Here is a 115,343-nt window from a genome sequence, read left to right as displayed (position 1 = left end):
ATAATTCTGGAAGTTTTACCGAAGACAGGAAGGTCTGTGATCTTGCGGGTGTAATAGCTGTGGATTCTTTTCGAAGTGATGCAGCAGTTTGGGCAGACAGCACTTTGGGTAGTACTCTGCACATAAACTACCAGTACATCTTGCTGGTTATCTACTGATATAATCCTGAAGTTATCACCATCGTCCGAAAAAACAAGTTTTGATGCATTCATTAAAATATGAACGCTAATTGAAGACAAATATGATGGTATTACCACCAAAAGTGGGGAAGAACCAACATCATCGGAATATGCATTGAAGCGATCAATGATTTTCAACCAGGAATTAATGAGCAAACAGAAATAGCAGAAGCTTTATTAATTGATTATTTTAAGACGAGTTTGTATAATACTCATTTTACAAACGGATTGTCATCAAAGTTAAAGACCTTAAAAAATGTATACAAATTAGATTTTGACGCAATTATTGTAGAAATCAACAATGAAAATATTGGTAATTTAAAGGTCTTCTCGAATCATGTTGCACCTGATTATTATCATCAAGCAATACTTGATATTAGGAAACATGAGGGTAGAATATCACTTCTAAATCTAAAGTGAGTTTTATCGGGATAACATCAATATTTACAATATATCTCCATTCAGGATAAGTATTAGGATTTGTAATGAAATAAATTTATCAAAATAGAATTAGCTCAATGCCTCCAACAAATTCTTCAAATCTTGCTCAAAATCATGTGAAAAAAGTATGCTGACCGCACTTAAGGAGACACTATTAAATAGTAGTCTCCTTTTTTATGCTCAAAAATGTTGTCATTCAGAGTGTTAAAAACGACCTGCGCAGTTCGATTTTTTGATGCAAAAATTTTCGTATTTTATTCATATTAGGCTAAAAAGTGAGTATATAGCGTCATTAAGGCGTTTTTTCTACAGTTCGAAATCTCCTTAAGGATTTATTTTTGAGCTTAAGAGTATTCCCAGAGGATACTCACAATCCCATTTTTGGCAAATGGGGCGAGAGAAGTAGGGCTTTGCCCAACTTCTGCTTGCTCCTTTGTATCGTCCTATTATGGGGTTACATTTCGCAAAAACGCTGACTTTCATATGCTGTTTTACAGCGCTCAAAGTATTCAATTAGAATTAACACATGTTGCTAGTCTTTAATTAACCTGCCAACAATATTTTGATCGGTTTCTTCTTGAACAACGATATTACATAGGATTATATCTTTATTATCAAAGACCTGAAAATCGAAAAGTCTGGTAAGAACTTTAAATATTATGCCTTTTTTCTCGAACCGAGCATTTACTCCATGGCCATCTATAAACCTATCTACAGTTAAGCCTAAATAATCACCTGGAATTGGTAAATCAGCAATACTATCTGCGTGATATCCTTCTTCAGTTAGGTCTTCCTCGTACGGTCTTCCATTCCCATTTGGATTGTATTCTTGAAATCTGATCCGGATAGATTTCTGATCTTTGAAATCCAACCCATCCACTGCTTTAATTGCCATAATTTTTTCTTAACAAGTTACAAAACATAAATTATCAAATCAAGTTCATTTAAACCAGAAATTTTTTCCCCACCTATTTAATGATTGGTAATCTGGTTCTGTTAAACGCTGGTTTATTAAGATTATTCGATATCCTAAATTAGCATGATTAATTTTAAAATATATTGTCTCAAAAACTTGTATCAATAAACACTGTTTCATAAATTTATATGACATGAGTTTAATGTAACTAAATATGAAAATTGGGTATGCAAGAGTTTCGACCAGAGATCAAAATTTGAATTTGCAAATTGAAGCTTTGGAAAAGGCAGGTTGCGATAAAATATATAAAGAGAAAATTTCGGGATCGACCAAGAGTCGACCAGAACTTGACAAGATGCTTGAGCATCTACGGAATGATGATGAGTTGTATGTATGGCGATTGGATAGATTAGGCCGAAGCCTAAAGAATATTATTGATTTAGTTTTAGGTTTAAATGACAAAGGGATAATTGTCAAAGGTTTGACCGATGGTGTAGATACCAGCACAAGTAATGGTCGATTGTTTTTAAATATAATGGCTTCGTTTGCAGAATATGAAAGGGAGTTGACAAGAGATCGGACAAATGCAGGCTTACAATCTGCTAGAGCGAGGGGCAGAACCGGAGGAAGACCGAAAGGCTTTACAAAGGAAACAATAAGGAAGTTATTAATTATGCGCCCTCTTTATAAAGATCTGAGTAAAACTCCGGAGGAAATTTACGAACCACTCGGATTGTCTCGAGCAACCTTTTACCGCTATGCTAAAATTCTCGACAAGCATACTAATGATGAAATTAAAAATATGGAAGTTAATAAATATCAAAAAACGGTTTAAAATGAAAGCTATTGACTATTGTAAAAAATACGGTATATCGCAAACTCGGCTCGAATCTTAATTATCTAATATCAATAAATAGCGAATATTGCCTCTCAGAAGAACAGCAAGCGATCTATCCTAATCTTTTTAATAGTAAGAGGAAGGCTCTAAAAAAAATGCTGGTAAACCTAATCCTTGGAACAAAGATGAATTAAAGAACCGACCTTGGATATTAAAAAAGTAACATAAATTTCAATAAACAATGTGAAAAATTAGTTAATTATCTTCTTAACAGCAATGAGTCCATTTAAATACGAATTACAAGAGCTAAGCGAAATTAATACACCTTTTTATACAAGAATTGGCCTACTTAGCGTTCGATTTTCAGAAATTGAAAGTCTAATTACTCATATTATTGAGAAACTTATAAATTCCGATGATGAATTGATTAATCATTTTCTAATCAAAGAAAATTCACTTCACGTCAATTTGGAGCTAATAAAAAAGCTTTCATCTTTTCGACATTATGAAGAGGAAAGAATTTCGGAAATTGTTTCAAAACTAAAACCGTTACAAAGATTAAGAAACAGTTTTATACATGGTGTTTGGCTTGATGTGACAATTGAAAACAATGAAACTTGTATTTATTGCTCAGATCATAGATGGCAATTAACTAAAAGCAGTTCAAATAGAATACAATACTCAAGATATGATAGTAAGCGTTATACGACTCGGGATTTGGATAAAGAACTTATAACAGCTAGTGAAATATTGCTTGAACTAAAAAGACTTTGGCAGGATATTGATGAGGTCAATTATTTTTAAATATTATCATCACGATTCCAAAAAAAATGTTAATCCCGAGTTTACCAAAAAGTTTAGCAAATATTTAATTTTTAAAAAAATCACTAATCTCAAAAAACGATTTTATGAGTAAAAAAATTACAATCATTTTCATGAAATACTTGCAATTTACTATTATTACCGTCCTTCTTTTATTATTTAAAACATCTGTTTACGGACAAAATACCCGTGTTGTTGAGAGCTTTTATAAAATCCCTTTAAATTCAAGTAAATATGATGTAACATCGTTCATGGAATCTGATTTAGTAGATTTCTCAGTAAAAAAAACTTATAAATCTGATGTCTTTTTAGATGGTATTAGAGAAGCTATTAAATATGAAGGTGTAAATTTTGATCAAATTACTTTAATTTTTTATAAAGGAACGCTTTATGATAAAAAGTTAGACATTTTTTATATTGATCCAAAATATAAACATATCGCTGAAAAAGAATACCGAAACATTGATAAACATATAAGATCTTTTTTTAACATACTTAAAAGTGTTGAATCTCAAAGCATTAATTTCGGTGAGCAAGATGGAAATGGTATAACATATTTTGTTAAAAAAGACGGCAATAAATTTACTCGGCAATCTGGTCTTATGTTTAAAAGGTTATTTGATAGTCAAGGTACTTATGGTTACAAGATTGAGTATAATGTGACAGATGTATCGAAAACAGAATATGATATTAACAAATTATCTAAACCGGGGCTAGACTGATTGAGTTTTAACCAACTTTTGCCCTGAATGCTCTCAAAAAACGATAGAAAAAAGTATGAAAGATTATTACCGATTGAGTAAGTCAAAAAAGGAGGAAATAGCTCAAAATTTAATAGACATTATTGATAAAGGAATCCCACCTACATATGACACTAGAATATTTATTGGAAACTGGATCTTAACTGATCGTTCTGAAAAATTCAAAGCTTATTATGATGTATGGGAAATTGTACTGAAAAATTTTCTTCCTAAAACAAAACCAATATTGATTAGAAGTATCTCACGGAAATCTAAAGCAGAATATATTGCTAGTTTCACAAATTCTGTTTACTCTGCTGTTAAGTTCGGACAGGATAAAGGATATTGGATTATTTGTGATACAAAAGAATGTTTACCGTCATCAAAATCAAACAAAGGTAAATATAGATATACTTTTTATCCTTTAAGCCAAGTATTAAAAAAAGCAAAAGAAAATGGAGGTTGGGGATTCTCTGATAGATTATTAAGGGATTATGCCGGAGAAGATGAATACATAATGAAGATAGACTTCTCTGTAATGCAGCTAGTGAAATTTATAGAACACAATTATTAACAATAAATCTCAGAAACGATAAAGTATGAAGCCAAATCTATATAAACTAGAAGATGCCCATGGTATGAGTATTTTACATGTTAAAATTTTGAAGTTCCATCAAACCAACCTTTTTAATTAACTATATTTACGGTTTATTGTTCTAAATACCAATTTGGGAATTAACAAATATTTTATATAAATTTAACTTATAGCACTTGCAGCTAAAACGTATATCAAACCAGTGAGTTATTCGGTGAGCAGGTGAATGAAAGGTTTGTAAATTACTGATAAATAGATTGATGCAGGTAGGGTTCGATTCCCCTACGGAATATCCATTGGAATTACGAGTATTAAGGTTTAAAATATACTAAGTTTTACATTAAATAAGGAAGCAAATAATAAAGAAATCTTCAGCTTAATGCCTCCAACAAATTCTTCAAATCTTGCTCAAAATCATGTGAAAAAAGTATGCTGACCGGCACTTAAGGAGACACTAGTCAATAGTTGTCTCCTTTTTTTATGAACAAAAATATTGTCACTCAGATCATAGGGGCAATTGAGCACAGTTCGATTTTTTGGGATCAAGCTGAAGGCATATGATAAATTTGAGAATAATAAAGCCTTATTTGTTTCCCGCTTTTCAAACATTGAATGAATATAAAATACGCGTTAAGAAACTAAAGATTATTTAGCGTAGAACTAAGGTCTTAATCCATTCAGGGCTGTATGTGGATGATTTTAAAGGAGTATACCTTGCTGGTACCAGGTTCGTAACTGATAGTTTTTGTCGGACTTTAGTTTGGCTAGTTTTCTTGGTAATAAAGTCCAAATGTAGTCGTTTTGACAGTCTGTTTGCTCCCTTTTATTGCCTATCTGTTGTTTTGTACCGAGGTCGTTTTGATGTTTATGGACCTAAATCTTATAAGAAGCTATTCTGTAACTTGCTCGTGGTCTTTATCTTGTATAGATAGGTTTTCCGGGAAACCAGTTAGCGCCATTACCGCCACAAGTAACTAGAAAATAGAGTAGGACAACAATATAAACGAGTATGGTAACGCGCCAAATCATGTGTAAGCCGCGAGAACCTCTATCGTTTTGTTTTCTTTGTTTGTCCCTTATCTTTCTGCTTTCTCGATTATTTTCCATTTTCTTTTAAATAATAATGTTTGCAGCTCGCTACCCTAATTTTACCGCCATTTGCGCCGGCATATTTGGATATTGTTACCGAATTTGTCCGATGCTGTAATAATTAGGCAGCTGAACCACAGAATATTTTGAATCAGATTTCTAAAAATATAAATTATGGTAGAGACATGCAATTTGTAAAAATAGGACTTGCGGTTAAGATCACCTTAACAAACAGTTGTATTGCGAATAATAGACTAAAAACCACGAATATTGAACGAACTGCAACAGATAATAAATAACCGCAAAATTAATTAATGGTGTTTTTATTTTTACTTCCATAAAATAAAGGCTTGCTTCAAAAGCATGTTATAGTTTAATAAAAAGATAGAAACAATGAAAAAATTAATGATGAGTTTGATGGCTGTTGCACTGCTATCTACAGCCGCTTCTGCAAAGACAACGGAAAAGGCACCGAAAGAAAATGTCAATGCTAAGACAACGACTTACCGTCTTCCTAACACGAATACACTCGTGAAAGTCACCGAAGAGGTCAAAGAAAGCGAAGGAAAATTGACACACTGTATTTTTGTGTTGAGTTTTTATGATTATGACACGGCGCAACTGGTCGGTACACATACTTCAGACACCTATACAAATGGTGGTTGTGGATCTTTCTTTAAAGCATGTAGGGCATTTTGGGGTGTTTAATGCAGTCGATCCCTGTTGGTTTCAACCGGCAGATAGGTTTCGGCGTTTTCGCGCTGTTACAAACGATTAATTTAAGCGGGGTGAAAACCCCGCTTTTTTTTCGCCCTAAATGGTTAGACTGTTAAGTCTTTTTGGTGTGCAGAAAATTCAGTCTTTAACCCGCTTTTTCGCTTATAATACGCTAGGAAGGGTATGCTTTGATGATTTGTGATCAACTACTGGTAGTCTTATCGCGTAAGTTATTACCTTGTTTTTCGTTTAACGAGGTTGAAGCGTTTTGATTTGAATTGTAAAAATATGCTATAACGGGATGGTACGTGTTGGACTGATGTAAAAAAACATTATCTTAGATTATTATATTTAATTTATCAGATAAAAAAGCGTAGCTAACCTTTTTTAATGATAACCGAATTTGGAACTGAAGAACTTCAATATGCACACTAGAAATTTTTTACTTCTTCTTAGCGCACTAATATGGCTAAGTTGCACAAAAGATCCCATCGAGCCAAACGTAGAGCCCCCAGAGGTGGCACCTTCAGATACCACCAAGAATGAGCCCACTGTTCCTCCTGATAAGTACGAAATTCGGAAAATACAATTTCAGATGAGCGAGCTTTTCTCTGATGATAATATTGATGAAAAGGTTTTCCTGGGCGGACTTTGGAGTCTCAAAGACACCCTTGAAGGCCCACGGCTAGAAAGCCTGGAAGCAAAAGCGAAAAAAGTAAAATTCCATTTCTTGTCTTACAATGACTTCTCCGTAGATATGGGATTCTTTGAGCCCAGCTATAAAAATGGTCTTGCTTATGCCAATAAGTTTGAAAAGTCGAAACAGGCAAGTAGTATGAACTTTACTTCGAGCAGTTTTGGAGATTACGCCGAAATACAGGGATTTCTCGGTATTTCGAAGGATGTAAAAAAGGCATTATCCCTTGTAAAACATGCCGACTCAACGACGATCAGTAAGCAAAACAGCACGCTTCGTATAGGCAAAGTCAATAAGCTTACAATTTATATTGACCACACAGAGTATTATGATGCTTATCCGGAATCGGAGGTAGCTGTATTGACCCAAGCAGGTTACTCTCCCTATGTGCTTGCTTCGGTGACTTATGGTACCCATATGATTCTGATGGGTGAAACTGATTCAACACGGGCAGGCCTCAATACGGCAATAGACAAAATACTGGAAAATAAAACACTGGATGATGTAGATACCAAAGTCCTCGATTGCAGCAATCTGCTGATCTACTATCGGGGCGGCGGCAAGAACAGTTTTATTCAGTATCCGAAAGGAGCCAAGGCTATTGGAATAGCACTCCGCGATATGCTCCTTTATGTGAGTCAGACGGAAAATATCTTTAATTATCCACTTACCTATGACTTTATGAGCCTGAAGGACTATAGCACGCTACGGTATTACAATATATTTGACATTCGGGTCAAAAAACAAAAGTAAACGAACGAAAAAAAGCATCGGCAAGATAAAAAAACGGCATCCAGATCTAGGTGCCGTTTTTACTTTTGCCAACAAGCTTCTGACTTGCGCATTGATTTCGCAAAGCTCTTCAATATGCAGGGTATTTCACCTATTCCTTTTCGCTAATATCCTTTAGCCGTTGCAAAGCATTTGGCCAAGCCTCATTAAAGTAATCGATGTATTCGTCGTTTGTATCAACATCTACATTCAATAATGTTTGTCCTTCGATGTCCGAAAAAGAATAATTTTCTAATGCTCCAGCCCAATCTTCGACAGCTGGTCCGGATAAAATTTCTTGGCCATTGTCTAGGATACCAAGATGCCGAATAGACACATATGAATTTGGAATGTATTCGGCGATTTCTGCTACTATTCCGCCTTTTTCACCATTTTCATCGACGCCTGTAAAATGAATTTTTTGCCCCTTGTCCCAGATGCCTTCGAAATCTGAACTTGGATTGAATGCACTGGTCCATTGTTTATAGGTTTCTTTGTCAAGCATTGTTTTAAAAACCCGCGGCACAGGCGCATGGATCTTAATTTGATAAGTTAATTTCTTCATCTTTCTATTGTTTTGGAAAATTGGGATCGGCTTTTATTTCAGCGATCTGTTTGGTATGACGTGCAGAATGCGCAGCAATAAACATCAGGGCTTGATAACCATCAATTGGACCAGTTGGGGAATCGCTGACGTGATTTCTGAGATCTTCCGCATCAGCTTTTTTGATGTAATCAAGCACGGGTTGGCGAGCGGCATTGAAATCAGTCAAAGCGGTGTTCACATTTTTATAAATTCCCTCTGGTTGGAGTTCCTTGGGTGCCTGATATTTGTGACTTCTGTCTGTGAGTGCATTTTTTAGATTGTCGTCGGTCATCTTGATCTCTTTTCTCCTTTCAGGTTGTGGATCTTGATCCAGGCCCTTTTTTGCCATGTCAAATATCATTCGTTCTGAACGAATAATATGCTCAAGGCATTGACTGATCGACCATTTGTCGGGCGCTGGCTTAAATTGGAGCTGCGCTTCGCTTAAACCCGCAACCTGCTTTTCAAGCTCCGCAGTTGTTTGGTTAAAATATTGCAATAGCGAGTCGGTTCCAACATAATCGTGTTTTAAAGCCTGTTTTTTTTCTATCAGCGTAATGTTTTGGTCCTTTTGCTCGAGCAATGACCCTGATTTGGCAGATGATGGAGCCAAGGTAGCAGTTGCTATGCTGGCAAGTGCTATCATGTTCATAATTAGATTCATAGTTTAATACGTTTTAAGATCGTAAAATAAATGTCACTATTTCTTTACAATTATAAGGAATTTTTGTTTGGTATATCTTCTCATAGGACGAGAAAAGCTGCGTTTGCGCCTTCCCAGATTAGACGACGATTCCTATTTGACGCAGTCGATTGCAACCTGATAAAATACGTATTCTGTAATAAGTGTTTTTTGTACATTTATTAAAATAAAACCTTATCTTTAACAGAATAACTAACCGACTATTTGAGTTAATCTATGTTAAATCATAATTATACGCGCTATTTTAAACGTTTACCAGTAAAACGTTATGCTTTGGTATGTATGCTATCTTTGTTGGGGACAATTGCCGCAGCACAGCAGACATCGGTATCGAGTCCGGACGGAACTTTGACCGTTAAATTGGATCTGAAAAACGGTCATCTATTTTATCAGGTTGAACTGGAAGGAAAGACAATGTTGGAAGCTTCACCGCTTGGGCTTCAAAGCAAGACGATAAATTTAAGCGATAATTTGCGTCCTATAGCAGAAAAAAGAGGTGAAATTTTGACCAATTATATCGAGCCAAAAATCAAACGCAGTCAGGTACAGTATAAAGCGAATGAATTGCGTTATGTGTTGGAGAATACTTCAAAGCAGCAGATCGAGGTTACTTTCCGTGTTAGCAACAACAATATAGCGTTCCGATATTATGTGCCTCAGGTGGGCGAGCCGGCCAACTTTGCATTGATAAAGGAGAATAGCGGCTTTAAATTTCCCCTCGTTACAACAACATTTTTAACAGCCCAAGCTTCCCCCATGATAGGCTGGATGAAAACAAAACCAAGTTACGAAGAGGAGTATCAGGCAGATCAGGCGCTAGGCGTACCTTCGAAGTATGGTGTTGGCTATACTTTTCCTGCGCTCTTTCATGTTGGAGATCGGGGATGGGTACTTGTTTCGGAAACGGGTGTATCAAGTGCATATTGCGCATCCAAGTTAAGCGAAGGCACGAAGGATGGCCTTTATAGCATTTCTTTTCCGGAGGAAGGGGAGAACAATGGCATTGGACGTGCAGCTCCCACAATTTCATTACCCGGTTATACACCTTGGCGCACACTGACTGTCGGAAGCAACCTAAAACCCATTGTGGAAACGACCATTCCGTTTGATGTTGTTGAACCGCAGTATCCGGCATCGAAGAAATACGAATTCGGACGGGCGACATGGAGCTGGTTGGAATGGCAGGACGGGAGTATTAATTTTGAAGACCAGAAGAAGTTCATTGATCTTTCGGCTTCAATGGGGTATGAATTTGTATTGATCGACAATTGGTGGGATACAAAGATCGGCCATGAGAAAATTGAACAATTGGTGGCTTATGGGAAGGAGCGGGGCGTAGGTATTTGTCTGTGGTACAATTCGAACGGATTCTGGAACGACGCACCTCAGACGCCAAAAAATAAAATGAATACTTCGATTGCACGTAAAGCCGAGATGCAATGGATGCAGCATGTGGGCATTAAAGGAATCAAAGTCGACTTTTTTGGAGGCGATAAACAAGAAACACTGAAGCTTTACGAAGATATTCTTTCGGATGCAAATGATTATGGATTAACCGTTATATTTCATGGATGTACTTTACCGCGTGGTTGGGAGCGCATGTATCCGAATTTCGTGGGCAGTGAAGCCGTATTAGCCTCTGAAAATTTGATTTTCACACAACATGCAAATGATACGGAGGCTTTTAATGCGACTTTACATCCCTTTATTCGGAATGCCGTGGCGGCAATGGATTTTGGCCCGGTTTTGCTGAACAAACGTCATAACCGCGAGAATAGCGGCGGTACTATCCGCAAAACGACAGAAACATTTCAATTGGCAACGGCGATTTTATTTCAGACTCCGGTACAAAATTTTGGATTGACACCCAATAATTTACAGGAAATGCCAACCCATGTGATTAATTTTATGAAGCAGGTACCAACTACCTGGGATGAGACTGTTTTTATTGATGGTTATCCAGGTAAATATGTCATACTTGCCCGGAGAAAGAATGATACATGGTATATAGCGGGGATAAATGCCGAGGGCAAAGAAAAAACTGTATCGGTGAATTTGCCCATGTTGAGTACAGATGCGGTACAGCTAATCGACGATAACATTGCCCGGGAGTCAAAACAGAAGCAGATTCGACTTTCTAAAACAAAGTCCATCAAATTGACGTTGCAACCTGAAGGCGCCGTTGTTTTAATCGGAAAATAAATTAAGCGCTCTTCTGACGAACTGAATCACTTTTGATGAACTGAATTATCTAGGCTAAGTGAATCACGCCTGACTAATGGAAGTTATCTCCCAGATCCATTAGTCAGGACGAAGAGTTCTTATTTCTAGGATCTTGTGACTTGTAAATCCTGCCCCGGCCTTAATTTTCAGTTCTATTTTGGTTTTACCTGCACTCTCCATGGGAAGCTGTATATGTATTGTTTTCATGGTGGATCTCTCATCCTTGTCTTCCAATATACTGATGGTTTTACCATCGATCATTACCTCAGTTACCCTGGATGAGTTGTCTGCCAGCAATTTGATCGCGACCAGTTGGGTCTCTGGCGTTATTTTCATCACATAACTGAACCAGCCTTTTGTATCGCGCCAGCGTGTATCACCGAATGCCCCAGCATTGCTATTTTGCTCGCGAAAAAAGTGATCTGATTCTGGTTGTTGCTCCCCAGCGACTACTTTATCGACCGTTTTGGCCGCTAGCGCTAAGCTTTCCACTTCATCGCGGCGCATTTTGTCCTGTAATGCCAGTAATTCTTTCTGCGTTGCTTGAGGCCAATAGATCATATAACGGGAATCATGAATACCGAAAAAGGGTTCTAGTTCCATTTGAATATCTTTTTTTCCCAAATAGAGATTTGAGAGTGTAAAGTGTAAGGGCTTTGACGCTATTGGTTTTACAAGTGCCGGAATATTGTTCGGTTCTGCTTGAAGAATCGGGAGATCACGTAAAGGGATTTGTTTTCCAGAAGCAATGTGCCCCATTCGGCTGTCGTCGGCTCGAAGTCCCAAAAGATCTTCCTGTCCAGTTCGGGCTCCCAAAACAAGAGGTCCATATAAAATACTATAATAATTGCTTTTATCAGGCAACTGCTCAGTATGTATCCCCATGGGTAATTGAAGGCTGACGATATCGCCCTTTCGCCATGTACGTTTGATCTGGATATGCTCATTTGTGGAACTGAAATTGCGGTAAGGCTTTCCATTGATCAACACATGGGGAGCTGTGTTGAGCCAGCTGGGTTTACGAATAAACAAGCTGAATGACGTCGGTTTTTTAGGGTTCATTCGTATGCTTGTTTTGGCTTCTGTCGGGAAGTTCGTTTCTTGAATAACTTCCATATTTTTCTCCTTCCAGTCCAGGCGTGAAGGAATAAATAGATTGACAAATAGGTCATTGTTGCGGTATGCGTAGATCATTTCACCATATTTGGCGTGATTTTCCATCCCTGATCCGACGCAGCACCACATACTTGTCTGCGCTTGAGAATAAACACGATAATGCCCCGGACGAATTTGCGTGAAATAGACTAATCCACCATGTTCGGGGTGTTGTGTCGATAAGATATGGTTGTAAAGAGCACGTTCATAAAAATCGAGGTATTTCCCTTGCGGATCGGTCTGATAGAGCATTTTTGTGAGCCGTAACATATTGTAGGTATTGCAAGTTTCTGGTCCCTCAATGCTATAGAGCATTTTTGAAAAATCTTCCGTTGGGTTAAAATGTTCACTTACACTATTTCCTCCAATAGCAATCGAGCGCTGCTCAACGACATTGTCCCAAAAGTAGCGAACAGCCTCCGCCCATTTTTCGTTGTGAGAAAGGTCAGCGATGCGTTTAAAACCGAGAACTTTTGGAATTTGTGTATTTGCATGCAATCCTGTTAAATGATCTTCAAGCGCTAATAAAGGCTGAAGTATGGATTGATGACTGAATTTACGAGCCAACTCGAGATAAGTCTGATCTTGGGTAATTGCAGCAACATCAGCAAAAGTTTCGTTCAGTCCGCCATGTTCACTTCGTAACATTTCCTGTATTTGAGCATCTGAAAGTTGAGCGACCAACTTAAGCGCCCAATCAGTCATTTGAATCAGCATGTCTTTTGCAGATTCATTGCCTGTCAACAAGTAGGCGTCTCGCAGGCCAGCATAGGTTTTGTGTATATTATATAGCGGCACCCATTTTCCATTCAGGTTAAAGCTACCGGCGTTGATTCTACCTTGCTGAATCTCTGTCCAAATAATTTTACCCCCAGGTACTCCGCCTATGTAGCCGTTTCCATTTGCTTCCTGACAACGTCTCAAGTTGCTGAGCATATAATCTAGTTTTTCCTTAATACGAAGGTCTCCTGTAGCGGCATACATATGTGCGAGAGCAGATAGATAATGCCCTCCGATATGGCCATCTAATCCTGTATTTTCCCAATTGGTATAGGAGTCTTTTTTTAGCGGTAAATTGGCTTCGCGTAAAAAGGGAGCCAGCAATCTGTCCGGGTCTATTTCCAATAAATAATTGATGTCAAGATTTTCAGCATGTTTAAAAATCCCAGGTAACAACCTCACTTCTCTTAAATCGAAATAATTCAATTGAGAAGTTGTTTGGGCAGATAGCGCCAGACTAAATAAGCTTAAGAGAGCACTGTGCAAAAATTTGTTTTTGAAGATCATATGGACTGAAATTATCATTTGTTATTAACAAGATCTGATGAGCTTGTCTGGTTAGCCGTTATGTATAAAAAGACCGGTAAATCAAAGATATTAAATGTGTTATTTATTTTAAGTGTTTTTTTTACATTTATATTTATGCGCGAAAATAATGCGTGTATTTTTTTGTATATTATTGATAGTGAGTTTGTTTTTTTATTAAAAAGAGCTGATCCGTTTATTTTTAACTATACTTGTATATGAAGTAAGTTAATAGTATTGTTATTTTTTGTGCTTCCAGTTTAGGGAATTCGGCCGTGTATGAAGAGCAAGCCTCCTATGTGGGAAAGGTTTTGGCTGAATACGGTATTCGTTTGGTTTATGGTGGTGGAAGGGTTGGCCTAATGGGAGCTGTTGCGAATGGAGCTCTTGCACAGGGAGGTGAGGTAATAGGTGTCATTCCTGATTTTTTAAATTCGAAAGAAAGAGAGCATAGGGGGGTAACAAAACTGATTACTGTAGATACCATGCACGATCGTAAACGGATTATGAGTGATTATGCCGAAGGAGTTATTGCGCTGCCGGGTGGTTTTGGTACCTTGGAAGAACTTTTTGAAATGATTACATGGGCTCAATTGGGTTTACATAAAAAGCCAGTTGGTTTGTTAAACATCAATGGATTTTACAATCATCTCATTCAATTTATTGATCACATGGTCGAAGAGGGCCTTCTTAAGCAGGAAAATCGAGCGATGTTATTGGTGGCTGATACGATTGAGGAGCTGATCGAGAAGATGCAACAGTATGAAGCGCCACTGGTTCCCAAATGGATTGAGAAGGATGAGATTTAGCGATATAATAAAATCGTTCAGAATTGACTAAGTCGAAATTAGTTCGAAGGATTATACCTCATATAATCCGAAACAGCTGTCGGAAGCATTCCGACTAGAAGCTTCATTGTTAAATATACCACATCGTATTCAAGTGGTGAACAGTAAGAATTTTAGTGATCAAGTGGTACTCAACCTCACCGAAAGTGCTATCTCTGCGGATAGCTATTTCGGTGGCGGGTATATCATCGCGTAGTGTTCTCTCATTTTTTTTTATTATTTAAGAAATGAACAACATTTTTAAAGAAATGAACAACAATGAATTGAACTAGAGGCGATACCTTTGTTATGGCTAGATGTTAGAGTCGGTTGATCAGCATAAAAACAGCGCTGATCTTCGATTCGGGGGAATCCCTTATATTTTAACCGGCTTTGGGATTCCCCTAATTTATGCGTGGACAGGAGATATTCTTCTCCCTACACAAAAGGCCCGATCGTATGATCGGGCCTCTTTTATTTCGTGATTAATATAATTTACAATTGATTTGCTCGGGCAGTGATTTCGGCAATATCCAGCACTTCTATCTCTGATTCTTTTTCTTTTATCTTTACGCCATCTTTTAGCATGGTCATACAGAAAGGACATGCTGCTGCTACAACTTGAGGCTGTGCATCGATGACTTCTTCGATACGTTCGATGTTAATGTCTTTTACTCCAGGCTCTGGTTCTTTGAACATTTGTCCGCCCCCTGCACCGCAGCAAAGTCCATTGCTCTTACAACGTTTCAGTTCGATCAACTGGGCATCCAAGCTTTCCAATACTTTTCTCGGCGCCTCATACACCTCATTGGCACGACCAAGATAACAGGGATCATGATAGGTTATCTTCTTTTCTTTAAATACGTTGCTGAAATTGGTCGCCTTAAGGAGAATGCTACAGCTGTTAAGGAAAAGCGCCGGGTCTATTTTACTTGGGCCTAAGGTCGTATTTTTTCAACAACAGGAACCCATAGCATGATGCATACATGTTTGGAAATGGCGGGTGTACAGAATGTTTGTCCATTTGAACTGGATCAACCCAATATTAATGCCGAAACTTTGATTGGATGGAATCCCGATATGATTGTGATGTGGAATGATAGCACTGATCTGTTCTATCAGCGCAATGAATTTAAAAACGATCCGTGCCGTGAAGGAAAAGCAGATTTTTAATCTTCTGCCTATGTTTATCTATAATCCACATACGTTGAAGGCTTTGTGTACTGCAACAGCAATTCATCATTGGGCATATTCAAGTACTGCGTTTAATCATAAACAACGTGTTATAGAAGTGATTTCTCGACTTTATGGCAAGGAAAAAGCTGATAAAATTATAACGCTATTGTAGTGATCGATCGAATTACTTCTATTGGGATAAAGAAAGTATGGTCTATCATTTTTTTTATTATTTAAGAAATGAACAACATTTTTAAAGAAATGAACAACAATGAATTGAACTAGAGGCGATACCTTTGTTATGGCTAGATGTTAGAGTCGGTTGATCAGCATAAAAACAGCGCTGATCTTCGATTCGGGGGAATCCCTTATATTTTAACCGGCTTTGGGATTCCCCTAATTTAAGCGTGGACAGGAGATATTCTTCTCCCTACACAAAAGGCCCGATCGTATGATCGGGCCTCTTTTATTTCGTAATTAATGTAATTTACAATTGATTTGCTCGGGCAGTTATTTCCGCAATGTCCAACACCTCAATCTCTGATTCTTTTTCTTTTATTTTTACGCCATCTTTTAACATCGTCATACAGAAAGGACATGCTGCAGCGACAACTTGAGGCTGTGCATCGATGACTTCTTCGATACGTTCGATGTTAATGTCTTTTGCTCCGGGCTCTGGTTCTTTAAACATTTGTCCGCCCCCAGCACCGCAGCAAAGTCCATTGCTCTTACAACGTTTCAGTTCGATCAACTGGGCATCCAAGCTTTCCAATACTTTTCTCGGTGCCTCATAGACCTCATTCGCACGACCAAGATAACAGGGATCATGATAGGTTATCTTCTTTCCTTTGAATACGTTGTTATCTGCTGGTTTTAATTTTCCTTCATTGATCAGGTTTTGGATCAATTGTGTATGATGAATGACCTCATAGTTACCACCTAGGGATGGATACTCATTTTTCAAGGTATTGAAACAGTGTGGGCAAGCCGTTACTATTTTTTTGATTTCATAGCCATTGAGTACTTCGATGTTCATCATGGCCTGCATTTGAAATAGAAATTCGTTTCCACTTCTTTTGGCAGGATCGCCCGTACAACTTTCTTCTGTACCTAAGATGGCATATTTTAAACCGACATGTTGTAATATTCTGCAGATATCGCGCGTAATTTTCTGTGCACGTTCGTCAAAACTCCCTGCACAACCTACCCAAAATAGTATATCAGGAGTTTCTCCTTTGGCCAACAGTTCTGCAACTGTGGGAACTTTTAATTCATTTTCCATCATAAAACTATTGTTGTTGAGTCCAATTGGCGCGGTCCAATTGCGCATATTTCCAAGGGGCACCATTATTCTCAATATTTCCAAACATATTGTTAATACTCGCAGGAGCTTGTGATTCTTCCATAACAGCAAAGCGGCGTAGCTCAATAATAATATCCAAAGGATTAATATTGACCGGGCATTGTTCTACACATGCATTACAGCTTGTACAGGCCCATAACTCTTCTCGACTGATGTAAGTGTCAATGAGAGATTTTCCGTCATCCTGAAAGCTTCCATTTGTTTTGATATTCGTACCGACTTCAGTGAGTCGATCCCTTGTATCCATCATGATTTTTCGTGGGGACAGCAGCTTTCCCGTTATATTTGCGGGGCAGGAAGATGTACAACGTCCACATTCAGTACAGGTATATGCATCCAATAAGCTCTTCCAGGTTAAATCCTGGACATCTTTGGCTCCAAAGCGTGCATTTGCATCTGCTGGAGGCGGGGTGAAACTCGGATCAAGCATTGCCTTAACCTCATTGGTCACAGCTGGCATATTGGATAGTTTGCCTTTTGCGTTCAGATTAGAAAAATAGGTGTTCGGAAAAGCCAAAATAATATGAAGGTGCTTGGAATAGGGGAGGTAGTTTAAGAAGGCAAGTACACCTAGGATATGAAACCACCAACAAGACCGCTCTATTAAAAATAAGGCCTCCGTCGAAGTAGGAAGGTATGGAAGAAGATAATGGCTTACTGGAAAGGAACCTGCCGATTTAAAATGTGCAAAGCCATAGAGTTGCAATTTAAGATCAGAAGCGTTCATCAGTAGGAAAGCCGACATTAAAAGAATCTCTGTGATTAAAATAATATTTGCATCCGTCTTGGGCCAATGTTTCAATTCCGCGCTATTTAAGCGAGCTACTTTAGCAATATTTCTCCGAAATAAAAAGATGAGACAGGATACCAGTACACCCAGCGCGAGCCATTCAAATGCCCCAATCAGGAAATTATAAAGACCCCCTAGAAATGAAAAGATACGATGTGTACCAAAAAGCCCGTCTATGACAATCTCCAACATCTCAATATTGATGATGACAAATCCAAGGTATACAAATAAATGTAGGACTGCGGGGAAAATACGCTTAAACATTTTCTTTTGACCAAAGGCGACGAGGAACATCATTTTCCAACGCTCCGCGGATCTGTCCGAACGATCTGCCGGTCTGCCTAGCTTGATATTACGATAAATCTGTTGTGCATTTTTGCTAAAAAGAAACAATGCTACAGCGAAACAAACCGCAAATATTAGTTGACCTATCATATGCTTGTATCTTGGTTATAAACAAATATACTATATTATTTTGTTATGCTAACATAGTAAAAATAAATCAAAAATGAGGACCTAACACGATAAATTATTGGAATTTTTTAATGGTGAATTTAGGCTGTAATGAAAAACGTCCAGAAGGAATTATTTCTTCTTGGACGTTTTCTCTAGTTGTATCTGAGTAGACTACAGCTCAACATCAGAAAATGTCTGTTCTAATATTTTACGCATCGTTTTCTGAATTCGTTCTTTTCCTGCTTCGGTATTTACATCAATACCGCAAAATGTACTACCTGTAGATTTTGCCTGAAGGCTCAAATAATAAATTGAACTGACTAAAATCGCTAATGTCGCTCTAAGGTCGTTTTCGGAGTTTTCGAATTTTGAATCGACATGTTTAAATAGTTCCTCGCCAAACACTTCCCGTCTGTCGGCGATATTTTTAAGCGCTTTGGTTTTTTCGCCTAGGCCCCAGTGAATGACTTTTTGCTTCGTTTTATCCTTCAAAAAGGTGTCGAATTGAGATTTAAGCAATTCTTCTATCAAGGAAACGCTGATGGTGCTTGGGTTTGTGACCATTTGCTCTAAGACTCCTTTGTCTCCGATTTGCCAAAAATCTTTTTGTGTCAGGTAAGCTTCCACCAGTTGATCGAGACCGCCAAAATAGTTCCATATTAATGCTTTGTTCAGTCCACATTCCAAAGCAATATTAGGCCCATTCAATGCATGGTATCCTTTCTTTTGAATGACCTTTCCGACAGCAGCGATCATTCGCGCCTTGGTGCGTTCTTTGTCGCGAATAGGACCGGAAGTTACCTTTCTTTCTTTTTTAGGATTATCCTCAATTACTTTCTTTTTCATGCGAATAAAATCATTTTAACGACGAAGCTTTCCTGGGTACCTCATATTCGTCAGTTAATGAACAAATTTGGGACCATGAAGTTTTCATTAGGGTAGATATGTTTGTTTTCCGAACCAATATCTACAATTTAGCTGGTAAATGCAAGAAAATCAAGCAGCAGATTTTTATTTACACTATAATTTGACTGATTCGATAAGCTTTTGAGTTTACCTTATTCTTTTCGCTGTAGAACTGGAGCGTATTTGGTGCTGTCGGCGTTTTACGCTGATTGAAATTCACTTGCCATTGGGAAAATAGATAGGCAATAAAAAAGGGATTATCGATATCGATAATCCCTTTTTTATTGCCTTGTATACTAGCTTATTTTCTTGCTGGAGCAGCAGTAGGAGCAGCTGTAGCTGAAATACCTAATTTTGTTTTTACAGCAGCAGTTAAATCCTCTCCGCCTTGGAAATAAGGAATGTTTGTGCTTGAAATATCAAATACATAAGCCATACCTTTTTCTTTAGAAACAGCATTTACAGCTTCACCAACTTTTCTGTGTATAGGTGCAATTAATTCTTCTTCTTTTTTGTTCAAGTCTTCTTGAGCAGCTTGTTGTGCTGTTTGAATACGCGCTTGGATATCTTGTAATTCTTGACCTATTTTGTTGATTTCTGGATCAACCGTATCTTTATTTGCTTCACTTCTGTTACGCAATTTATCGTTTGCATCTTTTTGTTTTGTTTGATAGATGGTAACCATATCTTGAATTTCTTTGGTTTTACCATCACTCAATGTCTTCAACTGCCCTTCAGCTGTTTTAAATTCAGATGTTGACTGAATAATTTCAGCAAAATTGATATGACCAATCTTTTGTTGCGCATTTGCGAATTGAGTTGAGAAAAATACTGCCACTAAAGCAACCGCACCCTTTAATAAATTTTTCATGCTTTTCATTTTAATCTAATGAGCCATCTTTATGGCAATCTTTTAGTTTTCTAATTAATTACTACTATTATTATTTGTGTTCACAATGATAATAAACTCCCGCTTAGTTTGCAAGACTCGGATTGGGTTTATATCCTAATTTTGTAATGACATCATTACTTTTATTCAATTTTGGATTGGCATAGAGAAAAGTAGACTCATTGCCCTTGTCCATAATAAAATCAATTCCCTGGGCCGAAGCAACATCTTGGATAGCTTTTGCTACACGGTCTTGAATAGGCTTCATCAATTGAGTACGTCTTTTAAAGAGGTCGCCTTCAAATCCAAACTTTTGTTTTTGATAGTCTTTTACTTCTTTTTCTCTTGTCACGATTTCATCCTCTCGGCGGCGACGCATATCTTCATTTAATAAAACCTGGTCCTTTTGATAAGCCTGATATAGTTTTTCAATCTCAGCATATTTCTGATCCACTTCTTCCTGCCATTGCTTAGATAGGTCATCTAACTGTTTCTGTGCAGTCGTATATTCAGGAATATGTTTTAGGATATATTCTGAATCAGCATATGCAAGTTGTTGGGCAAATGTCGCTGTAGCACTCACGACTACAAAAGCTATAACTAACAATATTTTTTTCATATTTCCTGTAAGTTTTTATAGACTATACTTTTTATTATTTAACACTAATTTACCTTATGACTTCGGATAATCCCAAAAGTTTAATTCGAGAAAACCGCTCTACGTAAATTTACGGCTCAAAAATAAGAAAAAAGAAGCAATCTAACAGATATTTCTCGGGTTTAACACTATTTAACTTGTTGAAGAATGCTCCAATGCTAGTTGCCTGAGTGCTGTTTATAGCTTCTTTTTTCGGTGATCATAACCGCACTCAATATAAGAAAATTTATAAGATATATAGGGTGATTTCGCATTTAATCCGATCGGGTGGAAATGAAAGAAAAATGCATGATTTATTGGAAAATAATCTTAAAACAAAAAAGCTATCTACAATTTCTTGCGATAGCTTTTTATTTTATTTCGACAGGATTGGATCAACAAAGATTAGAATCCACCCATATTTTGCATGATACTAAATGTAAAGTTTTGTTTCCATGTACTGCTTGGTAAACCCGGGATAGGGTCGAATGCATGGCCGTAATCTATTCCTAGCATACCGAAGATAGGTAAGAAGATACGGGCACCAACACCTGCAGAACGACGTACTTTAAATGGGTTGTATTCGGTGAACTTGTTCCAGGTATTTGCCGCTTCAGCGAAAGCCAATACGTAAACTGTTGCCTGATCATTTAACATCACCGGGTGACGTAATTCCATTTGATATTTCGTATAGATTGGACTACCTGAATTTCGTGCCACATTCACATTTTGTGTTCCTTCAGGAATGATTACACCATTTGCATAACCACGTAACGCAACAATTTCAGATCCTTGTAGGTAATCAAACCCTTGCATACCATCCCCACCGACTTTGAAACGCTCGAAAGTTGATATCTCAGTTTTGCTGGAGTATTTACCCAAGAAACCAAATTGAGCTTGTGCTTTGAAAACAAGTTTTCCCGCAATTTTTGCATACCATTGCGAGTCAAATTTCCATTTGTGGTACTCTGTCCAACGGTAGCGTTCCTGAGCCGAACCATTTTTATAATCAATGTTGTTGAACAATGAATATGGAGGCGTCAATTGCACCGAGAATTTGATGTTTGAACCCGAAGTAGGATAGATAGGAGCATCGATCGAATTACGGCTAAACTCTTGCGTCAAGTTGATGTTATAGGCTGTACCATTATCAAATAGGAAGTAATTTCCATAATTCTGAAGCTTATAACGTTGGAATGACAAGGAAGTATTTGCCTGGAACCAGTTGTCTGGCCATTGCAAGCGTTTACCTAATGTTGCGGTAATACCAGTCATCCAAATACGATTCAACTCGGAATCCTTAACAATTTGCTCGCCAGTATAGTAGTTAAACCCACCATATGATGAACTCGAAGTATAGGCGCTCAAACCAAAATAAATTGGTTTTTTACCACCCAACCAAGGCTCGGAGAAAGAGAAACTATACGATTGATAACGTTTACCCGAAGTTTGACCACGCACACTCAACTTCTGTCCATCTCCACGTGGTAGCGGTTTCCAGGAACTTTTATCAAAGAAATTACTGGTAGAGAAGTTGTTAAATGTTAAACCTAACGTACCGATGATCTGACCGGCACCATAACCACCCGAAAGCTCGACCTGATCCGAAGGTTTTTCAGTCACATTGTAAACAATGTCCACTGTACCATCCGCATAATTTAGATTTGTCGGTACTGGGTTTGTCTTTTGCTCATCAAAATTTCCCAACTGCGCAATCTCACGCACACTGCGCATAATTTGTTCTTTTGAGAATTTTTGACCAGGTTTTGTATAAATAGAACGTAATACAACACGGTCGTTGGTTACATCATTACCTTTAACAATAACGTTATTGATGGTATATTGAGCACCTTCATAAACACGTAAATTTAAATCGATGGTATCGTTATAAATACGCGTTTGTTCGGGGTCTACTGAGAACGTAAGATAACCATCGTTCATATAGATTGAAGAGATGTCATCACTATTTTTTGTAGGACCCATCAATTTTGCTGTTAATTTTTCTTCCGAAAAAACATCACCACGTTTGACACCTAAAATTTTATTAAGCAAAGTGTCAGAATACTTAGCATTACCTGTCCAAACAATATTACCTACATAATATTTAGGACCTTCATAGATGTCAAAGTTAACCAACACATTTTTTTCACCATCGCGAATAACCGTATCTTTCAAGATTGTCGCATCACGATAGCCTTTGGCTGCCATTTTCTTGATTAGGTTTTCTTTACCTTCTTTGTATTTTTCTTCCTTGAATTTTCCAGGACCGAAAATACGGTACCACATTTTTTGCTTAATTGGCTTGGCCATTTTTCTCAACTCTTGCTGAGAAAAATGTTCATTCCCTGTAAAAGTCATTTTTTTGACTCTTACCTTATGTTTTTTATCCACATCGGCAATAAGTATTTCATTATTAGCCTGTGCCGAGTCTTTCACTGTTTTTAGGGTGATCTCCGGATATAAAAAAGCTTTTTCTTTTAAGAACCGTTGGATCGTACCACGTGTGGTGTTCATCAAGTTTTCGTTGACAATCTTACCAGTGTTACTATTTAAACGTTTGCGAACTTCTTCGGTCTGGCTTTTACTTAGACCGTTGATATCAATACGCGTTAAACGAGGACGTTCTACTACACGGATGGTCAAAAATATATTTTCACCTTCAATTTTATCTGCCCATAATTCGACATCATCAAAGAGGCCTTGAGCCATCATATCCTTCACTACTTTTGCAGTCGCCTCACTTGGAACTTCCAAATATTGACCTACTGACAATTTAGAGATCGTAATTAATACATTTTTATCTAAAAATTGTGTTCCAGTTATATCAATAGCACTAATTACATAGTTTTTAGGATTGAGATAGCTGATTTTTTCTGGGTCATTTAAATTGAACGCACCTTTGTCTTGTCCGTAGACAAGCTGCATTGATGAGAGACCAAAAAATAGTATTACGGGTAGTATACGCTTCATTTATCTATAATTATTGGCGCTAAAGTACACCAATCGTTTGTTAATTTTTGTTAATTAAGAAAATTTAACCAGCTTGCTTTTTTTCAAATCAGTGGTCAAATTTAATAAAATCTTTATAACTGTTCACTTGTTTTTCCAAACCTTCTTTCGCGTTGCTGATAATCGACGATGGATTTAAATAAATCTTCTTTCGTAAACTCGGGCCACATCTTATCTAGGAAGCATAATTCTGAATAGGCAATTTGCCAAAGTAGGAAATTGCTTATTCTCAATTCTCCGCTGGTACGTATCAGAAGGTCAGGATCGGGTAGGTTTTGTGTATAGAGGTTTGCAGCGAATAATTCATCGTTAATTTCGTCTGCATTGAGTTTTCCGTCTTTTACTTTTTGGGCTAGATTTCGAGCGGCGTCCACAATTTCTTGTCGAGAACTGTAGCTCAAAGCTAATGTCAATGTACAGTGTGTATTTTCTTTCGTTGCTTCAATGGTCTCCTGCAGCTTTCTTTGTGCATTTGAGGGTAATTTGGTGATATCACCAATAACATTCAAACGGACGCCATTCTCCTGAAAAGTTTTGATTTCTTTTTTAAGGGAAGTAACCAATAGCTCCATGAGTGCCATTACCTCGAGCTTAGGCCTATTCCAGTTTTCTGCAGAAAATGCATAAAGTGTCAGAAATTTAATATTTGCTTTTACACATCCTTCTAATGCTTCTCGTACTGCTTTTACACCATTTTGATGCCCAAATACGCGAAGTTTCCCTTTCTGTTTTGCCCAACGGCCGTTGCCATCCATGATGATGGCTATATGCTGTGGCAATTTAATACTATCTATCTGATCTAAAAAACTCATTTTTGCTGTTTTCAATAAAATGAACACCTTAGGCATCAATGCTATTTTGGCGTTTTAAAACCTACTTTTGGTTTCCTGTATTGCTACCAATGATTATTGTTTGTTTAACGTACTTTTCATTGATTAATTATCGCACTTGGATTTCTATTCCGGATGTTCTTATTCCGTCTTTCTTTATTTCTTCCAAATATCGATTTTTAATTGGAAATTTAGAAGGACAATATTTAGAAAGATTGTTTTGTGTGTTTCTCTTCATACAAAGCGAGCTTGTGCGAAGTGAATTGATAGCCTAATAATTTCTGACATCGATGCCCCAAAGTAATTTTTCCCGCAGCGTACTGAAAAAGCTTTCATGGGGGAGTCTAATCAGATTAATAGTAAATGGAGCCTGTTTAATGGTTAATTTTACAGATGTATCAATAGACTCGTTTTTGGAATCACAGCTTAAGATGTATTGATTGCTTCGACTCTCTATTTCCAATTCAAGGGTAAACTGATTCGAGATGACAATGGGTCTCACATTGAGGTTGTGCGGAGAGATGGGGGTAATGACAAAATTGCCACTTTCCGGCATAATAATAGGTCCGCCGCAACTCAATGAATAGGCTGTGGATCCGGTAGGTGTAGCGATAATTAGTCCATCTGCCCAGTATGAATTCAGTAGTTCGCCATTGATGCGTGCATTGACCGTAATCATGGCCGAGCTGTCGTAACGAAATACGGTAATGTCATTGAGCGCATAATGATTGCCTTCAAACAAGTTAAGCTGTTCAGATTCTACAGAGAGCAGCACGCGCTTCTGTATGGTAAAACGCTGGTTCAGTATATCCTCGATGGCATCCTCAAAATCATTTTTATTGATGGACGCTAAAAAGCCGAGGCGTCCAAAGTTTATTCCTGCAATTGGAATTCCGGAATCTTTAATCAGGGAAACAGCAGATAACATGGTTCCATCTCCGCCTAGACTCAACATGATGTCAATATGATCTTTTATTTCTTGATAGGTATTGTATGTTGAGAAGTTAAAGGCGCATTCAAATTGTGATTGCAGAAATTCATGAAATGGATTATATACCCAGATCTCAATATTTTTATCGACAAGATATTCAAATAAGTGTTTCACATGTGGTATAACAGAGGGTTGAAACTCTCTTCCATATATTGCGATTCTCATATTGTTTTCAATTTATGGGGCAAAGATGAGAAAAAACTAATCTTAATCAAATGTTAATATAATTCATAAGCTGCTGATAACGGTCGGCAGTGTCGTCAAATGCAGCTATGGTATTATGGGTTTCAAGAATTAAATAGTTGTGTCTTAGGAATGAATTCAGTAAGGCATTGATGTTTGACTTGTCGACTTTAAGGGTAACTTCAATGTTGTCACTTTCCAAATTTATTTTAGTTGCGCAATTGAGGATTCTGCAATTGTCACTTTCAACAAGGTGCGCAATCTGTGAAAGTGAAAAATCGTGTAGGCCAGTCGCCAACACAATAATAGCACCAGATTCATTTTGTGATTGAATTGAACTTATTGCCTTTAATATATCCAATTGTGTTGACACACCAATATATTTGTTGTCTTGATCTAAAATAGGAATGATTGTGCTATTATATACCGTTATCATCACCAGGGCATCATAGGGGTGTTGATTGAACTTCAGCTGTATGGGGGCCGTATTTATTTTTATGGAAGAAAGGGGAGCTTCTTCATCTTCCGCATCCAATAAGATGGTTTCATTAACCAGGCCAATATAGTCGTCACCATTTAAAACGACTAATTCTTTACAAAGCATATCTTGCAGCTTCTCTAGCGCTTGTTGTATTGAATCAGCATTTTGAATACTGAAATCAGCATTTGAAAGAAATTGACTTATTAGCATACTCAAACTTAATAAAAAAACTAGGTGAAAAGAAATTTTACAGGATCAGATTTATACTTAATTCGTTGATTGCTTGTAATACCTAAAACAGGAAGCACAGAGAACGAATACATTATTGCAAATAAGTACAATTTTAAAGTTTAAAATTGTACTTTTATTACCATTCTGTTATTATTTTTGTCAACGAATTGGGATACGCCTAAAAACTGGGCTTAAATGGAGGTGAAGTATTTTTAATTGGAACAGTAAGATTGATGATCACAAGCGAGAGTAAAAAGTTTATTGATATACGTGAAGTTATTCACAAAAAAAATGCGGGCCTTGCTAAATGGATTCCGTCTTTTTTACTTAATTATTTAAAAAGGACAATTCATGAAGACGAGATAAATGATATTATGACGCGCTTTGCGGATCTTCAGGGCCTGGACTTTGTTGATGCATTGATCAACGATCTGGATGTCAAGGTCAATTTGTATGGGGCAGAAAATATTCCAGTATCGGATCCGGTTATTTTTGCGTCCAATCACCCTTTGGGCGGATTGGATGGAATTGCATTTATGCACGCTATAGGTAAATATAGACGCGATGTGAAATTTTTGGTTAATGATATTCTTTTAAATATAGGTAATTTGAGGCCTTTGTTTGTCGGTGTCAATAAGTTGGGGGGGCAGGGGAAACAGGCTATTTCTGCGATCGAGGAGGCTTACGGAGCGGATGATGCGCTATTGGTATTCCCTGCTGGTTTGGTTTCCAGAAAACAAAACGATGGCCGTATAGAAGACCTAGAATGGAAGAAAAGTTTTATTAGCAAAGCAAAAAAATATAAAAAAGATATCATTCCGGTCCTGATTGACGGTAAAAACTCTAAGTTTTTTTATAATTTTGCAAGGCTTAGACAGAAATTGGGTCTCAAGGTAAACATTGAAATGTTATATTTACCTGATGAAATGTTTGCTCAACGCGGACATACCGTCAATATTATAGTAGGAGAAAGAATCCCTTATACAGCGTTTGATCAATCAAAAAACGAAAAAACTTGGGCTGAGGAAGTGAAAAGAAGGGTTTATGGATTGGCTCAAGAAAAATAGAATTTATGCAAGAAATTATACCTCCAGTTGATAGAGAATTATTGAAGACCGAATTGAATAAAGAAGTCTTCTTACGATATACCAACAATGGAAATAACGAGATATACCTAATCAACTATCATAATTCGCCAAATGTCATGCGTGAAATTGGGCGTTTGCGGGAGTTGACTTTTCGTGGCGCAGGGGGAGGTACAGGACTTTCAATTGATATCGATGAAAATGATACATGCGAAGATTGTTACGATCAGTTGATCGCATGGAATCCCGAAGATGAAGAGGTGGTTGCCGGTTATAGGGTAATCAAATGTGCCGAGGCTGGTGAAGTAAACGGCATACCCAATTTATCAACAGCACATTATTTTCAGTTTTCCGAATTATTTACGAATGAATATCTACCTTACACCATAGAGTTGGGACGGTCGTTTGTACAGCCTAAGTACCAACCAGCCATCGACAATAGAAAAGGAATTTTTTCATTGGACAATCTTTGGGACGGTTTAGGGGCTTTGGTGATGCTTAACCCTGAAATTAAATACCTCTTTGGTAAAGTGACCATGTATCCACATTATAATAAAGATGCACGGGATATGTTGCTTTATTTTATGGACTATTATTTTCCTGACCATGATAAATTGGTTCTTCCTCTTCCGGAATTGGAAATCAAAAATGATTACGATCGCTTTGTCGGCGTATTTGATGGGCTGGATTATAAAGAAGGATATAAGGTGTTAAATAGCCATGTGAGAGCATTGGGAGAGAATATTCCACCGTTGATCAATACCTATATGAACCTATCGCCTACGATGAAATCATTTGGCACTGCACGTAATGATGAGTTTGGTACGGTAGAAGAAAAAGGTATTTTGATTGTAATTGATGATGTGTATCCCGTGAAGAAGGAACGCCATATGAATACGTTTGATCGGGATCGTGAATACGGTCATAGAAAACCCAAGCGTGGATAATAAAATAAAAGGGATTCAATTTTTGAATCCCTTTTATTTTGTTCGTGCAGCTCGACCTTGATTAGGCCGGTTTTATACAGGTATACAGTGCAAAGGCTAAAATGGCGCCTAAGATCGGTCCTAGGATTGGAATCCAGGCATAAGACCAGTCGGAGCTACCTTTTCCTTTGATTGGCCAAAGTGCATGAAATAAGCGCGGGCCAAAATCCCGGGCAGGATTGATGGCATATCCCGTAGTTCCGCCTAGGGAGAGACCGATGGCCCACACGAGGAATGCAACGGGTATCGCACCAAGGGAGCCCATGCCAATGGGAGCTGTTTTTCCGTCAATGGTGACATCTTGACCTGTTATGAAGAAAATTACAAAAATCAACACAAAGGTTCCGATAATTTCACTTGCTAGATTTGTTGATGTATTTCGGATGTTGGGTATAGTAGCGAAAACACCAAGTTTGGTCGTTGGGTCTGCTGTTGCATCGAAATGGTCTTTGTGCATGATGTAGGTCAACATCGCGCCACAGAAACCACCGGCAATTTGTGCGAGAATATAGCCAGGTACTTCCATCCAAGGGAGGCCATGATTAAGGGCTACGGCAATGGTTACCACAGGATTGAGATGGGCTCCGGTATATGGGCCGGCAAAAACAACACCTACATAGACTGCAAGTGCCCATGCGGTCGTGATTACAATCCACCCTCCATTTTCTCCTTTTGTGCCTTTTAAGATAACGTTGGCCACAACCCCATTGCCTAAAAGAAGGAGAAGGGTGGTGCCGATAAATTCTGCTAAATAATGGTTCATGCTTGTTGGTTAGTTTTCGGTCCAGTATTGTAATGCTTTGACTCCCTTGGTCCAGAGCTTAATAATCTTTTTTGTTTGCTCTTCTTGCTCTGCTTCAGGTTCAAATATACGATCCTGTGCCCAAAACTTAGAAATCTCATCCTCATTTTTCCAGAATCCCACGGCCAGTCCGGCGAGGTATGCTGCCCCCAAAGCTGTAGTTTCTGTAATTTTGGGGCGTACAACTTTGCTGTTTAGTACATTGGCCTGAATCTGCATAAGTAGATTATTTGCTGTTGCACCGCCGTCTACACGCAATTCTTTGATCGGTATGCCGCTATCAGCTTCCATGGCTTGCAGCACATCACGAGTCTGCAGGGAAATTGCCTCTAGCGAGGCGCGTGCAATATGACCATTGGTTGTTGCACGCGTAAGGCCAAATAGTGTACCTTGTGCACGAGCGTTCCAGTATGGAGCCCCCAGTCCGGCGAATGTAGGGATAAATGTGACACCGCCATTATCTTTTTCTGTCAGCGCTAATTGCTCTATGTCTGCCGATTTGTAGATGATGTTGAGATTGTCGCGTAGCCATTGGACCAGTGCACCGCCGATAAATATGCTCCCCTCTAAGGCATATTCTGTTTTTCCGTTGATTTTCCAGGCGACAGTCGTTAAAAGGTTGTTCTTTGAACGGATTGGTTTATCCCCGATGTTCATTAACATAAAACATCCAGTGCCGTACGTGTTTTTGACCATTCCCTTTTCAATACATTGCTGTCCGAACAGTGCCGCCTGCTGGTCGCCAGCAATTCCAGCTATCTTGACTTTGTGTGCAAAAATGGTTGTCCGTGATTCCCCATATATTTCACTGCTTTCTTTTACTTCGGGCAGCATGGCGGCGGGGATGTCAAATAATTCGAGTAGCTCCTTATCCCATTCCATGCTATGAATATTAAAGAGTAAGGTGCGGGAAGCGTTTGTTACATCCGTAATGTGAGCATCGCCCCGGGTGAGGTTCCAGACGAGCCAAGTGTCAATAGTTCCACAGATTAATTCCCCGTTTTGTGCTTTTTCCCGGGCACCTTCCACGTTATCCAGAATCCATTTTATTTTGGTTGCAGAAAAGTAAGGATCTAATATTAGGCCTGTTTTTTCCTGGATCATCTCATGTTTTCCAGAGCTACGCAACTCGTCGCAATAATCTGCTGTGCGTTTATCTTGCCATACAATGGCATTGTAGATGGGTTTTCCTGTTTCTTTTTCCCAAACGACCACAGTTTCCCGTTGATTGGTAATGCCAATAGCGGCAATATTTTTGCCGTTTAACCCTGCTTTTGTGGTTGCTTCTGCAGTGACACCTGCCTGTGTTGACCAGATTTCATGTGGATCGTGTTCAACCCATCCTGGTTGTGGGAATATTTGCGTAAATTCCTTCTGGGCAATGGAGACTATATTTCTGTCTTTATCAAAAATGATAGCTCTGGAGCTGGTGGTACCTTGATCCATTGCCAAGATGTATTGTTGTTCCATAATTGAGTAATTGAGTATTGCTGGTTATTTTGTATTACTTTAAGATATAATTTTTTGCAACATTTTGAAAATGCGTTATTTGATCATTTTGCCAATCTTCATCTTTTTCCAGTTCCTGGGCGAGTATTTTTGCGACATCAGGTGCAGCTTCAATTGCAGCTTTCGCATCAAGAAATAGCATCCGTACCCGACGGGATAGCACATCTTCCACAGTCCTGGCAAGTTCATTGCGTGCTGCCCAAACAACTTCGGCCTTTTTGAACTCAAGATGTGGGATTAACTTTTCGTTCCATTCGGGATTTTCCTGAGCCAATGCATTGATCATTTCTTGGTCGGCACCGTAAATATACATATGATTGCTTCTGTCGGACGTTGGAATGGCGCTATAGATCTTTTGTGTGGCAGACCGGCTTTCTTTTTGAGGTAAACAACCAATTTTTATCGCTTTGTCTAGGGTATCTTGGCCCATTCGACGGAATGTTGTCCACTTTCCGCCAGTTAAAGTCAGTAATTTGGAGTCGCTAACAATAACCTTGTGGCTTCGTGAGATCTCTTTGGTTTTGTTTGAGTTACCTGTAGGGGCTGCCAGTGGACGGAGGCCGGCGAATACGGCCAATGCATCCGCTCTTGTTGGTTGTTTTGTCAAGTAACGTCCCGCCGTTTTCAGAATAAAATCGATCTCCTGCTCCAAAGCTACCGGTTCAAGGCTATGCTCGTCTATCGGTGTATCCGTTGTTCCCACAATGACTCGATTATGCCAAGGTACTAGAAAAAGGACCCGTCCATCATCCGTTTTTGGAATCATAATGGCATCGTCGCCCGGGAGAAACGACTTGTCAAATACAAGGTGAACACCCTGGCTGGGGCGTACCATTTGTTTCGCTTCAGGTCTATCCATTTTTAAGATATCATCGACAAATATTCCTGTAGCATTGATAACAGCTTTGCCTTGTATGGTGAAAACTTCACCAGTTTCGGTATCATTGGCGATGACACCGTTTATTCGTCCATCGCTGTCTTTGGTGAGGTTATTGACCCTTACATAATTTAGGGCGACTCCGCCCATTTGTATACAGGTCTGCGCAACGTTGAGCGCAAGCCTGGAGTCGTCAAATTGTCCGTCTTGATATACCACGCCACCATATAGCCCTTTAGGTCGTACAGTGCTTATGCGATTGAGCGTTTCTTCTTTATTGATATGAATGGATTTTCCCAAGCTTAATTTACCTGCCAGAAGGTCATATATTTTCATTCCAATGGTGTAAAATGGGCCATCGAACCAGCTGTAGTTTGGAATGATAAACGATTGGTTTTTAACAAGGTGTGGAGCATTTTTTTGGAGTAAACCTCTTTCATGAAGCGCTTCTTTAACCAATGAGATGTCGCCTTGAGCCAAGTAGCGTACACCACCGTGAACAAGCTTTGTTGCTTTGCTTGAAGTGCCTTTTGCAAAATCAACCTGCTCCAATAAAATTGTTTTGAACCCTCGGCTTAAGGCATCTAATGCAACACCTAATCCGCTGGCACCGCCGCCTATGACGATAACATCCCACGCGCTCGTATCCCTTATTTTTTCTATCAGTTTTGACCTGTTGAATTCTTGGTGTTTCATTTTGTTTCGTTTTGGATTTTTGTAGTGAATCTTCTGTGCTTCTTTTACTACTTCCTTTACACTAAGTTATGCTATATTTGTTAAATTTTAAAGGAAATTAAATATTATTTATGTTAAGGTCAGGTGTTTGTTTTTGTTTTGTTTTGTTTTTATTTTAGCAAAAGCAAGTCTTTTTGGTTTTTACGGGTGATAGGGTATAGCATATCAACAGGTTGCCTTTTTTACTTCTCCCCAATGGCGGTATTTTGAATGACACCCCCTATTCTGATCACCTAAGGTTATGTATATAGGGCTTAATCGCGTTTTTATGAATCCGCTGAAATACGGTCCGTTGTAGTCCTGGGTGTTTTTTTTCATGGTCAATAGCTATATCATGTTTAACGATTATGTGCTGCTTATGTTTTGGTTTGGGGAAATGATTTTGTAATTTTAGATTCGTATTTAATTTATTTATGATGAGAAATATAAGATTATTACTGTGTGGAGCTATTGTGTTTTTGGGGACGGTACTCGTACAGTCCAAAGCGTTCTCACAGCAGCTTGCTACAGCTCAGGATCTTTCGAAGCCTTACAATCCAGATGCCAATGCACAGAATGATATCGATCAGCTATTGGTTCAAGCAAAGAAAGAAAAGAAAAACATCGTCATTCAAGCCGGTGGGAATTGGTGTGTCTGGTGTTTAAGATTTAATGAATATATCCATAAAACGGCAAGTGTCGACAAGTTGTTAAAGAGTCATTTCCTCTATTATCACCTCAATTATTCAAAAGAAAATAAAAATGAAGCTGTGTTTCAAAAGTATGCCCCTGAAGGCAATAAACTAGGTTATCCATTTTTTATTATTTTGGATAGAAATGGAAAAACATTGCATGTACAGGAGAGTGGTAGTCTGGAAAAAGGAAAGGGCTATGATGAAGAAAAAGTGCTTAATTTCTTTAAAACTTGGGTTGCAAAATAGCAATTATCGACTTTGGGATTTCTAGTCGCGCTAAAGGAAAATACCCAGCAATCCTTTCCTAAACGACGATACATTCTGAAAGATCAATAGCTTTCCTTCGTACCTGCTTCGTATCTGCTTCGGATCATCAATAGATCTTGTACAGATGCTGTACAGATATTGTCCAGTCTCCAAACAGGAAAGGTCTGTACACTACTAGGTCAACAGTCGTAACGGAATTGGGCAGCTCCGAACGTGGTCCGAAGCAGGTACGAACACAATATGAATAAAAGCCAGCTGTCTTATACTGAAATAGGTTTACATCTACCGAACAGCTTACTATATAGATTTTACAATCTATTTTTTTCTACTGGATATGGTTCTCATTGTCTGTGATTTTGCCTTTAATTTACGCCCGATTGTAAATAATGGCGGATAGGCTGAAAATAAAAGGTCTCGTTCCTAGAAACGAGACCTTTTTATTTTGGCTTAAAATAGCTCTTTTTTACGAGGATATTGTTTTGATCCCCCAATGACGAGCGTGCTTACTCTTGGTAGAATATAATATCTTATTGGTAGCCTAACAATTTCATTACTTGTTTGGAGTTTTGCTCCTCACCGAACACCTCGTAGTTGAATGTTTCATCTCTATTGCGGCGTACAAGCACATGTTTGGGTGAAGGAAGTAAGCAGTGGTGGATGCCTCCATATCCGCTTAATACATCTTGATAGGCGCCTGTATGAAAGAAGCCCAGGTATTGAACCTTACGGGTCTTCGGCATAAATACCGAGTTCATATGCGCCTCCTGATTGTAATAATCCTGTCCATCGCATGTGATGCCACCTAAATTGACGCGTTCATATTCTGAATCCCAGTTATTGATCGGCAATAGAATGTATTTTTGATTCAATGCCCATACATCCGGCAAATTTGTAATGAATGAACCATCAATCATAAACCAACGTTCGCGATCGTTTTGTTGCTTGCGCCCCAAAACTTTATAGAGGATACCTGATGCTTCAGCAACAGTGTATTTGCCAAATTCAGTAATAATGTCTGGTTCCATCACTTCATGGTGAGCACAGATTTGTTTGATACGGTTGACGATCTCATTGACCATATATTCGTAATCAAAGTCGTGTACCAATGAATCCTTAAATGGCATGCCACCACCGATATCTAGGGTATCTAAATCCGGGTTTACTTTCTTGAATTTACAATATAAAGTAACGTATTTCTCTAATTCGTTCCAGTAATACGGGGTGTCCGAGATACCTGAATTAATGAAAAAATGGAGCAACTTTACTTTAAAGTTTGGATTGTCGGCGATCTTGTTGTTATAGAATTCAACGACGTCTTCCTGGCGAATCCCTAGGCGAGATGTATAGAATTGAGAATCTGGTTGCTCTTCGGAAGCAACGCGGATACCTAAAGCACAAGGCTCATCCAATTCGATTTCATCATCATAAAGGTTAAACTCCTCTTTGTTATCCAGCACCGGTATAATGTTTTTATATCCATCGTGGATCATATCAACAATATATTGTTTGTACTGGTAGGTTTTGAACCCATTACAGATCACTGTAATGTCTTTTGTTACTGTGCCCTGTCTTTCCAATGAATCGATCATCGGCATATCAAATGCAGATGAAGTTTCCAGGTGGATATCATTTTTCAAAGCTTCCTCTACGATGTGCTTGAAATGGGATGACTTGGTACAATAACAATATTTGTAAGATCCGCGATAGTTGTGTTTCAGAATTGCGGTCTGAAAGAGGATTTTCGCTTGCTGAATTTTTTTGCTGACGATAGGCAAATAGGTAAAACGTAACGGCGTACCGTACGTTTCTATCATTTCCATTAAATTCAAATCGTGGAAATACAATTCGTCGTCGATGATTTCGAATCCGTCTTGCGGAAAACCAACACTTAAGTCAAGAAATTCCTGATAGCTCTGCATTTTTTATTATTTTTGCAAAGATATACTTTAATGGTGAATACCTAAATAAGGAATGTTATTTATTTCCAATTCACTATCAGGAAGTTGTAAAAATTACAAAATCATTAAATGGCAAATTCTATTCAAAAGCGACTTATTGAAGTCACTGTACAGGCAGTAAAAGAGCTTTACAATGCAGATATTTTAGAAACTCAAATTGCTTTACAAGCTACCCGAAAGGAGTTTGAGGGACAAATTACAATCGTAACTTTTCCCGTAACGCGCTTTTCGAAATCTTCTCCGGAACAAACCGGAAAGGAAATTGGTGCTTATTTGCAACAGCATATCGCTGAAATATCAGATTTCAATGTGATAAAAGGCTTTTTGAATATTGTTCTTTCCGATGCTTACTGGATCACGTTGTTGAATCAGACCATAACGGCGAAGGACTTTGCTGTATTTCCTGCGAACGGGAAAAAATTGATGGTGGAATACTCTTCTCCAAATACCAATAAACCACTGCACTTGGGACATATCCGTAATAACTTATTAGGATATGCTGTTGCGGAAATCCTAAAAGCGTATGGTTATGATGTGATCAAAGCAAATTTGGTGAACGATCGTGGTATCCATATCTGTAAGTCCATGTTGGCCTGGCAGAAATTTGGTAACGGTGAAACACCCGAGTCTACTGGACTTAAAGGCGACCACCTTGTTGGAAAATATTACGTTGTCTTTGACAAAGAATATAAAAAGGAAATCGAGGCATTGAAAGCTGAGGGGCAAACCGAAGAGGAAGCAAAGAAAAATGCACCTTTGATGAAGGAGGCACAAGCGATGTTGCAACAATGGGAAGCCGGTAATGAAGAGGTGATCTCCCTTTGGAAAACCATGAACAGTTGGGTGTACGCGGGGTTTGAAAAGACCTACAAACAATTAGGCGTCGATTTTGATAAATACTATTATGAATCCAATACATACTTGTTGGGTAAAGATATTATCCAGGAAGGTTTAGATAAAGGGGTTTTCTTTAAAAAAGAGGATAACTCCGTATGGATTGATCTAACAGACGAAGGATTGGATCAGAAGCTTGTGCTTCGTGGCGACGGTACTTCGGTCTATATTACACAAGATTTGGGGACAGCACAATTGAAATATGATGAATTCAAAATGAATGATTCTATTTATGTTGTCGGTAACGAACAGGATTACCATTTCAAGGTATTGTTTTTAATCTTAAAAAAACTAGGTAAAGCCTGGGCTGACGGATTGTTCCATTTATCGTATGGGATGGTCGACCTTCCTTCAGGTAAAATGAAATCGCGGGAGGGAACAGTTGTTGATGCGGATGATTTAATGGCTGAAATGCTTAAAACTGCACAGGTACGTACTGAGGAGCTTGGCAAGACTGGCGGATTGGACGAGGAATCAAAAGCTGCTCTTTACGATACGATCGGAATGGGAGCATTGAAATATTTTCTATTGAAAGTGGATCCTAAAAAACGTCTTTTGTTTGATCCAAATGAGTCTGTCGATTTTCAAGGTCATACAGGGCCGTTTATTCAATACACGCATGCGCGTATCAAATCTGTTTTAAGTAAAGCTGAATTCGATTTTGACAGTGCTGTGTCTGTACCGGCGACGATTTCCTCTTACGAGCGAGATCTAATTCAGCAATTAGGTGCGTTTCCGGAGGCTATTGAGGCTTCTGCGCAAGAGTTCAGCCCGGCGCAATTGGCAAACTATATCTATGAAGTAGCCAAGTTCTACAATAAATTCTATCATGAAGAAACGATATTGAAAGCGGAAGATCCTGATGTAAAGAACTTTAGATTGCATCTTTCGGCTTCTGCGGCAAAGGTTATCGCCAAAGGGATGAACTTATTGGGTATTCATGTACCTGAAAGAATGTAATGCTATGAAGAAAATTCGCGTAGGACTTATTGGTTTTGGAATTTCAGGTCAGGTTTTTCACGCTCCCGTGATGCGTTCGATAGCTGAACTGGATCTTGTTAAAGTGACCGCCCGGAAAGCAGATCAGCAAAGTTTGCTAAAGGAACGCTATCCACAGGCAGCAATTGCTTTGTCGGCAGATGATATTTTTAATGATGCAACCATTGATTTAGTCGTGGTTGCGACTTCCAATGACATGCATTATCCTTTTGCAAAACGTGCTTTGGAAGCAGGAAAACACGTTATTGTCGAGAAACCATTTACGAACAATGTAGAGCAGGCCGATGAGCTTATCGCGCTGGCTAAGGAGAAAAATCTGATTTTGGCGCCTTATCACAATTTAAGATTCAACTCCGATTATCGAACGTTAAAGAAAGTAATTCAAAGTGGACGATTGGGAAGAATTGTAAATCTGGAAGTTAGGTTTGATCGTTTCCGCAATTACTTGAGACCAAATGCGTGGCGTGAAGAACATTTACCGGGTTCGGGGATATTCTACGATTTGGGCTCGCATCTTATCGATCAAACTTTACAATTGTTTGGAAGACCAGATGCTGTTTTTGCAGATTTAGCTATTCAACGGGATCATGCGAAAACCATTGACAATTTCGACTGCTTATTGTACTATGATGACTTACGGGTATCGCTGAAAGGGTCTATGCTTACAAAAGAACCTACACCTCGATATCGTGTCTTTGGCATGAACGGAAATTTTGTAAAATATGGTGTCGATCCACAGGAAGCTTTACTGCGCGATGGTAAATTTCCCGATGAAGATCCAACTTGGGGACAAGAAGATCCAAGTCTATACGGCAAGCTCAATATTGTTGAACAGGGGAATGATATTGAAGAAATGATTCCTTCTGAAATAGGTTCTTATCCTGATTTTTATCAGAACGTTGCGGATAGCATATTGGGAAAAACTACCTTGATCGCATCGGCGGAACAGGCGCGGGATGTCATTAAAATTATTGAATTGGGGTATCAGAGTCAATTGGAACGAAGAGTTGTTTCTGTTGAAAATACATTGATTGCTTATTAGAGTGTTGCTGTGAGTATACTATACGATGCCATCATTATTGGGGGGGGAGCCTGCGGATTGATGTGTGCAGCCCAAGCAGGGCTAATTGGGAAGAAGACCTTGGTCCTTGAAAGAAACGATAAGGTCGGTGCGAAGATCCTGATTTCCGGAGGTGGGCGCTGTAATTATACAAATATTGGTAGCAGTCCCGCTAATTTCATTTCTGAAAATCCAGATTTTTTGCACGGTATATTCAAACAATGGACCGTGGACGATACCATTACATTTTTTGAACAATATGGTATCGTGGGACATGAAAAAACACTGGGACAGTTGTTTCCAGAGACCAATAAAGCAAAAGATATCGTTGCTGTATTTTCTAAAATTTTATACGAGACAGGGCAGGATATAGCCTTGAATACCTTGGTCAAATCTGTAGAAAAAAACGATAATGGCTTTGTGGTAAAAGTAGAAAATGCAAAAGGTGAGTCCCGATACCATGCCCATAAAGTGGTTGTTTCTTCCGGTGGGCTTCCGGTGCAAAAGCTTGGGGCCTCAGACTTTGGAGTACGCTTAGCTAAACAATTTGGTTTGAATGTAGTCGGTACAGCGCCTGCATTAGTCCCTTTGACGATAACTGGAAAAGATGCGGATTGGTATAGTTCTTTGGCTGGAAATTCGGTGTTCTCGAAAGTGTCTGTTGCCGGAATGTCTTTTGAAGAGAATATTCTCTTTACACACTGGGGATTAAGCGGACCTGCAATTCTTCAAATATCAAGTTATTGGCGGCCTGGACAGGAGATTACGATTGATCTCTTGCCTAATTTTAATTTGGATAATCTGATTAAACAGGAGCGACAATACGGTGGGAAACGACTTGTTTCACAATTGCTAAACGATTATTTCAGCAGGAAATTGGTCGACGCCCTTGGGAAATTTTTGGCCTTGGATACCAAAATCGCCTCACTGAGTAAAGCTGATGCGAAGTTGATTGTCGGTACGATCCATCGCTTCAAGGTAAAACCTGCGGGAGATAAGGGGTATGATAAAGCTGAGGTCATGCGTGGAGGAGTTTCAACGGAAGAGCTTCACTCCAAAAGCTTAATGTCTAAAAAAGTTGAAGGCCTTTATTTCGGAGGGGAGACTGTTGATATTACAGGATGGCTTGGCGGCTATAATTTCCAATGGGCTTGGGCTAGTGGTTATGCCATCGCCCAAGACATTTAGGCGTGAAATATTATTCATTTCGTGAATTTAACGCCTTATCGACAGATTTCTCAGCATAGAGTTCTGTGGCAGCTGTCAAGCGCTGTTTTATTCTCGTTTGTAAATTTCTTGGCGAGAGTACTTTAATGGATTCGCCAAAACCTAAAATTTCTCTTTCCAGTTCAAAGTTAAGTACAACATCGATGCGAATTAAGATTGAGCCATCCTCCTTTTTGTCTAAAATCTGCTGTGAAGGATGTAAGGGTTTTGTTGCTACATAAGGTGCATTTTTTGCATTGACTTGCAATATCACCCGCTGGCCACGGTCTTTTTGTGTCTTCGTTACGCCTATGGTATCCGAAAAGTAACGTTCGAAATCGACCCCTCTATATTCCTTGTATGAATTTTTGCCCATTTCCTCGATGGTATTGATTCGATCAAGCGCCAGCGTCATTAATCCTTCATTCTTTTTATGCTGACCAATTAGAAACCATCGATTCCGATATTCTTTTAAGAGATAAGGTGAGAAGACCAGATCCTGCTGTTGTGTTGCTTTGAACGATTGGTAGCTGATCAGGAGTGGTGTTTTTTCACGAATGGCTTGATGCAGCGGGCTGATAAAAGAAAGGCCTTTTAGCAGGTTGTTACTTTCCATTTGTATAATGGAAGGTGAATTGTCCTTTTTGGTATGGATGCTATCTTCAAGCCGTGCAACAATATCGCTCATTTCATCAAAACTGGAGAAACCGCTCACATGCTTAAGTACCTCTACTGCTTCCTTCATTTTTTGCATGTCACCGACGGAAATCGGTGAATTGCTAATGCTATAGTTGGGATCTTCATAGGTGTAGAATTTTCGGTGCAACACAACAATAGGCGCATTGTAGCCAAGTTTATTGCTACGCATGAGTTGAATATCACCTTGTATGGTACGTTTACTTATCCCATTTTTGATTCCTTCAAATTCATAAAGTGCATCGGAAACCTTTTCCATGAGATCTTCCAAGGTCCATTTACGATGTCGCAAGCGAAGGCAATGGTCAATCGTTTTATAACGTATGAGGGCTAGTTTATTGAGTGCCATGTTTTTTTTGTTAGATTGAAAATACAAAAATTCTCTTTATCTACGCAAGGTAATTGCGTAGATTTTTGTGCCTGTGGTGCTAAATGAATGGTCTTTTCGAAATTGAAAAGAAATTCGGGTTTATCCGAGTAAAATAGCTACTTTTGCGCAGAAGCAAACTGGTTCTATCGCTGCTCTTTTTTAAGAGGAGAGGAAAGTCCGGGCAACATAGAGCAACACGCTTCCTAACGGGAAGGCTGTTATGAAAATAGCAGACAGAAAGTGCCACAGAAAATATACCGCTTTTCGGAGTAAGGGTGAAAACGTAAGGTAAGAGCTTACGGTCTTGTATGGTGACATATATTACGGTAAACCTCGTGTGTTGAAAGACCAAATAGGTTGCGAAATTCGAAGGCTGCTCGTCTTCTTTCAATGTATTGGAATTCGTAATGGGTAGGTTGATTGAGTTTGTCAGCGATGGCAAATCTAGATAAATGATAGAAATTCCACTTCGGTGGTCTACAGAACCCGGCTTACAAGGTTTGCTTCTTTTTGCTAATTGCCAAAAAAAACTTATATTGATTCCCGTAATTGAAAAAATAGCATAACTATCGATTTATGAGTACAATTTTAATAATTGATGATGAGCGCGCCATCAGAAGTTCGTTGCGTGATATCTTGGAATATGAAGATTATACGATTTTAGATGTCGACAATGGCCGGGATGGATTAGATATTTTAAAAAAGGAAAAAATAGATCTTGTTCTCTGCGATATCAAGATGAATACGATGGATGGGATGGAAGTTTTGGCGGAAGCACACCAAAGCAGCCCGGATATCCCTTTTATTATGATCTCAGGACATGGTACGATTGAAACAGCTGTTGAAGCGGCGAAAAAAGGAGCATTTGACTTTTTAGAAAAACCGCTGGACCTGAACAGATTATTGATCACCGTTCGGAATGCACTGGATAAAAGTTCCCTAGTCACCGAAACCAAAGTACTGAAACGAAAAGTTAGCAGTTCGAAAACTAAAGATATATTGGGTGAGTCTGGGGCAATCAAACGTATTAAAGAGACAATTGATCGCGTAGCACCGACAGAAGCGCGTGTATTGATAACTGGAGCAAATGGTTCGGGAAAGGAGCTTGTGGCACGTTGGCTGCATGAGAAATCGAATCGTGCGCAGGGACCGCTTATTGAAGTGAACTGTGCTGCGATACCTTCCGAATTAATCGAATCAGAATTATTTGGCCATGAAAAAGGATCCTTCACTTCAGCTATTAAACAGCGTATCGGAAAATTTGAACAAGCGAGTGGCGGAACATTGTTCTTGGATGAGATCGGAGACATGAGTCTATCCGCTCAAGCTAAAGTGTTAAGGGCGTTACAGGAACATAAAATCACCAGAGTGGGTGGCGATAAAGAAATTGACGTCAATGTCAGGGTAGTAGCCGCGACCAATAAAGATCTCTTGAAGGAAATTGAGGATGGCAATTTTAGAATGGACTTGTATCACCGCCTGTCGGTAATCTTGATTCATGTACCTGCTTTGATCGACCGTGTGGATGATATTCCCCTGCTTTCAACAAATTTTTGTGAAGAAATCTGTATGGAATATGGGATACCTGTGAAGGAAATTACGACTGCGGCCATGCGGGAATTGAGCCATCTTCCCTGGACAGGTAATATTCGGGAATTGCGCAATATGATTGAACGTTTAATTATTTTGAGTGATCGATCTATTACAGATAAAGATGTTGTCGCATTTGCTAATCCTTCTCGTGAACCGGTAAACGGTATAGCGCATGAAAAAGGCGCAACGAATTATGGTTTAGATATGGACTCCTTTGATTCGTTTCAAGATTATAAAGATCATGCGGAGAAAGAATTTATAAAATATAAATTGGAAAAAAATAATTGGAACGTCTCCAAGACGGCCGACGATTTAGATATTCAACGTAGCCATCTGTATAGTAAAATAGAGAAGTTTGGTCTAAAAAGAGATTAATCACTTCGTGAAAATTTAGTCTAGCAGCGGTGAACGAAAATTGCAGCTCGCTTGGGCAAACCGATAAAAAAAGAGATTCCTTAAGGAATCTCTTTTTTTATCGGTAGAGAGGAGACAGCTGAAGTCCTCGGGCTAAGTGTCGGCACACACTCAACCAAGTTATAATTCTTGTGTTTTTAAAATGGCCTTTACATTGGCAACAGATATTTCTGTATAATTATTTATATAATCATCACTTGCAGGCAATTCTTCTTTTTTATGGGTTGAAAGTACGGCAACAACTTTCATTTCGGCATTTTTCGCTGCGGTAATACCAGAAAAAGAATCTTCAAAAACAATACAGCGGTCAACAGGAATTTGCAGGTTTTCTGCAGATTTTAGGTAAACCTCAGGATGTGGCTTATGTAGTTTCACATCTTCGCTGCTCAGTGTGGACGAGAAGAGCTGGCGTATATTCAATTCGTCCAGAATTAAATCCATATTCTCTCGTGGAGCTGATGTCGCCACAGCAAGCTTAAAACCGTTATTCTTTAATTCTGTCAGAAATTCAATCAGGCCCTTAATAGGGGCAACGTGCTCTTTATAAATGACTCTAAAAAGCTGTTCTTTTTCAAATTCAAGGGTCCGCAGTTCCTCAGGGGATATCGGACGTTGAAAGAAATGTTGCATAATGTAACTATTATGCTTACCATACATATGCTGCTCAAATTCCTCTTCTGTCGCCTGTTGTACATTGTGGTTTTTAAAAAAAGCTCTAAAAGCTTCCGCATGGAAAGGGTTGGTGTGGCTGATAACACCGTCCATGTCAAATATCGCTGCGTATTCTGTCATTGAGCTAATATACAATAATTGCCTTATTTGATCGATTTTACTCCTTCATATTCTGGTAAATATTTTCTTCCGACTAGAGAAAGCTTAGATTAAAGCGTCCCTTGTCGCAGCTGCTTACCTCATTATGAAATTGGAAAAAGTCTTCATAAGTACTGGCAGGATAACTGCCTTCAAAAAGTTCCAGTTTTCTGTAGGTGAACAGTTTATTGTCTTTTATTTCTGACCTAAATTCATATTTTCCAAATGGTTTCTCAATAATTTTCTTCTCAGAAGTTATGTTTTTGAGCATGTTTTCTGGGAGGGCAATGCTAATGCTATCGATATCGGCGTAGCCTCTTTCAATGAAAATATCTTCCGTTCTATTTCTACTTTCGGCAATGCTGGAGTGTGTATTGAATAGATTAGGCTGGATCAAAAGTTTATTACCATTTTTCACCGCATAGTTTTTAATAAAAATATTCAGGTTCTCCTCGATAAATGGATTTTCCTCCTTATGTTCAATATAGTTTACCTGATTAAAATTGATATTGTCTATATTATAGTATTCCGTGAGGAGCTTATTCTTATCATTATTGCTGGCTAAAAGCACGTCCATATGGTTCTCATATTGGGCTCCGTAGAATTTGGTGTTTAAGGTACCCTGGATGCTTCCGTCTTCCGAAAGTTTTAGGTCGGCATAGCGCAATTGAAGGTTGGTGGAGTTAATGTATTTCGGTGTATGCATGATAACTCCGCCATTTTCGGTACAGGCAACGACATCTCTATCGTCGGTAAAGTCGCTAAGAAAACCAAATGGAAGGTTTTGGCTCGTGCATTCCAGCCAGGTCGTATCATTTTTGAATGGAATACATAGAATGACGTGATTACCGTCCTGGGCATTTGCAAAGGTTTTGTGGAAACTTTCTTTGCGTCTGCCTGCTTCGACAATACAGTAATAGGAAGGGATATTGACTGCCGACAACATGCTTCGCATGTAATTGGCCAGTGCTTTACAATCACCATAACCTAAGCGGTCAACCTCAGAAGCGGGAAAGGGCTCCAAGCCCCCGATACCGATTTGGATACTGATGTAACGTGTGTTTTTTTGTAAGTAATTGTATAGAATCTTTGCTTTGTCCTTATCTGAGCTTGCGTCTTTTGTTAATGCAATAAATTTTTGTTTAGACGCTTCCGTCAAATCGTCTTTTTTGTTCAATAGGCTGTTGGATACCCATTGGCCAAATTCTTTCCAGTCCCCGAAATTTCCTGTCTTACCATAATAAATAAAATTTTTGGGAACGATGAGTACGTTTGTTCTTTTCAGGCTAGGGTTGGGGCTATAAGATTCCTCTTTTTTTGCCGCGATCTGTTCAGCATTCCATGTTTTACTTTCCGTTTTGTCATTTTTCTCTTCTTTGATACTTCCTTTATAATTCGTTGTTTCAATTCGACATTCTGTGCCTATTGGTGCAATAAATTGAAAGCTGCTTTTTTCTACAGATACATTATTGGACACTTCAGGAGTCCAAGATGGAATGATCAAGTTTTGTTTACTCCTAACCTCGTATTGGTATTCGACGGTATAGGGATAGCTATGGTAGTCAGGTACAAATAGTTTTACCCGGGAATCGGCAAACATCGTACTATTGTCCACAGCGCTAATATCTTTGAAATCTTTCGTTGCAATTTTCTTTTGCAATATTCCCATTTCATTATAGATAGCCCCTTTAAGACTCTTGATCTCGGTAGATTTATTATAATATACTGGGAGCGTGGCATACCGGTCTCCATTTTTATTATACACTGTTATGGCACAGGTTATGGTGGTGATGACTTGTTCGGGAGATTTTATTTCTACCACCGTTTTATCATTGCGCACCGTAGCGACAGCCCTGCTCTTTAATGTACTTGGAATATTGGCGACGTCGTAGTTATCTTGCCCAATTGCGAGGATCGGAAGCAGGAAGTATAGTAAGTTGATGAATACGATTTTCATTTTTTACCGATTAATTTTATGTCTAGCTTTTGTTGTTGAATAATACGTGAATATAATTCTTTGAGCGAAAAATACTCATCGACTGAAAAGATGGGTTTGTTGAACGCGAGGCTCTGTAGTATTTCAAGTTGATTGCCATTGACCTGCGTTACATATCTATATTTTGCAGTTGACTCCGGGAGTGCTAACGATGCATTCTGAGGCTTCTCAGCAATTTCATAATGATCAGGAATGGTTAATTTAACGGAGTACAATGTTTTGGATTTAAAACCCATATCAACCGGATAAGTTCTTTCCTGTGCTTTAAAGGGGTTGTAGGAAATCCTGTCAATAATATTTGGAGCCAATACGAGTATGTCTTGTTCCATTTGTTTGGAGACATCTAGGATAACATCAAATTCTTCTATCAATAGTTGATCGATATCCTCCAGGTTTTGAATACTTGATTTTGTTAACGTGATATTGGGCATTTCTTCGTCTAGTTTTTCCCAGTATTCCTCCAAAGAGTTGAATTTGGCAATATGTTGCCGCTTTAGGAGTGCTTTGTTACCGCTACTGCTTATGGTCAGTTTTCCCTTGATTTTAAATTGGTCATTCAAAGCCCCTTCCAAGATATAGTTTACATCGGAAGATTCTTGAGCCGTAAGTGGAAACCAATCGGAACTTTTTTTGGAGTAGATGATTCTTCCCCGTTCATTTAAGCATTGTAAAGGCAGCTGTCCAAAAGGTAAATATAAATTGGAGGCATCGAGTTTATACTTTACACCGTCTATATCCACGCAAGCGATGACGTAATCAAAGTCCGATAATACCGGGAATAGGCCATTGGGTGTACCGTTTCGGCGTGTTGATAAAATAATAGGATAGGCTTCCAGATCTGCCGCCAATAAAGCAGTTACCAGTGCTAAATTGATGTCGCCAATATTCCCGGTTCGTTTTTCCAGTGCTTTTTCAATACCAGTTTCAGCATATTTACCTAAATAATTATTCCATTTTATTTGTTTGTTGATATAGTTATATATCTTTTTTGCTTTTTCTAATTTGGTGTCAGTGGGCGATAGAATTGTTGCTAAATTGGCTTTGAATAAGTCTGTTTTTTTTAATTGACCTCCAAAAGTCTTTTCATTCATGAGGTCTGTATCGACGTCCTTCCAGGTTTTGCTAAATGTCTTCTTACTGCCTGTGCTCGGATAAAAGATCGATTCAAGCTCATAATAGATCGCAGATTTGAAATTGGTTGGCGAAGTCATGTAATCCTCTTCCATAAATGCCGGAATGTTCTTCATGGTATAGGTCAATTTTGAACAATCCATTCGCAACCCATCCAGGAAAATAAATTCTTTCAGTGCTTCGGCTTTTTGATCGGTAAGCTTGTAGGGGCCGCGTAAAACTACATTGTAGGCGAAGGAAGCGGGAATAATTGCGATATATTGGCTTTGAATTTTGGGGATATCATCTTGGAATTCCCATGTCTTGAAATTAAATAAATCCTGCTCCAGCGTCCGATAAGACACTTCAATAATAGATCCTTCTTTAATATTCGGAAGGGTGAACTTATTAAGATCCAGATAGGCTGAGTAATTTTCCTTGAAAACTTTTTTATTTTCAAGCTCTGTTTTCTCGATCCTACCATTTTCTAAATTATACGTAACAGCCTTTAGTTCGTCAAAATAGTCACGGACGTAACTCCCGCGTTTATACGAAGGAATTTCAAAATTAGCTTTTTTAAACCCTTCTTTGTTATTGATCCGGATAATTACATGGTATTCATGTTGAAGTTTTACGCGATTATCATAATCATCAACAAAGACAGAGCTCCGTCCAAACTCATTGAGCACGATTGCATTGGCATTGCTATCCAGATCTGTTCGTGAAAAATCTGAAATAGAAACTTTACCAAAGTCAAAAGTCTGGGCTATACTATTTGTATAAATAGAAAATATTAAAAATAGCGTTAAAAACTGGCGCATAACTATAGGTGTAATAATTCACGAATATAAGTTTTTAGCCAAAATTAAACGATACTTCCGGATAATTATTTATCTAGTTGCAAAAGATTATTAATGATTTCGGTGATGTTATCGACCTCTTCACCATCTTCCAGCATAGAGAATGCAAGATAGGTGGCGTAGATTTCAGGACTGAATTTTACGTGCTTATCAGCGATAAACCGGTCGATCTGTTCTTCATTGCATTCAAAATGAATACTTTGTAATTCATTGAAAAGATTGGTTGAGATGGTCTGATGATTTTCACCACAGGCAAATCCTGCAATAATATGGAATAGAAACTTATCGGTTATTTCGTCATCTTCCTTTTTAAACATAGCACGAATATGCTTATAATCGAATTTAGTTTTTGCGCTATTCACAATAGTGTCCCAAATCTGATACTCTGCTTTAGTTTCCATAGCTCGCTTTAAATTTATATTGGTATAAGCAATATAGCAAAAATAATTTGATTTTTGGCAAGGATAATGAAACTTAGTGGTCTATTCAAATAACCGCAATTAGCGGTCTATCTGTAGGCATAAAATTCAGCAGATCCTCAGGTAAAGGAGGGGATATCGATTATGATGAAGAGCTTATGCCTGCAATAAGGTGTAAACTATTTCCCCTAAAAAGCAGCCTAATATCACACCAAATAGAATTGACAAAATCACCTTTAACCAGACTGGGCTTGTTTCTAAAATCAGTTTCATGGAGCAAAATTGCTTTAAAAATATACTTTAATAAAGACTTTTCTCTTTTTTAAGGCTAGCTGTGGCGATACGATGACATGAATTTTGGCCTTTATGGTATGATAATTGAAAATTAATAGTTGGATTCGATTTTTTTAGTAATTTAAGTCGGAAATTGAAATTGTTGAAATAGCCTGATTTATAATTATGATAACACGAATAGTATTGACAATTGTTCTATTCACTTTAACAAAAGTTGGGCTTGGCCAGCAGGTGAATATGGAGAAAATTCGAAAAGAATATGCGGAGGCCGTGAAGGACGAGGATCTGTGTGAACATAATTTGGAGGCATTGACCGAAGGGGCCAAATCGCCGACAGAGAAAGCCTATCTAGCCGCCTATCAAATACTGTTAGCGAAACATATCGGCAATCCATTTAAGAAAGTTGGGCAATTCAAAGAGGGGAAAAAGCATTTGGAAGAAGTGATTAAGGAAAATCCAAATCATATTGAAGCACGGTTTATACGTTGGAGCGTACAGGTGCATGCGCCTTCTTTTTTGGGCTACAACAATAATATCCTTGAGGATAAAAATTTCCTGGTTAAAAACCTTTATAAATTACCCAATGAAGAGGCTAAATCCATTATTTATAATTATCTCAAAGGCGCCAATCCTTATCTTAAAGGTGGGCAAGTATTTAGCGCTACAGAGTTGAAGGAGCTAGCCCAATAGGACGTTAAAGGTTGTTAATTTGACAAGACTGTGGGGTATTTTGGCTAGAATATTGCGTATCTTGCTATATGAATTAGTTCAACATCTACAAAAAGAGTATATCATGAAGAATTTAGTTTTTCCAATGACTGTATTAACGGCCAGTTTGTTTGTTGTCGGATGTGGTGTCAGCAAAAAGCAATATGCTGGTTTACAGTCCGACTATAGTAAATTGCAAACGGAGCACAGTCAATTGACCAAGCAATATCAGGATGGACAACTTCAATTAGCTGAAGGCCGGACGCGGATCAAGAGCTTAGAAGATCAGTTGGCTTCTGAACGTCAAAATAATGCGGACCTCCGATCTGCTTATGCTGCTTTGCAGAAATCGCTCGATAACAGTATTAATCAGAATTCACAGGGAAATATTAATATTTCTAAGCTGGTTGATGAAATTAACGCTTCAAATAAATACATTAAGCATCTCGTTGAGACGAAAAACAAATCCGATTCCTTGAATCTGGTATTGACCAATAATTTGACAAGATCACTTAGCCGTGAGGAACTGCAGGAAGTTGATGTACAGGTATTAAAAGGGGTCGTTTATATCTCACTTGCTGATAACATGCTTTACAAATCCGGTAGCTATGAAATTAATGATAGGGCCGATCAGACGTTAAGCAAAATTGCGAAAATTATCCAGGATTATAGAGATTATGAAGTTTTGATTGAAGGTAATACCGATACGGATCCAATTTCTAAACCTAATATTCGGAATAACTGGGATCTAAGTACCCTGAGAGCCTCTTCTGTGGTACAGGCTTTACAAAATAAATATGGTGTGGATCCGAAGCGCTTAACTGCGGGTGGTAGAGGAGAATATAATCCAATTGCAGATAATACGACCGCGCTAGGTAAGCAACGGAATAGAAGAACGCAGATTATCATCACACCTAAATTGGATCAATTTATGGAGTTGATTGATAAGGCTCCGGAAGCTACCGAGTTACCATCGGGACAATAGATTTTAATTGGGTAAATAAAAAAATCCTTTCCATTTTGGAAAGGATTTTTTTATTATCCAAAGAATTTAGTTGGGTCAAAACCGTGCTCTTTCAACACATCATCTGGTACACCATTCCAGACTCCAGGTTTATTTCCGGCATAGCCAATATCTTTTACACCCATTTCACTGGTGTAAAATCCTGAAGAAGTCAGGTTGCGCATCAATGAAAAGAAGGCGGCACCTTGTTTCATTTCCGGTCTTGCCAAATCAGGGTAGGCGATATCATCCACCAATGCAAGTTGATCTTTTGCGCTACATTTGATAAATACTGTTCCGTAACGCTTTTTGGACTGTAGGTCGAGCCAACGAAGTCCGCCGCGCATCGGGATTTTATTATCAGGCAAATCTTTTACGATAAATTCGATAAAATCGGGGACTCCCGCTTCCGAAGCGCTTCCTGAAATGTTATCCTTAGGAATAATAATGTCAGCCAAAACAGTGATTGTCGCCATTTCATGTTCGTCGAAAAACTTTTCGGCGTATAATTGTTCCGTGCGTTCGTATTCAAAATCCTGGACTCCAGGTAATTTTTTGCTATTGTCTGCTGCTGCATTTTTAGCATCTTTTGAATTGCAGGCTGCGGTTAAAAGACCAGATCCAGCTGCAATTAATCCTAATGCTCTTAAAGATTCTCTTCTATTCATGCTTTTAACCGTTTAATTTTTTCTTTTCTTGAAGTATATATTCTGCTGTTCGCATCGATAAAGCGAGTATTGTCCAGGTCAGGTTTTTGTCACCTTGTTGAACAAATGGTCCCGCATCGACGACATAGAGATTTTTACAATCGTGGGCTTGTCCCCATTTGTTCAATACGGAGGTTTTAGGGTCATTTCCCATTCTTGTGGTACCGCCTTCATGAATAATTTTTCCGGGAGCTTCTAGGCCGTACAATGTATCTGCTCCGGGTATTTTAGAAGTGATGACAGCGCCCATTTCGTGCATAATAGACTGAAATGTCTCTTGCATGTGCTTGGCTTGCGCGATTTCTTCATTGGCCCATTTGTAGTTGAAACGTAGTACAGGAATTCCGAATTTGTCGACTTTATCGGGGTCAATTTCACAATAATTGTCTTTTCTTGCCAATGCCGTTCCGCGTCCTGCCATGCCGACATTTGCACCATAATAGCTGCGGAAATCTTCTTTTAATGCAGTACCATAACCGCCTTTGGCCTTTGACTTTCCAGCTGAATTTTTTGCATGGTCATTTACTTTCGGTACCCAATTCAAAAATCCATAAGATGGCATATGTAAACCACCGCCGTATTCGATGTGGTAACCTCTAGGGAAGTTCAATTTGGCATTATCTTCCCACCATGGTGAATAAATATGGACACTTCCAACGCCATCTTCATTATAACGCTTCCGGTCGAGTAGCTGTGGTAAAAAGCCCGATAAGCTGGCTCCCGTAGAATCGTGGAGATATTTTCCGACTAAACCGCTGCTATTACCAACACCACCAGGATGTGATTTTGATTTGGAGTTTAACATGATCCGCGCACTTTCACAGGCACTAGCACCCAAAATAACGGTTTTCCCCTTAACGGTATATTCCTGCAAATCCTTGGTGTTAACATAAGAAACACCAACTGCAATTCCTTCATCATTTGTAATGACTTCTCTTACCATTGCATTGTCTATCACCTTCAGGTTACCCGTTTTCATCGCTGGAATAACCAGACAAGATGAAGAGGAAAAGTCTCCATAAACTTTACATGCACGACCACATTGCCCACAGTAGAAACAGGTACCTCGATCTTTAATATCTTTTGATACTTCGGTTAATACCGCCCCTCTTCCGGGAATCACTGGAACTCCAGCTTTTTTTGCACCTTTTGCAATATATAGTTCGTTTAAGCGTGGCTTAGGTGGTTTCATAAAAATACCATCGGGTTCGTTATGAATACCTTCTGCCGTGCCATATATTCCGATCATTCGATCTACACGGTCATAAAATGGCTTAACCTCTTCATAAGTAATAGGCCATTCATCCGTTACTCCATCCTTTGGCTTGAAATCGTCAGGTCCCATACGCAATGAAATTCGACCCCAGTGGTTGGTTCTGCCGCCCAGCATGCGTGCTCTAAACCATTCAAATTCAGTTCCCGCTACTTTGCTGTAGGGTTCGCCTTCGATTTGCCAACCACCAAAGGCTGCGTCAAAATCCCCGAATGGTCTTGTGGTACCCGCACCTCTTCTTGGGGATTCCCAAGGCCAGCGTAGTTGTAACGAATCTTTTGCTGGGTCATAAAAAGGACCTGCTTCCAGCATCAATACTTTAAGCCCCGCATGTGCAAGTATATAACCTGCCATACCACCACCTGCGCCGGAACCAACTACGATGGCGTCAAATAATTCGGGATTTTCTTTAATTTGATAATCTGACATAATTAAATGAAGTAATTAATTGAGAGGCCTGTGCGATACATTTGCCTGAAGGCTTACTATGTAAATGTGGAGGTTCAATTAATTTAATGGTTATTGTTTCATGTTTAAAATCATCGTGAATATATCGATAAAAATTTGTTTTTTTTAATTTAATTTATCGATTTAGCAGATTTTAAATAAAGAATATGGGATTGTTACAAAAAATACCCTGTTTTATTAAAATTTTATGGCGAGCGATACTTAAATATTCCGTGTATTTCGTTGCAGCGAAATACACGGCGTTATCTTTTAGAGGTTTTTTAATTTGATGACTTTGTTTATATGGATTTCTTGTAGAAACACTTCATCGTGTGAAATGACGAGTAGGGTACCTTTATAAAGCTGAATCGCTCTGGTTAGCATCAGTATATTTTGAAGATCTAAATTGTTTGTAGGCTCATCAAGGATAATCAAATCGGGAGACTGTTGCTGGATGGTGAGACAGCATACTATCAGACGCATTTTTTCACCGCCACTCAATAGTTGGCAGGGCTTGTCCCAATCGTCTTTTCCAAATAAGAACCGATTGAGTCTAATTTTGATTTCATGTTCAGGTAGCGCGGCGGTATTGAATTGCTGCGCTTGCTCATAAATACTTAAATGTGGAGATAAGATGGAATACGTCTGATCTAAATAGATTGCGCGAAATGATTGCCGCTCAATTTTTCCTTGTTCAGGCATTAGTTGGTTGAGAAGGAGTTTAACTAATGTTGTTTTCCCAGATCCGTTCGGGCCTTGGAGTGCGATACGATCCCCACTGAATAATTGAACGTTTATATTATCTTTCCAAAGCTGTTTTGCGCCATAGCTGAAATTGATGTTTTCGGCCTTGATCATACTTTTTCCTGTTGGAAAATTACTGTTTCCCAAATCTATTTTAATTTCATCCAATGCGGATTGTGAACCACGAAGTTCTTGTAGATCCGATCTGATATCTCCAATTTTGTCCTGGTGTACATTTTTAATTTTGGCGGTACTCTTTTCAGCATTATTACGTAGCGTATTCATCATTATGCGAGCTACACCTGCCTTCTCCTGCTTTTTTTGACCACGGTTGTTTAGTCTGTTTTGGCGCTCGATTGTTTCTCTTTCTTTCTCTTTTGCGATTTTGATCGCTCTTTCCTTGTGGTGGATATCGTGTTGCAACGCATGGCGTTCGATCTCCTTTTGAGCCTCGTAAAAGGTATAATTACCCCCATATCGCTTGATGCCATTTGGGGCCATTTCAGCCATGTCATCCAGTAAATTAAGCAGGGTTCTATCGTGGCTGACAACGACTATAGTGTTTTTGCTTGATTGAATCCAATCGTATAGTTGTGTTCTGCTGTCCATATCCAAATGGTTGCTCGGTTCATCAAGAAGAATAAGCTCGGATCGATGAATCTGGATTCCGGACAATAAAACTTTCGTTTTTTGTCCACCACTAAGGGAAGACATTTGCTGAGCCAATTGTATGTTGGGCAGATCCCATTGTTTGAAAGCCTCTTGGCAACGTTCTTCCAAAGCCCAGTCATCTTGAAGTCTATTGAAATTTTCCTCAGACGCATCACCGGCCAATATGGCATAAAGAGCATTCAATTTTTTATCGATTCTAAGTGCTTCAGCCACCGTCTTATGCTCGAATTGTCCAACAACCTGAGGGACATAATAGGTGCTAGCGCTATTATGTATGCTCCCACTGGTCGGCGATAATTCTTTGGCAATCAGTTGTAGTGCCGTTGATTTTCCAACGCCGTTATGACCGATCAGTGCGATTTTCTCTTGCGCGTTTATGTGCAGATTTATGTTCTCAAACAATAAATCTTTATTTGGATGTATATAGGAAAGTTGTTGTAATGAAAGCATGTTGAAATTCTTTAAATGTTAGAAAAGACCATTTGTACGGGTATCGTCAATGGATGGTATTTATTTCGTTCTAAAGAATTTTAATCTTACATGCAGTTTTAACGATGTTGAGCGCTACAAATATAGCGTTTTTATTTTGATGTCGGGAAATTTTTTGAGGAATAGTCAAATTGTTTATTTTTCTACTATTTGCTTGGGACAAATTGTACTTTTGAAAAAACGAATATTGTGAATAGAGTTCTACTTATAGATGACGAAGAGAAGCTTCGGAAATTGCTGGCCAAAATTATTAGCCTGGAAGGTTTTGATGTGATCGAGGCTGCTGACATTAAATCGGGGTTAAAAAAGCTTGAAGTCAGTGATGTAGATGTTGTACTTTGTGATGTGAAGCTACCTGATGGTAATGGAGTTGAAACGGCTAAATTAATTAAAGAGCGGTATCCAATTGTAGAGATTATCTTATTGACGGCATACGGGAATATTCCGGATGGCGTTCGGGCGATAAAAAATGGTGCTTTTGAATACATTACGAAAGGAGATGACAATAATCGCATTATACCGTTGCTTTATAAAGCCTGTGAAAAGGTTGCATTAGCTAGAAGGGTGGAGCAGTTAGAAAAACGATTAGGCGACCGACTTTCTTTTGATAAGATTATTGGGAAATCCAGTGCAATAAAAGCGGCCATCGGCATGGCACAAAAAGTTGCTGTTACAAATACAACGGTCTTGCTAACGGGCGAGACCGGCACAGGTAAGGAGGTTTTTGCACAGGCAATCCATCAGGCGAGTTCAAGAAGAGATCGTAGTTTTGTGGCGATTAATTGTGCCGCATTTACAAAAGATTTGCTGGAAAATGAGTTGTTTGGCCATAAATCCGGTGCTTTCACTGGTGCGACTAAGGATCAACGTGGTTTGTTTGAAGAAGCGCATTTGGGGACTATTTTTCTGGATGAAGTCGGGGAGATGGCTTTGGAACTTCAAGCTAAAATTCTTCGTGTTTTGGAAACTGGCGAGTTTTTAAAAGTTGGGGACTCCAAACCAACGAAAGTGGATGTGCGCATCATAGCAGCAACCAACAGAAATCTCGAAACCGAAATTGCATCAGACCATTTCAGGAGTGATCTATTTTATAGGCTTTCTGTTTTCACGATTGAATTACCGCCATTGCGCGAGCGCATTGAAGATATAGCGACATTGGCGCAATACTACGCTGATATCTTTGCTTTAAAATCCAACTTGAAACCGTTGCAGATGACCCCTGAGTTTGTGCAGGCTTTGGAAGGCAACTTATGGCGGGGAAATATCCGTGAACTGAAAAATGTGATTGAACGCAGTGTGATTTTGAGTGAGGGTGGCGTATTAGGTGTGGAGAGCCTTCCTTTTGGTGAACGTGAGTATAGGGAAGGGGCAAACGTCTTGTCAAACTTTGCAATGTCCAACATGGAGAGGCAGCATATACAACGTGTATTAAAACATACGAATGGAAATAAAGCTGAAGCAGCTCGATTGTTAGAAATCGGCATCGCTACTTTGTATCGAAAAATTGAAGAATATCGAATCCAATGAAACTTAAAGCAAAGCTGACATTCGGGGTAGGATTTTTATTTTCTATGATCTTGCTGCTTGCGATAGTGAGTGGGTATTATGTTTATCGATTAAAAAAAGATACCAATAATATTTTAGTCGACAATTATAATACGCTGCATTATTCCAGAAATATGTTGCTGGCTTTGGAAGACCTTCATACGAATGGGAAGAGCATGGCGCTATTTGAAGATAATTTAAGACTCCAGAAGCGCAATGTAACCGAGCCTGGAGAACGGGCGGTGACCGAACGTATAGATCAACACTTTTTGAGTTTAAAGAAACAGGTGAAAGATGCAACAATTGCTGCTGACCTGCACAAAGATATATTTCAGTTAATGTATCTTAATATGCAGGCGATTGAACACAAAAATAATATTGCCAATGCAACAGCTGAAAAAGCAATTTTGGCCATCTCCATTGTAGGTGCGCTTTGTTTTATGATGGCATTTGTATTGCTTGTGAACCTCCCTCTAGCCATTGCTGGCCCAATTGTACAATTAACTGATAGTATTAAACAAATTGCTGCTGGGAACTATAAAAGGAGACTTCACTTTAAGCGAAAGGATGAATTTGGAGAAGTGGCGCATTCGTTCAATACAATGGCTCAAAAGCTCGAGGAATATACAGAAAGTAAATTGGGTAAGATCTTGCAGCATAAAAAGAGAATTGAAGCGCTTATTGATAATATGCATGATGCCGTTATAGGGATAGATGAGGAAAAAAGAGTGCTTTTTGCAAATGAACCCGCTTGTTTGCTCTCGGGGTTAAAACACGCAGAATTTGAAGGGCAAAAATTAGCGGAAATAGCATCTTCCAATGATTTACTTAATAAGCTTCTCGATAAGATTGACTCTTTAAATCAGAAATCTGAGCGTCTGGATTTAGTTCAGATCTTTGCCTATGGAAAAGATAACTACTTTGAACTGGAGGTTATCGACATTAATGTTGTACCAACGGGAGAGGAGAGTTCGCAGTTTATTGGACAATTTATTTTGTTGAAGAACGTGACAAGTTTTAAGGAACGTGATGTCGCAAAAACAAATTTTATTGGAACGGTATCTCATGAACTGAAGACTCCAATCGCATCAATACGCATGGGGATCCAATTGCTCGAGAATAAGCGGATTGGAGCGTTGAATGAAGAACAAAAAGACTTGCTTGAAGGAATTGCTGATGATACAGAGCGACTTCTGAAAATTACGGGAGAACTTTTGGATATTGCACAAGTGGAGAGTGGTACCATTCAGATGAAGCTGAATCCGGCGACAATCGGACCGATTATAGATTATGCCCTGTTAGCCAATCGTTCAATGCTTGACCAAAAGAAAATTCGACTACAGGTTGAACTGGAAGAGGAACTGCCGATGGTTTTTATTGATAACGAGAAGACCGCATGGGTATTGACGAATCTACTGTCCAATGCAATTCGTTATTCCGATGAAGGGGGGGCGATTTGTCTTGCTGTCAAAAGAATGGGCGCCAGGGTGCTTTTGCGTGTTGAAGATCAGGGGCAAGGAATCCCGGTACAATATTTAGCGAAGATTTTTGATCGGTATTTCCGTGTTCCGGGGGGTACAAAGGAAGGAACAGGCTTGGGGTTAAGCATAAGCAAGGAATTTATCGAAAGCATGGGGGGAGAGATTGATGTGCAAAGTGTTTTTGGTACTGGAAGTGCATTTTTCGTTTACCTTCCTATTGCACCGCTTAAACAATCCACTTAAAAAAAGGAAGAGCTCCATGAGAAGCTCTTCCTTTTTTGCTTTACGAGAGATTGAAAGATCCTGCAGCTTGCTACGCAGAGGCTGCAGGATCGGCACCCGCTAAAGTTTTATTTCATTGTCATCGATAAGTTTTGCATCACGTGTATTTTTTTGTACTGCGATAGCTGAAAAAATACTCAATGAGAAGGACATGGCATAGAATCCTTTTTCACTTAACAGCAGATCCGCGTTCCATAGGCCTACAGTTAATAGCACGACCGCAGCAATTGTTGCAAACCAGCTTAAACCATAGTACAATTCGGTAACAGCTAGTCCTTCTGCTTTATCTCTTACACTTTTTTGAACGGAGATAACCGCAAATAGCGCAAATAGTAAAATTGTAAAATAATACCCTTTTTCATTTAATGCCATTGTTGCATTCCATAAACCTACACAATAGCCAACGGTACCAACCAATAATGCAGTCCAGGAGGCTCCGATAAATGCTCCTGTTGGTTTAAATGGGTTTCTTTTGTCTAAATTTCTTTCAGCCTTTTTTTCTTCAATCATGTTTTTTAGCGGTTCCATAATTTTCTTGTTTTAGTTTTAATTTGTTGTTGTTTTATGATTCAAATATCGATAGGAACTAATTATTTTAAAACTTGAATTTATAAGAATACTGACGATATAATTTTGTTTAATATATTTGTTTAATTCTAAATTTTAGCTATGGCGGACGCGATATCGGATCTCCTATTATTATTGAATAAAGATGATATTAGGGATTTTAAAACCTTTTTGAAACAAAAGAATAAGCGAAATGATGTGAAAAATATCAAGTTACTTGATATTATAGAAACTGATGATATAAATAAGCTAAAAAAGTTATATGATCCCATTAAAAACCGGGATGCTTATCACGCATTGAGGAAAAGACTTCATGATAGTCTTTTGTTTTTTCTTTCAAATAAGGTTTTTGAACGAGACAACAGTGAAGCCCACGAAGCGTTGAGATTATTTGTTGTGGGCCGTTTTCTATTGGAAAGTCAGTTCATTAAGATTGGATTCAAATGCCTTCAACGGGCTGAGGACAAGGCTCTTGTTCTGGAGCAGTTTAGTTTGCTGAACGAAATCTTGCAAATCAGACTACAATATGCACATTTAGATTTGAATGTCAATTTGGAATTGCTTATCGATCGTTTTACCGAAAATCAGCAAAAACTGCAGCAAGAAGCAAAATTTCAGATTGCTTATGCGCTATTGCGTTCAGCATTGCAGGATATTCATTTGAAAGCAAAAATAATTGATATCAATAAGTTGATTTTGAGTGTACTGAGTAAATACAGTATTTCTTTGGATGATCTCTTATCATTTAAATCACTCTATCAACTTCTGTATATTGCAAATGAGTATGCCGCAATACATCAAAACTATACACTGGTTCATTCTTTTTTAAAAACAGCAGATAATTTTTTGATGAAGTACGATGAACCATCGGCGCATCAGCTATTTTACTATCTTCATATTTTGTATTATCTGGCCAATTTTAATTTGAGGAACGGATTCTTTAACGAGAGCATCGGGTATTTAGAACGCTTGAATGAAGTTTTATCTCAAGGAAATACGGTTTTTCGAGTCCAGTTTCAGCTGCGGTGCCATTTGTTGATGGCATTGAATTTCCATTACCTTGGCGATGGAGTAAAAGGTCTTTCCGTGTTAAGGGCGGGGATTAAGCAAGCCTCACCAAAATCAAGTGAGGTTGATCTTGCGGATTTACAGTTGTGTTTAGTGATGTTTTTAACGCAATTTGAAGATAAAACAGCATTGATTGAGCTTCGGCAGTTGATTCGAACAGATGCTTGGTACGAGAAGAAAATGGGCATGTTGTGGACGATTCGGAAGAGTCTGCTTGAAATTCTGATCCATATTCAATTCGATCACATCGATTTGGCAACCTTGAAATTAAAAAGCTTTGTCGGTAGGTATAAAAAATACTTGCTGAATGTCAAGGAAAACAGAGTGATTGATTTTGCCAAATTGGTAGAGAAATATCTTTTAAATCCAGCAGTTATTCAAGGGAAATCCTTTCGGGCAGCTGTTCAAACTATGGCGGAGGACAAAGAAAATAAAGATTTATTTATTATGGGATTTATTGCTTGGTTGAAAGCTCTTATTGTATCTCAAAGTCCGTATCAGGTTTTATTGAATTTGATCAAAGAGGATAGCCGGTGATCAATAATAAATATGTAAGACGATTTGTTTCTTTGAGGAGTCAATCAGGTTCTGTAGTCTTTTGTAGAATTCGACGTTTACCATAGGACAGCCTTCACTGAGACATATTGGATCTACTTGTTCATCGTAAGGCATGCGGTCATATTTGTGTAGAACGATGTTTCTAGCATATGCATTGCTATTGGAGCTATCTAAGCCATATAATTTATATGCTTTTCCAAATTTACCGTTATACGAGCTGCCGATAGCATAACTACCTAGCGATGTCGCATGAGAGTTATCCGTATTACTAAATTGCAAAAGATTCTTTTTTCCGGTTTCGGAGCCGGATCCATGTGCCACTAGCCCTTGATCTAGAATCCGATCTGTTTTTAGATCGACGACAAAAAAACGATTTCTTCCCGAGGGTCTTTTCATATCCAAGAGAAAGGATATGTCACTATTATACTTTTTGTTGTTTATGATGCGTTTTTTTACGTTCGTTATTGCCATCGTATAGCGAAAGGCGTCTGAAGGAGCATTTTCTTCCTTATCAACAACGGCTAAAAGCGTGTTTTTTTGAATGGTTTTGTATGTGATAAGGCCAATTCCAAGGATAATAACCAAAAGAATGATTTTATTCATGTAAATAAAGCATAATTCATCAAGTACTTTTAGTAGAACTTATGGCAGTTGTACGGGAGACCTATTCTATTTGTTTATAAAATCGTTCGAAGGTTTTCCAGTATTTATCTTTGTAGATGCTATAATCAATTTGAAGAATTTCCCTGTATTGTTCAATTAATCGATCGATCACTTGTGAGGCTTTTCGGAATTCTGTACAAGCCAGGTAAATTTCCCTTAGGCTATCGGCAGTTTCTCGACCGATATTAAGAAATCCAATATCATTTGGAAGACTATTCATTAATTCTTCTTCATATTTATCCATTAAATCGTAGGTCTCCTGATCGGGCATACCATTGGTTGTTGTTCCGTCATAACTAATCTTTAATGTAACTATCCAGGGATGAGAAGCTTTTCCATCCCAGTCCAACAAGGTCGTATTTATGATGGCAAAGATGGGTAAGTCATTCTCCAGGGTGCCCTCAAAAGCGGTGTATGTATCATCTGCAGTTAGGTGTCTAACGTCGGTATATTTTTCCACAAATTCCTTTTCCCGCCAGATCAAATAGTCTTTTAATTTAAGTAGTGGAATCAGCTCTTCTGCTGCAAGCTCTTTTGAGGTTACATTTAGGTTGTCTATGGCTATGATCGAGTTCAATTCACCAATGTAATTGTCGAGAAATATTTCTATACCATGGGAAATATTGGCTTTATGCTCTTCCGTATAATCGGGGTGAACAATAACAATATCAACTTCATCCGGATGGTATTTATGTTGAATGGGGTAAAAAAACATATCCTTGATGTCAAAAGTGAAGCCATACATCGTGATTTTGAATTTTTCCATATCCGCAATAGCGGGTTTTAATGCGGTAAATTTCCAATGCGATAATGCTGGAGCAGAAGCGATCAGATGTTCTACGAACGCAATGTTTTTGATGACACCGTCAGGGGTGATTACAAGTTCTGCGGTGTTATCATCGTACATTCCCGTTAAAAAATACAGCTCCTTGCGAAGAGCATCGATCTTCGGCGAAAGTTTGCTGAAAAAATGCTGATCAATTTGTTCTCCAGCCTTGACGATTTGAAAAAATGCCTGTTCGTTTTTTTTAAACCAATCCCAAAACTCCGTTATACTGTCCTTTTTATTTTCTTTTTTAAAAAAAATAGTGTTCAAAAATCCCATAATTAATAGCTGTTTGATTGAATAATCAACGTGCGTATCTGTTACTCAAAGCGTTTTTTATAACCGTAGCGGAGAAAATGATCCGAATGAAACCATCATGAATACCTCTGCTCCTAAATTTAATTATATAATTACGATCAGGCAAGGGAATTTAAGTTTAAAAAAAAATGAACAAACAATTGTGTAGGGAGTTTGTTAGGATTATTGTTGGAATTAATAAATTAAAATTGGTCTTATGAAATTGAGCAAATTAACATTTTGTCTATTGGCAACTACGGTTGTACTTTCCTTCACGGCATGCAAATCAGGTTTGTCTGATGATAAGTTGGAAGAAAAGATCGAAAATGCACTCACGGGGCGTAAAACAGTCGACGTTGAAGTTGAAAAAGGGAAAGTTATCTTAAGTGGTACAGTTGCTTCCGAAGAAGAAAAGCAACAAGTGGAATCGATTGCTAAAACAGCAGGTGATAAAGACGTCAAGTCTATTCAAAACAATATTATCGTTAGCGCACCAGTGTCTTCAACGCCAGCTCCTATTGAGGTATCCAATAATGATGCGGTACTTGGCGCAGCAGTGAATACGCTTATGAAGGATTTTCCTACAGTACAGGCCAGTGTAAAGGACGGTGTGATCGCAGTTACAGGTACTTTGGAGCAAGCTAAGATAATTACTTTAAAACAAGGTTTGGATAACTTAAATCCCAAAAAAGTAGATTTAAGCGGTATTGTTGTCAAAAAATAAACTAGTGAAATTATGTCATTGCAGGAAAAATATAAGGTTCTTTTAGATACGGCACAGTCTTCAGGTGTAAATGACTTGAACTATGCCGAAATGGATGGCGTATTACAAATTCGTGGTACCGCACCAACAGCAGATGTGAAAAATAAGCTCTGGGAAATCTACGGTAATATAGATCCTAATTTCCAAACCGGAGATGTGGTCTTAAATGTAGATGTGGCTACAGAAGTGCCCGGAAGCCAGGTGAAAGTTATAACAGAAAATAGCAATTTGAACATTCGAAAAGGTCCCGGTACAGACCAGCCTATCGTGGGAAAAGCTGCTAAAGGAGAAATCATCACATTGATTAGTAAGGCTAATGATCAATGGTGGTTGGTCAGAACCAAAGATAATGAAGAAGGGTATTGTTATGCACAATATTTAGAGTCTGTTTAGTTCTCGAATGTTATTCATACGATGGGTACCAGTACCAATTGGCTTTGAAAAAAGGGGAGTTATTGATAAATAACTCCCCTTTTTTCATTTCACGATTAAGCTTGTCTGTTCTGCAATATGAGGGTACTACAGCATCTATCGTATTGGGGAATTGTTTGGAAAATCAACTGTACTTTAATTTTTGGTGTAATAATTGTATTACTATGATTGCAACAATTTTATTACATTATGTCGAAATCACGTTTTATCCTATTATTATGCTTGTGTTTAGCTGTTCAGTTGGGAGTTGCGCAAGAGTATGTTCGCTTGGACAAAGATCGTTATCAATTGCATTTGTCGGAATATCCAAAGGATACCATCCGGATACTAGAAAAAGGTAAGGAGACGAAATTGAAACAGGGTAAATATATTCTGCAGAAGAATCAATTTATGGGACTTTCCAATGCATTTATTACGATTAATCAGGATGGCATCGTCGATCGTGATTTTAAAATTGAAAAAGATGGGCGTACCGGTGATGTTATCGTAAGACATGGTGTATTGCAGCAAATGAATGTGAGATCTGCTGCCTTGCCAGACTTTCAATATATGATAACGGATAGTTCAAGTGTGCAGCGTAATTTTAAGAATGGGAAAATCAGTCAGGAAAAGACGGTATTCTACCGAGCTGCCAATAGGGGTAAAAAAGTGACAAAAGTCTTTTTTGATAATTATTACACGGTTGAAAATGATTTTGACCATACCAGAGCCGACTATCGATTAGACAATACGTTGATGTACAGTGCCAAATTGAATTGTGGTGGTCAGGTACAGGAATCAAAGTCATTTGATGCCAATGGTCAATTACTAAAACATACCTATCGGAAAGCTAAAATTGAATACACGGATCTATATCAGAATAATAATCTTGTTGAGCGGAAATATAGCGTTAATAACTGCTTTTACCATGAGTATTTTAAGAATTCATTGTTAGTGCAAAAGGTCGTGGAGAAAAAGGATAAAGGGAATACAGAAAAGTATGTTTATAATGGAGCGGGAAAATTGATGGATAAAAATACGGGTGGATAATTTAAAAATGCATATCCAAGCAAGTGTGGATGCGAATATTTTTGAATTTAAAAAATATAGCGCTACCTTTGTCAAACAATGAAGAAAATGAACAACATATTACGTCTTCCATTTTTCTTTAATTATTATCTCCCGATAATCGTTCGGGACCCCTATGCCTATTAAATTAAGAAATTCAATTATTATTTATAGCTAAGCCCGAACATAACGTTCGGGCTTTTTTTATTTTATATCACACCATGTTAAAAGAGTTAGCAGAAAATATCGAGATTATTTTACCGAAGGAGGGACTTGCATCGAAGTTGAAGGAGGCTGAAGAAAAGAACCGACCACTGATTATAAAACTTGGTTTTGATCCAACAGCTCCGGATCTTCATTTAGGGCACGCTGTTGTGTTAAAGAAACTACGGCAGTTTCAGGAACTGGGGCACGAAATCGTGATCCTCGTTGGTAGTTTTACAGCCCGTATCGGCGATCCTACAGGAAAAAATAAAGCCCGTAAGCCTTTGCGCCAGGATGCGATCGCTCACAATGCGGCAACCTACATTGCGCAACTGTCTAAAATTATTGATGTTTCAAAAGCGAAAATTGTTTTTAATGGAGACTGGTTGGATCAATTAAATTTTGCAGCTGTTATCCAGCTGGTATCGAAAGTCACTGTTGCACAGTTGATGCAACGACATGATTTTAATAAGCGTTTTAACGAAAACCAATCAATAGCCATGCATGAATTGCTTTACCCGATATTGCAGGGCTTTGACTCCGTACATGTCAATAGCGATATCGAAATGGGGGGAACGGACCAGCTATTCAATTGCGCGATGGGCCGGCAGCTGCAGGAATCATTTGGACAGGATCCGCAAATCGTGCTGTGTATGCCGTTATTGCGCGGGCTGGATGGAAAAGAAAAAATGAGTAAATCATTAAACAACACGATTGGTCTTTTGGATGAACCGAATGAAATGTTTGGTAAAACCATGTCTATTCCTGATCATTTAATTCCGGAATATATTGACTTGACTACTGATTTCAATCAGGAAACCAAACTTAGCATGAAAACCCGTATTGAAATGGGGGAAAATCCAATGGAAATTAAGAAACTTATTGCACAGAATCTAGTTGCTCAATACCATGGCGACGAGTTTGCGACCAGTGCTGTTGATTATTTTGTCAGGCAATTTCAGCGCAAGAAATTGGAAGAAAAGGTCTTTGAGGAGGTATCGGGTCAACTATTGCGCGACCAGTTTGGTGAACAAGTTAAGCTGGTCGATCTATGTCATTTCCTAAAGGGGGGAACAAAGTCAGCTATGCGAAGATTGATTATGGGCGGTGCGGTGCAGATTGATACGATAAAACAGCTGAATGCAGAGCTAATGGTTGACTTGAATGTGTGTTTTAAAATTAAATTAGGAAAAAGAACTTATTTTAAAGTTATTTAGTAAGGTTTGTGAGGGTATACTTTTGTAATATTTTGCTAAAAGCCGTAAATTAACGTAAAGATTCTTTCTTAAACCATAAATAATTTCTACCTTCATATAGGAGTCTCATACTTTATTTTCATACCAATTATAGATGGAAACATATAATAATATTGTTTTGGAGCGGTTGCCCAAACATTTGAAACGCTATGTAGTAGCCCAACGATATGAACGTTACACCGCGCTGGATCAAGCATTGTGGCGTTATGTCATGCGTCAGAATTATTCTTTTTTAAAAGATGTAGCCTATTACCCCTATATTCCTGGATTGAAGAAAGCGGGATTATCCATTGCGACCATCCCGAACCTACAGGACATGAACGATAGTCTAAAATTAATTGGCTGGGGGGCAGTGACAGTGGATGGATTTATTCCGCCGGCTGCTTTTATGGAATTTCAGGCACATCGCGTACTTGTTATTGCTGCAGACATACGTCAATTGGAACATATCGAATATACACCGGCACCAGACATTATCCACGAATCTTCGGGACATGCACCTATAATCGGTGAGCCAGATTATGCGACATATTTGCAGTATTTTGGGGAGGTTGGCACGAAAGCACTTTCTTCGGGCAAAGATTTTGAACTCTACGAAGCTATTCGTCACCTATCTATTTTAAAAGAACACGCTACAACAACGGCGGCTGAGTTGGCGGAAGCAGAGAAAAATTTGCAGATCATTCAAGATAATATGGGCGAGCCTTCGGAGATGGCATTGTTGAGCAGGTTGCATTGGTGGACTGTGGAATACGGACTTATTGGAGATCTTCATAACCCCAAAATTTATGGAGCTGGTTTACTGTCTTCCATTGGAGAAAGCGCAAGCTGCATGCAGAAAGATGTGCCTAAGTTGGCGTATGGTTTAAATGCAATCGAATATCCTTATGATATTACCAAACCACAACCACAGCTATTTGTTACACCGGATTTTGAACACCTAAAGCTCGTATTGGATAAATTTGCTGATACCATGGCTTTTCGCGTAGGGGGCAAACAGAGCCTTGACAAGGCAATAGACTGTAAAGCTGTTTGCACTGTGGAATATAGTTCCGGTTTGCAGGTGTCGGGCGTTTTTAAGTTGGCCAACGCGGATAAAAATCTCTCTTATATTCAAACACAAGGACCTACAGCTTTGGCTGTAGCGGGTAAACAACTTGAAGGCCATAGTATAAATTATCATAGTGAAGGGTTTGGCTCTCCGGTGGGACACTTGCTAGGTGCCGATCGTAACTTAGCCGATTTTGATGAAACAACATTGATTCAATATGGTATAGCGGAAGGGCGGCAGTGTTCGTTAAACTTTGCTTCTGGGATTATTGTATCAGGAATTGTTCAAGGAGTTGTACGTCATTTGAGTAAGATTGTTTTGATTTCATTTACCGGATGTGAGGTATACCGTAGCAATGGGGAAGAGGTGTATTTTAAACCTGAATGGGGAACATACGATATGGCTGTCGGAGCAGAAATTGTATCTGTATTTGCGGGCGCTGCAGATAAAGATGCCTATGATTTGGTTGAGGAGCATTTGGATCAGGCTCTATCTTCAGTACCTACCGAAACGGAAGATGTTAAACTAGTGAAGTGTCATGCTGCGATACGGAATTTGCGGGACAACGGATTTAATCAAAAGATCTGGCTGGAAATTTTCAGTCAATTGGGGCCGGAAAATGCAGATCATTGGTTAGGTTTGGTTGAATTATTTGAAATTGCCTGGGCTAATGATGAAGCGCAATTATCTACTCAGGCCGAACAGAGGCTCTTGGAATTTATTACCCTATATCCAAATTTGAAAAAACTGATTCGCGATGGACTGCGTGTTGCTAAAGAGGAGGCTTTAAATAATCACTAAAATATCAGCTGAGCAATAGGAAAACTAATTGGCCTTTAGCATTGAGTTCTAGAAAATAGGACGGTCTAAGAGTTTGAACGTACTATTTTCTGAAACTTAATTATACTAGCCCCTTAATAAAATTTGCCACGCTTCATGAAGTTTGCCCGCATCTAATAGTTGGGCAGCGTATTCATGAACTTTTTGCGTGAATTTTGATGGGCTATCTTCGAAATTTAGCTTCAGATAGTTGAAGTATTTATCTTCTTGCTGTGGGTCTTTTATTGTTGGTTGTGTTTCAACATTAGCCAGCAAGCCCAGGTGATTTCCGGTCAATACAGTCGAAAATCTAATTTTTTCTGGAAGTTGAGCGGTAATTCAAGGTTGGGGTAATGTTGCTGCCGCAGCGGCATTTTATCTGTCTAAACTTGGTGTAAAAATAGTTGGTATAATTGATCGCGTCGGCGGACTTATCAATCCGGAAGGATTTGGAGAGGAAGAGATTACCCTTTTGCTTTTAGAACGCAAAGGCAATGAGCTTTGTTCTCCGGATTTGATTTCTTTCGATCAGATACAGAAAGAAATATGGAGTCTGGAAACGGATATTTTTGTGCCTGCTGCGGCCTCCCGTTTAGTGTCAAAAGATCAGATCCAACAGCTGATAAATCATGGGCTTGAGGTGATCGCGTCAGGTGCCAATGTACCATTTGCAGATCAGGAGATATTTTATGGTCCTGTGATGGAATTCGCAGATCAGCATGTTGCGGTTATACCAGACTTTATTGCCAATTGTGGTATGGCGAGAGTATTTGCTTATTTAATGCAACGGAATATCGAAATCAGTGATGATGCAATTTTTTCGGATGTTTCCAGCGTAATTTTTGAAGCACTAAAGAAAATTAGGTCGGTTTCTTCTAAAAAGACTCATATTTCATCGAGAGCATACGAAATTGCATTAAAACAGTTGGTAGAAGCCGGAAATTAACCGTAAGAGGCTAAATTCTAATTTGCTTTTGCCGCAACATTATAAAAAAAACACTTGAAGCGGGGAACTTCAAGTGTTTTAACTAACCAATTATTAACCTAAATTTATGAATGCTTAAAACATTGCAATACCTATGCCAAAACTTATTTTCTTAGCATGAACATATTGTCATTTTTTTGTTATTAAAATTTTCTGCCTGAAATTCGATTTTTTTGAAGTTTAGTTGAGAGATCAAAACAGCGTAGACTAAAAAAAACTCGTTGTACAGTTTTCAAAAACTGATGCTCTGAATGATTTTTTTTGTTTTGTATTTGTCTTAACGTGTTGATAAACAAAAACTCCTGAAGCGGGGAGCAACAGGAGTCTTCCTAACCAATTATTAACCTAAATTTATGAAAAGTACCTATATAACGTAGTAAGTTCAAAAAATGTTTCAGCTGATTGTGTATTTTTTTAATTTTTAACATTTTTTGACTATTTACTGTTGAATTTCAATAAAGTGTACTACTATTTATTTTGTTTTCTTTTTAGGGGAAATAAAAAACCTGTTAGCGGGGACTAACAGGTTTTTTATAAACTAACTAAATTATTAACCTAAATTTATGAAACTATTGAACAATATTCAAGAAAGATGCCAATGTGCTGGATCCGTTGGCTGTTTAACGATTTTTAACAGCTGCTTTTCCGACAAGAAGGGGAGCCTCTAATTCTGCAGGACAATCCATTTAATTTTCAAACCTTTTATTGCTCATAAGCGTTTATCTAAGCAAAAGGGGCAGCAATCCATGCTGTCTATTTGACACAAACTGTTTAAAAAAAAAGGTACATGTCTTTAACATATCGCTATCAATTTGAAAATGACGATAGCCCATTTTGGGCTTTTGCCATTCATGATGGCCATCAGGTCGATGCGCATTTGATGCCCTACATGAATATTGCAGAAGAGGAACGATTACGCGAAGAGGATCCTTATACAGCTATTTTGGCGGAATTACCTTGTAATCGATTTGTATCTGGAACTTCCAGGTTTCAATTGGATCTTAATCGAAAACGAGAAGATGCTATTTATCTTTTGCCTGAGCAATCTTGGGGGATACAGGTATGGCGAAGAGATCTACCCAATGAACTAAAAGATCAGCTGTATGCTGCCTATGATAGCATGTATGAGGAAATAAGCCAAGCGATTCAGCGTACGATTGATCGTTATGGTTATTTTATCGTGTATGATATTCATAGTTATAATATGCGTCGCGGGGGACCTCAAACTAGTGTGAATAATGCCGCCGACCCTCAAATCAACATTGGGACACAACATAATCACGAAAAATGGCGAATGCTGACTGATCAGGTACTGGAAGTACTACAGACTGGAAAAGATGGACAAGTTTACGACGTACGCGAGAATGTGAAATTTAAAGGCGGATTCCTTTCTGCGTATTTGAATGATAAGTTTGGCGATAAGGGCTGTATTTTTTCTATCGAATTTCGGAAAGACTTCATGGACGAATGGACCGGAGAAGTATTTCCGCAAAAGCTTCAGGAGTATAAGCAACTTCTCTTGCACAGCATTGGAACACTGGAAAATTATTTTGCCTATGAAAGATAATGCGAAACAACTTGCTGGCATTTTAAAAATGATCAAAAATAAGGAGGTTTTCCACGTACAGATTCCCCCAAAAAACAAACTGGTCTTTAATCAAGTTGTTCCTTATCTGTTTTTATACAGACAGTTTTTCAGTCAAGACCCTATGCTGGCAGAGTTGGTTAAATCAGAACCAGCTTATTTTAGGGTAAGAGATCCGCAGATGAATGTTTCTGAATGGATCGCTCCAATCCTCAATCAACTTGTCGAAGAGTTTGGTGCTTGTTTGATTATTGAAGCTTGGGCCGCAGATCCGGCACAGGAGGAAGATATCCAAATTCATATTGCGCGGAAAAATGTACAGGCTATCGCTCAGTATCTAGGCAAGCAACTGCTCACAGAAGAATCGATTTCCAACGTGGAAATACTGACAGATTCCAAAACAAATGCAACGCAAAGTTTATCTCCTTCGAGCGTACAGTTGGATAACCTGAACACCAATATATTTTATATGGGGCTGGAGATAAAACCGAAATACCTTTTAGGGATAAATCAGCAAATTTTACCGATTGATCTGCGTCATTTCCGTGAGGCCATATCCAGGAGTCTGTCGAAAACATTCTTTGAATTCATTCGCATACATACCTTATCTAAACCTACAGCATTTAAAATAAGCCAGCCTAAAAAGATGCTTCCTTTAGCTTGGGAGATTGATCAGAAATTAGCACGGGAAAGCCAACGATTTGATTTTTTATTATTGGTTACGCCAACAAATTCGTATGATGCCTGGCAGCAATTCAAGAAAGGAAATTACCGAAAAACCCCTGTTTTTCGATATAGACCCATGCCCATTGATCCAGATATTATCAAGAGAAACCTCTATAACTTGCATATCGAAGATTTATTTGATCCTTCCATTGCTTATTTGTTTCGTGATAAACGCAAGGAGCTTGATCAGATGATGACCATGCTGAGTGAGCGGGGAAAAGAAGGATTTTTGTTGGGCAGCATGCAGGTCTTTGGTACTGTCAATGAAAAATTACTAGAAAAGGCACAAGCAATTTTGACAATTACAACAACGGATCGAGAAGTGAGAACGAAAGAAGAGGACATTGTCTATGCCGAGGAATTTGCCAAGCTTGCCCAGGAAGAATTCGATTATCTGAAAAACCAAGATCCAAGCTTTGGCACCACAGTGAGGCTACGGGATGATATTTATGGTGTGATGGTCAATCAAGGTGTACTCAATATAAGTAAGCAGTATAGTTTGCCGCGGAATAGGGTCAAGGCACTGATTCAACATGAGGTCGGTACACATATCGTTACGTACTATAACGGCAAGCAACAGCCGTTCAGTCTCTTTCGATTAGGAGTTCCCGGTTATGAAAAACTTCAGGAAGGCCTCGCCGTACTTGCTGAATATTTGGTAGGGGGCCTGACAAATAATAGACTACGTATTCTGGCAGGCCGAGTTATCGCTGTCCATCAGATGCAGCAAGGCGGTTCATTTATTGATACATTTTCCGTCTTGGTAGACAAGTATCAATTTTTGCCAGAAACAGCTTTTCAAATGACAATGAGGGTCTATCGAAGTGGTGGGCTTACCAAAGATGCATTATACTTGAGTGGTTTAATCGAATTGACCAATTATATCAAGAGTGGACGAGATCTATCCCTATTGACGATGGGTAAAATCCGCGAAGATTATATACCAATCGTAGAAGAACTTATGTTAAAGGGGGTATTGAAAGCCCCGACCCTAATCCCAAGGTATCTAATGGATCCATACAAGGATGCCTTGTTACACCTCAAAAAAAGTAATGGAATATTTCAAATGATTCAGTAATCAGATATTTTATATGAAGATAGCATTCATGATCAACCAAACCCATAAAGAAACTGCTCGTTTCACGACAACCCTTTTGGCGTTGAAGGCCCATCAAATGGGGCATGAAATTTATTATATTGGCTTGGCCGATTTCTACTATGAGTCAGCCTATATTGCCGCCCATGTACGAAAAGTACTTCCTGATCAGATGCTTACTTCTACTAATCAACTCATGGAGGTATTGCGCACAACGGAAAAAACTAAAATGATTTTGGAAGATATGGATGTGGTTTGGCTACGGTTTGATCCAGTCCTCGATATGGTTAGCCGACCTTGGGCTGCCGCTTCAGCCCTACAATTTGCCGCTCTCCTAAAAGAAAAAGGTGTATTGGTTATCAATGATCCCGATAGCCTTAGTCGGGCTAGTAATAAGTTGTATCTCGAGGGATTTGATGAATCTATTCGACCTAAAACAATTGTAACCCGAAACTATGCCGATGTCATTGAATTTTTTGAACAACAGAATAAGCTTATTATTTTGAAACCCTTGAAGGGGTCCGGCGGTAAAAACGTGTTTTTAATCAATAAGGATAATCAGCAAAACCTCAAGCAAACTGTAGAGGCTATTGCCCGAGATGGTTATGTGATTGGCCAGGAATATCTTCCGGAAGCTGCCCGCGGTGATATTAGATTCTTTTTACTAAATGGAGAGCCTATTTCGATCAATGGCAAGTATGCTGCTGTTCATCGCGTGCAACAGGGGGATGAGATTCGGAGCAATGTGCATCAAGGTGCAAAGACGCAAGAAGCTATTATTTCACCGGAGTTATTGCTTATGGTTGATAAGATCCGGAATAAATTAGTTCAAGACGGAATGTATTTTGTTGGTTTGGATGTGGTAGGAGATCGTATTATGGAAATCAATGTATTTAGTCCGGGGGCATTATGCCAGACGGAAGAAATTGTAAAAGAAGATTTTTCGGCGCTTATTATTGAAAAATTAGCGGAGAAGGTTGCTTTCAGAGAACGAGGTTGATGACAATTGTATCGATGAAAATTGATGTTGTTGAAATCGCTGCGGGAGTGCTAAGTTAATGATTTGCGGTAATTATGAATTTGAAATGAATTACAGGAATTAAATTCTTGTTATTTTTGAAAAAAGAAAAATATGCTGATTATCGATTCTCCATCCCGCAACGCCTATTTTAACATCGCTTCAGAGGAGTATTTATTTGGTAAATTTCCTGAAGAGGATATTTTTTTACTCTATGTAAATGACCCTTCAATTATCGTGGGTAAATTTCAGAATACCTTGTCCGAAATCAATCTTGATTATGTCAACGAGCATCAGATTAAGGTTGTGCGACGAATGTCTGGCGGTGGTGCTGTTTATCATGATGCTGGAAACTTAAATTTTTCTTTTCATGCCTTATTGGGAAATCATGATTTTATGGATTTTTCGACCTTTACCCAGCCGATTGTACATATTTTGAACAAATTGGATATCCCTGCAAAATTAGAAGGAAGAAATGACCTCCTGGTAGATGGGAAGAAGTTTAGTGGAAATGCCAAGCTTGCAAAAAATGGGAAGATGATTCAACATGGTACGATATTGATTGATTCGCAGATGCAGGTATTAAGCGATGCCTTAAAGGTCAATCCATTGAAGTTTGTAGATAAGGCGGTAAAATCGAATCGCGCACGTGTCACAAATTTAATTGAATATCTACCTGCTGGTTTTACGACTGGAGTTTTTAAGGAATTGCTGATTGAAGAAATAAAACGTGAGAATCCAGCAGCCAAAATGATTGAGTTTACCGCTTCGGATATTGAAAATATAGAAAAATTGGTCGAAGAGAAGTATGAAACATGGGATTGGAACTTCGGTTTTTCACCAAATTATAACTTTAAAAAAGCAATTAAGATCCCAGCAGGATTCATCGAGTTGCATTTGGATGTACATAAAGGATACATTGAAAGGGCTAAAATTTTCGGTGATTTTTTTGCATCCCGATCAATTCATGAACTTGAAAATTTATTGATTGGTGAAAAGCATGAAGTAGGAGAAATTGATAGCTTACTGAAATCAATTGATTTGACGGCGTATTTTGGTAAAGTTGAACCCGCAGAAATTCTTACCTTGTTTAAATAGAAAATGTAGTATTGCCCGATACGGGTGTTAATTAATAAATATATGCCTTGGAATCCAGTTGTATACAATCAATTTAAAGATATCCGTTTTAAACCGTTTTATGATTTATCTGAGCTAATTACTGCCGATAAAATGGAGCATGCAGTCGATTTAGGTTGCGGTACAGGTGAACAGACAGCTATCTTAAGCGAACAATTTTCTCAAGCGACCTTTCTTGGGGTAGATTCTTCTGCGGAAATGCTTTCTAAAAGTCATAAGTTGGAAACGGAACGTCTAAAATTTAGGCAAAGTTCCGTTGAGAACTTCATTGCAGAGCCAAAAACATGGGATCTTATATTCAGTAATGCTGCTTTACAATGGCTGGAAGATCATCAGGTTCTTTTCCCTCAAATTATTTCTAAGCTTAATGTTGGCGGGCAATTGGCGATACAAATGCCTTATCAGCCCGAAAATATACTCAATAAAATTTTATTCGAATTGGCGACGGAAGAACCCTATCGATCCTATTTAAGGGGCTGGAATAGGCCTTCTTCGGTATTGGATATTGATACTTATGCGCAATTGTTATTTGATAATGGCCTGGATCAATTAAACCTTTCTCTTCGTGTATATCCGCTCATTGCTGCTGATGCAGATATGCTTTACAATTTTATCGCTGGGTCTGCTTTGATTCCTTACATGGAACAATTGGAGGAAGATAAGAAGCCTATGTTTGTAACTGAATTTAAAACACGCATCAAAAAACATTTTACTAAATTTCCAGCGATCTATTCTTTCAAGCGCATTTTATTATATGGGCGTAAAGGGTAATTCACATATCGATCAGATCGGACCAATGGGCAGCTGTGATCGTAGCCAAGTCTGTTGGGGCTAAAATAATCTGAAGCCCCCTTTTTCCTGCGCTTACCGAAATCGCTGTCTCCAATTGTGCGGCCTCTTCAATAAAGGTTGGGAACTGTTTTTTCATGCCAATAGGTGAACAGCCACCACGAATATAGCCGGTCACCGTTAAAAGGTCTTTCATCGGGAGCATTTCGCAGTTTTTATTCCCAGAGGCCCTCGCTATTTTTTTTAGGTCGAGTTGTGCATTTCCGGGAACTACGGCGACAATGTATGGATCTTTGTTACCTTTTAATACCAAGGTTTTATAAAGGGTCTCGGGCGACAAACCTAGGGTTTCGGCGACATGCGCAGCGCTGACGTCCTGTTCGTCAACCTCATATGCTCTGAGTTCATACGTTATTTTTGCTGTGTCCAACAGGCGAACAGCATTTGTTTTACTCGACATTCCCTAGCCTTCTTATTTCTTATTAAAATAGTTCGTTATAGCATCTAGCGCGTATGCATTCAAACAGTTACTTGCTTGCAGACCACCCTTTTGCGCCACCAATACACCATATTGCATATCGTGTAATCCCTCGGTACGATGGGCATCGGGATTGATGGAAAGTAAAACTCCTTTTTCCACTGCATAACGGTGCCATCTCCAATCCAGATCTAATCGTAAAGGATTTGCATTTATCTCAATGACAACGCCATTTGCCGCACAAGCATCGATTACCCGTTTAAAATCTAAGGGATATCCGGCTCTACTTAATAATAGTCTTCCTGTTGGATGGCCTAAGATTGTTGTATACGGATTTTCGATCGCTTTGATTAGTCTTGTTGTGGCTTTGTCTTCGTCCATTTTCAGATTGGAGTGTACGGAGGCGACAACGAAGTCAAACTTAGCCAATACCTCATCGGGATAGTCTAATGAACCGTCACCTAGAATATCAGATTCAATTCCCCTGAAAATCTTGAATGGAGCCAATTTTTCGTTTAAGGTAGCAATCTCATTCCATTGTTGTTCCAATCGCTCAATGGAAAGGCCGTTGGCATAGACTGCAGTTCGCGAGTGATCGCATATACCCAAATATTCTAGCCCCAGGACATCTTTACAATGCACTGCCATTTGCTCGAGGCTATGTACGCCGTCACTATAGGTGGAGTGATTGTGGAGTGTTCCCCTGAGATCTTTGTATTGAATCAGCTTTGGCAGTGTATGAGTTTGGGCCTGCACTATTTCATTCAAGCCCTCTCGTAATTCGGGTTCAATATAATCTAAACCCAAGTTACGGTAAATGGCCTCTTCACTGGAAAGTGAAGGTAGATCCGGTAGAATATTAAATAGAAGATCGAGATGTGCAGTGGATCCGGTACTAAGAATCAGGTCGCGATAAAAATCATTGATATTACTACTGAATACTTTGAAAGTAAAACCCAATTCATCGGTCAGTTCTATGGAGTTTTCTGTTTTTTCCACTAAAGTAAATCCATCGAGGAATTTTTCGACGTTGTCTATACTTTCCGATATTAAAAGATCTACGGTACTCAAAACCTCGCATTTTCTTCTGAAATCTCCTGTAAATGACAGCAGCGAAGAAGGGAAATGCAATTTCAATTCGTTGAAAAATTTTTCTGCCAGTGGAAGTACTTTCGCATATAAAAACCATCCTTTGTTGGAAATAGAAAACTCAATGGATTTTTTGATGTCTTCCTGCGTTTTAAGACCAAACCCTTTTGCTTCTACGAGACGGTTTTCATTACAGGCGTAAAGTAATTCGCCGACACTTTCAATCTCGAGTTCTTTCCAGATAATTTGAATCTTTTTAGGGCCAAGGCCCTTAATATTTAACATTTCAATAATACCGGACGGTGTGTTTTCAATAAGATCCTCAAGCTCTTTGAAAGTTCCCGTAGCAGCGACTTCTTTGGCTTTTTCAGCAGTGCTTTTTCCTATTCCAGGTTGTGCACTCAATTCTTCAAGACTGGCCTCTTCAATACGGAAAGGTAGCTTGTCCAACTTAAAAGATGCACTTGCAATGGATTTTGTTCGAAAAGGATTTTCGTTGTGAAGCTCCATCAATTGGCTACATAATTTGAAAATTTTTGAGATCGCTTTATTGTCCATCGTATTTGAATTGTTAAGCTACAAATATCTTAAATTTTAGGTCAAAATAACAATTCAAACGCGGATATTATAGCGTTAAATAATGTAAAAAAGCGACTTTGAATGCCTGTTTTTCTCTATTTCTTGAAATTAACAACAAAGTGACAAATGCATGTGCGCTTAACCAAACATTTTGGCTATGTTTGCCGTTTTTGGGTGTTAAAATTGGAGTTATTTTGTGACTATCCTTTAAAAAACATCCCTATTCAATAGTAAATTAACATGATAGCAGACATTAGTGACAAAGAAATCAGTGGACTTTATAAAACAGGTATTATTCAACAAACGGCTTATTGGTCTGCAGTAAAAAAAATGCAAGGTATACAATCGAAGGCATTTAATTTTAAATCCAAACAATCCGATCTGTATGTCGGAGTCGACGACGATACCTATTTTATCGGTGATCTATTAATTATTATACAAGCCATAGATCAGGAACATAGCATAGCCTATGTACCTTATGGACCTGAGATTGAACCTTCAGATGAAAACCAGGGCTATTTTTTAGAACAGTTGTCGGAAAGTTTACGTTCCCATCTGCCACCAAATTGTATAATGATACGCTATGATTTATCTTGGGAATCACATTGGGCTAAAGAGGATGATTGTTACGATCTTCATGGTAACTGGCTAGGGGTGCCGGAGAAACGGATTCAGGAAATGCGCTTTAATTTTAACACAGAAAACTGGAACTTTCATAAAGCCAATACGGACATACTTCCTTCAAACACGATTTTTATGGATCTTAGAAAAGGGGAGGACATCTTGCTTGGAAATATGAAATCTAAGACACGGTATAATATCAATTTAGCAGAACGAAAAGGCGTACGTGTGCGTTCGCTGGGGCTTGAAAGTTTGGCGGTTTGGTATGAGCTTTATCGGCAGACAGCTCTTCGAAATAACTTTTTCTTACATGATATAAGCTATTTTAAGATCGTTCTTTCTGCAAGGGCAAGTGATACATTATCTCCCGCAGATGTCTATCTTTTAGTGGCTGAAGTGGATAACCAGCCTTTGGCCGCTATGTTTTTGGTGATTGCGGCAAATCGGGGGACTTATCTATATGGAGCTTCTGCTTCCGAAAATCGTAATTATATGGCGACCTATGCTTTGCAATGGCGTGCTATGCAGCTTGCGAAAGAAAAAGGTTGTACAGAATATGATTTTTTTGGGGTATCGCCACAGGCAGATCCTTCACATCCTTTATATGGGCTTTATCGTTTCAAAACAGGATTTGGTGGTGAAATCTACCACCGTATGGGCTGTTGGGATTATCCCTTGGACAATAGGAAATATCAGTATTATGCTTCAATGGAGTTTAAAAATCAGCGCTATCATTTGAGTTAGTAATTAAAATACCTCACCCAAGGTGAGTCTAACACCGCGGTGGTTCTTACTGATACCATAGTCGATGCCGATGTTGGTGCCCGAGTTTTTATTAAACTTAATTCGCGCACCTGCACCAGTGCCGACGTTCCAGTCCTCGAACATGGAATTCTTTGGTCCATTTAATGTCGTAAAATTCATAAATGCTACGAATCCAAATAAGCCGTTTTGAGTGATATCACGACGATATTCCGTTTCTAAGTAATAAAGTGATTTGCCACGAAAACGGCTGACTGGAAAGCCTCTTCCCGAACTATTGTATGGATCCCATCCCAAATTAGGAAGATCGAGATAGGGTGCTTTACTATTAAATACGGTCCAGAAGAAACTCCTTATGGCAATCATATTTTGTCGGTTTCGGTCTTGGGTGAGCCTATGGTATCGTCTAACTTCAAGAAATAGCGATTTCCAATTCTGATCACTACCTAAAAATGTCGGATTTATACGGAACTGTAAATTGGCATAGTTACCCGACCAAGTATTGATCGAATTGGCCCGTGTATCGTAAATTAAATTGAAGCTTACTCCCGAAGACATGGTATTGTCTTTTAAATCTGTTCCATAAGGGTAGGACGTGTAGTCTTCGAGCTTGGTGTTGCTCGTAGACTTAATATTCATTCTATAATCTAAATCATAACCGATTCCCATAAAAAGTCCCCCATGAATTCTTTTTAATGCGTGTTGGTATAAACGAAAGTAGGTGTAGTCTAAATTAATCTGCTGATCGCCATAATGCTCTTTGCCAATTCCCCAAGTTTCGTGCGGGTATTTTAGTAGTCGGATATCGCCATCGATCACCCATGTATTCTCTTTTAACCAGATGTAAGAACGTATTGGCAGACCAAATCGTTTACCAAAATTTGTGTAAGGGGTAAATGTCATCTTGGACATATAGGTATCGGAACGATCTCCTAAATAAAATCCTGCTGTGGTACTTGTAATTAAGGCGTGTCCTCCTCCGGGAACATTTGTCGAAAACGGTAAAAAGGAAAAATAGATTTTCTTTCCTGTACTATCGACTGTTTGGGGTGGCTTGATATGTAATATTTCTTTTCCAATATCAATCAGGTCCCGTTGTCTACTTGTATCGGCGAGATGTTTGGTGGTTTCTATTTCATTGACAGGACGTTGTGCATATACAGTGTCGCCAAGTACAAGTAAAACCATCAAAATAGAACATTTAATATAAAAAAAATATACGCTATCGTAGTGTGTCATGAAAGAATGCAATCTAGCAGGAAATAGACAGAATAACAATATTCAAACCAATAATTTATTTATTCTGTCACGTTTTGGCTATACAGCGAATTGATTGGAAATTTCATTCGCCTAGAAAAAAATAGCATTTACCGATTTTAATGTAATGTTAATCTAAATGTAATGAAATCAATATATGAGTTGTCTTAACTTTGAATCAGAAAATAAATAAAAAAAGTACGCAACAAATTTATAGAGTAAGCGACAGTAAAATAAGAAAATATACTAATACATTATAAAATTGAAAAAGATATGAAAACTTTAGTAAAAACATTTGTAGCAGCGGCAATGATTGCAATCTCTACTTGCTCGATGGCTTCAGTTAAGCCAGAAGAACGCAATTTAATTACTGCTGATTTAGCCATCGATGAATACGTTGGTGCAATGACCGAAGGTCAAGTAGCTAATTTAGACAAGCTTTTTACAGCTGATTTTGATCAAAAGGTTTGTGGTAAACAAGATTTGAAACATAGCCGTCATGAGATGATTGAATTTTTGAAAAAACAAAAAGGAATTAAGATGAACTGCAGAACAACAACACAGATCGTTGAAGAATTACCTGATTATGCCATTGCGAAAGTTACGATGCAATTTGATGGTTTTGCTAAAACAGATCTGATCACACTGGTTAAAGAAAACGGAACCTGGAAAATTTCTAAATCTGTAAACTCTTATAAATAAGAATTTGCTGTCAAAATTGGTCGATTAAAAATAAGAAAAGGGTACTTAAGTACCCTTTTTTTGTGGAGCATATCAGATTCGAACTGATCACCTCTTCACTGCCAGCGAAGCGCTCTAGCCAAATGAGCTAATGCCCCTGCTTTATTTGGTGTCGCTAAGATAGTACTTTTTTGGATAAACAAAGCCTCTTTTTTATTTTTCTACTGTTTTTTGTAGGTCTGTTATCTAGTTGCTTCTTTTTTGACGACCTAAATGCATTATAATCAATGGTTTTATCTATTTGGTTCCTTACAGATATTTTTATCCTATTGAAAAACAAGAGAGTTTACCGGCATCCTTGGGGATAAAAGAAATGTATTAGTGTCCTTCAGTAAGCAGAGCTTCGGTTCGCTTTATCTGACCTTTATCTTTCCAGGCATCATGTCCAGGAATAACCATATTAATTTCGGGATATTTTGCCAATAACCTCGCTAGGGATGGCTTCCAGGATTTTATATCCCCATCTGCCGTAAATCCTAGATCTTGGGCTTCGGAGCTTTTTATAAAACAACCACCGTCTAGAATCTTATATTCAGGAAACCAGACAACAACATTGTCCATGGAGTGTCCGGCACCAAAAAAGTTCAGAACAAAAGATTGTCCGCCGACGCTGTAGGTTTTATTGGTGGAAACAAGATGAGTGGCCTGGGCTTTGTGATTTGCCTTTAGTAGGTCGTTCGTCATTTTCGTTGCGTAGGTTGGAATTCCAATACGGTTGTAATACGCAAAACCACCCGCACGGTCTTCGTGCCAGTGTGTTGCGTACACCGCAATGACGGGTAAATTATGTTTCTGTTTGATACTGTCCAATAAGGGTTGATATTGTGTGGAATCCCATGGTGTATCAAATAGAATAACGCCTTTTTTTGTTATTAAATAGACCGCATTAGCAGCATATTTGGTGCCTTCAAAATTATTAAAGGTGGTATAGAGGTATAGTTGCGAATTTATCTTCTCTATTAAAAGAGGTTTTTCTTGCGCTTGTAGAGATGGGGAAAGACCGAGTAAACCAATGCTCAGGCATACACCAGCAAATGTTGCGCGCATATGAGGAGAAAGAAGTGAGATCATATTTTTGAATGTTATTGCATTAACGTTAGAACAAAATGATTATTATTTTTTCAAGACCTTATCAATGCATTTTTACGTATACTGAACAAAGTCTTCGCGATAAGGAGTGAATGAATCGATCAGTTCACCCTCCTCGAGACATTCACATCCATGAACCAATTGCGAATAGATGATACAAGAGTCTCCTGCAGTTAGGATGCGATCAACACCGTCAATATGGTATCTGAATGTTCCAGCACTAACATAAGAAATCTGTGTATGGGGGTGTTGATGAAGTGCACCGATGGCCCCTTTTTTAAAACGAACTTTCATGAGCATGAGTTCATCATTAAAAACAAGTATTTTTCGCATCACACCTTCGCCCAAGTCTGTCCATTGCTGTTCGCTGTCGTGTAAGAATATTTCGCTCATCTAATTGTTGATTTATGGATGTTTCGATTGGAAAACGCTCTGTTTTTCAATTATAACAAAAAAAAATGAATTTACGGCTACATCCATTGCTTCCTTAGAAGGATATCGATTTGCTTTACAAAATTTGGCAAAGGATGAGATGAAATTAAAAACCAAATGGTCCTAATACGTGAAAAAACAGTTATTTTGTGCCTGAGCAATATATATATGACACGATGAATTATTTCGACGAGCTTATTACTTTATTACAAGAAGAGCAGCAATTTGATAAATTACAACATGAAAATTTGTTGTTGAAAAGTAGTTTGAATGAACGAAGAATGCAAGGTGTCACCTGGTTTCCGATTCAGATAACGGATATGGAGCTTGGAAGAGGAGACTATTTGTCCGTTAACTTAAACCGAACAAATCATTATGAGGTCGAACATAAGTTTCGCTTTGGTATGCCAGTTTGTCTGTTTTCAAATCACGATCCCGACCGAGATCGAATAGAGGGCATCATATCTTCGATCAATAGGGATGGGATGCGAATTTCATTTCGTGTCGATGAACTTCCAGAATGGAGCAGAAGAGGGAAGCTTGGTGTTGATTTGTTATTTGATGAGTATTCCTATCGGGAGATGTTTAATGCATTGGAGAAAGGAAAGGAATTGAGCCGTGATGCAAAGCAGGGTAGTTTAGTGAGAAGATTAATCGGTGAAGAGGTCATTCCGATTGCTTCTATTGGAGAATTCTTTGAGCATCCCAGCTTAAATATGGGGCAAAATAAAGCGATCCAACAGCTATTGGAAGCAAGTACCGTGGCTCTTTTGCATGGGCCGCCGGGGACAGGGAAAACAACAACATTGGTTCAGGCCGTGCAGGCACTCCTAAAACAATACAACAAGCAAGTATTGGTTGTTGCCCCGAGCAATACGGCCGTTGATCTGCTAACCGAACGTTTAGACGCTGCTGGCATTACAGTAACAAGAATAGGTAATCCTGTTAAGGTTTCGGAACATCTTCAAGAATTGACACTCGATGCAAAGATTGATCGACATCCCGCAAATAAGGATATTAAAACACTTCAAAAACAAGTGCGGACGTATACAGAGATGGCTCAAAAATATAAACGTAATTTTGGAAAGGCTGAGCGGGAGCAAAGAAAAGCATTGTTTGATGAGGCCCATCGAATCAGAAAAGATGTCGATAAAATTCAAGATTTTATCAGTGCAGATGTTTTGGATAAATCGCAGGTAATCACTGCAACTTTGGTTGGATCAAATCATGAGGTTATCCGCAATCGTAGCTATGAAACAGTCATTATTGATGAGGCCGCACAAGCATTAGAGCCTGCTTGCTGGATACCGATATTAAAGGCACATCGGCTTATTTTGGCCGGTGATCATAATCAATTACCTCCAACAGTAAAATCGAGTAAGGGATCTAACCATGGCCTGAGTCATACATTATTTGAAAAATTGGTAGACCGTAATCCACAATTAGTTTCTTTGCTAGATGTGCAGTATCGCATGAATGAACAAATTATGCATTACCCATCTGTAGCCTTATATAATGGTTCGTTAAGAGCAGATAGTACCGTGGCACAGTGGAGCTTAGCAGTGGATACTGAACCGGTGTTATTTATTGATACAGCAGGAGCGGGATTTGAAGAAACGGAAAGTGACGGCGCAATCTTCAATATGGGCGAAGCTCATTTTATTAAAGCTCATCTAAACGACCATATTGGGGCTTGGAAAGCTTCCTCGACCCTAAATGAAAGCCTGAGCATCGGGGTGATTGCACCTTATCGGAAACAGGCTACTTTCCTGAAGGAAGTATTGGAAGGGGAAGACGAGCTGCGACCTTTTAATGACTTGATTAAAATACAGACAATAGACAGTTTTCAGGGACAAGAGAAGGATGTTATTTATATCAGTTTGACCAGAAGTAACGCTGAACAGCAGATTGGTTTTTTGTCTGATGTCCGCCGGATGAATGTGGCAATGACTAGGGCTAAGAAGAAATTGGTTGTTATTGGAGATAGTGCTACAATAGGTTCACATCCGTTTTACCGAGAATTTATTGCCTATACCGAGTCGATAGGGCACTATCATAGTGTTTGGGAATGGGATATTTCAGCAATATAACGCAGGAGGCCACTTCATAGGAAGTGGCCTCTTGCGTTTATTGAAACTTACTGACTAGTTTGATTCCTGTAATCTCTCCTGATTAAGAAGTGAACTTCATCCAATCCGTGTTCTCGTCATAGTTCATAAGTGGTTCGGCATTATTGTTATTTGATAATTGGCCTACCAACATATAAATATCCATACTTACGTGTTGACGTGTTATTTCAGTCATCTTATCATTGAACCCGGCATTGTTAATTTCTAAAACATACTGAAAACAAATGACGCGGGCGATTACCTTTCCAAGTGTAACCAGTTCACGTTGTTTCGGCTGTAGCGGAAAGTCAAAATTCAAGATTGATGAGAAAAATGGTGCTGCAAATTCAGTTGAGCTATATTTTTTTAAGAAAGATAATAAGTTGCTTTCTTTGGTTTTGCGCATAAGTTTACCGATCGCTTCAGCAACTTGAGAATATAGCATTTCATTTGATCCCTCAAAGATTTGAAAAGGTCTACTGTCTATGAGGCCACGACCGGCAACATGGTCTAACCTGTAGCCATTTGCACCGGATAATTGCACACATATTTGCGCGGCTTCATGCATTAAGTCTGTCACAAATGCTTTCACACTATTGGCATCTACACCATAGGCTGAAAGGTCATTATGGATAGAGCTGATCGAGACACTGTATGAACACATTGCAGAACACAAGGTAAATGCAGCCTGTATGCGCGACAACTGAAATTTAACAGCGTCTAATTCAGTTAAACTAATACCTGCTACACGGCGTTCGGAACAATGTGTCATGGCCTCATCCAACATTCGTTTTATAAAACCCATGCCCATTCCTGGGAACTGTAATCTGCTGCGGTGGAGGGTATCTAACATCAATTTAATTCCTGTACTTTCCGGATTTAGTTTATGATCCGCGGGAACATTGATATCAATGTTGTTGACACCATAAGGAATTGCATAGAGACCGAGGCTATTGTATTTCTTTGTTACAACAATCTTTTGTTCTTCGACGGCGTTCTCTGTGACAAAGAAATCTATATCCCGCACCAGTTCTCCATTTTCATTTTTCTTGCGTGCCGTCACGAGCCAAAAGTCTGCAGCTCCAGTAAGACCTTGCCAGTGTTTTTCACCTTTTATATAGTACTTATCGTCCCTTTGTTCGTAAGATGTTCGCATATTGAGTGCGTCACTGCCGTAAGCCTGTTCGGTAATCATTAGTCCTCCCATTGCCTGATTTTCCAAAAATTGATGGAATACCCTCTCTTGAAGTAAGGTGTTGCCGTATTTGGCAAAAGGTTCCAAAAATAGTGCAATATTAATCCCGAAGATTAGCGATAACGATAGTGATTCATAAGAAGCTGCCGCCAGTACACCCAAACATTCTTTTACATGAAGACCACGACCACCGTGATGTTCGGGGATAGCAACCGACAATGGTTGCATTTTCATGATCTCTTTTAAAAACTCAGGCGGAAGCCCACGCGTTAAACTGAGCGAGTTGTAATCGTATTCCTTATTAAATAAGCTTGACAGCCTAGTTTTAAAATCTGCAATAAACAAATCGAAATCCTGGGTTATATTGTTGTCTTCTGAAACCTTAAGCATCTTTAAATATGTAATTAAATGATGGAACAATGTAAATTGAAACATCGAGAATAAAGAGTGCTACCGAACTGAAATTCTCTTTTGCTTCAATGACTTACACAAAAATAACTGCAATCAATTTGATTTTCTTGTGTACTTCAGTATAAAAGATAGGACAAATCGTGCATGTTGAAAATTTAAGTTGCTCTGTTTCGATAAGAAGTAGGAGAGACGCCAACTATTTTTTTGAAAAGTCGTGAGAAGTAAGACGGGTCAGAAAAATCCAATTCATAACAGATATCTGCAATGCTTTTAGTGGATTCAAACAGCAGAAATTGACTGTGCATAATCAGTACTTCTAGAATAAGTTCTTTGGAAGATTTTTTAAATACTGAAAATACACAGCGATTAAGGTAGTTTGTAGATACTGCAAGTTTGTCGGCGTAGAATGAAATATTTTTTTGCTTTTTGAAGTTTTTGTGCACAAGCTGTTTGAACATCATTGCAATTTCCTGCCGACGATTGAGGGCTTGATTGGAGGACGAAAGTTTGATGATTTTTAAAATTGCCGATTTTAACAAATTTTCAAACAGTTCTCGATAAGGGAATTCCGAAAGTAGTTCATTATAAAGTAATCTAAAAAGCTCCTGAAGATCACTACTATCTTGTGCAGTTAAGTTAAGTAAGGGCGAGATGTTAAAGATATTCAAAATCTCCTGTTCCCTGAATATGGACGTCATCGCATTGTCGTTGATCAAGACGCAATGCCCTTTCGAAGATTTATCGACAGACTTTATTGTTGAAATATTACCATAATTGCTGATAAGAATTGCTGGAGCCTGAACGACATATTCTTTGGCACCGATCTGATGTTTAAAATAACCTTCAGTTATATGGACGAGGAGGTTATAGCCCAAGAAAATAGGCGGAGTAGGGAATTTAATGTAAGGGGCGATTTCACTGAGCTGAAATATCTTGATCGGCGATTGCTGGTAGCGAAGGTGCTCCAAACTACCTGTCATAAAACGATCTACAAATTCGCCCGCATTTACCTGCTTTTCCATTATCAATTATTAGTATAAAATTTAGTATGCCACAGCTTCTGAATGTCATCTATTGTTTCATGTGCAAATCACGCTCCCAATAATATTCCAAAGGTAGCTGGATAAAACTTGTTTATCAATTTTAACAAATGATTTGCTAAAATAAAGCTTTATCCTTAGTTTAGTTTTTGCAATCGGATAAATAGCTTGATGCTCAGGGGCTATATTTTAATAGTATAAACCAAATGAATATGAAACCAGTGCTTATTTCTATCTTGATTCTATTCCTATTCAGAAATGCAACTGCACAGATCTCGTTGAATTATTGTAATGATCGTATACAAACTGGAGCAGAACAAACCGAGCGTTACCTTCCTTATTTAATGAATAAACGCATTGCGATATTGGGCAATCCATCTACGGTTATTAAAGGGCGGCACCTTGTTGATAGTCTGCTTGCGCGCGGGGTTCAGATTGTGAGAATCTTTGGGCCTGAGCATGGATTTCGAGGGAATGCAAGTAATGGAACTGAAGTGGGGGATGAAGTCGATCCGACAACTAAAATTCCTATTGTCTCTTTATACGGGAATAAGAAAAAGCCAACAGCGAAGGATCTAAAAGATATCGATCTGTTTATTTATGATGTGCAGGATATGGGGGTGAGGTTTTATACCAACATTAATACCCTTCGGGATATTATGGAAGCTTGCGCCGAAAATGATAAGGAGCTCTTGATCTTAGATAGGCCCAATCCCAATGCTTATCTAATTGACGGTCCTATTTTGGAGGAAGAATATAAGTCGGGTATTGGGCAATTCCCTGTTCCTATTGCGCATGGGATGACTACTGCTGAATTTGCCCAGATGATCAACGGAGAAGGTTGGATGAATACTAAAAAGAAGTGTAAATTGAAGATTATTCCTGTAGCAGATTATGATCATAGTATGCTTTATAAGCTGCCAGTCAATCCTTCGCCCAATTTAAATACGGAACAAAGCATACTCATATATCCAAGTACCTGTCTTTTTGAAGGTGTAAAAGTAAATCATGGTAGAGGCACCGATTATCCCTTTGTTGTGATCGGTAGCCCAATCTATAAGGGTACATATGATTTCTCATTTGTCCCCGTCAGTAAAAAAGGGATGAGTGAATCGCCTCTCTTTATGAATGAAGAATGTTATGGAATAGACCTGCGTAAATATGATCTGCAGCAGCTTGTCGATAGCAAAAAAATAAACCTATCCTGGATGATAGCGCTTTATCGGAATTCTCCGGAAAAAGATAAGTTTTTTGATCAATCATTTTCGAAACAGATTGGCAGTATCGAAAAGCTCGTCGGCGTAGGTTTATTTCGGAAGCAAATTGAAGCCGGTGTTTCGGAAGAAGAAATCCGAAAAAGCTGGGAGCCGGGCCTAAGTAATTATAGAAAAACTAGGGAAAAATACCTTATCTATCAATAATATAACCTGAATAGAAGTACAGCGATGTTTGGACTAAAATATGATTGGCGCCCAATTATTATCCTATTTATTGCAGTGGGATGTTTTTGTCAATTACGGGCGCAGCATCTGGCTAGAGACCTAGATCGCCAAAATTATACAGCACAATCCAATATTAGGTTAAATCCCGCGTTGAAATGGAAATTCAAAACAGAGGGAAGGCTGTTTTCTTCGCCCGTCGTTTGGAAGGATATCGTTTTTGTCGGGTCTTGCGACAGTAATCTTTACGCATTGAATAAAACGAGCGGTAATATACTTTGGAAGTATAAAACTACCGGCGAAATTCGGTCGACGGTTGCTCTTGATGGCGGAAAAGTGTATTTTTTAAGCACTGATGGCTACTTGTATGCCCTGGATGCCCAAACAGGTCGAAAATTATGGCAGTTTTCAACCGATGGTGAAAAGAGTTATGATATATGGGACTATTTCCTCTCATCTCCTGCGGTTGCAGATGGTGTAGTTTATTTTGGATCTGGGGATCATCATGTCTATGCCGTAGATGCTAAATCGGGAAAACTTGTTTGGAAATTCCTGACTGGGGGCATTGTGCATGCAGCCCCAACGCTGACACAAGAACGTGTTTTCATTGGTAGTTTTGATGGTTATTTTTATTGTTTGAAAAAAGATGGTACCCTACATTGGAAGTTTAAAACGGTTGGTGAACGTTATTTTCCAAAAGGCGAGATTCAGTTCCATGCAGCAGTCGCCGACAGTACAGTCTATTTTGGTGCTCGTGACTTTAATGTATATGCGCTTAATGCCGCGAATGGAAGTGGCTTTTGGGTATATCATCAACCAGGGAGCTGGACGAGTGTTCCTAGTATTTTTGACGATAAGCTTGTCGTAACCATGTCGGATTCCTATAGTATACTTGTTTTAAATAGAATGGACGGCGTGAAAATAGTTGAACCTAAAGTGCCTTTAAATACATTTAGCAGTGCCACTATCGTAAGTAATGAGGCCTTTTTTGGAACGCTGGATGGTGTAATTTATAGATTGGATATAAAAAACGGAGGGGTTGTGCCTATTTTTCAAACGGAGTCAAGTAAAAAGAATAGGCAATTGTTTATAAATGATGAAAATGTGCTGCGAGCCGATCTGCAACAAAATATGAGGATGATATTACAAGACTGTTTGCAGACTACCTGCAGATGGGAAGTATCTTTTCAACAATATGGATCGATGAAAATCGGCTTTATTTTAGCTCCGCAGATGGTGCCATCTATGCATTGGAATAGTAAGTACGCGCTATTTACGAATCGTAGCAGAGTTTACTTTCTCAAAATTTTTTCCATGGGTTTCCCTTTGGCCAGTTCATCAATTAATTTATCGAGATAGCGAACTTTCTGAACCAGCGGATCTTCAATATCTTCAATGCGATAGCCACAGATTACACCCGTGATCTTCGAAACATTCGGGTTTAAACTTGGTGCTTGTTTAAAGAAATGTTCAAAGTCAGTTTTATTTTCAACTACTTGCTGTAGCGATATGGGACTATAGCCGGTAAGCCAGAAAATGATTTCGTCAACCTCTTCTTTTGTACGTCCTTTTCTTTCGGCTTTTTGTATATAAAGCGGGTATACACCAGCAAATGACATGCGATATATTCTTGTATTATCCATTTTTACACGTTGATTTTATTAAAGGTATTCATTTTGAATCAAAATAAAAACAAAAGATAGGTGGCTAAATTAAGCAAAATCGCCGCTAATTTGTACTACGCAACTATGAAATTTACTTAGCAATTTCTTTAATAATAATATAAATTATAATTCTATCTTTATGTGATACAAAATTATTGAGAGATTATATATGGATTTGAGGTATATTCGAAATAACATACATATTAAAGAAGAGGATCAACAACATATCAAAGACTTTCCGGTGTTAATAGGAGGTTGTGGAATAGGAAGTTACATTGCCGAGTGCTTATTGCGTATGGGTTTCGAAAATTTGACAATTGCCGATGGAGATGTTGTCGAATTGACAAATTTAAACAGACAAAATTATACAAACAAGGATATTGGTATTAAGAAAGTATTTGCTTTGCAGGAACGTTTGCATTCAATTAACCCGCAAGCCAAAATAACAGTGTTTTCTGAATTTATTAACCAAGATAATTTATATAATATCGATATTAATCATAAGGTTGCCATTAATGCGTTGGATTTTTCTTCTGATATTCCTTTTGTCTTTGACCAGTATATGGCAAAACGAAATATACCGGTAGTACATCCTTATAATTTGGGCTGGGCAGGATTTTTAACGGTTCTTCCTCCTGAAGGCCTTAATCTTCATTCATTGGAAAAGGCCCACAAGACATTTGAATTAAATGTCGGTAAATTTATTGTTGACAGTTTAAAAACAAAAGGAATGGAAACGAAATGGTTTGAGGAATTTTTGGCAGAATATGGTAAAATCGCGCTGACGTCTTCTCCTCCGCAATTATCATTAGGTTTGTATTTATTATCGGGTATGGTTAGTCATATTGTATTTAATTTAGCGACATCTAAACCTGTAAAATTCTTTCCAGATTCCTATTATTTATCAATGATTGGTTGAACTTAATATAGTTGAAAAAAACATCCGTTTCATTACACTTTTGTGTAGTAAATTTGTCTCTGTGGGAATTTAAACGAAAAGTCTTTATTTTTATAATTGCATATCGAATAACATTTGCATGAACTGGACGCCTGAAAACCATTATTTTACCAAGCTTAATAAAAACGAACTTCCTGAACTTATTCATTTTTATTTAGTAACGACTCAGCAGCATTACAAACTGGATAGTTATTCCGAAGAGGAATATGCGTTTGACTTTGAGTCATTGATAGGAGAGGATCAGATTTTTTTTGATCGTTCCATTTATTATGTGCTTCGAAGTAAGCTTGATAACTGTATTCAGGCATCCATTAGAATTACATTTTGGGATAAGGAAACGAGTTTGCCGATTCAAAAATTATTTGATATCGAGACAGAAAGTTTGTTAATTCCAGATGTAAAGAATTTTTGGCACATTGGACGTTTCGTAATTTCTGGAAAGATAATAGGTAATCGCATTAATATTCTGAAAAAGATGCTTTTTGACGCATTCTATGGTCCGTACAGCCTTGGTAGTGGATTGGTTATAGCTGAATGTGATCGAAAAGTGGTCAATACGCTTCGAAAATTGGAGATAGAATCTTTTCAACTTGGTGATCCAATCATCTACCTCTATTCTGAGACATTACCGATCTATATTAAATCGGAATGGCTGGAGACTTTTATTGAAAAAAATAAATATTCCCAGTTTAGTATAGGAAATCATGCCGATATTCAAAAATTTGTTGAGATGTCAAAACTAATGCTATTATGTTCAAAAAATAATGAATAAGATTAAAAAAGAGATAGTTCAATGGCTAATGCTGTAGCCTCTGTAATACTTTTGACTTTCAGTTTTGAAAATATCTGTTTTTTATGAAACTTTACCGTATCAATCGATACATAAAGTCGATCTGCTATTTGATCCATAGTAAGACCCTGTGCGGAAAAAAGAAGAATGTCCTTTTCACGGGGTTTCAATTTAATTCGCGGAGTTTCTACCCAAATATCTTTATCCAAGTCATATTCAAACTGTTTTCCATCCTCATCAGATTTAAATCTAATGTTTCCTGAGTTAGCATGTGAGGACATGGAAACTAAGCATAGGGCGATCCAGGGGTTAGAAAATTTATCCAGGAGCAGAGGTTTTAGTTTATGGTTTACTAACAGTGGCTTATTTCCCGGTTGTTTTAAATGAAAATCATAAGATATGGAGTATTTTAAGCGATCTTCGGCATCTAAATTTCCAAAAAAGTCAAAACCAACGTCATTGATCTTTTTTAATAAATGTAAATCACTCTCAGGTACATTATTAACATAGTGATAATACCCTTCTCGCATGACTTCCCCAGGCGTGCTTCCACACAGAAAGATTGGATTATCAGACACAAATAGAAAGCTTTTCTTTGAATAGTCAATTAAATATATACTCTGATAGGTTAATCTGCTTAAGGACTTGGCAAAATTTATAAAGGCTTCGACAATCTCATAATCATCTTTGCTAAAGTCGTCTTTAACTTGTACCGGCTTGAAAAAATCTTCAATCTTAATTTTCATAGTGTAAAATACAAAGATGATCCGCAATCGCTTTTGAATACCACGTAAAATCGATGTTGTCCTGGCGTGCAAGTTACAAAAATAAGGACGTAATCTCAATTTATACGCTAATAATAGACTTTTTTTACCTTCCTATCCTTACCTCGTAATCATTGTCAACGTTTATAGTTGAACTTGTTCAAACATTGCATCTCTATCCAGCAATGAAATAAGTTTCTACACAAATGGGTAGAATATCGTTTATAATGATAATACAAAAGATAATACTCTTATCTTTAAGGTTTCAAAGCAAATAATTGTATAAATATAACTTATTAGATCCAAATAGCCAATAGTAATTATTGCTTTACTTGAGTTTTGACAAAGTTTTAATCCTAAAATAATGGACTCTAGGCAAATATTGCAATGAGAAAACTTCTATTAAGTTTTTTTATCATAAATAATCTGTAGAAACACTTTTCTAAGTAAAGGCAATTTTTCCCCGAAAACTGGAAAATGCGGTGGATATTGCGCAAACTACAAATTGATATAACTTTCCTCTCTAAGAATCAAAACCTTTCATTTTCGCTAACTTGTGTCAATAAATTCATTTTGTTTCTTTCTTTTTATATGTATATACATTTTGCTGTTTTTCATTTGATATTTGTTTTTTTTGTAGTAATATTGTGCATAAAGTTTTGCTTTTAAACGTTTTTGTAAGTTATTAATGTATGTACAATGTAATGTGTTTTGTGAATTGTTTTGTGCAGTTTATGAGGAAAGCAACTGATGTAATTAAAAATTATAAAATCTGATACTTATGAAATTACGTTTCTCACTTTCTTTTGTCGCCGGTCTGTTGTTCATGTGTGCTCAGTCTGTTGTTGGCCAGGAGCACACAATATGGCAATTGGGAAATTCAGACGGTTCAAGCAGCGAATTTGCCTTGTCCCCGAATGGATATAAGAAATTTTTGGAACATGATTTCGGTTATGAAGACAATGCGTTTATTATCGGCCAATCTTCTTTAACAAGGGATTTACCCTATGTATTGCCCGGTCCGGCCAATGAATGGGGCGGGACTGGAGGAACCTCTGGTCTGAGAACACATTTTTTGAATTTATACTATGTGTTAAACAATAGTATAAAAAATGGTCAGTGTACACTTCAGGTTAAATTGGCCAATAGTGACCCTAAAAATAAACCTACACTACAGATCGTAATCAATGGCAAGCCCTATAATTTTGAGGTGGAGGGGGGAGCAGGAAATGGTGAGCCGTTAGAGAATCCTTTAAAATCTGGAAATTCTACGATAAATATACCATTACCAGCTGATCTCATTAAGAAAGGCGGAAATCAGATTACAATGACTGTCATAAAGGGAGGTTGGGTAGAATTTGATTCCTTTAAACTGCTGGGGCCACAGCAAGTAAAGCTAATAGCCAATCGTTCTGTAATTGTTAAAAATGTACAGCAAGCTGAATTTGAGATCTTAAATGCAGGGAAACCCGTCCAAAATATGCTGGTTGATCTCTTGAAATTGAAAGATGATGAACAATTGAAAGTAGTCTTAGATGGAAAGAAAATTTATGAGAAAACACTTGAAAAAGGTGCAGCGAAATTGGAAATACCAATGCCTTATGTCGCTAAGGATATATGGAGTAAGTATGAAATTTATAGTAATGGGCAATTAATACAGTCTTCAACAATCAAGCGGGGCCCAAAAAGACTAGGTGGAGTTTCAGATTATGTGAACACGATGATGGGGGCAGCACATTCCAGATGGATGATAGCCCCGGGACCATGGATGCCTTTTGGCATGGTAAAGATAAGTCCAGATAACCAAAATATTGGCTGGCAGGCAGGTTATGAACCTTCTATCGAATCTATTGGTACTTTTAGCCATATCCATGAATGGACAATGGCTGGATTGGGTACATTTCCGACAGCAGGTCAATTGAAGACTCGGGTCGGAGATCAGTACAGTAAAAATTCAGGATATCGATCAGCGATAGATAAAACCAGTGAAAAGGCACCATTGGGATATTATGCTGTTCATCTGCTTAATCACGATATCGATGTGAAATTGACGGCTGGTACACGTTCCAGTTTTCAACAATATACCTACCATAAGTCGGACACAGGACGTATTATGATTGATCTTAAGGTTAACGGAGAATATGATTATAAAATTAAAGTCTTCTCGCTAAAAAAGGTTTCTGACTATAAGGTCGTAGGATATAGTAATCAATTATCTGAAAACGTTTGGTCCACGGATGCAAAACAGGATTATGTCGTATACTTTGTGATGGAGTTTGACAAACCTATCATAAACTATGGCACATGGCATAACGATCGGTTGACTGAACGGGCTGATTTGGTTGCTGATAGCGCTCAATTTGCGGGAATGTACGTGGAATTTGATGTGCATAAAGATAAGGCTGTACAACTGCGCACAGGGATTTCTTATGTGAGCTTAGCCAATGCGGAGGAGAATCTAAAAACGGAACTGTCGGAGCCATTCGGATGGTCGATTGATCGGGTCGTGGAAAACCAACATAAAGTTTGGGATGAACTTTTAAGTAGATTGGCGATAAAGTCTTCAGACTATTTTGAAAAAGAGAAATTCTATACAAATATGTATCGCACTTTGGCAAGCCGAAACACATTTAGTGATGTGAATGGTCAATGGAGATCTTCGGATGAAGTGATACGAACTTTAGCCCATAAAGGGGATCTCGCTTTAGGCTGTGATGCTTTCTGGAATACCTTTTGGAATTTAAATCAGTTTTGGAACTTGGTTACGCCGGAATGGTCCAATAAATGGGTCAGATCGCAACTTGCGATGTATGACGCAAATGGCTGGTTGGCGAAAGGACCGGCTGGAATGGAGTATATTCCCGTCATGGTTGCAGAACATGAAATACCGTTAATTGTTGGGGCATACCAGATGGGGATTAGAGACTACGATACTGAAAAGGCATTTGAAGCTGTTAAAAAAATGCAGACAACAAGTCCATTGAAATTTGAAGGTGGTTTTGCAGGTAATCGTGATTTGGATGTCTATTTAAAATATAAGTACGTTCCTTATGATTTGGGCCGGTTTTCCAATTCAATGGAATATAGTTTTGACGACTGGACAGTTGGGCAGTTCGCAAAATCGTTAGGAAAGGAGCAGGAGTACAACTATTTCAATGATCGCGGAAAATGGTGGAGAAACGCGATAGATGTCAGTAGTGGCTATGCCCGGATGAAGGATTCAAAAGGAGAATGGTATAAAGATTTTGATCCTTTTAAATCGGGAGCTAACCATCATTATGTAGAAGGAAATGCATGGCAACTGACCTTTTTTGTGCCACAGGATATTCCTGGGTTAGCTAAAATGATCGGACAGGATGTGTTTTTAAAACGATTGGAATGGGGATTTCCGGAAAGTGAGAAATGGCGCTACAATGGTCCCAATGATCAATATTGGGATTATCCTGTTGTTCAGGGAAATCAGCAATCGATGCATTTTGCCTATATTTTTAATTGGTTGAATAAGCCTTGGTTGACGCAAAAATGGAGTCGCTCCATAGGTGAACGCTATTATGGCCAAGGGGTTTCAAATGCTTATTTGGGAGATGAAGACCAAGGGCAAATGAGTGCTTGGTATATTATGAATGCTATTGGTTTATTTCAGATAGATGGCGGGACAAGAGTCAAGCCAATTTATGAAATTGGAAGCCCTCTCTTTGAGGAAGTGAAGATTAAATTGGGCGGTAAATACGGTAGAGGTGAACAATTTATTATCATAGCGAAAAATGCAAATAAGAAAAATATGTATATACAACGTGCTACATTAAATGGAAAACCGCTTAATACGTTTTATTTTGATGCTTCGGAACTTCTGAAAGGAGGTGAGCTTGTTTTAGAAATGGGCGCTACACCGAATAAGCAATGGGGACTGTATCAATAAAATATATTTATTGCTGGACCAAACCTGATGCGCATTGAATGATAACAACGATTTGTTAAAATTTGGTTAAACCATTCGGCCTAACATAAGAAACTCGTTTTTGATGACGTTATATCAGTAGTTTCATAATTTAGGTTAATAATTGGTTAGTTAGTAAAAGCCTGAAGTTCCCCACTTCAGGCTTTTGTTGTTATTGACCATCATAAATCTCTTTGCTTAATATGTATAGTTTTGCTAAATCCTATTAACAAACGTAAAATCATCGATATAACGACAAGTACGATTTGTAAATCTTTGCGATTATCTGTAGTATTGTAGGTACACGCTAAAATGCGCGGCCTATGGTGTTTGCTTGAATGAAAGCAATTAACAATGTCGTCTATCAAGATTATATGATCAAATCTATTCGTTTTTTACTTTTAGGATTATTTCTTTGGGAGAACGTTTCTGCCCAAAAGCTTCCTACAGACTATGTCAACCCGTTTATTGGTACCAGTAATTATGGAACAACTAATCCGGGTGCTCAGGTTCCCAACGGCTTGATGAATGTTTCTCCGTTTAATGTAATGGGATCATCACTTAATGCATTTGATAAGGATGCAAGATGGTGGTCTACTCCCTATGAACATAGCAATAGTTATTTTACAGGTTTTTCTCATGTTAATTTAAGTGGGGTAGGATGTCCAGATATGGGAAGTCTGTTGTTGATGCCAACTTCGGGGAAATTGGAGGTTGATTATCATCAATATGGGAGTACCTATACACAAGAGGTTGCCCATCCGGGATATTATAGCAATATATTAAAGAAATACGGTATCAAGACAGAAGTTTCAGCGACAACCCGTGTAGGTGTGTCGAAATTTACTTTTCCAAAAGGACAGGCAAATATCCTACTTAATCTAGGCGAAGGGTTAACAAATGAAACGGGAGCAACAGTTCGTTATGTAAGTGACACCGAAATAGAAGGATCTAAATTGTTGGGCTCTTTCTGTTACACGAACAATCAGGCTGTTTATCCCATCTTATTTGTTATGCGTGTCAATAAAAAACCGTCAAAAAGAGGATATTGGAAATTCCAGCGTGCCGGAGAAAAATGGGAAAACGATTGGAATAAAGATGCCGGAAAATATAAAATTTTTACGGACTATACCGATCAGCTTTCAGGCGATGATCTTGGTGCGTATTTTAGTTTTGACGTCAAAGAAAATGAAAGCTTAGAAGTACAGCTGGCCGTATCATTTGTGAGTGTTGAAAATGCGCGTAAAAATCTAGACGCTGAGCAAGCAGACTTTAGCTTTGAAAAAACGCAAAAGCACGCAGCTTCACTTTGGAATAATGCATTGTCAAAGATACAGGTCGAAGGTGGTACAGAGGACCAAAAAACAGTGTTCTATACGGCATTATATCATGCTATGATTCATCCAAATATCTTGCAGGATGTAAATGGAGAATATCCGGCAATGGAAACCCGGAAGACGCTCGTTGCAGATCACAATCGTTACACCGTGTTTTCGCTATGGGATACGTACCGAAATGTTCAGCCTCTAATGTCACTGGTTTATCCTGATAAGCAGGTGGGTATGATACGTTCCATGATCGATATTTATAAGGAAAGCGGTTGGATGCCCAAATGGGAGTTGTATAGTCGAGAAAGCTATACCATGGATGGCGATCCGGCAGTTCCAGTGATCGTTGATGCATGGATGAAAGGCATTCGGGATTTTGACGTTAATACAGCTTACAAAGCGTTTCTGAAATCGGCTACGACTACGGATTCGACAAATAAAATTAGACCAGACAATGCGGACTATGTGAAGTATGGGTATGTTCCACTGCGCGATTCATTCGATAATTCGGTATCTCATGCCATTGAATATTATGTTGCCGATTGGAACCTAGCCCAACTGGCCGCCTCATTGGGGAAAACTAAAGATGCTCAGCTTTTTGCTAAGCGAGCACAGGGGTATAAACACTATTATTCTTCGGAGTATGGGACTTTCAGGCCTATTCTTCCTAACGGCGAGTTTTTAAGTCCATTTAGCCCATTGATGGGCGCCAATTTTGAACCAAATCATGGTTTCCATGAAGGTAACGCTTGGAACTATAGCTTTGCCATACCATTTGATATACCTGGTTTGGTGAAGTTGATGGGCGGAAAGCAAAAATTTGTGGATAGACTGCAGGCAACGTTTGATAAAGGGTATTTTGATGTTACCAACGAACCAGATATGCTGTATCCACATGTGTTTTCGGAAATCAAAGGAGAAGAATGGCGTACCCAAAAGCTGGTTAAGGAAATTTTAGAAAAACATTTTACGAATAGCCCTGGGGGTATACCGGGAAATGACGATACGGGAACAATGTCCACATGGGCTTTAATGAACATGATCGGCATCTATCCTTTTTGTCCAGGTAGACCAGATTATACTGTTGTAACACCTGTTTTCGACAAAGTGACCATTCAACTCGTTAAAAATATTATCCAAATGGCGACAAAGTGACAATAAGACGTCAAAAAGAGGGTGCCGGAGATTATATAAAAAAGATCTTTATCGATGGAAAACCATTCAATGGATTTAAAATCAACCATCAGACTTTGGTCAATAGCAAGGATATTCTAATCGTTACTGGAAATAGATAATTAGGCAAACTAAATTGAAAAACTGATCTACACGATGAAATATATTAATTACGCGGTCTGTGCAGGCCTTTTGTCCTTAATGGGTTGCGCTTCACTAAAAAACTCCGATGAGACTTCTTATGCTGGGTATGTAAATCCTTTTATCGGAACGGATTTTATGGGGAATACATATCCTGGAGCACAGTCACCTTTTGGAATGGTACAGCTTAGCCCAGATAATGGACTGCCTGGCTGGGACCGTATTTCCGGATACTTTTATCCTGACAGTACGATTGCTGGTTTTAGCCATACACATTTAAGTGGAACCGGAGCCGGCGACTTGTACGACATATCTTATATGCCGGTTACCTTACCTTATCATGAAGCCCCGGCTCCCTTAGGTATACATTCCAAATTTTCGCATAAAGACGAAAAGGCTCACGCCGGATACTATCAGGTAAAACTTACTGATTACGATATAAATGTAGAGCTGACAGCAACGGCACGCTGCGGTATTCAACGTTATACGTTTCCAAAAGCCGAGTCTGCAGTATTTTTAGACTTAAAGAAAGCAATGAATTGGGATGCTACAACAGATTCACACATCGAAGTGGTTGATTCTGTTACTATCCGTGGTTACCGTTTTTCGGAGGGCTGGGCAAGAGGCCAACGCGTTTATTTTGAAACTCGGTTTTCTAAGCCTTTTATGGCCGTTCATATCGATAGTTCAGCAATATTATCCAGTGCTGATACAACGGCAAAAAGTGCAAAACGTATTGGTACAGCATTCAAAGCACGTTTTGATTTCAAGACAGCAGCTGGAGAACAAGTGACTTTAAGTACGGCCCTTTCGGGAGTAAGTATGGAAGGCGCTTCAAAGAACTTAAAAGCAGAAGTTCCAAATGATGATTTTGATTATTATTTAAAAGAGGCCGAACAAAATTGGAACCATGAATTGGGGAGGGTAGCAATCGAGACCAAAGACAAAGAGGAACAGGTTAAATTCTATACAGCACTATACCATTCGATGTTGGCACCGACAATTTTCAGTGATGTTGATGGTGCTTACATGGGGGCGGACCGGAAGGTACATCAGGCTGAAGGTTGGACCAATTATAGCACGTTCTCACTTTGGGACACCTATAGAGCTTCGCATCCATTATTTACCTATATAGACCCTAGTCGAGTAAATGATATGATTAAGTCCTTCATTGCCTTTTATGAACAGCATGGCCGACTACCGGTATGGAATATTTATGGGAGTGAAACGGATATGATGATTGGCAATCATGCCATTCCTGTCATTGTAGATGCATATTTAAAAGGAATTGGTGATTTTGATGCAATAAAAGCGTTAGAAGCCTGTGTTGCCACAGCTAATATTGATAATTACCGGGGTATAGGTCTTTATAAAAAATTAGGCTATGTGCCCTATGACGTAAAAGATGAATACAATGCCGAAAACTGGTCCTTATCACGAACACTTGAATATGCCTATGACGATCATTGTATCGCAATGATGGCCGATAAGATGGAAAGGAAAGATATTGCAGGAGCGTTTTTTGCGAGAGCTCAAAATTATAAAAATGTGTATAATCCGGCTACTTCATTTATGCAACCTCGAGATAGCCATGGTAAATTTATTACCCCGTTTGATGCGGAGGAATATAGTGCACATATCTGTGAAAGTAATGCATGGCAATATTTTTGGTCTGTACAACATGATATTCCTGGATTGATTAAACTTGTTGGTGGGCAAGAGCGCTTTGGACAGAAGCTAGATAGCATGTTTACATTTCATCCTTCCGACACCAGCAAGCTGCCAATTTTTAGTACAGGAATGATTGGGCAGTATGCACATGGTAACGAGCCGAGCCATCATGCACTCTATTTATTTAATGCGGTTGGACAGCCTTGGAAAACGCAGCAATATGCAGCCGAGGTAATGAACAAACTTTACTTGAATACACCTTCGGGATTAAGTGGAAATGATGACTGCGGGCAGATGTCGGCTTGGTATGTATTCAGCGCATTGGGATTTTATCCTGTAGATCCCATAAGTGGAAAATACGAAATCGGTACACCTTTATTTGAAAAAGCTGAATTGAAGTTGTCCAATGGAAAGAAATTTACCGTGAAAGCTAACCATGTCAGTAAAGCCAATATTTATATCCAAGCCATTACGATTGATGGTAAGCCTCTTGAAACAAGTTATATCACACACGAACAAATTATGTCCGGAGCGACATTGGTGTTAGAAATGGGCGAAAAACCGGGACCGATATGGTACAAAAATAAATAGGATCTATAAGTATATGGAGATTCATATGTGAAGCTCCCAAATAATTAAGAGAAGCCTCCAAATGAATATTAATCGATTTGGGGGCTTTTATTTTGTTGGCAGAATTAAGTTTTTGTAGAAATATGTCGTGCTACACAATGTTCCATTCGGGAAGAGCGCATAATTTGGGATATCGCCGACTTTCGTCCAGCCACATTTTTGATACATAATATAAGCCGGGCTATCGGTTACAGTATCTAGTACCAATAGTGTCTTATTTAGATCAATAGCTATATTTTCAATGTGTTGAAGTAAATTTTGTGCAATGCCCATTCTTCGAAAGTCAGTATGGACTAACATTTTGGCTACATCTGCACGATGTATTTGATTTGAGGGGAGGTCGATTTGGAGTTGAACGGTTCCTGCGATTCGATGCGTAGAAGCATCTTTTGCAATAATCAATATTGTTTTTTGCTGCTTGACCTTGTTCAGTACTTCAGTCCAAAATCTTTTTGCCTGCTCAACTGTTAGATCTTCCATAAAGCCTACAGAGGCACCTCCTTGGACAATATTAAAAGTCAGGTCTACTAATTCAGAAATTAAGGTAATGCTGGATTCGTTGACTTCTTCAACGACAAAATCTGTATTGGAAATAGGTGAGGAACTCATGTGTTTGATTGCGGATGAGATATAGAAAAGGAATTGATCGCTGTGTTATGTAAGAAAAGACATTCTGCTAATGATCGGCTTGGCTCTTCTGGTGAGAATTATAGTTAAAAATCGTTACTCGTTGCGGGTGAATGCATAATAGATGACGTATAACCAACCGAGTATCCCATGAATTAAAGCCCATAGTATGGATTTGTTGCGATCCCATGAGGTGACAACGGCAATGACAGAACCCAGCCCAATACCCGATTGGGTGATCGTCTGTGTCGTTGATTTACTTATCTCTTGGCCAAATACAATATCCGAGATGAAAAGAAAGAATATGAATAATGCGAGGTGTTTCATGATGGGTTTATTGAGCTCCTCTTATTTTGAGTTCTTCATTGATTTCTTTTATTCTTTTAAAATTGAGAATAACAATAGGAGATAAGGCGAAGGGAATCGCCATTAGTGCGCTGAATCCTTTGTTAATTGAAGTATAGATCCCCATGCCTAATAGAATAAAGAGCATGGTGGTGAGCATCCATGTAATTACCAGCGCATTTTTTTTGTTGGTTTGAAGCTCTTCGTCAGTCATTCCGTTTAAAGGTCTGTTATTCATATTTCGGTGGTTTATAGTCTCTAAGTTCCGTAATTTTTTTTAAGAAACAAAGAATTTTGCCTTAAATGATGTGTGATTCTTAAATAAATATAGCTTTTTTTTCTGATTTTTTAAAAAATGATTAATTAAATGGCTAATATAGTAGGTTTCGAAGGACCTTTTTTACAATAATGCAGTATAAGGTGATTTTTATGGATTCCCTGTTTAGAAGAGTAGGCTTTTCATCTCTCAAAGAAATAAATAGTTTGTGCAAAGTAAGGATAAGCGTATTGCTTTTTAGCGAGCAGGTTGTACGGAAAATAACGAATCTTAAAACAACGACCACGAATATTAAACGAGACGGATAGGCTGGTTTAAAAAACTGTTATTTGTAAAAAAAATTAAGAAATGAGAATGCTAGCTTTAATCTTTATGCTATTTACCATGTGTTCCTGTAGGGGTAATTTGGATTTGGGGTACAATGAGAAAATGGCTAAGCTCTTTCATAGCTGTCGAGAAAAAATGGATGAGAGCTATGGAAAATTGCTAGAAGGGGAATATGATGTCGATAAATCAGACTATTCCTATCACATGAAATTGAATGAGGCACGCGCTTTGAGTAGTTACATCAAAGGATTAAAATGCGAAGCCTCTCAACTGAAATACAGTAAAACTGCCGAAAGTTTTCACATCGCTTCAGTTGGTTACATGACAGAGATCGTTGATGGATATGGTATTTTATTAATTAAATATATTGATGAACAGAAAAAAGGGACTCGGAAAAGTCTGTTGCGGGAGATTACTGATGAAAAAGAGAAAATTGAAGCCTTAGCTGAGTCGTGTTTAGGACATCAAATAGCCTTCATGAATCAAGCTGGAATAAAAGTAGATAGTCAAACAGGAAAGTAGTTGAAATATATTTTAATTTTATAACCATGTTAATACGAAAAAATATGTGGTATTTGCTTATCATTTTACCTATGATGGCATTGTCCTGTAAGAGCAAAATAGCAGCGCATCAGTCAATACCCCCGTATTCATTAGCTGATACTGTGAAACCCGATTGGTATCGTGAATACTATGGTCGGGTTGTAATGATCGACAATGATTTTGTAACGCAGAAAGATGGCAATTATTTAGTAGATCTTCCTTTGCAGATCGTTCCGGATTCCACTTACGTTTTCTTTTTGAGTACTAAAATTCCAGTGGAGTTACTAAAAAAATCCAATGAATTCTATCCCGATCTTCAACATTTTGTACTGATTGTTCCCGATTGGAAGTTTTATGGTGAAGTCGCCGAAGAAGCTTCGAAAAATGGGATGTGTATAGAACCTGCGACAACCAATTTTTATTATTCCATAAAAAGAGAGGACGGTATGGTTAAAGTCGACAGTCTCCGGCTTTCTGGTCTTGATAACCCTAGATTAGATTTTGTTAAACCAATTTCAGCTAAAGGCATGCTTACAATTTATCGAAGAGACAGTTACGGATCGGTTTGTTGCCCGCGTGACCCGAAATGGGATAATGCAGACAAGGATGAGCTTTTCCTACGTGATTTTGAACACCGCAGTCACCTGAAAGTAACTAAAGGGCGGTATGTGCAGATGGAAGGTAAAGAAGGCGAAAAAAGTATCTATTATACCTTACCGGGATTATCTTCAGCACAGCGATTGGAATTTTTAGCAAATAAATATGCGCAATGGATTGCCAATAAGGATACGGGGACAAGGACGATTATACCACAGTTATTTGCACCACAAATTATACCGATGGTAACTGAGGGCTTTAACAAAATGAAAGAATTACCATAAAGTCAAAAATAGTGCGATTTGGTTCTTTCCGGAACAGCATGTTGTTTTTTTTGATGGAGATAAAGCTATTCTGTTAGCTTTATCTCGAACATTTTATCCCAGTTTTTACCGGTAACAAAGAAGGTGTTTGATCTTTTATTGTAAGCGATACCATTTAATACATCTAAATCCACATGCTGTGTTACATGCTCACGTAATTTGGATAGATCGACTAAAGCCTCCACTGTACCTGTTTTAGGGTCTATTCGTCCAATGACATCCTCCATAAAGAAATTTGCATAGATTTTCCCTTTTACCCATTCCATTTCATTGATTTGATCCACGATGGCCGTGTTCGTTGCTGCACGGATATAATCCACTTTTGAGAAATCATTTGGATTAAGTGTATAGATATAATCAGAACCATTCGACATGAATAAGTTTTTACCGTCAGAAGTTAAGCCCCAACCTTCCATTGGCTGAAAGTAAGGAAGTGTCTTAATAACAGAAAGACTGTTTATATCGTAGAGGTAGGCTAGATTGTTTTTATAGGTTAATTGATATAATTTTCCATTTAGGACGGTAGCACCTTCGCCAAAAATTGAATCATCCAATTCATTTTTTTTGATGGGCTGACCCGTTTTAGGATTAACAATACGGATACTCGATTTCCCCTTATTTCCACTTGGACCAACCCCATTCCCAGTACTTTCGATCAAATTATCACCGTAAAACTCCAGTCCTTGTGTGAAAGCTTTGGCATCATGTGGATAAATATTCACAATGCTATAACTTAGCAAAAGCGGAGGGTTAGAGGCGAATAGATCGATGTTGACCGAATTTTCTTCTCGCTTTCCATTACTAAATACGACAGCTTTAATAATTTGCTTACCAAATTTCTCCTGTTTTAATGAATAATTGAAGGGCTCATTTCCGACGACCTGGCCAATCTTTTTATCGTTTATAGCGTAAATAACAGAGTCTATTTTGGATGTGTTTTTGCTATACATCTTTAATATCAGATCCTCACCCCGCGTATAGTGCTGTTTAATATTGTCAAAGGTAAATGTCGGATTTTCATCAGCATGTTCGGACTGGGAACTTAAAGTTGTATTGGTATTGTTGCTTTTATTTCCGGTACAACTGCCCAAAATGGCGCCAATAATGAAACAAATGAGGTACGATTTTTTTTGCATTGATATAGTGTGCTTGATTAATTATCCACTAATAAACTAGAAAACAAGTTGCTTAAAAATAGCTGTTGCTGTACTACTTGTTTCTCAAACTTAGATAAATTGTTTTTTATATGCAATTCAATTGCAGACCAATACAAAGGATAATTCGTCTATGAAAGAAAAAATGAACCATTGCATGCTGCTCGATTGTTATAAGGGTATGGAAAAATCATATTTTACTGGAACGAGCGGTATCCTTTTACCTTACAAGAATAAAAGTTATTATCCTGAGGAGTTACAGGATAAAAGTCGATTGGCTGTATACAGTTTACTATTTAACTCATTGGAAGTAAACAGTTCTTTTTATAAAATTCCCAGAGAAGAAACAGTCAGAAGATGGTCCGAAGAGACGACCGATGATTTTCGTTTCACCTTTAAACTATGGAAGGGAATTACGCATCAAAAAGAACTTAAGTTTGATCCACAGGATGTCGCTAGATTTCTATCTGTTATTGACGCTATCGGCCAAAAGAAAGGGTGCTTGCTCATACAATTACCACCATCTTTTAAATTTGCTTCTATTGGAATGCTTGTTGAACTGCTGGATTGTATTGCCCAGGATAAGAGAAGTGAAAAATGGCAGGTATGTGTAGAATTTAGGGACCTTTCCTGGTATAGAGAAGAAACTTTCGAACTTTTAAAATCCTATGAAATGCATCTGGTTATTCATGATAAGGATATGCAAGGTATGCGTCTTCAATATGCGGATGCAAAGATAATCTATATGCGCTTTCATGGCCCAAATGGTGACTATAAGGGAAGCTATTCGGACAGCCTATTGTTGGAATACAGTACCTATATTAACGAATGGATTGCAGCGGGAAAAGAAGTCTATACTTATTTTAATAATACAATAGGAGCGGCACTTCCTAATCTAAAGACATTAGCCTCGTATATCACTGCGAACAAAATATTTCCTGCTTAAAAGGTGTCTTTTTTTAAAGTACACTGCCACGGATATATTCATTTCCCATATAGCCGTCCCAGCCTTCATGTTCACGCATAATCCGCTGATAAGCATTGGTCAATGCTTGAGTTTTCGTAAATAAGGGAATACCTCTCCGGATGCAGTCGTGATCAGCGTAAGTCCCAGCATTATCGTGCCATTGTAGCCAAGCAAGTAATTCTTGTCTTTTCATCAGCATTAATCTATCGAATAGTGTCTTATCTTTTAAGTTCATGAGCTGATAATGCCAATCTGTGCGATGCGATTCCATAGCTAGAATTTTTGGAAGCTGATGCGCTATGATCTGTTTAATAAAAGACTCCATAATCTGAAATTTTAGTTGTTAAAGATGAGTTGTGCGTGTGTATTCGAAAAGGCATTGTATCTTCTTTTCATGTGGATGCGCAGGATTTCTTTATGGATATACGCGACAGCCTTTAATTTGGAAAGCTGCTGCACGCCATTTTCAATACATTTACGATCGGTATAGTTTCCTTTTGGATCATGCCATTGTAGCCAATCAAGGAGTATTTCTCTTTCTAGATTCTCGAGTCTCTGATGTAAGCCGATTAATTCACTTTCCCGGAGTTGTTCTCGCCAGTCAGACCAGATCGGACCTGACACCATCCCTCGCTTCTCTTTGAATTTATTTTCCATATTTTACGTCGAATTTGAAGATCTAAAATTTGTTAGATGACTAGCTTACTGATAATAGTATTGCCAAGTTTACTTTTCATAAATAACTCAATTTGTTTCAGCAATTCTGGACTTACTTCGGGGACTCTTTCTAAATCTCGTATAAACCACTTCTGAATGACAGGTGTTTGTTTGGAACGTTGGTCAAATTTAACCACTTCAGCCCGTGATGATTTTCCAGCCGGATCGTAGTATGACCATAGTACAATGAAAATCGTATTTGGATCCTCATCGGGATGGGGGGTATGAAAGCGAACGATGTCACCTACGTGTAAATCCTTATTGTCATATGCTGCGCTGTGTTCCATAAAAGCATTGTCTAAAACTGATATTCAAATATACTAAAAATATTAGTATAAAAAAGTTTTTGCTAAAAATTTTATACTTCATCTAACAGGCTGTTGTTTTTTTATAGTTGGAGGCATGTCTTAGTGATTTGTGCTTTTACTTCGATTTTATTGTTTTTATGAATCTGAATTTCAGTTCCTTTTCTTGTGGGTAGAAAAGATGGACAAATATAAAGGGGAACTATTCGAAGGGAATTTTGTGAAGGCTGCGCATAGAATAATAGCTAGGTGAAAAGTAGATGTGTCAGCGCGAGTTTTATGCTTAAGAATTTCACTTGTTGTAACATTTTTTTCAAAATTTCGGTAATTTGACCTTAAAGACATAATATGGCAACTCTACCTTATCAGCTCCCTTATTCCATTGCGGGTCTTTAAAGAGCTGTGCACAAGAGAAATAGAGGTATCCATCTCCGCTGATACCCATAGAATCGGGCCATAGTATTCGGGAGTCCCTTACCAGGGTATTCACATTTCCCTCAGGATTTAAATATTTAATACTATAATCTATTGACGATGTGAGATAAATATTTCCATCAATGTCTGCTAGTAAGCCATGCGTGATTCCGACTTCTCCTTTGTCTTCCACTTTTGCCTCCAATTCTTGATCCGTCAGCCCTGCGTCGGCTAAAAATTCTGTTGCAATACAGTACAAATGGGTCTGATTGATGGCTTTGAAATATAAATATTTAAAGTCGTGACTCAATGCTATGCCATTCACGTTGGAAGAAAAAGGCTTTCCATTTTCACTACGCATTTCAATACCATTATAGCTTAATAATACATCAGGATCAGCCAGCGTAAAACGGCTTCCAGTTAAAGCCTTTCTAGTCAGTCCAGTTTTAAGGTCTAAAATAATGATGGCCGCTTGGCCGGGATCGGAGAGATAGGCTAAATTTCGCTTGTGATCAATACGCATATCATTTAGACCTGATTTGGTTTTATCAAGGTCGTCGAAACGATAAATATGTTCAATTTGATTTGTATTTGTATTGATTTTTAATAATTTAAACTGGCCTTGATTTGATTTTTCATCTTTGCCAAAAATTGATCCAGCAGCAGATGGTTTAGAATCCAATACCCAGAGATTGTCCTCGGTATCGACAAATATATCCTGAACATTTACAAAGTGGGAATTCTCTTTTCCTTCTAAATTCCATTCTTCATTTGGATAAGGAACAGGTTTTCCATTGATGATTTCAGTAAGTGCATACTGATAATTTTTAGCTTGTTTTGGGAAGGAAACAAATAATCGATTGTTGGAGCTAGCGCTAACACCGATCGGACGGTACGGGCCTAAAGCTGCTGCGACCTCCAATTTCGGGGCTGTAGTATCATTAACTTGTGCCAGCATAGTGAGAAAAAAGATGTGACAGAATAAAAAACTTAATATGAGCCGTGTTCGCATATTCTTGTTATAATTTAACCTTACTATATTACTTTGGACTGGTCCCATTAAGCAATAAACAGCGATTTTTTAGTTACGTAAAGAGACCGCGCTCTCATAGAAGAACCTTCTATTCTCAATTATTGTTTGTCCTTTTCTTCAAATAATACTTTTTTACACTGCTCAGCATATCGTGTGTTTCATGTCGATACGAATCCGCTTGGATTTAATTTTCTGAGCGACTAGAAAAGTTGGGATTGGTCTCGGTGATTAAAAGGAGGTGATTTACAAGCAGATTTCTTGCAAGAGCTTTTCAACCTCCTGGGCATGGGTGACTGTCATAAAATGTCCCGCACCCCTAATGATAAAGTTGGGCTTTACATTTTTGATGGGGATAATATGATCTCTACTACCATGTATATGAATTAAATTGTCCGGAACCGAATTGTTTTTCCATTGGAGAGTTTGATGTATTGCCCAGTTCATAAAGATGGGGTCTGTATCGTATAAAATCTGTTTTAGCAAGCGGGAATCTTCTTTGTTACGTATGCCAAAAAAGTAATCTGATAGAAAACAATGGAACTTTAGTAACGGACTAGGAACCAGTTTGTTGATTTTGAGTCTGCCTGCTAAGCGATACAGTTTGGGTAATTCATGCCGTCCTTTGGCTGAAGCAAGCAGGATAATTTGTTTTGTTTCGATAATCTTGGCAATTTCTATTGCAAGCATTCCTCCAAAGGAAAGCCCAACGAGGATGGGGTTCTTTGCAGTAATTTTAGTCGATATTCTTTTTGCATAAATAGACAGTGGTTCATTGGGGCTTGGTGTAATCCAATCTAGATAGGTTAGATCAAGCGAGCCAAAGTCTATTTTGCTGAATACACGTTGATCTACACCCAATCCGCTGATGACATATATTTTGGTTGCGGTGATTTTCATTTAATCAAGTGTCTGTATCCATTTGCGGAGACAAGGTACTGAATTATCGTTACAAAACAGGGCAAAAATTGCTTCGAAAGTGAATTTTTGCCCCTGTTTATACTATTGAATAACGTAAATATTAAATAACGTAAATATTAAATAACGTAATTTTAATCCACCTAATCGCTCGAGCTTACTAAGATAAGCTCGCCAAACTCTTCGCTTCAAAAATCGATAATTCGTTGTATTTTTCGGCTTGCACTTTTTTCACCCAATTCGGATCTTGCAAGATCGCCCTGCCTACAGCTACAAGGTCAAAATCGCCACGTTCGTAACGACGAACCAGTTCATCCAGTGAAGCGGGAGAGGACTTGAACTCCGAATTTGTAAATACATCGCCAAAATCTTTGTCAAGACCTACGGATCCAACCGTGATTGTGGGTTGTCCTGAAATTTTTTTGAGCCATCCAGCGAAATTTAAGTCGCTACCTTCAAATTCCGGCTCCCAATAACGACGTTGGCTTCCATGAAAAATGTCGACACCGGCATCTGTCAATGGTAGGATCCAGTCTTCCATCGCTGCGGGGGTGGGAGCAAGCTTGGCTGTGTAGTCTTGCTGCTTCCATTGTGATAGACGTAGAATGATTACAAAATCAGGTCCAACCGCTTTTCGCATTGCTTTGACTACCTCAACCGCAAATTTAGAGCGCTCCTTAATTGTTTTTCCACCAAATTCGTCTGTTCTGTGGTTCATTCCTTCCCAGAAAAATTGGTCGATCAGATAGCCATGGGCGCCATGGATTTCAAAAGCATCAAAACCGAGGTCTTTTGCAGATTTAGCAGCGTCAGCGTAAGCTTGTATCGTGGCCTCTATATCCGCTAATGTCATTGTATCTGGGCTTTCAAACGCAGCGGGCGGAGTCCATTGCATAGGAGTATAACCAACATGCCATAGTTGAGGGGCTATTTTTCCGCCTTTTTCGTGCACTGCATCCACGATATTTTTCCAGCCGGCCAGTGCTTGGTCACCGTAAAAGTTTGGGATATCCTTTAAATTCTTTGATGAAGGTCGTTCGATAACGGTACCTTCCGTCAAAATTAAACCGACATCTCCCGCGGCACGACGCTCGTAATATCCCGCTACAGCGCTGTCGGGAATTCCATCCGTCGAAAATGCTCTCGTCATTGGTGCCATTACAAAGCGGTTTTTGAGTGTTAGATTTTTGTACTCAAATGGATTAAAAAGTGTTTGTATGCTCATTTTTCTCGTTTTAAATCGTGAATCTTCACAAATATATTTTAAATAGTATATATTTGTAACTATTATTAGTATAAACTAGTTACCTTCGCGTAACTATTTTGAATATATTCAAATGAAAAGGACTGAATTTAAAAGTTGTTCCTGTGCCATGCAGCGTTCCATGGCAATTTTAGGTACCCGGTGGAAGCCTGTGATTATCTATACTTTGCGCGATCGAAAAGCCCGATTTGGTCAATTGGATGCGCTCATCGAACATATTTCTCGAAAGGTTTTGACCAGTTCATTAAAAGAATTGGAAGAGGATGGCGTTATTTTGAGAGAAGAGTACAAGGAGCTCCCACCACGCGTAGAGTACTCTTTGACAGAAAAGGGCAAGGCTTTAATACCTATTATGTGCCAATTGGCAAAATGGAATGAAGCCTACTATGAAGAGTCTGTATCACCAGAATTGATCGTGTAGAAATTATAATCTAAATACATCGATCTTGCTTCGCTTTTACGCTATCGCTGCCGAATGGAATAGTATTGTGTCAACCGGTTTGGCCTGTCCGTTTTCTATTGCTTGCCAGCGCGGGACTGTTGATCACAATAAATGAAATTTTCATATTTATTTAAAATTTAAGTAATATTGAATTGTGAAAAACAAGGTAAACCAAGAATTTAGCAAGCAAGATTTTTTAAAATCTTTTCGGGAGGGCAGAAGGGATGGTTTACAGTTTCTGTACAAAACTTTCTATAGTCCAATGTGCTATTTTTTAGAAAAGATGAATCTTGATAAAGGTACCATCGAAGAAATCGTGCAGGATGTATTCTTAAAGCTTTGGGAGCGCCGGATAGATTTTGATCATGTTGAATCAATCCGAGGTTTTCTCTACACAAGTTGTAGAAACGCCGCTTTAAACAGGATCCAACAAGAAAATAGAATTCAACAAAAAACCAATTTTTATACGTCACAGGTCGATCTGGTCGATTTACCGATCAGCCATCAAATGATCTATTTGGAGACGCTTCGAACGATCCATGATGCCATTGATACCCTGCCTGAGCAATGTAAGCAAGTGATGCGTAAGTTGATTGTTGAAGATTTAAGCCCACAGGAAGCAGCGATCTCCTTAGGACTAACCACTAGTACGATTTACAATCAAAAGAAAAGGGGAATTGAACTTTTGAGATTAAGACTCAAGCCTGACCGGTTTTTTTGCCTACTTTTGCTTTTACTCTATTATTAGAAAATTTATACTTCTGATACATAGGTTTTTGTGAAAATATCTACCACCTCTTTAGAGAAACGAAATCAAAATATTGTTTTAAGTATATAGAGCAATATGGAGCAAATACCCCAACATATCATTTATTTACTGAGCAAATCCAAGCTGGAAGGATTGCGCGATGACGAAAAATTAAAGTTGGACTTATGGCGGTCCGAAACTGATGCAAATAAGGGGCTATGTGATCTGATTGACAACAAAGATCAAATGCAAGCGGATTTAGACGGGATAGCCCGTTATGATTGGGAGGAATCATTTGCCCTCTTTGAACAAGATTACCTCAATACCTCATACACTTAACCTTTTTATAAACGTATGTTGTCCTATGGTATCGCCGCGGCGTTGATTGGATTACTCGTGTTGTTTTTTATACATAATCTTTCGGATACGGTCTATCAGGAGACTCCGGATAAAGATATTCAACCCGCTCAAATGACAGGGGTAGTACGTCTAGGAAATGGAAATTCAATTTCGATGGCTCCAGGAGATACTTTATTATCGTTTGTATCACCCGTTAAAAATAAAGCGGCACGAGTGAATAATTTATTCGCTGCGACACCCAAGGGTGGGAAAATGACCATGCTATTACCTGATGGAACCAAAGTATGGATGAATGCCAAAACGCAGTTGGATTATTATGAAGTAGATAGTATGCGGGAGGTTCGTTTGGTGGGGGAGGCTTATTTTGAAGTTGCCAAAAAATATTTACCATGGGAAGGTGAGGTTCCAAAACTGAAACCTTTCGTGGTACAAGCAGGGAAGATCAATATCTCCGTATTGGGGACACATTTTTATGTGAAATCAACCAAGAATATAGAAGACTTTAAAACGACATTATACGAAGGTAAAGTTAGGGTTCGACAGGGCGACAGGCAGATTATACTGTTGCCAGGGGAAGAATCGTATATCAAACTCGGTCAAATTGAACGACGAATAATTGATCTTGACGCGCGCAATGCATTGAAAGACGGATATTTCGTGTTCAATTCGGAGACTTTAGGGGGTATTATGGATGAGTTAGCGTCTTGGTATAATGTAGATGTCGTCTATCTCGATAACCAAATAAAATCGGAAAAATTTGAAGCGATGTTGTCTCGTAACAGCAGTCTGAAAGATATCATCAACGTACTGGAGAGTACCGGGAAAATTAAGTTTAAATTTAAAGGAAAGACCATTTATGTAGACAAAACAACCTAAATGAAAAGACGAAACCCTAAACGCTTGCAACATTTAGGGCTTCAGATCAAGTAATTCTAACTGTAACAGAATTTTAATTCTTAACCTAAAACAAAACTATAAAAATTATGCACAACTTGGTCGTGCCCTATACGATCAAACGCAACAAATGAAAAACAGCGATCGCCCAGATATTTGGGGTAGGCCGCAATGGAGGGGAAACATTATGCGCATATCGCTTACAAAACCATACTAATGTCTTGTTGTCTGCTTCATGTTGGAGCTAAAACGTATGGACAGGACGTATCGATACAGGAGAAATCAGTGTCGTTGAGAAAGGTTTTTTCAGAGATCAATAAGCAGACTGGCTATTCTTATGTATGGGCGGCCACAACTATTGATCCAGATACAAAGGTTAACTTAACCGTTAAAAAAGAATCGTTGGGAAATGCTCTTGGGAAGTTATTGGACGATTTGGATCTCGATTTTGAGATCAAGGGGAAGATTATTGTCGTACACGAAAAATCTCAACAGACTCAACGATCGATCACTAATCAGTTAATGACGGTAAAAGGTTTTATTGTCGATTATAACAACAGACCACTTCAAGGTGCAACGATTCGTGTAAAAGGTGTTCCAAAAGGAACCGTTACAGATCAGCATGGTCATTTTGAAATTAATGGCGTTAGTTTAAATAGCTTTTTGGACATTACCATGGTCGGATTTGCTCCACTTACGATTGCAGCTAAGTCCGATTTGGGTACGATTACCTTAAGAGCCTTGGATGAGCAATTGCAGGAAGTGAACATTACAGTCAATACAGGATACCAAAAAATAAGCAAAGAAAGAGTAGCAGGCTCAATTGCTCAGGTGACAGCCAAAGACATGGAAGGACGGCTTCAACCTAATTTATTGGACCGGATCGATGGATTGTTGCCCGGGCTAAATTTGGTGCGAAATACTTCAAGTCCACAGAATTCGAAAAATAACCTGGGTATCGAGGTTCGTGGACGCTCCACCATCAACGCACAGGCTGCTCCGCTAATCGTTGTTGACGGTATGCCTTTTGAAGGTGACTTAACAGCTATTAATCCCAATGATATTGCTTCCATAACCGTTTTGAAAGATGCTTCGGCAGCCTCCATTTATGGCGTTCGTTCCTCTAACGGTGTTATTGTTATTGCGACAAAAATAGGCTCCGCAGGCAAAACAAAGATTGATTATAGCAATACGCTTTCTTTTAGAGGACTTCCAAGCCGTAGCTACCTCAATCAGATGAGTAGCGCTGAACTGGTCAACTTTCAAAAGGAAATGTTTAATTACCGTTCGGGAGATTATGCAGTTATTGACCCGAGAAAAGCGATGAACGACGTTTATCGAATTTTGTACGATCGCAAAGGTGGAGTAATTTCGGAAGAAGAGATGGAAAAGCGGCTGGATGTATATCGAAATCGTGATCGCTTTAGTCAAATGGATAAATTTCTGAATACGACCCGATTCGATCAGCAGCATAATCTCGCTATTTCGGGAGGATCCGATCGTTATACATACCATTATTCCCTCAATTATACGCAGCCGGGAGATTACAATAAGGGACGGGCGACAAACAAGGAGCTGGGATTTAGTCTGAAAAATAATTTTAAGTTTACCGACTGGTTTAGTTTACGCGCAAATGTATTGGGGAAAAACCAAAATAGAGAGGGTGATATTGGCTTCAATTTCTACGATAACTATATGGGAGGCAAAGCATCCTATTATCTGCTTGAAAATGAGGATGGTTCTCCAGCGCAATGGTATAGTTCAAAATCTCAGTTTGAGATTGATCGCTTGAATGCGCTGGGACTGGAAGATGAGACCTATATTCCTTTAAATCATGTTGCCGCGATTCACGAAAAGTTCTATAATAAATACCTTAACTTAAATTTTGCTGCAAATTTTAAGATTATCAAAGGACTGGACTTCGATATGTCCTATCAAAGTGAACGGACCGAAGGGTATAATGGCACATTGAATAGGAAAAATGCCCAATCGGTTGTAGGTATGGTGAATGACGCTACCCAAATCGGAAAGGACGGGGCAATCAAACGCAATATTCCGCAAGGGGGACAATTTGCTGAACAACGTAATGATGTCAATAGCTATACCTTACGTGGCCAATTTAATTATCAAAATAATATTCAGGGAAAACATGAAATTGTCGCAATCGCCGGTGCTGAACGTAGACAGATCAATAACCGATATACGAATATTTACAAGTATGGTTACGATGAAAATAGCCTAGTCTACAAAGGAATTAATGAAGAGCTTTTTGGTATTCAGATCCAAAACACACAGGCGCTTTTTAATAGCTATACTATTTCGAAAAAAGAGACTGGATTTAAGGATCTAGTCGATAGATTTGTTTCCTTCTATGCCAATGGATCTTATACCTATGA

Annotated in this window: 101 protein-coding genes, 1 tRNA gene, 1 other RNA gene and 1 pseudogene (2 of these 104 only partly in view); 53 read left to right on the top strand and 51 right to left on the bottom strand. The window is 38.5% G+C overall.

Annotated elements, in window-relative coordinates; translation table 11 throughout:
* Both B2O97_RS24530 and B2O97_RS24525 read right to left on the bottom strand, forming a co-directional pair.
* On the bottom strand, window positions 1–212 hold the beginning of the coding sequence (locus B2O97_RS24530; RefSeq protein WP_286768318.1) for an ISL3 family transposase. It extends 1,414 nt beyond the left edge of the window; the window shows 212 of its 1,626 coding nt (coding positions 1–212); its start codon is at window positions 210–212; its stop codon lies off the left edge, out of view.
* A 940-nt stretch (window positions 213–1,152) separates the two neighbouring features.
* Window positions 1,153–1,515 carry a hypothetical protein gene (locus B2O97_RS24525; protein ID WP_286768317.1) on the bottom strand — a complete coding sequence of 121 codons (363 nt, stop codon included), beginning with the start codon at window positions 1,513–1,515 and terminating at the stop codon, window positions 1,153–1,155.
* Between the two features lie 235 nt (window positions 1,516–1,750).
* On the opposite strand from B2O97_RS24525, the gene B2O97_RS24520 reads away from it, so the two are divergent.
* The 6 genes from B2O97_RS24520 (at window position 1,751) to B2O97_RS24495 (ending at window position 7,787) form a co-directional block, all read left to right on the top strand.
* Window positions 1,751–2,371 (top strand): recombinase family protein, encoded by a 621-nt coding sequence (locus B2O97_RS24520; RefSeq protein ID WP_286768316.1) that lies wholly within the window; start codon window positions 1,751–1,753, stop codon window positions 2,369–2,371.
* A 279-nt stretch (window positions 2,372–2,650) separates the two neighbouring features.
* Complete coding sequence (locus B2O97_RS24515) at window positions 2,651–3,178, top strand: hypothetical protein (protein WP_286768315.1); 528 nt, start codon at window positions 2,651–2,653, stop codon at window positions 3,176–3,178.
* A 104-nt stretch (window positions 3,179–3,282) separates the two neighbouring features.
* Window positions 3,283–3,918, top strand: coding sequence for a hypothetical protein (locus B2O97_RS24510; protein WP_286768314.1), 636 nt, complete (start codon window positions 3,283–3,285; stop codon window positions 3,916–3,918).
* A gap of 55 nt (window positions 3,919–3,973) precedes the next feature.
* A complete protein-coding gene (locus B2O97_RS24505) occupies window positions 3,974–4,510 on the top strand; it encodes a hypothetical protein (RefSeq protein WP_286768313.1) in 537 nt (178 codons plus the stop codon).
* 1,503 nt (window positions 4,511–6,013) lie between these two features.
* The gene (locus B2O97_RS24500; protein ID WP_146753017.1) at window positions 6,014–6,328 is read left to right on the top strand and encodes a hypothetical protein; all 315 of its coding nucleotides are present in this window, start codon (window positions 6,014–6,016) and stop codon (window positions 6,326–6,328) included.
* A 433-nt stretch (window positions 6,329–6,761) separates the two neighbouring features.
* Window positions 6,762–7,787, top strand: coding sequence for a hypothetical protein (locus B2O97_RS24495; RefSeq protein WP_286768312.1), 1,026 nt, complete (start codon window positions 6,762–6,764; stop codon window positions 7,785–7,787).
* A 130-nt stretch (window positions 7,788–7,917) separates the two neighbouring features.
* Here B2O97_RS24495 and B2O97_RS24490 read toward each other — a convergent pair whose 3' ends face one another.
* Together B2O97_RS24490 and B2O97_RS24485 are read right to left on the bottom strand one after the other, a co-directional pair.
* Window positions 7,918–8,370, bottom strand: a complete 453-nt coding sequence (locus B2O97_RS24490; RefSeq protein ID WP_115047829.1) for an SRPBCC family protein — start codon at window positions 8,368–8,370, stop codon at window positions 7,918–7,920.
* A gap of 4 nt (window positions 8,371–8,374) precedes the next feature.
* Window positions 8,375–9,043, bottom strand: a complete 669-nt coding sequence (locus tag B2O97_RS24485) for a DinB family protein (RefSeq protein WP_070570487.1) — start codon at window positions 9,041–9,043, stop codon at window positions 8,375–8,377.
* A 267-nt stretch (window positions 9,044–9,310) separates the two neighbouring features.
* Here B2O97_RS24485 and B2O97_RS24480 point away from each other — a divergent pair, with 267 nt between their 5' ends.
* Window positions 9,311–11,296 (top strand): glycoside hydrolase family 97 protein, encoded by a 1,986-nt coding sequence (locus tag B2O97_RS24480; protein ID WP_083296137.1) that lies wholly within the window; start codon window positions 9,311–9,313, stop codon window positions 11,294–11,296.
* Between the two features lie 99 nt (window positions 11,297–11,395).
* Here B2O97_RS24480 and B2O97_RS24475 read toward each other — a convergent pair whose 3' ends face one another.
* Window positions 11,396–13,759, bottom strand: a complete 2,364-nt coding sequence (locus B2O97_RS24475; protein WP_286768311.1) for a glycoside hydrolase family 127 protein — start codon at window positions 13,757–13,759, stop codon at window positions 11,396–11,398.
* Between the two features lie 254 nt (window positions 13,760–14,013).
* Here B2O97_RS24475 and B2O97_RS24470 point away from each other — a divergent pair, with 254 nt between their 5' ends.
* The gene (locus tag B2O97_RS24470) at window positions 14,014–14,586 is read left to right on the top strand and encodes a TIGR00730 family Rossman fold protein (RefSeq protein ID WP_201640130.1); all 573 of its coding nucleotides are present in this window, start codon (window positions 14,014–14,016) and stop codon (window positions 14,584–14,586) included.
* Window positions 14,587–14,692: 106 nt separating this feature from the next.
* Window positions 14,693–14,821 carry a hypothetical protein gene (locus B2O97_RS24465; RefSeq protein ID WP_286727312.1) on the top strand — a complete coding sequence of 43 codons (129 nt, stop codon included), beginning with the start codon at window positions 14,693–14,695 and terminating at the stop codon, window positions 14,819–14,821.
* Between the two features lie 278 nt (window positions 14,822–15,099).
* Here B2O97_RS24465 and B2O97_RS24460 read toward each other — a convergent pair.
* Window positions 15,100–15,465: pseudogene (locus tag B2O97_RS24460) on the bottom strand ((Fe-S)-binding protein); the annotation flags it as partial.
* 114 nt (window positions 15,466–15,579) lie between these two features.
* On the opposite strand from B2O97_RS24460, the gene B2O97_RS24455 reads away from it, so the two are divergent.
* Window positions 15,580–15,777: an ABC transporter substrate-binding protein gene (locus B2O97_RS24455; RefSeq protein ID WP_070565935.1), complete on the top strand. Its 198-nt coding sequence runs from the start codon at window positions 15,580–15,582 to the stop codon at window positions 15,775–15,777.
* A gap of 490 nt (window positions 15,778–16,267) precedes the next feature.
* Here B2O97_RS24455 and B2O97_RS24450 read toward each other — a convergent pair whose 3' ends face one another.
* From B2O97_RS24450 to B2O97_RS24410, 9 genes are all read right to left on the bottom strand, one after another.
* The gene (locus B2O97_RS24450) at window positions 16,268–17,062 is read right to left on the bottom strand and encodes a (Fe-S)-binding protein (RefSeq protein ID WP_115049484.1); all 795 of its coding nucleotides are present in this window, start codon (window positions 17,060–17,062) and stop codon (window positions 16,268–16,270) included.
* Between the two features lie 7 nt (window positions 17,063–17,069).
* Window positions 17,070–18,368, bottom strand: coding sequence for a 4Fe-4S dicluster domain-containing protein (locus B2O97_RS24445; RefSeq protein ID WP_070569191.1), 1,299 nt, complete (start codon window positions 18,366–18,368; stop codon window positions 17,070–17,072).
* A gap of 192 nt (window positions 18,369–18,560) precedes the next feature.
* Window positions 18,561–19,235 (bottom strand): TetR/AcrR family transcriptional regulator, encoded by a 675-nt coding sequence (locus tag B2O97_RS24440; RefSeq protein ID WP_286768310.1) that lies wholly within the window; start codon window positions 19,233–19,235, stop codon window positions 18,561–18,563.
* Window positions 19,236–19,596: 361 nt separating this feature from the next.
* The gene (locus B2O97_RS24435; RefSeq protein WP_070569926.1) at window positions 19,597–20,166 is read right to left on the bottom strand and encodes an OmpH family outer membrane protein; all 570 of its coding nucleotides are present in this window, start codon (window positions 20,164–20,166) and stop codon (window positions 19,597–19,599) included.
* A 103-nt stretch (window positions 20,167–20,269) separates the two neighbouring features.
* Complete coding sequence (locus B2O97_RS24430) at window positions 20,270–20,803, bottom strand: OmpH family outer membrane protein (RefSeq protein ID WP_046671928.1); 534 nt, start codon at window positions 20,801–20,803, stop codon at window positions 20,270–20,272.
* 423 nt (window positions 20,804–21,226) lie between these two features.
* Window positions 21,227–23,791 carry an outer membrane protein assembly factor BamA gene (bamA, locus tag B2O97_RS24425; RefSeq protein ID WP_115047835.1) on the bottom strand — a complete coding sequence of 855 codons (2,565 nt, stop codon included), beginning with the start codon at window positions 23,789–23,791 and terminating at the stop codon, window positions 21,227–21,229.
* 113 nt (window positions 23,792–23,904) lie between these two features.
* The gene (locus tag B2O97_RS24420) at window positions 23,905–24,642 is read right to left on the bottom strand and encodes an isoprenyl transferase (RefSeq protein ID WP_201639469.1); all 738 of its coding nucleotides are present in this window, start codon (window positions 24,640–24,642) and stop codon (window positions 23,905–23,907) included.
* Between the two features lie 289 nt (window positions 24,643–24,931).
* Window positions 24,932–25,816 (bottom strand): NAD kinase, encoded by an 885-nt coding sequence (locus B2O97_RS24415; protein WP_112374400.1) that lies wholly within the window; start codon window positions 25,814–25,816, stop codon window positions 24,932–24,934.
* A 46-nt stretch (window positions 25,817–25,862) separates the two neighbouring features.
* Window positions 25,863–26,525 carry a CBS domain-containing protein gene (locus B2O97_RS24410; RefSeq protein ID WP_115047839.1) on the bottom strand — a complete coding sequence of 221 codons (663 nt, stop codon included), beginning with the start codon at window positions 26,523–26,525 and terminating at the stop codon, window positions 25,863–25,865.
* Window positions 26,526–26,779: 254 nt separating this feature from the next.
* On the opposite strand from B2O97_RS24410, the gene B2O97_RS24405 reads away from it, so the two are divergent.
* Window positions 26,780–27,613 (top strand): 1-acyl-sn-glycerol-3-phosphate acyltransferase, encoded by an 834-nt coding sequence (locus B2O97_RS24405; RefSeq protein WP_112374399.1) that lies wholly within the window; start codon window positions 26,780–26,782, stop codon window positions 27,611–27,613.
* Between the two features lie 5 nt (window positions 27,614–27,618).
* A complete protein-coding gene (locus B2O97_RS24400) occupies window positions 27,619–28,578 on the top strand; it encodes a GNAT family N-acetyltransferase (protein ID WP_046671934.1) in 960 nt (319 codons plus the stop codon).
* A 61-nt stretch (window positions 28,579–28,639) separates the two neighbouring features.
* Here B2O97_RS24400 and B2O97_RS24395 read toward each other — a convergent pair whose 3' ends face one another.
* Genes B2O97_RS24395 through B2O97_RS24385 form a run of 3 tightly spaced genes read right to left on the bottom strand, consistent with a single transcriptional unit; the run spans window position 28,640 to window position 32,501 of the window.
* Complete coding sequence (locus tag B2O97_RS24395) at window positions 28,640–29,380, bottom strand: MIP/aquaporin family protein (protein WP_201639468.1); 741 nt, start codon at window positions 29,378–29,380, stop codon at window positions 28,640–28,642.
* 9 nt (window positions 29,381–29,389) lie between these two features.
* Entirely contained in the window at window positions 29,390–30,889 is a 1,500-nt protein-coding gene (gene glpK, locus B2O97_RS24390) for a glycerol kinase GlpK (protein WP_070569218.1), read from the bottom strand.
* 34 nt (window positions 30,890–30,923) lie between these two features.
* A complete protein-coding gene (locus B2O97_RS24385; protein ID WP_115047844.1) occupies window positions 30,924–32,501 on the bottom strand; it encodes a glycerol-3-phosphate dehydrogenase/oxidase in 1,578 nt (525 codons plus the stop codon).
* A gap of 452 nt (window positions 32,502–32,953) precedes the next feature.
* Here B2O97_RS24385 and B2O97_RS24380 point away from each other — a divergent pair, with 452 nt between their 5' ends.
* Window positions 32,954–33,460 (top strand): thioredoxin family protein, encoded by a 507-nt coding sequence (locus B2O97_RS24380; protein WP_236586101.1) that lies wholly within the window; start codon window positions 32,954–32,956, stop codon window positions 33,458–33,460.
* 548 nt (window positions 33,461–34,008) lie between these two features.
* Here the strand turns inward: B2O97_RS24380 and B2O97_RS24375 are convergent.
* Entirely contained in the window at window positions 34,009–35,400 is a 1,392-nt protein-coding gene (locus tag B2O97_RS24375) for an arginine decarboxylase (RefSeq protein ID WP_046675638.1), read from the bottom strand.
* A 108-nt stretch (window positions 35,401–35,508) separates the two neighbouring features.
* On the opposite strand from B2O97_RS24375, the gene argS reads away from it, so the two are divergent.
* The 3 genes from argS to B2O97_RS24360 are packed head-to-tail and all read left to right on the top strand — an operon-like array spanning window position 35,509 to window position 39,580.
* A complete protein-coding gene (argS, locus tag B2O97_RS24370) occupies window positions 35,509–37,293 on the top strand; it encodes an arginine--tRNA ligase (protein WP_201639466.1) in 1,785 nt (594 codons plus the stop codon).
* A 4-nt stretch (window positions 37,294–37,297) separates the two neighbouring features.
* A complete protein-coding gene (locus B2O97_RS24365) occupies window positions 37,298–38,374 on the top strand; it encodes an oxidoreductase (RefSeq protein WP_286768309.1) in 1,077 nt (358 codons plus the stop codon).
* A gap of 15 nt (window positions 38,375–38,389) precedes the next feature.
* Entirely contained in the window at window positions 38,390–39,580 is a 1,191-nt protein-coding gene (locus B2O97_RS24360; RefSeq protein WP_286768339.1) for an NAD(P)/FAD-dependent oxidoreductase, read from the top strand.
* A 10-nt stretch (window positions 39,581–39,590) separates the two neighbouring features.
* Here the strand turns inward: B2O97_RS24360 and B2O97_RS24355 are convergent, their stop codons facing one another.
* Window positions 39,591–40,643, bottom strand: coding sequence for a helix-turn-helix transcriptional regulator (locus B2O97_RS24355; protein WP_286768308.1), 1,053 nt, complete (start codon window positions 40,641–40,643; stop codon window positions 39,591–39,593).
* A 151-nt stretch (window positions 40,644–40,794) separates the two neighbouring features.
* Here B2O97_RS24355 and rnpB point away from each other — a divergent pair.
* Both rnpB and B2O97_RS24345 read left to right on the top strand, forming a co-directional pair.
* Window positions 40,795–41,174, top strand: an RNA gene (rnpB, locus tag B2O97_RS24350) — RNase P RNA component class A.
* Window positions 41,175–41,240: 66 nt separating this feature from the next.
* Complete coding sequence (locus tag B2O97_RS24345) at window positions 41,241–42,632, top strand: sigma-54-dependent transcriptional regulator (protein WP_070569233.1); 1,392 nt, start codon at window positions 41,241–41,243, stop codon at window positions 42,630–42,632.
* Between the two features lie 159 nt (window positions 42,633–42,791).
* Here B2O97_RS24345 and B2O97_RS24340 read toward each other — a convergent pair whose 3' ends face one another.
* The 4 genes from B2O97_RS24340 to B2O97_RS24325 all read right to left on the bottom strand — a co-directional run bounded on the left by B2O97_RS24340 (window position 42,792) and on the right by B2O97_RS24325 (window position 47,848).
* Window positions 42,792–43,463 (bottom strand): HAD family hydrolase, encoded by a 672-nt coding sequence (locus B2O97_RS24340; RefSeq protein WP_070569236.1) that lies wholly within the window; start codon window positions 43,461–43,463, stop codon window positions 42,792–42,794.
* A 73-nt stretch (window positions 43,464–43,536) separates the two neighbouring features.
* The gene (locus tag B2O97_RS24335; RefSeq protein ID WP_070569239.1) at window positions 43,537–45,438 is read right to left on the bottom strand and encodes a DUF3857 domain-containing protein; all 1,902 of its coding nucleotides are present in this window, start codon (window positions 45,436–45,438) and stop codon (window positions 43,537–43,539) included.
* Window positions 45,435–47,408 (bottom strand): transglutaminase domain-containing protein, encoded by a 1,974-nt coding sequence (locus B2O97_RS24330; protein ID WP_070569241.1) that lies wholly within the window; start codon window positions 47,406–47,408, stop codon window positions 45,435–45,437. The genes B2O97_RS24335 and B2O97_RS24330 overlap by 4 nt, the downstream gene beginning before the upstream one ends.
* 65 nt (window positions 47,409–47,473) lie before the next feature.
* The gene (locus tag B2O97_RS24325; RefSeq protein ID WP_070569242.1) at window positions 47,474–47,848 is read right to left on the bottom strand and encodes a hypothetical protein; all 375 of its coding nucleotides are present in this window, start codon (window positions 47,846–47,848) and stop codon (window positions 47,474–47,476) included.
* A gap of 477 nt (window positions 47,849–48,325) precedes the next feature.
* Here B2O97_RS24325 and B2O97_RS24320 point away from each other — a divergent pair, with 477 nt between their 5' ends.
* The gene (locus tag B2O97_RS24320; RefSeq protein WP_083296085.1) at window positions 48,326–48,850 is read left to right on the top strand and encodes a hypothetical protein; all 525 of its coding nucleotides are present in this window, start codon (window positions 48,326–48,328) and stop codon (window positions 48,848–48,850) included.
* Between the two features lie 103 nt (window positions 48,851–48,953).
* Window positions 48,954–49,853, top strand: coding sequence for an OmpA/MotB family protein (locus B2O97_RS24315; protein WP_070569245.1), 900 nt, complete (start codon window positions 48,954–48,956; stop codon window positions 49,851–49,853).
* A gap of 53 nt (window positions 49,854–49,906) precedes the next feature.
* Here B2O97_RS24315 and B2O97_RS24310 read toward each other — a convergent pair whose 3' ends face one another.
* The 3 genes from B2O97_RS24310 to B2O97_RS24300 all read right to left on the bottom strand — a co-directional run bounded on the left by B2O97_RS24310 (window position 49,907) and on the right by B2O97_RS24300 (window position 54,164).
* Window positions 49,907–50,539, bottom strand: coding sequence for a gluconate 2-dehydrogenase subunit 3 family protein (locus tag B2O97_RS24310; RefSeq protein ID WP_112374395.1), 633 nt, complete (start codon window positions 50,537–50,539; stop codon window positions 49,907–49,909).
* Window positions 50,540–50,543: 4 nt separating this feature from the next.
* Window positions 50,544–52,280: a GMC family oxidoreductase gene (locus tag B2O97_RS24305; RefSeq protein WP_070569252.1), complete on the bottom strand. Its 1,737-nt coding sequence runs from the start codon at window positions 52,278–52,280 to the stop codon at window positions 50,544–50,546.
* Between the two features lie 288 nt (window positions 52,281–52,568).
* Window positions 52,569–54,164, bottom strand: coding sequence for an ABC-F family ATP-binding cassette domain-containing protein (locus tag B2O97_RS24300; RefSeq protein WP_070569254.1), 1,596 nt, complete (start codon window positions 54,162–54,164; stop codon window positions 52,569–52,571).
* Between the two features lie 228 nt (window positions 54,165–54,392).
* Here B2O97_RS24300 and B2O97_RS24295 point away from each other — a divergent pair, with 228 nt between their 5' ends.
* Together B2O97_RS24295 and B2O97_RS24290 are read left to right on the top strand one after the other, a co-directional pair.
* Entirely contained in the window at window positions 54,393–55,730 is a 1,338-nt protein-coding gene (locus B2O97_RS24295) for a sigma-54-dependent transcriptional regulator (protein ID WP_112374412.1), read from the top strand.
* Window positions 55,727–57,472 (top strand): sensor histidine kinase, encoded by a 1,746-nt coding sequence (locus B2O97_RS24290; RefSeq protein ID WP_115047852.1) that lies wholly within the window; start codon window positions 55,727–55,729, stop codon window positions 57,470–57,472. Before B2O97_RS24295 ends, B2O97_RS24290 begins: the two co-directional genes overlap by 4 nt.
* A 99-nt stretch (window positions 57,473–57,571) precedes the next feature.
* Here the strand turns inward: B2O97_RS24290 and yiaA are convergent, their stop codons facing one another.
* Window positions 57,572–58,039 carry an inner membrane protein YiaA gene (gene yiaA, locus B2O97_RS24285; protein ID WP_046675653.1) on the bottom strand — a complete coding sequence of 156 codons (468 nt, stop codon included), beginning with the start codon at window positions 58,037–58,039 and terminating at the stop codon, window positions 57,572–57,574.
* 141 nt (window positions 58,040–58,180) lie between these two features.
* On the opposite strand from yiaA, the gene B2O97_RS24280 reads away from it, so the two are divergent.
* Window positions 58,181–59,683 (top strand): hypothetical protein, encoded by a 1,503-nt coding sequence (locus tag B2O97_RS24280; RefSeq protein WP_115047854.1) that lies wholly within the window; start codon window positions 58,181–58,183, stop codon window positions 59,681–59,683.
* Here B2O97_RS24280 and B2O97_RS24275 read toward each other — a convergent pair whose 3' ends face one another.
* Both B2O97_RS24275 and B2O97_RS24270 read right to left on the bottom strand, forming a co-directional pair.
* The gene (locus tag B2O97_RS24275; RefSeq protein WP_201639462.1) at window positions 59,684–60,307 is read right to left on the bottom strand and encodes a murein L,D-transpeptidase catalytic domain-containing protein; all 624 of its coding nucleotides are present in this window, start codon (window positions 60,305–60,307) and stop codon (window positions 59,684–59,686) included. It lies immediately after the preceding gene.
* Window positions 60,308–60,368: 61 nt separating this feature from the next.
* Window positions 60,369–61,472 (bottom strand): DUF695 domain-containing protein, encoded by a 1,104-nt coding sequence (locus tag B2O97_RS24270; protein ID WP_286768307.1) that lies wholly within the window; start codon window positions 61,470–61,472, stop codon window positions 60,369–60,371.
* Window positions 61,473–61,707: 235 nt separating this feature from the next.
* On the opposite strand from B2O97_RS24270, the gene B2O97_RS24265 reads away from it, so the two are divergent.
* The 5 genes from B2O97_RS24265 to B2O97_RS24245 all read left to right on the top strand — a co-directional run bounded on the left by B2O97_RS24265 (window position 61,708) and on the right by B2O97_RS24245 (window position 67,044).
* Window positions 61,708–62,214 (top strand): BON domain-containing protein, encoded by a 507-nt coding sequence (locus tag B2O97_RS24265; RefSeq protein WP_115047859.1) that lies wholly within the window; start codon window positions 61,708–61,710, stop codon window positions 62,212–62,214.
* 12 nt (window positions 62,215–62,226) lie between these two features.
* The gene (locus tag B2O97_RS24260; protein WP_046675658.1) at window positions 62,227–62,646 is read left to right on the top strand and encodes an SH3 domain-containing protein; all 420 of its coding nucleotides are present in this window, start codon (window positions 62,227–62,229) and stop codon (window positions 62,644–62,646) included.
* Between the two features lie 228 nt (window positions 62,647–62,874).
* A complete protein-coding gene (locus B2O97_RS24255) occupies window positions 62,875–63,714 on the top strand; it encodes a hypothetical protein (RefSeq protein ID WP_115047861.1) in 840 nt (279 codons plus the stop codon).
* 239 nt (window positions 63,715–63,953) lie between these two features.
* A complete protein-coding gene (gene tyrS, locus B2O97_RS24250; RefSeq protein ID WP_070569280.1) occupies window positions 63,954–65,153 on the top strand; it encodes a tyrosine--tRNA ligase in 1,200 nt (399 codons plus the stop codon).
* A gap of 133 nt (window positions 65,154–65,286) precedes the next feature.
* On the top strand, window positions 65,287–67,044 hold the full coding sequence (locus B2O97_RS24245; RefSeq protein WP_201639459.1) for an aromatic amino acid hydroxylase: 1,758 nt from the start codon (window positions 65,287–65,289) through the stop codon (window positions 67,042–67,044).
* 105 nt (window positions 67,045–67,149) lie between these two features.
* On the opposite strand, the gene B2O97_RS24240 is transcribed toward B2O97_RS24245, so the two are convergent.
* Window positions 67,150–67,359 carry a hypothetical protein gene (locus B2O97_RS24240; protein WP_286768306.1) on the bottom strand — a complete coding sequence of 70 codons (210 nt, stop codon included), beginning with the start codon at window positions 67,357–67,359 and terminating at the stop codon, window positions 67,150–67,152.
* A gap of 40 nt (window positions 67,360–67,399) precedes the next feature.
* Here B2O97_RS24240 and B2O97_RS24235 point away from each other — a divergent pair, with 40 nt between their 5' ends.
* The 6 genes from B2O97_RS24235 to B2O97_RS24210 all read left to right on the top strand — a co-directional run bounded on the left by B2O97_RS24235 (window position 67,400) and on the right by B2O97_RS24210 (window position 74,380).
* On the top strand, window positions 67,400–68,008 hold the full coding sequence (locus tag B2O97_RS24235) for a hypothetical protein (RefSeq protein WP_286768338.1): 609 nt from the start codon (window positions 67,400–67,402) through the stop codon (window positions 68,006–68,008).
* Window positions 68,009–68,834: 826 nt separating this feature from the next.
* The gene (locus B2O97_RS24230; protein ID WP_201639456.1) at window positions 68,835–69,614 is read left to right on the top strand and encodes an N-formylglutamate amidohydrolase; all 780 of its coding nucleotides are present in this window, start codon (window positions 68,835–68,837) and stop codon (window positions 69,612–69,614) included.
* Window positions 69,604–71,436, top strand: a complete 1,833-nt coding sequence (locus tag B2O97_RS24225; RefSeq protein WP_053003900.1) for a flavohemoglobin expression-modulating QEGLA motif protein — start codon at window positions 69,604–69,606, stop codon at window positions 71,434–71,436. Before B2O97_RS24230 ends, B2O97_RS24225 begins: the two co-directional genes overlap by 11 nt.
* A gap of 13 nt (window positions 71,437–71,449) precedes the next feature.
* Window positions 71,450–72,454 carry a glutathione synthase gene (locus tag B2O97_RS24220; protein ID WP_286768305.1) on the top strand — a complete coding sequence of 335 codons (1,005 nt, stop codon included), beginning with the start codon at window positions 71,450–71,452 and terminating at the stop codon, window positions 72,452–72,454.
* A 132-nt stretch (window positions 72,455–72,586) separates the two neighbouring features.
* Entirely contained in the window at window positions 72,587–73,570 is a 984-nt protein-coding gene (locus B2O97_RS24215; RefSeq protein WP_286768304.1) for a lipoate--protein ligase, read from the top strand.
* Between the two features lie 42 nt (window positions 73,571–73,612).
* Window positions 73,613–74,380: a methyltransferase domain-containing protein gene (locus B2O97_RS24210; protein ID WP_286768303.1), complete on the top strand. Its 768-nt coding sequence runs from the start codon at window positions 73,613–73,615 to the stop codon at window positions 74,378–74,380.
* Window position 74,381: 1 nt separating this feature from the next.
* Here B2O97_RS24210 and ybaK read toward each other — a convergent pair whose 3' ends face one another.
* Window positions 74,382–74,858, bottom strand: coding sequence for a Cys-tRNA(Pro) deacylase (gene ybaK, locus B2O97_RS24205; RefSeq protein WP_286710308.1), 477 nt, complete (start codon window positions 74,856–74,858; stop codon window positions 74,382–74,384).
* A gap of 12 nt (window positions 74,859–74,870) precedes the next feature.
* The gene (locus tag B2O97_RS24200; protein WP_286768302.1) at window positions 74,871–76,523 is read right to left on the bottom strand and encodes a DNA polymerase/3'-5' exonuclease PolX; all 1,653 of its coding nucleotides are present in this window, start codon (window positions 76,521–76,523) and stop codon (window positions 74,871–74,873) included.
* A 261-nt stretch (window positions 76,524–76,784) separates the two neighbouring features.
* Between B2O97_RS24200 and B2O97_RS24195 the strand changes: the two genes are divergently transcribed.
* Entirely contained in the window at window positions 76,785–77,909 is a 1,125-nt protein-coding gene (locus tag B2O97_RS24195) for a lipid II:glycine glycyltransferase FemX (RefSeq protein ID WP_286710309.1), read from the top strand.
* A 3-nt stretch (window positions 77,910–77,912) separates the two neighbouring features.
* Here B2O97_RS24195 and B2O97_RS24190 read toward each other — a convergent pair whose 3' ends face one another.
* On the bottom strand, window positions 77,913–79,115 hold the full coding sequence (locus B2O97_RS24190) for a hypothetical protein (RefSeq protein ID WP_236586181.1): 1,203 nt from the start codon (window positions 79,113–79,115) through the stop codon (window positions 77,913–77,915).
* Between the two features lie 342 nt (window positions 79,116–79,457).
* Between B2O97_RS24190 and B2O97_RS24185 the strand changes: the two genes are divergently transcribed.
* The gene (locus tag B2O97_RS24185; protein WP_083296087.1) at window positions 79,458–79,886 is read left to right on the top strand and encodes a nuclear transport factor 2 family protein; all 429 of its coding nucleotides are present in this window, start codon (window positions 79,458–79,460) and stop codon (window positions 79,884–79,886) included.
* A gap of 63 nt (window positions 79,887–79,949) precedes the next feature.
* Here the strand turns inward: B2O97_RS24185 and B2O97_RS24180 are convergent.
* From B2O97_RS24180 to B2O97_RS24170, 3 genes are all read right to left on the bottom strand, one after another.
* Window positions 79,950–80,023 (bottom strand) — tRNA-Ala (locus B2O97_RS24180).
* A 220-nt stretch (window positions 80,024–80,243) separates the two neighbouring features.
* Window positions 80,244–80,972, bottom strand: a complete 729-nt coding sequence (gene bla, locus B2O97_RS24175) for a BlaB/IND/MUS family subclass B1 metallo-beta-lactamase (RefSeq protein ID WP_070569933.1) — start codon at window positions 80,970–80,972, stop codon at window positions 80,244–80,246.
* 96 nt (window positions 80,973–81,068) lie between these two features.
* The gene (locus B2O97_RS24170; protein ID WP_070569321.1) at window positions 81,069–81,407 is read right to left on the bottom strand and encodes a cupin domain-containing protein; all 339 of its coding nucleotides are present in this window, start codon (window positions 81,405–81,407) and stop codon (window positions 81,069–81,071) included.
* 215 nt (window positions 81,408–81,622) lie between these two features.
* On the opposite strand from B2O97_RS24170, the gene B2O97_RS24165 reads away from it, so the two are divergent.
* Window positions 81,623–83,536 carry an AAA domain-containing protein gene (locus B2O97_RS24165; protein WP_070569327.1) on the top strand — a complete coding sequence of 638 codons (1,914 nt, stop codon included), beginning with the start codon at window positions 81,623–81,625 and terminating at the stop codon, window positions 83,534–83,536.
* Between the two features lie 82 nt (window positions 83,537–83,618).
* On the opposite strand, the gene B2O97_RS24160 is transcribed toward B2O97_RS24165, so the two are convergent.
* Window positions 83,619–85,139, bottom strand: a complete 1,521-nt coding sequence (locus B2O97_RS24160; protein WP_201639451.1) for an acyl-CoA dehydrogenase family protein — start codon at window positions 85,137–85,139, stop codon at window positions 83,619–83,621.
* A 176-nt stretch (window positions 85,140–85,315) separates the two neighbouring features.
* Window positions 85,316–86,182, bottom strand: a complete 867-nt coding sequence (locus B2O97_RS24155; protein ID WP_172462352.1) for a helix-turn-helix domain-containing protein — start codon at window positions 86,180–86,182, stop codon at window positions 85,316–85,318.
* 224 nt (window positions 86,183–86,406) lie between these two features.
* On the opposite strand from B2O97_RS24155, the gene B2O97_RS24150 reads away from it, so the two are divergent.
* On the top strand, window positions 86,407–87,621 hold the full coding sequence (locus B2O97_RS24150) for an exo-beta-N-acetylmuramidase NamZ family protein (protein WP_115047888.1): 1,215 nt from the start codon (window positions 86,407–86,409) through the stop codon (window positions 87,619–87,621).
* Between the two features lie 24 nt (window positions 87,622–87,645).
* Entirely contained in the window at window positions 87,646–88,998 is a 1,353-nt protein-coding gene (locus tag B2O97_RS24145; protein ID WP_286768301.1) for a PQQ-binding-like beta-propeller repeat protein, read from the top strand.
* On the opposite strand, the gene B2O97_RS24140 is transcribed toward B2O97_RS24145, so the two are convergent.
* Window positions 88,932–89,282 carry a DUF2200 domain-containing protein gene (locus tag B2O97_RS24140; RefSeq protein ID WP_070569339.1) on the bottom strand — a complete coding sequence of 117 codons (351 nt, stop codon included), beginning with the start codon at window positions 89,280–89,282 and terminating at the stop codon, window positions 88,932–88,934. The two genes, B2O97_RS24145 and B2O97_RS24140, sit on opposite strands and share 67 nt — an antisense overlap.
* A gap of 190 nt (window positions 89,283–89,472) precedes the next feature.
* Here B2O97_RS24140 and B2O97_RS24135 point away from each other — a divergent pair, with 190 nt between their 5' ends.
* Both B2O97_RS24135 and B2O97_RS24130 read left to right on the top strand, forming a co-directional pair.
* Window positions 89,473–90,222: a ThiF family adenylyltransferase gene (locus B2O97_RS24135; RefSeq protein ID WP_070569344.1), complete on the top strand. Its 750-nt coding sequence runs from the start codon at window positions 89,473–89,475 to the stop codon at window positions 90,220–90,222.
* A gap of 118 nt (window positions 90,223–90,340) precedes the next feature.
* On the top strand, window positions 90,341–91,033 hold the full coding sequence (locus B2O97_RS24130) for a hypothetical protein (protein ID WP_070569347.1): 693 nt from the start codon (window positions 90,341–90,343) through the stop codon (window positions 91,031–91,033).
* Window positions 91,034–91,035: 2 nt separating this feature from the next.
* On the opposite strand, the gene B2O97_RS24125 is transcribed toward B2O97_RS24130, so the two are convergent.
* Window positions 91,036–91,797, bottom strand: a complete 762-nt coding sequence (locus B2O97_RS24125; RefSeq protein ID WP_070569349.1) for a response regulator transcription factor — start codon at window positions 91,795–91,797, stop codon at window positions 91,036–91,038.
* Between the two features lie 799 nt (window positions 91,798–92,596).
* On the opposite strand from B2O97_RS24125, the gene B2O97_RS24120 reads away from it, so the two are divergent.
* The 4 genes from B2O97_RS24120 (at window position 92,597) to B2O97_RS24105 (ending at window position 100,656) form a co-directional block, all read left to right on the top strand.
* Entirely contained in the window at window positions 92,597–95,734 is a 3,138-nt protein-coding gene (locus B2O97_RS24120) for a GH92 family glycosyl hydrolase (protein ID WP_286768300.1), read from the top strand.
* Window positions 95,735–96,090: 356 nt separating this feature from the next.
* On the top strand, window positions 96,091–98,235 hold the full coding sequence (locus B2O97_RS24115) for a GH92 family glycosyl hydrolase (protein WP_286768299.1): 2,145 nt from the start codon (window positions 96,091–96,093) through the stop codon (window positions 98,233–98,235).
* On the top strand, window positions 98,232–98,375 hold the full coding sequence (locus B2O97_RS24110; protein ID WP_286768298.1) for a hypothetical protein: 144 nt from the start codon (window positions 98,232–98,234) through the stop codon (window positions 98,373–98,375). The genes B2O97_RS24115 and B2O97_RS24110 overlap by 4 nt, the downstream gene beginning before the upstream one ends.
* Window positions 98,376–98,409: 34 nt before the next feature.
* Window positions 98,410–100,656 carry a GH92 family glycosyl hydrolase gene (locus B2O97_RS24105; RefSeq protein WP_115047893.1) on the top strand — a complete coding sequence of 749 codons (2,247 nt, stop codon included), beginning with the start codon at window positions 98,410–98,412 and terminating at the stop codon, window positions 100,654–100,656.
* An 87-nt stretch (window positions 100,657–100,743) separates the two neighbouring features.
* Here B2O97_RS24105 and B2O97_RS24100 read toward each other — a convergent pair whose 3' ends face one another.
* From B2O97_RS24100 to B2O97_RS24090, 3 genes are all read right to left on the bottom strand, one after another.
* Window positions 100,744–101,304, bottom strand: coding sequence for a GNAT family N-acetyltransferase (locus B2O97_RS24100; protein WP_112374362.1), 561 nt, complete (start codon window positions 101,302–101,304; stop codon window positions 100,744–100,746).
* Between the two features lie 114 nt (window positions 101,305–101,418).
* Complete coding sequence (locus B2O97_RS24095; RefSeq protein ID WP_197084131.1) at window positions 101,419–101,649, bottom strand: hypothetical protein; 231 nt, start codon at window positions 101,647–101,649, stop codon at window positions 101,419–101,421.
* A gap of 7 nt (window positions 101,650–101,656) precedes the next feature.
* On the bottom strand, window positions 101,657–101,905 hold the full coding sequence (locus B2O97_RS24090) for a hypothetical protein (protein ID WP_046675688.1): 249 nt from the start codon (window positions 101,903–101,905) through the stop codon (window positions 101,657–101,659).
* Between the two features lie 387 nt (window positions 101,906–102,292).
* Between B2O97_RS24090 and B2O97_RS24085 the strand changes: the two genes are divergently transcribed.
* Both B2O97_RS24085 and B2O97_RS24080 read left to right on the top strand, forming a co-directional pair.
* Window positions 102,293–102,793, top strand: a complete 501-nt coding sequence (locus tag B2O97_RS24085) for a hypothetical protein (RefSeq protein WP_070569355.1) — start codon at window positions 102,293–102,295, stop codon at window positions 102,791–102,793.
* A 26-nt stretch (window positions 102,794–102,819) separates the two neighbouring features.
* Window positions 102,820–103,695 carry a hypothetical protein gene (locus B2O97_RS24080; RefSeq protein ID WP_139145081.1) on the top strand — a complete coding sequence of 292 codons (876 nt, stop codon included), beginning with the start codon at window positions 102,820–102,822 and terminating at the stop codon, window positions 103,693–103,695.
* Between the two features lie 65 nt (window positions 103,696–103,760).
* Here the strand turns inward: B2O97_RS24080 and B2O97_RS24075 are convergent, their stop codons facing one another.
* Complete coding sequence (locus tag B2O97_RS24075) at window positions 103,761–104,870, bottom strand: glutaminyl-peptide cyclotransferase (protein WP_070569358.1); 1,110 nt, start codon at window positions 104,868–104,870, stop codon at window positions 103,761–103,763.
* A 199-nt stretch (window positions 104,871–105,069) separates the two neighbouring features.
* On the opposite strand from B2O97_RS24075, the gene B2O97_RS24070 reads away from it, so the two are divergent.
* A complete protein-coding gene (locus B2O97_RS24070; RefSeq protein WP_070569952.1) occupies window positions 105,070–105,834 on the top strand; it encodes a DUF72 domain-containing protein in 765 nt (254 codons plus the stop codon).
* 13 nt (window positions 105,835–105,847) lie between these two features.
* On the opposite strand, the gene B2O97_RS24065 is transcribed toward B2O97_RS24070, so the two are convergent.
* The 6 genes from B2O97_RS24065 to B2O97_RS24040 all read right to left on the bottom strand — a co-directional run bounded on the left by B2O97_RS24065 (window position 105,848) and on the right by B2O97_RS24040 (window position 110,464).
* A complete protein-coding gene (locus B2O97_RS24065) occupies window positions 105,848–106,180 on the bottom strand; it encodes a hypothetical protein (protein ID WP_286768297.1) in 333 nt (110 codons plus the stop codon).
* A gap of 11 nt (window positions 106,181–106,191) precedes the next feature.
* Window positions 106,192–106,512 carry a hypothetical protein gene (locus B2O97_RS24060; RefSeq protein ID WP_070569365.1) on the bottom strand — a complete coding sequence of 107 codons (321 nt, stop codon included), beginning with the start codon at window positions 106,510–106,512 and terminating at the stop codon, window positions 106,192–106,194.
* A 32-nt stretch (window positions 106,513–106,544) separates the two neighbouring features.
* A complete protein-coding gene (locus tag B2O97_RS24055) occupies window positions 106,545–106,859 on the bottom strand; it encodes a hypothetical protein (RefSeq protein ID WP_286768296.1) in 315 nt (104 codons plus the stop codon).
* Window positions 106,860–107,190: 331 nt separating this feature from the next.
* Window positions 107,191–108,249: an SMP-30/gluconolactonase/LRE family protein gene (locus B2O97_RS24050; protein WP_236560156.1), complete on the bottom strand. Its 1,059-nt coding sequence runs from the start codon at window positions 108,247–108,249 to the stop codon at window positions 107,191–107,193.
* Window positions 108,250–108,567: 318 nt separating this feature from the next.
* Window positions 108,568–109,221 carry an alpha/beta fold hydrolase gene (locus B2O97_RS24045; protein ID WP_286768295.1) on the bottom strand — a complete coding sequence of 218 codons (654 nt, stop codon included), beginning with the start codon at window positions 109,219–109,221 and terminating at the stop codon, window positions 108,568–108,570.
* 178 nt (window positions 109,222–109,399) lie between these two features.
* Entirely contained in the window at window positions 109,400–110,464 is a 1,065-nt protein-coding gene (locus tag B2O97_RS24040) for an NADH:flavin oxidoreductase (protein ID WP_286768294.1), read from the bottom strand.
* Window positions 110,465–110,576: 112 nt separating this feature from the next.
* Between B2O97_RS24040 and B2O97_RS24035 the strand changes: the two genes are divergently transcribed.
* The 5 genes from B2O97_RS24035 to B2O97_RS24015 form a co-directional block, all read left to right on the top strand.
* A complete protein-coding gene (locus B2O97_RS24035; RefSeq protein ID WP_070569380.1) occupies window positions 110,577–110,924 on the top strand; it encodes a winged helix-turn-helix transcriptional regulator in 348 nt (115 codons plus the stop codon).
* 175 nt (window positions 110,925–111,099) lie between these two features.
* Window positions 111,100–111,693 carry an RNA polymerase sigma factor gene (locus B2O97_RS24030; RefSeq protein WP_070569382.1) on the top strand — a complete coding sequence of 198 codons (594 nt, stop codon included), beginning with the start codon at window positions 111,100–111,102 and terminating at the stop codon, window positions 111,691–111,693.
* A gap of 96 nt (window positions 111,694–111,789) precedes the next feature.
* Window positions 111,790–112,032 carry a hypothetical protein gene (locus B2O97_RS24025; protein WP_115047897.1) on the top strand — a complete coding sequence of 81 codons (243 nt, stop codon included), beginning with the start codon at window positions 111,790–111,792 and terminating at the stop codon, window positions 112,030–112,032.
* 15 nt (window positions 112,033–112,047) lie between these two features.
* Window positions 112,048–112,929: a FecR family protein gene (locus B2O97_RS24020; RefSeq protein ID WP_070569385.1), complete on the top strand. Its 882-nt coding sequence runs from the start codon at window positions 112,048–112,050 to the stop codon at window positions 112,927–112,929.
* A gap of 234 nt (window positions 112,930–113,163) precedes the next feature.
* On the top strand, window positions 113,164–115,343 hold the 5' portion of the coding sequence (locus B2O97_RS24015) for a SusC/RagA family TonB-linked outer membrane protein (RefSeq protein ID WP_286768293.1). The gene runs 1,291 nt beyond the window's last position; 2,180 of the gene's 3,471 nt are visible here — the first part of the coding sequence; it begins with the start codon at window positions 113,164–113,166; its stop codon lies beyond the right edge, outside the window.

The sequence above is a fragment of the Sphingobacterium sp. UBA865 genome, from assembly GCF_002295765.1.
GTDB lineage: Bacteria > Bacteroidota > Bacteroidia > Sphingobacteriales > Sphingobacteriaceae > Sphingobacterium > Sphingobacterium multivorum.
This window is presented reverse-complemented; position numbering and strand designations above follow the sequence as displayed.

Bases quoted from the DNA above. Each gene is read 5' to 3' on its own strand.
- B2O97_RS24525 (WP_286768317.1), bottom strand. From the start codon at position 1,515: ATGGCAATTAAAGCAGTGGATGGGTTGGATTTCAAAGATCAGAAATCT.
- B2O97_RS24520 (WP_286768316.1), top strand. From the start codon at position 1,751: ATGAAAATTGGGTATGCAAGAGTTTCGACCAGAGATCAAAATTTGAAT.
- B2O97_RS24515 (WP_286768315.1), top strand. From the start codon at position 2,651: ATGAGTCCATTTAAATACGAATTACAAGAGCTAAGCGAAATTAATACA.
- B2O97_RS24510 (WP_286768314.1), top strand. From the start codon at position 3,283: ATGAGTAAAAAAATTACAATCATTTTCATGAAATACTTGCAATTTACT.
- B2O97_RS24505 (WP_286768313.1), top strand. From the start codon at position 3,974: ATGAAAGATTATTACCGATTGAGTAAGTCAAAAAAGGAGGAAATAGCT.
- B2O97_RS24500 (WP_146753017.1), top strand. From the start codon at position 6,014: ATGAAAAAATTAATGATGAGTTTGATGGCTGTTGCACTGCTATCTACA.
- B2O97_RS24495 (WP_286768312.1), top strand. From the start codon at position 6,762: ATGCACACTAGAAATTTTTTACTTCTTCTTAGCGCACTAATATGGCTA.
- B2O97_RS24490 (WP_115047829.1), bottom strand. From the start codon at position 8,370: ATGAAGAAATTAACTTATCAAATTAAGATCCATGCGCCTGTGCCGCGG.
- B2O97_RS24485 (WP_070570487.1), bottom strand. From the start codon at position 9,043: ATGAACATGATAGCACTTGCCAGCATAGCAACTGCTACCTTGGCTCCA.
- B2O97_RS24480 (WP_083296137.1), top strand. From the start codon at position 9,311: ATGTTAAATCATAATTATACGCGCTATTTTAAACGTTTACCAGTAAAA.
- B2O97_RS24475 (WP_286768311.1), bottom strand. From the start codon at position 13,759: ATGATCTTCAAAAACAAATTTTTGCACAGTGCTCTCTTAAGCTTATTT.
- B2O97_RS24455 (WP_070565935.1), top strand. From the start codon at position 15,580: ATGATGCATACATGTTTGGAAATGGCGGGTGTACAGAATGTTTGTCCA.
- B2O97_RS24450 (WP_115049484.1), bottom strand. From the start codon at position 17,062: ATGGAAAATGAATTAAAAGTTCCCACAGTTGCAGAACTGTTGGCCAAA.
- B2O97_RS24445 (WP_070569191.1), bottom strand. From the start codon at position 18,368: ATGATAGGTCAACTAATATTTGCGGTTTGTTTCGCTGTAGCATTGTTT.
- B2O97_RS24440 (WP_286768310.1), bottom strand. From the start codon at position 19,235: ATGAAAAAGAAAGTAATTGAGGATAATCCTAAAAAAGAAAGAAAGGTA.
- B2O97_RS24435 (WP_070569926.1), bottom strand. From the start codon at position 20,166: ATGAAAAATTTATTAAAGGGTGCGGTTGCTTTAGTGGCAGTATTTTTC.
- B2O97_RS24430 (WP_046671928.1), bottom strand. From the start codon at position 20,803: ATGAAAAAAATATTGTTAGTTATAGCTTTTGTAGTCGTGAGTGCTACA.
- bamA (WP_115047835.1), bottom strand. From the start codon at position 23,791: ATGAAGCGTATACTACCCGTAATACTATTTTTTGGTCTCTCATCAATG.
- B2O97_RS24420 (WP_201639469.1), bottom strand. From the start codon at position 24,642: ATGAGTTTTTTAGATCAGATAGATAGTATTAAATTGCCACAGCATATA.
- B2O97_RS24415 (WP_112374400.1), bottom strand. From the start codon at position 25,816: ATGAGAATCGCAATATATGGAAGAGAGTTTCAACCCTCTGTTATACCA.
- B2O97_RS24410 (WP_115047839.1), bottom strand. From the start codon at position 26,525: ATGCTAATAAGTCAATTTCTTTCAAATGCTGATTTCAGTATTCAAAAT.
- B2O97_RS24405 (WP_112374399.1), top strand. From the start codon at position 26,780: ATGATCACAAGCGAGAGTAAAAAGTTTATTGATATACGTGAAGTTATT.
- B2O97_RS24400 (WP_046671934.1), top strand. From the start codon at position 27,619: ATGCAAGAAATTATACCTCCAGTTGATAGAGAATTATTGAAGACCGAA.
- B2O97_RS24395 (WP_201639468.1), bottom strand. From the start codon at position 29,380: ATGAACCATTATTTAGCAGAATTTATCGGCACCACCCTTCTCCTTCTT.
- glpK (WP_070569218.1), bottom strand. From the start codon at position 30,889: ATGGAACAACAATACATCTTGGCAATGGATCAAGGTACCACCAGCTCC.
- B2O97_RS24385 (WP_115047844.1), bottom strand. From the start codon at position 32,501: ATGAAACACCAAGAATTCAACAGGTCAAAACTGATAGAAAAAATAAGG.
- B2O97_RS24380 (WP_236586101.1), top strand. From the start codon at position 32,954: ATGATGAGAAATATAAGATTATTACTGTGTGGAGCTATTGTGTTTTTG.
- B2O97_RS24375 (WP_046675638.1), bottom strand. From the start codon at position 35,400: ATGCAGAGCTATCAGGAATTTCTTGACTTAAGTGTTGGTTTTCCGCAA.
- argS (WP_201639466.1), top strand. From the start codon at position 35,509: ATGGCAAATTCTATTCAAAAGCGACTTATTGAAGTCACTGTACAGGCA.
- B2O97_RS24365 (WP_286768309.1), top strand. From the start codon at position 37,298: ATGAAGAAAATTCGCGTAGGACTTATTGGTTTTGGAATTTCAGGTCAG.
- B2O97_RS24355 (WP_286768308.1), bottom strand. From the start codon at position 40,643: ATGGCACTCAATAAACTAGCCCTCATACGTTATAAAACGATTGACCAT.
- B2O97_RS24345 (WP_070569233.1), top strand. From the start codon at position 41,241: ATGAGTACAATTTTAATAATTGATGATGAGCGCGCCATCAGAAGTTCG.
- B2O97_RS24340 (WP_070569236.1), bottom strand. From the start codon at position 43,463: ATGACAGAATACGCAGCGATATTTGACATGGACGGTGTTATCAGCCAC.
- B2O97_RS24335 (WP_070569239.1), bottom strand. From the start codon at position 45,438: ATGAAAATCGTATTCATCAACTTACTATACTTCCTGCTTCCGATCCTC.
- B2O97_RS24330 (WP_070569241.1), bottom strand. From the start codon at position 47,408: ATGCGCCAGTTTTTAACGCTATTTTTAATATTTTCTATTTATACAAAT.
- B2O97_RS24325 (WP_070569242.1), bottom strand. From the start codon at position 47,848: ATGGAAACTAAAGCAGAGTATCAGATTTGGGACACTATTGTGAATAGC.
- B2O97_RS24320 (WP_083296085.1), top strand. From the start codon at position 48,326: ATGATAACACGAATAGTATTGACAATTGTTCTATTCACTTTAACAAAA.
- B2O97_RS24315 (WP_070569245.1), top strand. From the start codon at position 48,954: ATGAAGAATTTAGTTTTTCCAATGACTGTATTAACGGCCAGTTTGTTT.
- B2O97_RS24310 (WP_112374395.1), bottom strand. From the start codon at position 50,539: ATGAATAGAAGAGAATCTTTAAGAGCATTAGGATTAATTGCAGCTGGA.
- B2O97_RS24305 (WP_070569252.1), bottom strand. From the start codon at position 52,280: ATGTCAGATTATCAAATTAAAGAAAATCCCGAATTATTTGACGCCATC.
- B2O97_RS24300 (WP_070569254.1), bottom strand. From the start codon at position 54,164: ATGCTTTCATTACAACAACTTTCCTATATACATCCAAATAAAGATTTA.
- B2O97_RS24290 (WP_115047852.1), top strand. From the start codon at position 55,727: ATGAAACTTAAAGCAAAGCTGACATTCGGGGTAGGATTTTTATTTTCT.
- yiaA (WP_046675653.1), bottom strand. From the start codon at position 58,039: ATGGAACCGCTAAAAAACATGATTGAAGAAAAAAAGGCTGAAAGAAAT.
- B2O97_RS24280 (WP_115047854.1), top strand. From the start codon at position 58,181: ATGGCGGACGCGATATCGGATCTCCTATTATTATTGAATAAAGATGAT.
- B2O97_RS24275 (WP_201639462.1), bottom strand. From the start codon at position 60,307: ATGAATAAAATCATTCTTTTGGTTATTATCCTTGGAATTGGCCTTATC.
- B2O97_RS24270 (WP_286768307.1), bottom strand. From the start codon at position 61,472: ATGGGATTTTTGAACACTATTTTTTTTAAAAAAGAAAATAAAAAGGAC.
- B2O97_RS24265 (WP_115047859.1), top strand. From the start codon at position 61,708: ATGAAATTGAGCAAATTAACATTTTGTCTATTGGCAACTACGGTTGTA.
- B2O97_RS24260 (WP_046675658.1), top strand. From the start codon at position 62,227: ATGTCATTGCAGGAAAAATATAAGGTTCTTTTAGATACGGCACAGTCT.
- B2O97_RS24255 (WP_115047861.1), top strand. From the start codon at position 62,875: ATGTCGAAATCACGTTTTATCCTATTATTATGCTTGTGTTTAGCTGTT.
- tyrS (WP_070569280.1), top strand. From the start codon at position 63,954: ATGTTAAAAGAGTTAGCAGAAAATATCGAGATTATTTTACCGAAGGAG.
- B2O97_RS24245 (WP_201639459.1), top strand. From the start codon at position 65,287: ATGGAAACATATAATAATATTGTTTTGGAGCGGTTGCCCAAACATTTG.
- B2O97_RS24230 (WP_201639456.1), top strand. From the start codon at position 68,835: ATGTCTTTAACATATCGCTATCAATTTGAAAATGACGATAGCCCATTT.
- B2O97_RS24225 (WP_053003900.1), top strand. From the start codon at position 69,604: ATGAAAGATAATGCGAAACAACTTGCTGGCATTTTAAAAATGATCAAA.
- B2O97_RS24220 (WP_286768305.1), top strand. From the start codon at position 71,450: ATGAAGATAGCATTCATGATCAACCAAACCCATAAAGAAACTGCTCGT.
- B2O97_RS24215 (WP_286768304.1), top strand. From the start codon at position 72,587: ATGCTGATTATCGATTCTCCATCCCGCAACGCCTATTTTAACATCGCT.
- B2O97_RS24210 (WP_286768303.1), top strand. From the start codon at position 73,613: ATGCCTTGGAATCCAGTTGTATACAATCAATTTAAAGATATCCGTTTT.
- ybaK (WP_286710308.1), bottom strand. From the start codon at position 74,858: ATGTCGAGTAAAACAAATGCTGTTCGCCTGTTGGACACAGCAAAAATA.
- B2O97_RS24200 (WP_286768302.1), bottom strand. From the start codon at position 76,523: ATGGACAATAAAGCGATCTCAAAAATTTTCAAATTATGTAGCCAATTG.
- B2O97_RS24195 (WP_286710309.1), top strand. From the start codon at position 76,785: ATGATAGCAGACATTAGTGACAAAGAAATCAGTGGACTTTATAAAACA.
- B2O97_RS24190 (WP_236586181.1), bottom strand. From the start codon at position 79,115: ATGGTTTTACTTGTACTTGGCGACACTGTATATGCACAACGTCCTGTC.
- B2O97_RS24185 (WP_083296087.1), top strand. From the start codon at position 79,458: ATGAAAACTTTAGTAAAAACATTTGTAGCAGCGGCAATGATTGCAATC.
- bla (WP_070569933.1), bottom strand. From the start codon at position 80,972: ATGCGCGCAACATTTGCTGGTGTATGCCTGAGCATTGGTTTACTCGGT.
- B2O97_RS24170 (WP_070569321.1), bottom strand. From the start codon at position 81,407: ATGAGCGAAATATTCTTACACGACAGCGAACAGCAATGGACAGACTTG.
- B2O97_RS24165 (WP_070569327.1), top strand. From the start codon at position 81,623: ATGAATTATTTCGACGAGCTTATTACTTTATTACAAGAAGAGCAGCAA.
- B2O97_RS24160 (WP_201639451.1), bottom strand. From the start codon at position 85,139: ATGCTTAAGGTTTCAGAAGACAACAATATAACCCAGGATTTCGATTTG.
- B2O97_RS24155 (WP_172462352.1), bottom strand. From the start codon at position 86,182: ATGGAAAAGCAGGTAAATGCGGGCGAATTTGTAGATCGTTTTATGACA.
- B2O97_RS24150 (WP_115047888.1), top strand. From the start codon at position 86,407: ATGAATATGAAACCAGTGCTTATTTCTATCTTGATTCTATTCCTATTC.
- B2O97_RS24145 (WP_286768301.1), top strand. From the start codon at position 87,646: ATGTTTGGACTAAAATATGATTGGCGCCCAATTATTATCCTATTTATT.
- B2O97_RS24140 (WP_070569339.1), bottom strand. From the start codon at position 89,282: ATGGATAATACAAGAATATATCGCATGTCATTTGCTGGTGTATACCCG.
- B2O97_RS24135 (WP_070569344.1), top strand. From the start codon at position 89,473: ATGGATTTGAGGTATATTCGAAATAACATACATATTAAAGAAGAGGAT.
- B2O97_RS24130 (WP_070569347.1), top strand. From the start codon at position 90,341: ATGAACTGGACGCCTGAAAACCATTATTTTACCAAGCTTAATAAAAAC.
- B2O97_RS24125 (WP_070569349.1), bottom strand. From the start codon at position 91,797: ATGAAAATTAAGATTGAAGATTTTTTCAAGCCGGTACAAGTTAAAGAC.
- B2O97_RS24120 (WP_286768300.1), top strand. From the start codon at position 92,597: ATGAAATTACGTTTCTCACTTTCTTTTGTCGCCGGTCTGTTGTTCATG.
- B2O97_RS24115 (WP_286768299.1), top strand. From the start codon at position 96,091: ATGAAAGCAATTAACAATGTCGTCTATCAAGATTATATGATCAAATCT.
- B2O97_RS24105 (WP_115047893.1), top strand. From the start codon at position 98,410: ATGAAATATATTAATTACGCGGTCTGTGCAGGCCTTTTGTCCTTAATG.
- B2O97_RS24100 (WP_112374362.1), bottom strand. From the start codon at position 101,304: ATGAGTTCCTCACCTATTTCCAATACAGATTTTGTCGTTGAAGAAGTC.
- B2O97_RS24095 (WP_197084131.1), bottom strand. From the start codon at position 101,649: ATGAAACACCTCGCATTATTCATATTCTTTCTTTTCATCTCGGATATT.
- B2O97_RS24090 (WP_046675688.1), bottom strand. From the start codon at position 101,905: ATGAATAACAGACCTTTAAACGGAATGACTGACGAAGAGCTTCAAACC.
- B2O97_RS24085 (WP_070569355.1), top strand. From the start codon at position 102,293: ATGAGAATGCTAGCTTTAATCTTTATGCTATTTACCATGTGTTCCTGT.
- B2O97_RS24080 (WP_139145081.1), top strand. From the start codon at position 102,820: ATGTTAATACGAAAAAATATGTGGTATTTGCTTATCATTTTACCTATG.
- B2O97_RS24075 (WP_070569358.1), bottom strand. From the start codon at position 104,870: ATGCAAAAAAAATCGTACCTCATTTGTTTCATTATTGGCGCCATTTTG.
- B2O97_RS24070 (WP_070569952.1), top strand. From the start codon at position 105,070: ATGGAAAAATCATATTTTACTGGAACGAGCGGTATCCTTTTACCTTAC.
- B2O97_RS24065 (WP_286768297.1), bottom strand. From the start codon at position 106,180: ATGGAGTCTTTTATTAAACAGATCATAGCGCATCAGCTTCCAAAAATT.
- B2O97_RS24060 (WP_070569365.1), bottom strand. From the start codon at position 106,512: ATGGAAAATAAATTCAAAGAGAAGCGAGGGATGGTGTCAGGTCCGATC.
- B2O97_RS24055 (WP_286768296.1), bottom strand. From the start codon at position 106,859: ATGGAACACAGCGCAGCATATGACAATAAGGATTTACACGTAGGTGAC.
- B2O97_RS24050 (WP_236560156.1), bottom strand. From the start codon at position 108,249: ATGCTGGCACAAGTTAATGATACTACAGCCCCGAAATTGGAGGTCGCA.
- B2O97_RS24045 (WP_286768295.1), bottom strand. From the start codon at position 109,221: ATGAAAATCACCGCAACCAAAATATATGTCATCAGCGGATTGGGTGTA.
- B2O97_RS24040 (WP_286768294.1), bottom strand. From the start codon at position 110,464: ATGAGCATACAAACACTTTTTAATCCATTTGAGTACAAAAATCTAACA.
- B2O97_RS24035 (WP_070569380.1), top strand. From the start codon at position 110,577: ATGAAAAGGACTGAATTTAAAAGTTGTTCCTGTGCCATGCAGCGTTCC.
- B2O97_RS24025 (WP_115047897.1), top strand. From the start codon at position 111,790: ATGGAGCAAATACCCCAACATATCATTTATTTACTGAGCAAATCCAAG.
- B2O97_RS24020 (WP_070569385.1), top strand. From the start codon at position 112,048: ATGTTGTCCTATGGTATCGCCGCGGCGTTGATTGGATTACTCGTGTTG.